Source organism: Pseudomonas sp. NPDC087804 (assembly GCF_044742965.1).
Classification (GTDB): domain Bacteria; phylum Pseudomonadota; class Gammaproteobacteria; order Pseudomonadales; family Pseudomonadaceae; genus Aquipseudomonas; species Aquipseudomonas rustica.
On record NZ_JBIUVN010000006.1, the window covers coordinates 54,489 to 168,118 of the forward strand.

Below are 113,630 nucleotides of genomic sequence, written 5' to 3' on the forward strand. Positions count from 1 at the left end.
AATGACCGTAGAGATTGAAGTCACCACCCTGGACGTTGACAAATTTGTCGCGCCGTAGCGATTCGCCCACTTCTCTGTTCAAAACGATCATTACCCAATTCTCCACTGCGTTGAGCGGTCTAATCTATTAGGTGGAGAATTTGCGTCCATGAGAAAGAATTTCAGGCATTTAAAGCCCTGTTTGAAACGAAGTTTGCAGCGACTTAAAAACTACTTTTACATGACAAAAACATGGTTTTTTTCTGGTTTTCATCAAAAATCCGTCGAAAAAAAACCCCGAACGAATCGGGGTTTTTCTCAAGTTTCTTACATTCGATCGATCATCAGAAGATGTTGATCGGGTAATCCACGAACACACGCAGCTCGTTGCCGCTGACGTTGTACTCGCTGGACTTCTGCGACACGCGCAGGATCGAGCTGCGCAGTTTCACGCTCAGGTCTTTGGCCGGGCCACTTTGCACGACGTACTTGAACTGGTTGAAGATCTCGCGCTCGGTGCCGCCTTCGCTGGTGGACGTAGTGATGTTGTCGCCACGTACGTAAGCAACGTTGTAGCTCAGACCCGGCACGCCGAAAGCGCTGAAGTCGAGGCCGTAGCCCAACTGCCAGCTGCGTTCGTCTTCAGCGTTGAAGTCAGACCAGTAGGAGTTGGCCAGGTAGATGGTGTTGCCACCGTCGCCGACACGACCCTGATCTTTCTGATAGCCGCCGTAGGCGTAGCCCAGGTTGCTGTCGCCAGTGGAACGCTGGTGCGCCACGGTGAACGAGTGCGGGCCGGTGACGAAAGTCGCGGCCAGGCTCCAGATCTTGTTGTCGTCGCCGGTTGCACCGCTTTCGCGGACGTAGGAATTGTCCAGCTTGGTGCGGTAGCCGTTGAAATCGAGGGTCAGCGATTGATCCTTATCGATCGGGAACACGTAGTTGGCGTTCACGTATTGCTTCTTCAGCACGTCTTCGACGTCGGAAGCGTACAGCGCAGCCTTGAACTGTTCGGTGAACTGGTAGCTACCGCCCAATACGTTGATCGACTTCAGACCACCACTGTCACGGCCTTCCGCGCTCTTGCGCGATTCGGCGGTGAAACGACCGGCGTTCAGCTCCAGGCCTTTGATCTCTTTGGAAGTGATCAGAGTACCGGTGTAGCTTTCCGGCAGCAGACGCGAGTTGTCGTAGTTCAGCACCGGCAGGGCCGGCATCTGGTCACCGTACGTCAGGGTGGTGCTGGACAGACGGAATTTGACCGCTGCGCCGCCCTTGGACAGGTCGTCGGCCGGAGCGCCGCTGGCGCCCTTCTTGAAGAAGTCGATACCACCGGCGCCGCTGCGATCTTCGCTGCGTTCCAGGTTCAGTGCGTACAGACCGAAAGCGTCGACGCCGACACCGATGGTGCCTTGGGTGAAGCCGGACGAGAACGTACCGATGGCCGCTTGGCCCCATTCGGATTTGTCGTCGTTGCCGTCTTTGTAGTCACGATTGATGTAAGCGTTGCGCAGCAGCACTTTGAGGCTGCTGTCTTCTTGAAAACCCTTGGACTCGGCCTGGTCGTTAGCCATGGCCTGTGTGGCGCTCAACATCCCCAGAGCGATCAGGCTGATTCGCTTGTTCAACATTTTATTTTCCTTATTACGGGTTGAAACGCGCTGTGTCGAACGGCTGAAACGGCGCTTTTGCACTCTTTTTTCATCCCGAAACAAAAAGACCCGCCCACGACCAAGTCGTGGCGGGCCTTCTTATTATTTTGAGTCATGGCGGTTGGCCACAGGCGTTGGGCCGAATCGTAGCCGCGCCCGGAACAATGTGTCAATTTCAAGAATCGTCTTTAAATAGGCGAAATTCGTCTAAGAAACGTAAATTTTGTGATGGCCGGTTGCAAGGAATCGGTCACAACCAGTGATTTTGACGCAGCGCAGAGGAAGATTCTTCAGCGGTTTATCGCGTCCATGATTGCCCTCACGAGTTGGTTTATTTCGCTGAACGAGCGGGTTGTACGGGCTGAGACACAATCCGAAACAATCCGGCAGCGGAACTTCTCAGGAATAATTAACGAAAGTAAATAGCAAGCATTATCATCCGCGCCCTACATGCTTCAGCCTAAAAATCCTACGGATGTTTTCTTCAATGCCTGCCCCTTTTCGCCTGACGTCCTACAGCTTTGGCCTTTCTGCCCTGCTGTCTGCCGGTTTTTCCTACGCTGCTCCTACAACACTGCCTGAAACATCGATCAGCGCTGCCGAAGCCGAAGACGATGATCCGCGCGTAAAGGTCAGCAACACCGCGACTCGCACTTCGACGCCGGTGCGCTACGTGCCGCAGGCCATCGATTCAATCAAGACCGCCAATGTGGCGAACTACGGCACCAACGACATCGGCGATGCGTTGAGCGGTATTCCCAACGTCAGCAGTGGCGCCGACACGCGTTTCGACAGCCTGCGCATCCGGGGTTTCGATGCGAGCAACGACTTTTATCTGGACGGCATCCGCGACGACAGCCAGTACAAGCGCGACATGCACAACATCGAACGCGTTGAAGTGCTTAAGGGCCCGGCCGCTGTGTTGTATGGCCGTGGCAGCCAGGGCGGCATCGTCAACCGCGTGAGCAAGATGCCGGAATTCGGCCGTCGCTCGACGATTGAAGCCCAAGGCAGCAGCGAAGATTTGCGCAGTCTGTACGCCGACCTCAGCACCGATCCGAGCGAAAACATCAGCCTGCGCCTGAACATGGGCAACATGGATGAAAACAGCTTCCGTGATGGTGTCAGTGGCAATCGCCAGTTGTTCGCGCCGTCGATGAGCTGGCAACTGAGCCCCGATCTGAATTGGTTGGTGCAGTATGAATACAGCCGCTACAACCGCACGCCGGATCGCGGCATTCCGGGGGTTAATGGTCGTCCGGCCGATGTCGGGCGCGACACCACTTATGGCAACGATCACGATTTCATCGACGACAAAACCCAGTCGTTGCGCTCGAAGCTCACTTACGAAATCAACGAAAACTGGCAACTGCGCCAGACCCTCGGCGTGTTCAAACTCGACAGTGATTTCGACAACACCTACCTCACCGGTTATGTCCCGGCGACCAACAAGGTCACGCGTCAGCACTGGCAGCAGGATCTGACCACCCGCAACATCTACAACAACATTGAGCTGGAAGGCGGTTTCGACACCTTTGGTCTGGAGCATCGTCTACTGACCGGGATCGAGATCGGCAGTCAACGCCGCGCCCCGAAGCTGTACAACGCGGCGACCACGGGCCCCGGCAGCTCGCCAGTGCCAGCGCTGGATCTGTACAACCCCAATCGCGATTTGCGCCACACCGGGCGCATGCAGGTATCCAGTAACACTCACACCGAAGTCGAAAGCCGCGCCCTGTACGTGCAGGATCAATTGCGCCTGAACGATCAATGGCAAGTGCTCGCCGGTTTGCGTTACGACACCTTCGACATCGAGTCGACCAACCAGTTGAAAAACATCAGCGAAGACCGCGACAGCCACAGCACCAGCCCGCGCGTGGGCCTGGTCTGGACGCCGCTGCACAATCACTCGTTCTATGCCTCATGGACTAAAACTTTCTCACCAGTGGGCGGCGGTCTGATCGGTATCACCCCGGGTGCAGCGGGCAACTCCAATGACCTGAGCCCGGAGCTGACCAAGCAGAAAGAAATCGGCGTGAAGAGCGACTGGCTTGATGATCGCCTGAGTACCACGCTGGCGATCTACGACCTTGAGCTCTACAACCGCCGCACCGCAGATCCAAACGATCCGACCGTAACCGTGCTGACCGGCGTGCAACGTTCACGCGGGATTGAACTGACCGGCACCGGCAAAATCGCCGGTAACTGGTACGTGCGCGGCGGTGTCGGCGTGCAGGACGCGACGATCGAGAAGGACAACAACGGCCTGGAAGGCAAACGCATCAACAACGTCGCCAAGCACAACGGCAGCCTGTTCCTGACCTGGAAACCGGAGATGGGCTGGTATGGCGAAACCGGGCTGACACTGGTTGGCCAGCGCTATGCCGATAACCTCAATACGACCGTGCTGCCGGGTTATGGACGTTGGGATGCGCTGGTCGGTTATCGGATGAAAGATTGGGATTTGCGCGGGGCGCTGAACAATATTACTGATCGCGAGTATTACTCGTCGGCGACCAGTGCTGCGCAGATTCAGCCGGGGGCGCCGCGTAGTGTTGTGATGACGGGGACTTATTCTTTTTGATCTTCAAATTGATGGCATCGAGACCGCGTTATGGACTTTTTCAATGCAGGCAACTCCTGAATAGGCCTCATCCTTCTTGGTGGAAGGCTGAATAGTTCGATTGGAACTCGATTGATGCTCCGAAATAACACGGAAACAGCCCGCGACCATTCGTCGGGACTGTCAGATTTTACAGGTGTTCAAATGATTAAGATGCCCGTAAAAACAGACTGTCTTCTCAATTTTTCTGGAGGGTCGCTGGCATGATAAAAACCTCAGATAACAGCAACGAATACGGTGGGTGGTATTCGCCAGTAGCAGATAGCGTTAATGAAAAGCCCGTAACGCTTAGCGGTTATGTTTTAGATGCTTTCTATCATTATTCATGGGTCGAAGTTCACTTTCACCGTGGTGATCACGAGTACCATAAACACATCCATAGAGTCGAGGGGGAGTATAAGGAAAAAACGCCATTTTCGATTACGCTTAATGATTTCCCGAAGCTAGGCCCGAATACCATTTCTGCGATCTTCCGGTCAGATACTAAACCTTACGATCTGCCTTCTATCCAAGAGTTTTATGTACTCACTCCTCCTCAGGAAGTTTAATTTTCCGGTGTGTCGCAAACATGCAAGCTAGTTCATTAGTCCGCTTCGATATTGAAGTCATGTATTCACATCTGATTAGTACGTACCTCCATATAATTTAACCCCATAAAAAAGCGCCGCCATCCCGGCAGCGCTTTTACCCATCCCTGTTGTTCTTCTTATCCTTCCAGCACATCCCACAACGCTTCCAGTTCGTCCTCGCTGAACAGGTCAGCGGGGTAGCGCTCGATCATCATCCGGCGCGGATCAGGAACCCTGATCTGACGCGTTCCATTGGATTTCAACCAGTGCGCAACGCGGTGGAGCGATTCGCCGTTAACGGCCATGGGATGCAAAGTCCGCTCGCTGATTACGTTCACTTCGGCGTTCATTTCAGCGCTCTCTCCCCGTTCGTGAGCGGCTACGTTATCCAAGGTTTATGACAGAACGATTGAAGTTCTTCCCCCTCCCTAGTGCCCCCAGACGAATACAAGAGCTATGCCAATGTTTCGCATTTGTCGACAAGTGGATACAAAAAAGCCCGCCGTCCTTTCGGGCTGCGGGCCTCTGTTCATACTTAGCGAGCTAATCATTTCCCGGCTGATTTGGTAATCAACTCAAGCTGTTACGACTCAACTCACTCTTTGTGCGGCGCGGGTTGCTGTTGGGTAAGGCAGTGGATGTTGCCGCCGCCCAGTAACAGTTCGCGGCCCGGCACCATCACCACTTCGTGCTGCGGGAACAGGTTCTGCAGGATTTCCAGAGCAGGCGCGTCCATCGGATCGTCGAAGCTCGGCGCGATGATGCCGCCGTTGACGATCAGGAAGTTCACGTAAGAACCGGCCAGACGCACCGACGGATTACGCTCCTGCGTGCCGTCGACCGGATCGACACCAGCGCACTCTCCTTCGGTCGCATACAGCGGCCCCGGGATCGGCATTTTGTGCACCGTGAACGGGCGACCCTTGGCGTCAGTGCTGCTTTGCAGGACTTTCATCGCTGCCTGGCAGCGCGGGTAGTTCGGATCCTGTGGATCATCAGTCCACGCCAGCAGCACTTCACCCGGACGCACGTAGCAGCAGAAGTTATCCACATGGCCGTCGGTTTCGTCGTTGAACAAACCGTCCGGCAGCCAGATGATTTTATCCACAGACAGATTGGCGCTGAGCACTGCTTCGATCTCTTCGCGGCCCAGGTGCGGGTTGCGATTGCGGTTCAGCAGGCATTCTTCGGTGGTGATCAGCGTGCCTTCGCCGTCGACGTGAATCGAACCGCCTTCGAGCACAAAACCTTCAGTGCGATAGCGTGGGCTGCGTTCGATCTCGAGGATCTTGCCGCCGACCTGCGAGTCGCGATTCCACGGCGAATACAGACCGCCATCGAAACCGCCCCAAGCGTTGAAGTCCCAGTTCACACCGCGCACTTCACCGCTGTTATTGATGACGAAGGTCGGGCCGCTGTCGCGTACCCAGGCGTCATCGCTGGACATCTCGACCACGCGGATATTCGGCACGTCCAGGCGGGCGCGGGCGTTTTCGTATTGGCCGGCGGAAACGGCAACAGTCACCGGCTCGAAACGCGCGATGGCTTTGGCCACTGCTGCGTGTGCGGCTTGCGCCGGTTTGCCACCCAGACGCCAGTTGTCCGGGCGCTCGGGCCAGATCATCCAGGTCTGCGTTTGCGGCGCCCACTCGGCCGGCATGTGAAAGCCGTCGGCGCGCGGGGTACTTTTCAATGTGGTCATCGGGATCAGGACTCCAGGGAACCGTCGAGGGTTTTCAACGCGCCGTACAGGTTCGGACGGCGGTCACGGAATGAACCCCACGCGCTGCGAATATGTTCGAGCTCGTCGAGGTTGAAAGTGTGCACAAGAATACCTTCTTCGGTTTTATTCAGCTCCTGCACTTTTTCGCCGAACTGGTTGGCGATGAACGAAGAACCGTAGAACGTAATGTCGTAGCCGTCCTGTTCTTCGTTGCCGATGCGGTTGCTGGCGATCAGCGGCATCAAGTTAGCGCCGGCATGGCCCTGTTGCACGCGCTGCCAGTGATCGCGCGATGAGATGGTCTTGTCGTGCGGTTCGCTGCCGATCGCGGTTGGGTAGAACAGAATTTCCGCCCCTTGCAACGCCATGCTGCGCGCGGCTTCCGGGAACCACTGATCCCAGCAGATGCCCACGCCGATTTTTGCGTAACGGGTGTTCCACACTTTGAAACCGGTGTCGCCCGGGTTGAAGTAATACTTTTCGTGGTAGCCCGGGCCGTCCGGAATGTGGCTTTTACGATAAATCCCGAGGTTGCTGCCGTCGGCGTCGATGATCGCGATGCTATTGAAACGCGCGCGGCCGGCCAGCTCGTAGAAGCTGATCGGCAGCACCACTTGCAGCTCTTTGGCGATTTTCTGAAAATGTTTGATTGCGACGTTTTCTTCCACCGTCGTCGCCAGTTGCAGGTAGTCCGGGTTCGGCTTCTGGCAGAAGTACGGCGCCTCGAACAGCTCCTGAATCAAGATGATCTGCGCGCCTTTGGCGGCGGCTTCGCGTACCAGCCTTTCAGCGATTTCGAGGTTGGCTTCCAGATCCCACGAACAGGCCATCTGAGTAGCGGCAACGGTAACGATACGGCTCATGAATCATCTCCGGGCAAGTGCTTTGACGGTCGACCATTCGACCGAAAAGAAAACGCGCGCACCGGACAGCGAGACGCCATGCCGGAGCAAAGGAGACTTTATAGCCGATAAATATCGGCTTTAGAAGCTACTAAAATGCATTTCGTCTAATTCAACGCAATAAAGACCGATACAAATCGAATTAAACCCGAAACCCTGTAGGAGCTGCCGAAGGCTGCGATCTTTTGATTTTGCTCTTAAAAATCAAGATCAAAAGATCGCAGCCTTCGGCAGCTCCTACACGGGATCAGAGGCCTTCGGCGAGGACTTGGTCGAGCATGTCGACAAAGAAATCCACACTCTGGCGCGACGTCACCATCGGTGGTTTGATCTTGAGAATATTCAGATCATCCCCGGTCGGCTGCATGAAAATCCCCAACTCACGCAGACGATTACACAGCAGCGCGGTCTCTTCGGTCGCCGCTTCCAGCGTCTCGCGGTTACGAATCAGCTCAAGCCCCAGATAGAACCCGGAACCGTGCACCGCGCCCACCAGCGGATGTTTATCGATCAACGCTTGGAGCCGCGCCTTGAAGTGGCCACCGACCACCTGCGCGTTCTCCCAGAGTTTTTCTTCTTCCATGACATCGAGCACCGCCATGCCGATCTGGCAACTGACCGGACTGCCGCCCGCCGACGAGAAGAAATAACCTTCGGCCTCCAGCGCCTCGGCAATTTCCCGGCGAGTAATCACCGCACCGAGTGGCTGGCCGTTGCCCATGCCTTTGGCCATGGTGATGATGTCCGGCACCACGCCCTGCTCTTCAACGCCCCAGAAAAATTTCCCCATACGCCCATAACCGACCTGCACTTCGTCGGCGATGCACACCCCGCCCTGCGCGCGCACCAAGGCATAAACCTGTTTCAGATAACCCGGTGGCAGCGAGATGCCGCCAGCATTGCCGTACACCGGTTCGCAGATAAACCCGGCCAATTGGCGCTTCTGCTCGGCGAGTTTTTCCAGGTGATGCTCAACGCTGTGCACGTAATCCGGTGCCGAATCGATGCCACGGAACTCACCGCGATACATATTGGGCGCAGGCACCGGGTGCACCCAGTCCGGGCGGCTTTCCAGGGCTTTCGGGTTATCGGCAATCGACGTCGACACCGCATCGGCGCCGACTGTCCAGCCGTGATAAGCCTCCAGCACGCTGATCATGTCGCGACCGCCGCTGTAAGCCCACGCCAGACGGATCGCCAAGTCATTCGCTTCGCTGCCACTGTTGACCAAAAATACCCGATCCATGCCTTCCGGTGCCAGCTTCAGCAAGCGCTCGGAAAACTCGGCGACTGCCGCATAGTTGAAACGCGAGTTGGTATTGAGCAGCGACCACTGACGCGCCGCGACGGCGGCCATGCGCGGATGACCGTGGCCGAGCACCGCGACGTTGTTGAGCATGTCCAGATAGGAGCGGCCCTGCATGTCGATCAGGTGATTGCGCCAGCCGCGTTCGATGCGCGGCGGGTCGACGTAATAGTGTTTTTGCGTGCGGGCGAAACTGGCGTCACGGCGTTCAAGCAGGGTTTTGCCATCCAGCTCCGGCTCGGCATCGCAGGCCAGCCCCAGCAGCGCGGCTGGCAACGGACACAATGCCTGCCAGGCCGCCGCGTGGGTTGGCGTGCAGAACAGCGGCGCTTCCAACTGCGCGCCACGGCAAAGCTGAACCAATAACGGGCCGCTGACCGACCCCAGCACCTGACCTTTGACCAGCGCCGCGCCGCTGTGCACCGAAGGTGTCACGCTCCACAGACGAACACTAAGTTGCGGGCCATCGAGGCGCAACGCGCCGTCCGCCGCTTGATGCAGCACACCGGCAAACGGTGCTTCGACGGCAGTGCCGTTGGGCACGCGCAATTCGACGTGCAGCGGGAACGTGTCCGGTTCATCGGCGCTGTCAGGGCGCGTGCGCGACAAACGGTACTGACCATAACGGCTCGCCGCCAGACCATGCGCCGCAGCGGCTTCGGTCAGCAGGCGCTGATCGATACCTTCCTGCTCCCAGTTGCCCGCCTCGAAATGCGCGCTCAAGACGCCAAGATCGATCAAGGCAAATTCGCGCCCGACCAGACTCGGCAGCAACGGGGCAAAACCTTCGCTATTGATGGCCGGCAGGGAATGACCGACCGCCGTCAGAATCGCCGCCTCCATCAGCGCCAGCGGCACCGATGTCGCCACGCGGAAAATTTCCCACTCGTGGGTGAGGTTGTCGCGGCTGTAGGTGTTGGCCGGATCGATACTGACCTGCTGCTCGCCACTTAATACCAGCACCGCCGCCCGCGCCACGATCAATGGCCACAGTGCCTGCAACTCTTCGTGTTGCAACGGATTGACCGCGTGATAGGCCTGCACTGCCGGCAGAATCACAAACGGATCGCCGCCGGCGTGATGCAGCAATGCAGCGCAGGTCACCGACAAATCGGTAATACGCCATGTGCGCACCAGATCGCCAAAATCGATGACGCCCTGCAACTGCCAATGACGCTGCGCATCACGTTGCCACACCGCGTTGTCGTCGGTGATGTCCATGTGAATCGCCTGCACCGGCAACTCCTCGAGCAACGGCTGCAAGCGGCGCTCTGCTTGCTCGGCAGCGTCGGCGATCAATTCGCGCTGACGCTGATCCTTGATCACCGGCAGCAAATGGCTGATCAACGCGCTGGCGTGGCGCGCATCCCACTGCAACGTGCGCTCAAGGCCCGGATGATCAAAGCCTGCGAGCGCCAGATCCATCTCACCGCAAAGCCGACCAAACCCGGCCACGACTTCTTTGCCCAAATGGTCGAGATCGGTCAGCGGCTGGCCTTCGATGTAATCGAGCAAGCGCACGTGCACCGATTCGCCAGCGGATTCCAAGGTCAACAAATCCTGACCATTGTTGGCGACGATAACGCTGGGCACCCTGACTGCGGAATGTTCAGCGAGGTACTTGAGGCCGGCGTGCTGGGCTTGCAGCTCCACCAGCGAATAGTCGCCACGGCAGATTTTCAGCACAAAACGGCCGCGCTCACTGTCGACCCGATAATTAAGATCCTGCTGACTGCCCAAGGCCTTTAACCGCCCACTGATCCCGTAATGTTCCGCGAGCCATTGCAGGGCTTGCACCTCAGAAACCTGAGGGCTGGGCAAACTGGCGCGGTGAAACAACGTGGCAAGTGGCATGCAAACAACCCCTGAAATTTTATTAGGCGCCTATATCGCCATTGCTGCTGGCGAGACGCAACCCCTTATACCGACTACCGATCGGATCAAGTGCCCAACACTGTACAGAGAACACTCTCGTTAACTTTTCCTACAGCATTTTCAGATTGTGTTTGGACTCTTCACTGTTCAACCTGAACCCCTTGAACGTCGTCAGCACGGAAGCAACCAGCCAAATGTCCCAGCGCCGCCTCGCCCTCTCCAACAAAAAAGTCCGCAATATCCCTCGCCACCTGCGTGCGTTAGCCGCTTGGGCCGCTGACTTTGACGGTTACTTTCCAGCCGTCCTCAGCGAAGAGGAAAAATACTGCAACTGGAAAATACCGATTCACATGTCGATGGTTGAGGGGAAACAGGCAACGGCGGATCTCAAAAGGCAATGTGCGCAGGCCCTGATCAATGCAGCCCAGCACCTGCGAATGTCCAGACCGGAACATAAGGTGGATTGCAGGGTGGTGGCCGTCATTTGCCTGCCAGACATGTTTTCCAGCGAAATATGTATCTATACAGATCTGAACTACCACCGCAGCCATATCCCACCTGCAGACAGTGAATATGTCGAGACCGCAAGAAGCCTGGCCGAAGAATGGGCGCTCGTTTTACCGCCGGGCATGGGAGAGAGAGGCCTGCGTTACACCGTTGAAGACTGCAATGGGGAGACCTATGAAGAAGAGCGCTGGTACTTTGGAGAGGTCGATTGAATCGCTCATGACGGTCAACACTCGCGCTAACCGGCACTTTGCGCAAGAATGTCGACCATTCACACCCATCACTGGAAAATTCACATGAATGTCATCACCACCGATCTGCCCGGTGTTCTGATCATCGAACCCAAAGTTTTCGGTGACGAGCGCGGCTTCTTTTACGAGAGTTTCAACGCCAAGGCGTTCCAGGATGCGACCGGTCTGGACACTCAATTCGTGCAGGACAACCACTCGCGTTCGCAAAAAGGTGTACTGCGTGGTCTGCATTACCAACTGCAAAACACCCAAGGCAAATTGGTTCGCGTCACCGTCGGTGAAGTGCTGGACGTAGCCGTGGATATTCGTCGCAGTTCGCCGCATTTCGGCAAGTCTGTGGCGGTGCGTCTTTCTGCTGAAAATCATCGCCAACTGTGGGTACCGGAAGGTTTCGCCCATGGTTTCGTGGTGCTGAGCGAGTTCGCCGAATTCCTGTACAAAACCACCAACTACTATGACCCAACGTCCGAGCGCAGCATTCGCTGGGATGATCCTGCTCTGGGCATCGACTGGCAGTTGGACGAAGCGCCGAAGCTGTCCGCCAAGGATCAGGCTGCCGCGTTGCTCAAGGACGCTGACGTCTTCGCCTGAGCCTAGGCATAATGCGCCTGTTCCCCACAGGCGCATTCGGCATGAAACCAACCCTTCCCCGCAGACCCCGCTGGCGCAGCCTCGCGTTGCTGGCGCTGTGTCTGGCGCCGCTGTTGTGGCCGCTGGAACATCTTGCCGAGCGGTATTACCGTAGCGAACTGGCCGGCCAGAACCGCCAGACCCTCGACCTCTACGTCGCCAACCTGCTGGGCACCCTGCACCGCTACGAAGTGTTGCCGCAGATCCTCGGTGATCTGCCCGCGCTGCGCTCTGTCCTTGGCGCGCCAGATGACGGTGTCACCCAAGGCAACGCCAATCGCCTGCTGAAAAATATCGCCGCGCAAACCGGCGCCGAAGTCATGTACCTGATGGACACCAGCGGCCAGACGCTAGCGGCCTCCAACTGGGATAAGCACGACAGTTTTGTCGGCCGTAATTTCTCCTTCCGGCCGTATTTCAGTGAAGCGATGGCCGGGCGTCTGGGGCGCTTTTTCGGGCTCGGTACCACGTCAGCCAAACGCGGTTACTTCTTCGCCGCCGCCGTGCGCAACGGCGAGAAAATCATCGGCGTATTGGTGATCAAGGTCGATCTCGATCACACCGAAAGTCTTTGGGGCAAAACTCCGGAACAACTGCTGGTGACCGACCACAACGGCGTGGTCATTCTCACCTCGCGGCCGGAATGGCGTTTCCGCTCGACCCGCGAGTTGAGTGAAGCTGAACGCTCTGCGATCACAGCGATCCAGCCTTATCCAACCCGCGAGCCTCGACCGCTGAATCTCAGCCCCACTGCCTGGCTGATCCAGACCCACGACATCGCCGAAACCGGCTGGAGTGTCAGCATCCTTGCCCCGCGCACGCTGATCGATCGCCCGGTGCGCACGGTCGTGGCCATCGGTGGCGCCACGTTGCTGGTGGTGATGTTGTTGCTCGGTTTGATGATGCAGCGCCGCCGTCATTATCTGGAACGCATCGCTTTCGAAGCCAAGGCGCGCCGCGAACTCGAAGGTCGTGTTGCCGAACGTACCAGCGACCTCGAAGGCCTCAACCGGCGCCTGAAACAGGAAGTGCTGGAGCGCGAACAGGCGCAGCAGGAACTGGTGCGTGCGCAGGATGACCTGGTACAGGCCGGCAAACTGTCGGCGCTGGGGACGATGTCGGCAAGCATCAGTCACGAACTCAATCAGCCGCTGGCGGCGATCCGCAGTTACGCGGAAAACGCCGAAGTGCTGCTCGATCATCAGCGCACCGACGACGCGCGCGGCAACCTCAAACTGATCAGCGAACTGACCGGGCGCATGGCTTCGATCATCGCCCACCTGCGCGCCTTCGCCCGCCGCGATCGTCATGCTCCGGAAAGCGTTGCCCTGCAACCGGCGCTGGACGATGCCTTGGCACTGCTGGCCAAACGTCGGCGCAGCATGGAAGTCGAGCTGATCCGCGATTTGCCCGCCGCCACGTTGTGGGTCGAAGCCGGGGAAACCCGGTTGCGCCAGGTGCTCGGCAATCTATTGGCCAACGCCCTCGATGCGCTCACCGAAAAAGGCCCGCCGCGCAAATTGTGGCTGAGTGCCGAATCCACCGCCGAGGGCGTCAATCTGTACATTCGTGACAACGGCCCGGGCTTTTGCATGGAAGCCCTCGGCCGTGCCAGCGAGCCGTTTTACACCACCAAGACCCGCACGCAGGGGCTTGGTCTGGGTTTGGCCATTTGCGAAACCCTGATGCGCGCCTTCGGCGGTGAACTGTCGTTCGCCAACCACAAGCAAGGCGGCGCCTTGATCACCCTGCGGCTGCGCGCCGGTGCGCCCGGGGTCAGCCTGCAACCGTCCGAGGATCGAAGTGCATGACCATCGACAATCGCATTCAGGTGGTGTTGATCGACGACGATCCGCACCTGCGTCAGGCCCTCGGCCAGACTCTGGATCTGGCCGGCCTGAAAATCCTGCCGCTGTCCGAAGCCAAAGGCCTCGCCGCACAACTTGAGCGTGACTGGCCCGGTGTGGTGGTCAGCGACATTCGCATGCCGGGCATGGACGGTCTGGAATTGCTCAGCGAACTGCACGCTCAGGATCCGGAGTTGCCAGTGCTGTTGATCACCGGCCATGGCGATGTGCCGCTGGCGGTGCAAGCGATGCGCGCCGGCGCTTACGACTTTCTCGAAAAACCTTTCGCCAGCGATGCACTACTCGACAGCGTGCGCCGCGCGTTAGCCCTGCGCCGATTGGTGCTGGACAACCGCAGCCTGCGTCTGGCCCTCAGCGATCGCAATGAGTTGAGCGCGCGACTGGTCGGCCAATCGGCGCCGATGCTGCGCCTGCGTGAGCAGATTGGCGCACTGGCGGCGACCAAGGCTGACGTGCTGATCCTCGGTGAAACTGGCGCTGGCAAAGAGGTCGTCGCCCGCGCGCTGCATGATCTGTCGAGCCGACGCAACGGGCCGTTTGTGGCGATCAACGCCGGCGCATTGGCCGAGTCCGTGGTCGAAAGCGAACTGTTCGGCCACGAACCGGGCGCCTTCACTGGCGCGCAGAAACGCCGGATCGGCAAGTTCGAATTCGCCAATGGTGGCACGCTGTTTCTCGATGAAATCGAAAGCATGAGCATGGACGTGCAGGTGAAATTGCTGCGCATGCTCCAGGAACGTGTGGTCGAGCGACTCGGTGGCAATCAGTTGATCCCGCTGGACATCCGCGTCATCGCCGCGACCAAGGAAGACCTGCGTCAGGCGGCTGATCAGGGGCGTTTCCGCGCCGACTTGTACTACCGCCTCAACGTCGCGCCGCTGCGCATTCCGCCGCTGCGCGAACGTGGCGAAGATGCGCTGATGCTGTTCCAGCATTACGCCGACGAAGCCAGTGCCCGCCACGGTTTGCCGCCGCATGAATTGCAACCGGCACAACGTGCTTTGCTGCTGCGCCACACCTGGCCGGGCAACGTGCGTGAACTGCAAAACGCCGCAGAACGCTTTGCCCTCGGTCTGGAACTGGCGCTGGATAACAGTGCTGTTGAAGGTGTCGACGGTGTGACTGTTGCAGTTGTCGAAGGCGGGCTAAGCGAACAAGTGGAACACTTCGAGAAATCGCTGATTGCCGCCGAACTGGCGCGCTCGCACAGCTCGGTGCGCAGCCTCGCCGAAGCACTGGGCGTTCCGCGCAAGACCTTGCACGACAAATTGCGCAAGCACGGTCTGAATTTTGGTGACAGCAGCCACGGGGACGAAAACGAATGAGCACAGACAGTCACTATCTGGAGTCGGTGCTTCATCACGACATTCCGCTGACCCGCGACATGGGCCTGCGGGTGCTCGACTGGCGCGAGCAGCAATTGAGTCTGTATTTGCCGCTCGATCCCAACGTCAACCACAAGAGCACCATGTTCGGCGGCAGTCTATATTGCGGCGCGGTGCTGGCGGGTTGGGGCTGGTTGCATTTACGTTTGAAAGAAGAAGGGATCACCGACGGGCACATCGTGATTCAGGAAGGGCAGATCAATTATCCGCTGCCGGTGACGGGCGATGCCACGGCGATTTGCCCGGCGCCTGATGAGCGGGTGTGGAAGAAGTTTTTGGCGATGTATCAGCGGCATGGGCGGGCGCGGTTGGTGTTGCAGACGCGGATCGTCAATGTCGGGAGTGATATCGATGCGGTGACGTTTAGCGGGCAGTACGTGTTGCACCGCTGACGATCAAAAGCCCCTCACCCTAACCCTCTCCCGGGGGGAGAGGGGACTGACCGGGTTGTTCTCTCGATTTGCATCGACCTGAGATATCGAGTCGAACTCAAGTTTTGAAGCGCATGAAGATCGGCTCCCTCTCCTGGGGGAGAGGGCTGGGGTGAGGGGGATTCTGGATCAGCCCACTTACCCGCGCGCCAACTCCAACAACCTCGCCCGCCAGGCCGCCTTCGCCGGCAGCGCCAAAAAGAACTCGTTCAACAGCGATTCCCGCGCCGGATAACAAAACGCCTCACCGCGTAAATCCAGTACCTCGCCCCCCGCCCCTTCCAGCACACCCTGCGCCGCCGCCGTGTCCCACTGCGAAGTCGGCGCCAGTCGCGGATAGCAATCGGCAGCCCCTTCCGCCAGCAGGCAAAACTTCAGCGAGCTGCCGATGTTCGCCAACTGCAGTTCACCGAGGCTGGCGCTCAAGCCCGCCAGCAAACGCTCCTGCTCAGGGCTGGAATGCCGACGGCTGGCGACAACCGTAAACGCCTCACCCGGCCCAGGCACATCCCGCACCTGAATCGAAACCGGTGCGCCGCCCTTGTCGCAACGCCACGCGCCAAGCCCGGCACCACCGACGTAAAAGCGACCGTTGGTCGGCATCGACACCACGCCAAACACCACCCGACCGTTTTCGATCAACGCAATGTTGACGGTAAATTCTTCACTGCCGCTGATGAATTCTTTGGTGCCATCCAGCGGATCCACCAACCACCAGCGCGTCCATCCGGCACGTACGTTTTGAGGAATGTTCGCGTCTTCTTCAGACAGCACCGGAATACTCGGATCCAGCGCGGTCAGCCCGGCCAGAATCAAATGGTGCGCCGCCAGATCCGCCGCCGTCACCGGTGAATCATCGGCCTTAGCGGTGACTTCAACGCCTGCGCGCCAGAACGGCAAAATCGCTTCGCCGGCCTGCAATGCCAGTTCAACCACTGGCGCCATCAACGGATGGGGGAAATTCATCGACAGGTCACTCACGACTGAAAGAACCCACGCTGCGTCAGCAAGTCACGGGTCAGATACAGCGCCGCCAATGCGCGGCCTTCGGAGAATTGCGGATTTTGCGCCAGCGCCGACAGATCACGCAGATTGACCTTGTCGACCCGCATCGGCTCGGGCTCGTCGCCCTCCAGCCGCTCTTCGTAGAGATCGGTGGCCAGCACCACCTGAATCTTCTGGCTCATGTAACCGGGCGACAGCGACAGCTCGGTCAGATGCTCCAGTTGCCGCGCGCCAAAACCGGCTTCTTCCTTGAGCTCACGTTCAGCCGCCGCCAGCACGTCTTCGCCCGGCTCGATCAAACCTTTGGGCAGCGATAATTCGTACTCATCGGTACCGCCGCAGTATTCCTCGATCAGCACCGCGTGCTCGGCATCGAGCATTGCCACGATCATTACCGCGCCATAGCCGGCGCCCTTGCCGACCAGCCGCTCGTAGGTGCGCTCCACGCCATTGGAAAAACGCAGCTTGAGTTCTTCGACGCAAAACAGACGACTGGTGGCGACGATCTCGCGGGCGAGTACGGTAGGTTTCTGGCGCATGCAAAGCTCCTTGGCGTGAACGCGCTACTATAACGCGGCTTTCCCGATTGTTTACGTCGGATATCTTTCTACCGTTTCGAGACGTTGCCATGCCTTCTTTACCCTGGTCCGACATCGATACCGTCCTGCTGGACATGGACGGCACGCTGCTGGATCTGCACTTCGACAACCATTTCTGGCTGGAACACCTGCCCCAGCGCTACGCCGAACTGCACGGGGTCAGCCGCGCGATGGCCGAGATGGAATTGCAGCCGCTGTTCGAACGCCATGCAGGTCAGTTGCAGTGGTATTGCCTGGATTTCTGGAGCAGCGAACTGAAGCTGTCAGTGCGTGAGTTGAAACAGGAAACCGCTCACCTGATCGCTTTGCGTCCTGATGCGGATACTTTTCTGGAAGCAATAAAACGCGCCGGGAAACGGGTGATCATGATCACCAACGCGCACCGTGACTCACTGTCGCTGAAACTGGAACGGATTGAACTGGCACCGTACTTCGAGCGGCTGATCAGCTCGCATGATTACGGTTTCCCCAAGGAAAACCCGCAGTTCTGGGACGCGTTGCAGGCAGATATCGGTTTTGATCCGGCACGCAGTCTGTTTATCGACGACACCTTGCCGATTCTGCGCAGTGCGCGGGATTATGGTGTGGCGCACTTGCTGGCAGTCAAACAACCCGACAGCCGCAAAGGCCCGAAAGACACGGCCGAATTCGCGGCAGTCGAAGACTACCGCGACCTCATCTCAGGCCTGTGACCCCACTGTAGGAGCTGCCGCAGGCTGCGATCTTTTGACTTTGATTTGTAAAAAACAAGATCAAAAGATCGCAGCCTGCGGCAGCTCCTACAGGGTTTGCGGATTACTCAGGAATACGCAGTGTCTGACCCGGATAGATTTTGTTCACATCCTTGAGCATCGGTTTGTTGGCATCGAAAATCTTTTGATACTTGTTGGCATCACCGTACACGCGCAGTGAAATCGCGCTGAGGGTGTCACCCGACTTGACCACAACAAACTGCGCAGCCGTCGCAACCGGGCCGCTCACGGTGATCTGATCATCAACACTGCCAACACCGGCAATGTTGCCAACGGCCAGCAGGATTTTCTCTTTCTCTTCCTGACTTGCCACTTCTCCGGTCACGGTGACTTTGTCGCCATCTACCGTTGCCTGCACATTCGGATTGCCCAGCCCGACCTTATTGATGTGATCCTTCAATTGCTCACTGGCATTGGCGTTACCGGGGGTCAGCAGATCCAGCAGCTTCTCTCCCGCTTCTTTCACAAAGCTCAAAAGACTCATAGCGCACACTCCTTGATTTGGGTTCCAGATGCCCAAGCCTAGACCACGTCAGGCAAACCCGGTTCCGAGCCGACCAATGACTCTGTAACCGTATGCGTACGGAAAAGGCACCTTGATCGACGCCATCTATCAATACATCGACAGTAGCGATTAGACGCGACAACTTGACGCGCCTAGTCTTAACGTTGATCAAACCGTCGGTGATGCCATGAACGCCAAGCGCCCAACTTGCGCGGCGCCTGCACTCGAAACGCCCGCGCCTGCCGCCAGCCAGACCTACAGCTACAGCGATCTTCCCCGCGAAGAGTCGGCGAGCACTGCGCTCGCTGAGGAAGTCGCGTTGGCGATCGCCTACAACGGCATCAGCCAAGCCGTGATGCTGGTGACGCCAACTGACCTGGAAGACTTCATCGTCGGCTTCAGCCTCGGCAGCGGCATCATCGAAGACGCGACCGACATCTATGACCTGCAACTGACCGGCGCCGGCTCGGCGCAATACGCGCAAGTGACCATCGCTAATCGCGCCTTCTGGAACCTCAAGCAGCAACGTCGGCAAATGGCTGGCACCAGCGGTTGCGGATTGTGTGGCGTCGAAGCGGTGGAACAGGCGTTGCCTGATCTGAAAGTGCTGCCCGGCGCGCCGTTGCCACCGATTGAATGGCTTGATGGTTTGCGTCAGCGCATCAGTGCGTTTCAGCCTTTGGGTCAGTACTGCGGCGCGGTACACGCGGCAGTGTTCATGAACGCCAGCGGCGAACTGCTGCTCGGTCGCGAAGACATTGGCCGGCACAACGCGCTCGACAAACTGATCGGCGGACTGATCCGCCAGAAGATATCCACCGAAGGCGGACTGGCAATTGTCACTAGCCGTTGCAGCCTCGAATTGATCCAGAAAGTGTTGCGCGCCGGCATCCAGACCCTGGTCAGCCTGTCCGCGCCCACGGGCCTCGCCGTGCAATGGGCCCGTCGACACAACCTCAATCTCATCCACCTGCCGCAGAAAAGTGCGCCGCGGGTGTATAGCCCCGCGATGGAGAATCAAGCGTGAGCCAACATCATCAAGCCGACCAGAAACCCGTCCCGCGCTACAAGCCTTACAAAGGCGCAGCCGGCGGCTGGGGTGCCCTGATCAGTGTGGCTCAGGCCTGGTTGACCAGCGACAACGCCCTGAAAAACCTGCGCATGATGCTCAAGACCAACCAGAACGGCGGCTTCGACTGCCCGGGTTGCGCGTGGGGCGATTCGCCGGAAAGCGGCATGGTCAAGTTCTGCGAGAACGGCGCGAAAGCGGTGAACTGGGAAGCGACCAAGCGCCGCGTCGATGCCAAGTTCTTCGCCAAGCACAGCGTCACTTCGTTGCTGGAACAGAGCGATTACTGGCTGGAGTATCAGGGCCGTCTGACCGAACCGATGGTCTACGACGCCGAAACTGATCGCTACAAACCGATCAGTTGGGACAACGCCTACGCGCTGATTGCCAAACACCTGCAAAGTCTGCCGAGCCCGGATCTGGCCGAGTTCTACACCTCGGGTCGTGCCAGCAATGAAGCGGCTTATCTGTATCAGCTATTCGTGCGCGCCTTCGGCACCAACAACTTCCCTGACTGCTCGAACATGTGCCACGAAGCCAGCGGCGTGGCGTTGGCGCAGAGTGTCGGCGTCGGCAAAGGCACCGTGACCTTCGATGATTTCGAACACGCCGATGCGATTTTCGTTTGGGGCCAGAACCCCGGCACCAATCATCCACGCATGCTCGAACCGTTGCGTGAAGCGGTGAAACGCGGCGCGCAAGTGGTGTGCATCAATCCGTTGAAAGAGCGCGGACTGGAGCGTTTCCAGCACCCGCAACATCCAATCGAAATGCTCACCAACGGCGACAAGCCGACCAACACCGCCTACTTCCGTCCGGCACTCGGCGGCGACATGGCGCTGTTGCGCGGCATGGCCAAATTCCTCCTGCAATGGGAACGCGATGCGCAGAAGGCTGGCGCGCCAGCGGTGTTCGATCACGACTTCCTCAATGCTCATAGCGCCAATGTGCTGGAGTATCTCGGTGTCGTTGATGACACGCCGTGGGAGCAGATCGTCGAGCAATCCGGCCTGACCCTCGTGGACATCGAGCAAGCCGCGCGCATGTACGCCAAAGGCAAAAACGTAATCATGTGTTGGGCGATGGGCATCACCCAGCACCGCCATTCGGTGCCGACCATTCAGGAAATCGCCAACCTGATGCTGCTGCGCGGCAACATCGGCAAACCGGGCGCCGGCCTGTGCCCGGTGCGCGGCCACAGTAACGTGCAGGGCGACCGCACGATGGGCATCAACGAGCGTCCGCCGGTGGCGTTCCTCGATTCTCTGGAGCGGCGCTTCCAGTTCAAGGTGCCGCGTCATAACGGCCACAACGTGGTCGAGGCGATTCATGCGATGGCCGAAGGTCGCGCCAAAGTATTCATCGGTCTGGGCGGCAACTTCGCTCAAGCCACGCCGGACAGCCCACGCACTTTCGAAGCGCTGAGCAATTGCGACCTGACCGTACAGATAAGCACCAAGCTCAACCGCAGCCACTTGGCTCACGGTAAAGACGCGCTGATCCTGCCGTGCCTCGGTCGTACCGACATCGACATCCAGACTGAAGGCCCGCAAGCGGTCACCGTGGAAGACTCGTTCAGCATGGTTCACGCCTCCAACGGCCAGTTGCAGCCGCTGTCGAACCAGATGCGCTCGGAGCCGTCGATCATCGCCGGCATCGCCGCCGCTACGCTGGGCAGCAAACCGGTGGACTGGAACTGGCTGGTGGCCGATTACGCGCGCATTCGCGACCTGATCGCCGACACCATTCCGGGCTTCAAGGAATTCAACGAGAAGGTAAAAAACCCGGGCGGTTTCTACCTTGGCAACAGCGCCGGTGCGCGCAAGTGGAACACTCCGTCGGGCCGCGCCAATTTCCGCGCGAACATGCTGCCGAAGGATCTGGTGCACGAACGCACTCGTGCGACTGGACAACTGCCGGATCTGATCCTGCAATCGATGCGTTCTCACGATCAATACAACACGACGATTTATGGGCTCGATGACCGTTATCGCGGGGTGAAGGGCCAACGCGATGTGTTGTTTGCCAATGAAGCGGACATCATTCGCCTGGGCTTCCGTCCGGGGCAGAAGGCTGACATCGTGTCGCTTTGGGACGACGGTCGTGAGCGTCGGGTGAAAGGCTTTACCTTGCTGGCGTTTGATATTCCGGCGGGGCAGGCGGCGGCATATTATCCAGAGGTGAATCCACTGGTGCCGCTGGAGAGCACCGGGGATGGCAGCCATACGCCGACGTCGAAGTTCATCGCGATCCGGTTGGAAGCGGCGAGTGAGACGGGGTTGATCATGGCCAAGTCGGCTTAACACAAGGCTGCGATCTTTTCGTTTTTTGCCTTTCGAACGCCCACAAAAAAGGCCGCTTTTTCACAAAAGCGGCCTGTCCGAAGTAATTAAAGACCGGCAAAAAACAGATAAGTTCCGTATACAAAACAGTAACTTGCGAAATTGTATACAAGTCGTGCTATTCGTCGGATTTCGATTGTCACGCTTGTTACACAGCCTCAGGATCGGCGCCGTCATCCCTTTGAGGCTCCTCTATGAAGTTCTCCCAGATTCTCTTGTTGTCCCTTGGCCTGGTCAGTGGTTTTGCGTCGGCAGGCGGCACCACCGAAGCAGGTGTTGGCGGCGCATTGGGCGGGGTTCTTGGCTCGGTCGTCGGTCAGTCTTTAGGCGGCAATACAGGTTCCACCATTGGCGCAGCCTTGGGCGGCGCGGGTGGTAGCGCAGTCGGCGCCGACAAACGCAGCCGTGGCGAAGCAGCCATTGGCGGTGCGTTGGGCGCTGCTGGCGGTAACGTGGTCGGTCGCAGCCTCGGCGGCAGCACTGGCAGCCTGATCGGTTCGGCCGCAGGTGGCGGTGCCGGTGGCGCGCTGGGCAACTACATGGGCAACAAGAGCGATGACGATGATCGTCACTATGATCGCGGTCGTGATAACCGTCGCTACTACCGCGACGACCACCGTGGTCGCGGCCATGCCTATGGTCACCGCAAGCATCACAAGTATTATCGCCACCGCTGATTGCTGATTGGCGGCAAGTAGATCAAAAGATCGCAGCCTGCGGCAGCTCCTACACAGATCAATGTAGGAGCTGCCGCAGGCTGCGATCTTTTTGCTTTATCCCACCACCAGACGTTCCAGCGCCTGACGCAATTCGCCCGGAATCGGCACCGGCTGATTGCTCGCCCGATCCACGAACACATGCACGAATCGCCCGGCCGCACAGGCCTCGCTTTCGCCGACCTTGAACACCGCCAGTTCGTACTGCACCGAACTGTTGCCCAACTTGCCAACCCGCAATCCGATCTCGATCAGATCCGGGAACGCGATCGAGGCGAAGTAATCGCATGCCGAACTGACCACGAAACCCACCACTTCCCCGTCATGGATATCCAGACCACCGACCTGGATCAGGTAAGTGTTCACGGCGGTGTCGAAGAAGCTGTAGTAGGTGACGTTGTTGACGTGACCATAGGCGTCGTTGTCGTGCCAGCGTGTGGTGATGGGCTGGAAGTGCGGGTAGTCGGTGCGTTGAGGCATCGGGTTGGACATTGATCAGCAATCCCTGGAAATAGTGTGGCGAGTCTAATTGAAAATCGTGGCGCCCATTCGCGAGCAGGCTCGCTCCCACAGGAAACCGAGATCCAATGTGGGAGCGAGCCTGCTCGCGAAGACGTCAGTACAGCCGCCAGATCTTAACGATCTGAAAAAACTTTCCCCTGCGCCACCAACTCACCAATCAACCGCGCCGGTTTCCATTGATCGCCCTGCCGCGTCTCCAGCGCCAACAGCCGCTGATGAATATCCGCCAGCCCCTGCTGATCCGCCCAGGCCATCGGCCCGCCCTTATCCGCCGGGAAGCCGTAGCCATTCAAATACACCAGATCAATGTCATGGGCAGACTCGGCAATACCTTCCTGGAGAATCTTCGCCCCTTCGTTGACCAATGCCAGCAGGGAGCGCTCGAGAATCTCCTCCGGGCCGATCTCACGGCGCTGAAAGCCCAAGCCTTCGCTGACCTGCAACACCAGCGCATCGACCTCAGGATCATGCTCAGCCTGACGACTGCCCGGCTCGTAATGGTAATAACCGTTGCCGGACTTCTGCCCGAATCGACCCATTTCGCACAAGCGATTATCCACCTGCACCTCTGGCGCATCCTGGCCCTTGCCGGCCAACTCGCGCGCGCGCCATTCCAGATCGATGCCGACCACGTCGTACATGCGAAACGGCCCCATGGCGAAACCGAAACCTTCCAACGCGGCATCGACCTGCTGTGGATAAGCGCCTTCAAGCAACATCTTGCGCGCCTCGAGCACATACGGATGCAGCATGCGGTTGCCGATAAAACCATGGCAGTTGCCCGACACCACGCTGACTTTGCCCATGCGCTTGCCCAAAGCCAGTGCGGCGTCCAGAGCTGCTGGTGAGGTCTGCGCGCCGCGAACGATTTCCAGCAGTTTCATGATGTGCGCCGGGCTGAAGAAATGCAGGCCCAGCACTTGTTCCGGACGTTTTGTCGCCGCCGCAATCGCATCAATATCCAGTGCCGATGTATTGCTCGCCAATAGCGCTTCAGGCTTCAGCAAGCCATCCAGCTCACGGAAGATCTTCTGCTTCAGTTCAAGATTCTCGTACACCGCTTCGATCACCAGATCGACATTGCGAATCGCCGCGTAATCCGCCGCCGCACTGACCCGGGCGATACGCGCATCAGCCTCGGCCTGATCAATGCGCCCCTGCCGTACATTGTGTGCATAGGTGTCGGCAACGGTGGCAAGTGCCTGCTCAAGCATCTGTGGGTTGTTATCTACCCACTGCACTGTCACGCCGGCATTGGCCAGGCACATGACGATGCCACGGCCCATGGTGCCCGCGCCGATCACGGCGGCCTGCTGAATATCGAAGGATGTCTGGCTCATATTGTTCTCTTGTTGGCGATCCAAAGACTGGTCTCACCATAGTCAGCCGACGACGTTTTTTGAAGTTTATTACCGTGATGATCGACATTCAGCGGATGGATAGAGCCCTTGTCTTGATCATGTAGGAGCTGCCGAAGGCTGCGATCTTTTGATCTGCTTTGGCTTCGGCTTATGATCTGGCTTTTGATTTTCGCCCTCATCGGCAGGCCGAGCGTAGGTGTTCATCCGGGGCAGGCGCGCAGCGCCGTGCGGCGCAGCCGCACACATCGAGAGGAGGTGCAGCGAAGCAAACCGTAGGCGATGCCCCCCGGATGAACACCGTAGCGAGGGAACACTGAGCCTAAGCGAAGTGCCGTACGCCGGGGGCAAAGCCTTTTGCTTACTTTTCGGCGTCTGGAAAAGTGAGTCGCTGTAAGAGCGAAACCGCCAGAAGCCCCAACCGCAGCAACGGATATGCCCCCAAAACCCACGGCCCAAACAAAAGATCAAAAGATCAAAAGATCGCAGCCTTCGGCAGCTCCTACAAGGGTTAGAGGTGATCTTGCGCCCAGCTGCGCACCTCGGCGTAGGGGTATTCCTCCAGCGCCGCATACCCGGGAATCGCCCGCGCCTTGAGCTTGGTAAACAGCGGCACGCTGATCCCGCACAAAAACCGTGTCAGCCGCTCCGCCGTCGGAACGCTGCCCGTGTGTTGTTCATGCCTGTGGATAAAATCACCACACAGCGCCGCGAAGTTTTTATCCACAAGAGGCGGCAATTCCGGCGGCGCCGGCAAGCGTGCAACCTGCCCATGACACACCGAACAATGCCCACAACGCTCGGGCGCATCGTGGTCACCGAAGTACTCGGCCAGTCGATAACCCAAACACCGCTCAGTGGCGAACACCTCAAGCATCGCGTGAATCCTCGCCACTTCGGTTTGTTCATGCCGAGTGAAGTAGTCGTGCAACTCGCCACTCAACACGTCACTGTCAAAGTCGCTGTGCAGCAGGCTGTAGACCTCAGTCATCTGCTTGCTTTCAAGCTCGACCCAGCCCTTCTCCTGAAAATAATCCAGCGCCGTCACCACGCGATTACGCTCGGCTGAATACTGTTCGTACATCGCGTCGAAACTCACCGTCGCCCATGTGCGTGCGCGATTGGAGGTCTGAATAATCGCCGCGACAAAATCCCTGCGCTCACCCTCGAAACGCGAGAGCAATGCGTCCGGTTCCACCAGGTATTTGAAGCGGTACTCGGCGTAATAGGCGTAGCGCGGCGCGATCAAGCCACGCAGCTCCAGTTGCACCAATAATGTCTTCAGCGGCAACGAACGAATGTTGCTTTGATCCGCCAACGGCCCGAGCAAAAACTCCCACTGCCCGTCCGGCACCGAAGCCTTCAGTTCGTCGAGCACATAACGAATGCCATCGCGCTCCGGCGTATCGCCGTAGACGAAGTTTTCCAGCACGTTGAGGCTGTCGCGGTTGGCCAGCACCAGACAGTCCGAGGGCTGCCCGTCTCGCCCGGCGCGGCCGATTTCCTGACTGTAGTTTTCGATGGATTTAGGCAGGTCGAAGTGCACCACATTGCGGATGTCACTCTTATCGATGCCCATGCCGAACGCGATGGTCGCGACGATGCAATTGGACTGCCCGGCCATGAAACGTTTCTGGATGCCTTCACGCTTATCGTGGGGCAAACCGGCGTGATACGCCTCGGCCTGAATGCCGTTGCGTTCAAGGTGTTCGGCGATGTGTTCAGCGGTTTTCTGCAAGGTCACGTAGACGATGCTGGGCTGCCCCGGCCGCTCACTCATCCACTCCACCAGACGCCGACGTTTGTCCTGACCACGCACCGGTTCCACCAACAGATTGAGGTTGGGCCGGTAGAAACCGGTGGTCACCACATCCTCTGGAGCGATGGCGAATTTGCTCTGCATGTCGACGATGACTTTCGGCGTCGCAGTAGCCGTCAGCAGTAAGGTTTGCGGGATGTTGAACTGCCGTTGATAGTCCGGCAGCTTTAGGTAGTCGGGACGGAAATTGTGGCCCCACTCGGAAATACAGTGTGCCTCGTCCACCACCAGCAAGGAGATCGGTACCTGCTGCAAAAAATTGCGGAAACGCTCGTTTTTCAAACGCTCCACCGAGATCATCAGGATCTTCAATTCACCCGTTCGAGCACGCGCCATCACGTCATTGGCGTCTTCGCGGCTCTGCGCAGAATCAATGCTGCCCGCTGAAATGCCGTGGCGTTGCAGGAACGCCAATTGATCCTGCATCAGCGCCAGCAATGGCGAGACCACCAGCGTCAGGTGCGGCAGCAACAACGCCGATATTTGATAGCAAAGGGACTTGCCGGAGCCGGTGGGAAAAATCGCCGCCGCCGAGCGCCCGGCCAGCACCGCGCTGATCGCGGCCTCTTGTCCGGGACGAAACTGTGGATAACCAAAAACCTGTTCCAGGGTGTTGTGCATTCGCTGTCACTCCTTTGACCGCTGCCATGCCAACAGCCTAGCGGGCAATCGCAGCGAGTCGAGAAAAGGTCGGGGCCAAATCGATTCGGAATGATACAGCGGTCACGTAAATTCTGTGGGAGCAGCCTGCACGCCCGCCGTTTTCCCTTTAAGCGCGTGTCGGACGTTTGCAAACGCCCTACAGATTCTGTCGCGCACCGGACCGCCATGTACGGCGAATTACCTGACAAGCAGGTAGGAATTTTCCGCGTAGAGGTTTTGCCTCGAATATGCCGAAAAATCACGTAGGGAAAATCCGTAAAACCCGGAAAACCCCCTACAAACACTGTCCATTGCGGCCGTCTTGTCCCGCTGCGCAGCGCCCTTCTATAGTGGCCGGCGCGGCTGAAAGCACTCTGTCGGCCGACCCGAGCGTCTTCGAACAGGACAAGCCTCACCATGATCGACCGTTACCAGCCACTCAAAACCTGCTACAGCGAAAAACCCGTGATGTTGATCGACACCGCCGCCAGTCACAGCGATCTGCTCGATGCCGCCGATCAACGCTTGCGCGCCGCCAGTGATCTGCTGGAAACACTTTACTGTATGTGTTTCAAACAGGCCGACGCGAAAGATATTCCGCACATAGTCAATGCGCTTTATTTATTGGTGCAAGATGGCTGCGACCTGCTGCAAGTTGCCAAGCTGCAACTTAAATAACCCGACCTCAATAAAAAACCACAAACCCGGATACAACCCAGCGCTTTATTAATGAGCGGGACGCACACTAACTTGTTGGTTCTTATCACCAACAAGGTCAACATCATGACAGTCGTCACTATATTTTTTTGCGGCACAGGTTCTAACAAGTTCGATACCCAACATGAAAACTTCTGGGACGGCGAACTGGTTTCCACTCTCGCCTCTCACCATACAGGCCGCGAGTTCGCTGAATGGATCGTCGTCGACGGCCCCGGCAGCGGCAACCTGCAGGCCGATGATCTATTCACCGAGAACAAAGACTACGGCCTAAGCGGCACACTGTTCGGCAAGGGCTGGGAAGAAAACGTTCAGCACGCCATGAACATCATAAAAGGCCAATGTGAATGGCAACGTGAACAACTGACCGAAGTCGAATACAACCGACTTAAAGCCGCCGGCATTCCCATTGAAGATGTAAAAGTGGAAGGCTCTTGGTTCTGGCGTAAATATAACTACGGCGACCGCAGCGTCACCCAGCAGAAGTTACAGGAACAAATCATCAAGACTTTCCGTAAAGATGGCGTTATTCCGACCACGGTTAACTTGGTAGGCTGGAGTCGTGGCGGTATTAGTTGCCACATGCTGGCCAACGCGATGCTCAAGGACAGCGCACTGCAAAACATTCCGGTGAACATCTTTGCGATTGACCCGGTGCCGGGCATCGCCAACTTTCAGGAGCAACGCGTCAAACTCGGCAGCAACGTCAAAGAGTACGTCGGCGTCTACGCCCGCGATGAGCGCTCCAAAGGTTTTAGCTGCGTGATCCCGCAAACCGCCACCGGCACCAAAACCTCCATTTATCCAATGGCCGGTCGCCATGCCACCCTCGCGGGCAACGCCACTTCCACTGGCGGCGTGCCGACCAATGCCAGCGACCTGAAAGTGCTGACCGAACCCGGCCGCATCGTTCGCCACCTGGCTGAGATCTGCCTGAAGCGCTGGGGCTCAACACTCGACAAAACCCTCAACCTGACCCAGACCGACCTGGAAAACCTCACCAATGGCATCGCCCGCGACGAGGCCAGATATCAATTAATGCACAACTATTCCTACACCTACTTCACCGAACTGGATCAGGGCGAACGTTATGTTTCCCTCGGCAGCAAAGGCGTGCCGTTCTCGACTGTGAAAGGCCCGATTTACCAACCGGCTACTGGGTTGGCGACGAGTTTGCTGGATATTTCTGCGTATGTGCATTTGCGTTGAAAAACGTTGAAGGATCGTTAGGAACGTCCGATGCAATCTTCGTCCAGTTCCTACAAGGACAGACCGCTTCGTCGACTATCGGGATTTGAGGGCGCGAATCTATAGTTGTGACTGTCGCTGCCAATCAGCGACTCGGGCTTGGTCACCCGAATGGATCGTGCGCACGCATGCGCTGTATGCTGCCGGCACTCAATTGCCTGCAGTTTATGGTGACTGTGTTTGGGACACCTTCGGGTGTGCCGGGTATGTGCACGATCCTCACCGGTTGACCAACCCGAACACAGTCGCCTCCTGTCGCTTGGTCACGATGTGGTGGCTTCTCCCGGAAGCAATTGAGGATCAATAAAATGAAAACATGGAATCAATTCACCACCGACCGCTACCGAACACTCGAATCCAATCTCACTGACACCAACCCACTGATCATCGACACAGAAGCCAACCCCCAAGACATCCTCGAATGCGCCGTCCAGCGCTTACGCGCATCAAGCGACCTGCTACGCACCCTCTACTGCCTCAACTTCAAACAAGCCGACGTCGAAGACATCCCCCACATCACCCACGCCCTCTATCTGCTGACGCAGGATGGTTGTGATCTGCTGCAAGTTGCCCAGCAGCAAATGCTCAACTGGAAAGCTCCGGCTTAAAAATCCCCCACACCAGAGAGCATGAATGCTCGAAAACCAACGTCCAAAGCAGGAGTTGAATTTTGCAAACTACTATTGATTGCGTACGATGGGAGCCACTGTTCAATCAAGGGCTCATCTTCATGACCACTGAAACTATCGATCACAGCACCCTCGCTCGCTTGATTGAAAACGGGTCAGTCAGCAGCACAAATATCGTCGCTCAACCGGGTGGCTGGTCGATTCAAATTTTGCAGGGAAGAAAAGAATGCTCGCTGGCAGCACAGCGTAGTGGTCAGGTACGACTGTTCAAGCGGCTTGAAACGCTGGTGAGCTACTTGCGGGGAATGGGCATCAGCCACTTCAATGTAGATGCCTCCAGTTACGACCCGCAGCAACTGAAAACCTACGCTCGGCCTGACCGTGCCGAAGCAATGAAACAGGCCCACGAGGCGGCCGCTTATGAGGAATGGTTCAAGCGTCAGGTGCAACTCAGCATTGATGATCCAAGGCCGAGCATCAGCGATGAAGACAGCCGCCGAATATTTGCAGCCAAACGCGATGCTCTCCGTCAACGAGCGCGCTGATGAAGTTGGTCTGGCGCCCCGAGGCGCATGACGACCGAGACCGAATCATGGAACGCATTAGTCAGGACAACCCTGTTGCAGCGGCCGATCTCGACGAAATATTCGAATCAAAAGGGGAAGTCGCTCGACAGCGCCCGACCTTGTACAGAAAGGGCAGGGTTGAAGGCACACGAGAAATCGTTGCAGCTTCTAATTACATCATCGTCTACATGATTAAAGATGAATGCGTGCAAGTGCTGCGAATAATGCATGCCCGGCAGCAGTGGCCCTGACCAATCAAAAAGAGCCGATAAGACCCCAACTGCCAGATCAACCAAACACCTGCAATTATTCTGCTCCAGCGATTCCTCAAGCAACAAATCCGCGAGAGAACTAAAACGCGAGATCCAAAAAGTTAAAAAAATTCCGACGTCAAAGACGAGTGTTCTTGATGCGGCACTCGTTAGCGAGGATCGTCTAGAAGCCTTCCCGCTGAATACTCATTCACTGTCTGCACTGCTGATGAAAAATCGACAAAGAACGCCATGATGAAAAGCCGGCCAAAAAAAAGCCGCCCCGAAGGGCGGCTTTTTCATTCACATCAAACCAATCTTACAACTTCGGCCCGGCAGCCTTGATCGCGTCGCTCACTTCGAACTTCTTGAAGTTCTCGATGAACAGACCGGCCAGTGCTTTGGCAGCCTCGTCGTACGCAGCCTTGTCAACCCAGGTGTTGCGTGGGTTGAGCAGGTTGGTTTCAACGCCCGGTACGGCCAGTGGCACGTCGAGGTTGATGGTGTCGAGGTGTTCGGTGTCAGCACCGATCAGCGCGCCGCTCTGGATCGCTGCGATCACCGCGCGGGTGGTCGGGATGTTGAAGCGTTTGCCGACGCCGTAGCCGCCGCCGGTCCAGCCGGTGTTGACCAGGTAGACCTTGGAACCGAAACCGCGGATGCGCTTGATCAGCAGCTCTGCGTATTCGCCAGCCGGACGCGGGAAGAACGGCGCGCCGAAGCAGGTGGAGAAGGTCGACTTGATGCCGCTGCCGGAACCCATTTCAGTCGAGCCCACCAGTGCGGTGTAGCCGGACAGGAAGTGGTAGGCCGCTTGTTCTTCGTTGAGGATCGACACTGGCGGCAGCACGCCGGTCAGGTCGCAGGTCAGGAAAATCACCGCGTTTGGCTCGCCACCGAGGTTCTGCTCGGAACGCTTGGCAACGTGCTCCAGCGGGTAAGCGGCGCGGCTGTTCTGGGTCAGGCTGACATCGGCGTAGTCGGCGTGCTTGGCGTCGTCGATAACGACGTTTTCCAGTACAGCACCGTGCTTGATGGCTTTCCAGATAACCGGCTCGTTCTTCTCGGAGAGGTCGATGCACTTGGCATAGCAACCGCCTTCGATGTTGAACACCACGCCTTCGCCCCAGCCGTGTTCGTCGTCACCGATCAGGTAACGGCTTTCGTCGGCCGACAGGGTGGTTTTACCGGTGCCCGACAGACCGAAGAACAGGGTCACGTCGCCTTCTTCACCGATGTTGGCAGCGCAGTGCATCGGCAGCACGTCAGCGGCCGGCAGCAGGAAGTTCTGCACGGAGAACATGGCTTTCTTCATCTCACCGGCGTAACGCATACCGGCGATCAGCACTTTTTTCTGTGCGAAGTTGAGGATCACGCAACCGTCGGAGTTGGTGCCGTCACGCTCAGGCACGCACTCGAAGTTGGCCACGTTAAGCACTTGCCACTCTTCACGACCGGCCGGGTTGTACTGGGCCGGGTTGATGAACAGGCAACGACCGAACAGATTCTGCCAGGCAGTCTGGGTGGTCATTTTCACGGCCAGGTAGTGATCTTCAGCTGCGCCTACATGCACGTGGGAAACGAAGTGCTCTTGCGCGTTGTTGAACGCCTCGACACGAGCCCACAGCGCGTCGAACTTGTCGGCCGGGAACTTGCGGTTGATCGGGCCCCAGGCGATAGCAGCCTGGGTGGAAGGCTCTTCAACGATGAAACGGTCAACAGGCGAACGACCGGTGCGGTGACCGGTACGAACAACCAGAGCGCCGGTATCGGCAAGCTCGCCCTCACCGCGATTCAAGGCTTCTTTTACCAGATCATCGACACTCAGATCGGTGTACACGGCGTTATTGGCTTGCGTCATGAGATTCCCCGTCGGCCAGTGGCCGAGTGTGCTCCAAACGTTTTGTAGTAGAAAGTCGTGCACTACTACCGCGACAAAAAGTGGGCCGGATTATGCCAGAAACGCCCAAAAAGAGTAGGGCCCTCCCGTCGTAACGGCGTAATTGCGCGTTTGAGCAGTGAATTTACCTGCGCTGAACCGTTTTAGTGCCGGGTGTCGGATGGCGTGTCGACACCTGCGCCAGCGAACAATTGAGCGATATCGGCTGCATCGAACAGGTAGCGCTCGTTGCAAAACTGGCAATCGATCTCGACGGTGCCACCCTGTTCGGCGACCAACGCTTGCGCATCTTCCAGACCCAGACTGACCAGCGCATTGCCCGAACGATCCCGCGAGCAGCTGCAACGGAAGCGCAGATTCTGCACATCGAACAGACGCACCTGCTCTTCGTGGTAGAGGCGATGCAGCACGGTTTCGTTGTCCAGGCTGAGCAATTCATCGGCGGTCAGGGTGGTGGCCAGCGCGGTGATGTGCTGCCAACTGGCGGCGCGATCTTCTTCGTCTTTCAGACGATCGGCCGGCAATTGCTGCAGGAGCAAACCACGGGCGCGACGACCGTCGGCGAACAGCTTGAAGCGCGTACCGACCTGTTGCGACATGACGAAATAGTTGGTGAAGCAATCGGACAGGGTTTCGCCGTCGAGGTCGACAATGCCCTGGTAGCGCTGGCCGACAGTCGGGTCGACGGTCAGGGCCAGAACACCGTTCGGCATCAGGTCGGCGAGGGTGGCGTCCGGGGCGATCTGATCGGCGTGATAACGCGCCAGACCACGGATGTCGCGGTCGCTGGAGCACTCGATCATCAGCATCGGGATCGGGCCTTCGGAACGCGCCTGCAGAATCAGCAGTCCATCGAACTTGAGGGTGCCCACCAGCAACGAGGCGGCGGCCATCAGCTCGCCCAGCAATTGCGCAACCGGCTCCGGGTACGGGTGCTTGGCGAGGACTTCGGCGTAGCTGCGCTCAAGCGCGACCAGTTCGCCACGGGTGTCGCTGTCATCAAAGATGAAGCGTTGGGTGAAATCGGTATCCGGTAGGTCGGTCATAGGTCTGGGTATCTGAAAGTGGTGACAAAATGGTTACAAGACGTGAAAATTTGCGCTTCTTGGCACCCCTTTTGGTGCCGACTGCTCTGCCATGGGAGGCATTTTATGAACAATCCGGGTTTGTTCCAATCAAGGTGGAACCTCGGCCGGCTGGTTCTGTGCAACGTGGTGCCATTAGCACTACTGGCTTTCTGGTTATGGCCTACGGGCAACGCGCTGTGTGTGATTTTCGACGAGTGGCTGTTTCGCTCACTCAATACACCGCTGGCCAGCAACCCCATATGGCTCCACATCTGGGCAATTGCAAGTATGCGTCCGTTCGACATCGTCGTTGGCCTGATCCTGCTGACGCTGCTGATCAAGGGCGATTGGGTGTTCAAGGCGATTGACGTGCGCCGGGCTTTTTTCGGTTTTCTGTCGATTCTGTTGTTGATGGTGGTGATTCGCGCACTGTTTTCCAAGTTCGCCGACTCTATGGATTGGCAGCACAGCAGTCCGTCGATGGTGCTTGAGGGCGCCGTGCACATCAGCGACTACTTCCCGGATCTGGAAAAAACCTGGGAAATTAAAGATCGCTCCAGCCAGAGCTTTCCCGGTGATCATGCTTCGGTGTTGTTGATCTGGGCGCTGTTCATGGGCGTGTTCAGCCGCACGGTCGGGCAGTTTTTGACGGTGTGGGGTTTGGCGGTGTTGTTCATGTTGCCGCGACTGGTGGCTGGTGCGCATTGGGGCCAGGACGATTACATCGGTGGGGTTTTATTGGCGGTGTGGGCGTTGGGCTGGGGTTATTACACGCCGTTCGCGTATCACGCGGCGAATATCTGGTTGAAGGTGACGGCGCCGGTTTTTGCGCTGCTGGGCAAGTTGCCGGTGGTGTCGCGGATGAGTGTGGTGCGTAGCGCCTGATCCGCGTTGGCTCCGGCGAGGGTTGGGCCCTCGATTCGCGAGCAGGCTCGCTCCCACAGCGACCGCATAGAGTTCATACGACTCGGTCAAATGTGGGAGCGAGCCTGCTCGCGAAAAGGCCAGCACCGACTGCTCTCACTCGTCGTGGCTGCTGCCACGAAACTTGAACAAATCCCGCCGCTGTTTCTTGCTCGGTTTGCCATCGGTGCTCATGCCCAACGCGCCCGCCTTGCGCATCGCCGCGGCCGCCTCACGTTTGGCAACACTCTCAGCAGTCTCCGCGTACAACGTCTGCGCCTCGGGCGCACCGCGTCGCACGATCGACAGCGCCTCGACCTTCACCGTACGCACTTCGAACCCCATACGAATCTCGAACTCATCGCCAATGCGTGGCTCTTTGCCAGGCTTGCAGCGCTCACCCCGACAATGCACCTTGCCACTCTCGATGGCGGCTTTGGCCAACGCGCGAGTCTTGTAGAAACGTGCGGCCCACAGCCACTTGTCGAGACGAATCTTGTCGTCCTCTTCCTGTTTTTGCGCCATATGAATTCCTCGGTCAGCCAGTAGTCGGAACTGTACTACCGTTTCTGTCGGGCGCAACAACTCGGCCCTCCAGATAGACTGTGATCCAGGCCGGTTCATCGGCACGGAGAGATCGAGTGACAAAATTTCCATCTTCATTAACTTCGCCCAAGGCCGGTTGCCAAGGCTGCCAGCAAAGCGAGCCGCTGGGCTTCGAGTTTGCCTTCGCCTATCAACCGATCGTCGATCTGCGCGATCAGTCGATCTTCGCCAACGAAGCGCTGGTACGCGGTGTGGCCGGTGAAGGCGCGTTCACCGTGTTGGATCAAGTTACAGAAGACAACCGCTACCGTTTCGACCAGCTCTGCCGCACCCGCGCCATCGAAGGCGCGGCCACTCTAAATATGCAGACACACTTGTCGATCAACTTCATGCCCAACGCGGTCTATCGTCCAGAGTTATGCATTCGCAGCACTCTGGAGGCGGCAAAAAAACACAATTTCCCGATCGACCGATTGATTTTCGAAACCCTGGAAAGCGAGCACGTAGATAACTATCGCCATTTGACCAATATTCTGCGTGAATACCGCGAATTCGGCTTCAAGACCGCCATCGATGATTTCGGTGCCGGTTATTCGGGGCTCAATCTGCTGGCTGATTTCCAACCGGATCTGATCAAACTCGACATGGCGCTGATCCGCGATGTCGATCGCGACCGTGTTCGTCAGGCGATCGTTCGGGGGATTGTCACAATCTGTGCGGAGTTGGACGTTACAGTCATTGCCGAAGGCATTGAGAGCGCCGGTGAACGGGATTTCCTGGCGGACTGTGGAATATTTCTGATGCAAGGCTATTGGTTCGCCAGACCTGCATTCAAAGCGTTGGCCCAGGTAGCACCTGAGGCCTGGACGCGTTAATCGTTGGTTTTTATCTATTGAAGACATTTGACCATTTGACCGTTGTCGGTCTGCGCGAGTGGGTGGCGCTCCCGGATTTGGGAGTCGCGGGCCTGCGGGCGAAAATCGACACCGGGGCCAGCACCTCCAGTCTGCACGCCACCGATATCGAACCGTTCGAACGCGACGGCGAGAAATGGGTGCGTTTCACCGCGCACCTGGGCACGGTGGTGCAGTTACGTCACCGCCGCTGCGAAGCGCCGCTGGTGACGCGCAAAACCATTAAGAGCTCCAACGGCCATGCGCAGGTGCGCTACGTGATCAGCACCACCCTGGCCTTGGGTGATCGGGTCTGGCCGGTCGAGTTCACCCTCGCCTGCCGCAAGTCCATGCGTTATCGCCTGTTACTCGGTTCCAAAGCCCTGATCGACGGCCAGTTGGTGGTCAATCCGGGTATCAAATATGTACAAGACAAGCCGGTGTTCCCGGTATCTACCTCCTCCACAGGTGTTGCATGAAGATCGCTGTGCTGTCGCGGAACCCGCGTCTGTATTCCACCCGCCGTCTGGTCGAAGCCGGAACCGAGCGCGGGCATGAAATGGTAGTGATCGACACGTTGCGCGCCTACATGAACATCGCCAGCCACAAGCCGCAGATCCACTATCGCGGCAAACCGCTGGAAGGTTTCGACGCGGTGATTCCGCGGATCGGTGCGTCGGTGACGTTCTATGGCTGCGCCGTGTTGCGTCAGTTTGAAATGATGGGGGTATTCCCGCTCAACGAATCGGTGGCGATTGCCCGTTCCCGGGACAAATTGCGTTCGCTGCAATTGCTCTCGCGTCGCGGCATCGGTCTGCCAGTGACCGGGTTTGCTCACTCGCCGGATGACATTCCCGATCTGATCGACATGGTCAACGGCGCGCCGCTGGTGATCAAAGTGCTGGAAGGCACCCAGGGCATCGGTGTGGTGCTGTGCGAAACCGCGACTGCCGCGGAATCGGTGATCGAAGCGTTCATGGGCCTGAAGCAGAACATCATGGTGCAGGAGTACATCAAGGAAGCGGGCGGCGCGGATATTCGTTGCTTCGTGGTCGGCGACAAGGTGATCGCGGCGATGAAGCGTCAGGCGAAACCGGGTGAGTTCCGTTCCAATCTGCACCGTGGCGGCAGCGCGAGCCTGATCAAGATCACGCCGGAAGAACGCATGACCGCGTTGCGAGCGGCGAAGGTCATGGGCCTGGCGGTGGCGGGTGTGGATATTCTGCGTTCCAATCACGGGCCGCTGGTGATGGAAGTGAACTCGTCGCCGGGGCTGGAAGGGATTGAGACCACCACCGGGAAGAATGTGGCGGGGATCATTATTGAGCATCTGGAAAAGAATGGTGGGCCGAATATGACGCGCACCAAAGGCAAGGGCTAGAGCGAAGAGCAAGAGCCCCTCACCCTAACCCTCTCCCGAAGGGAGAGGGGACTGATTGGGGGATATTGGAAAACTCCGCCGACATGATTGATCTTTACCGAATCCATAATCGACTCGGAATTTCAGGTCGATGTATGACGCCAGACACCTCGGTCAGCTCCCTCTCCCTCCGGGAGAGGGCTGGGGTGAGGGTTTTATGGTTTAAACAGCATCCCGCGGCAACATCAACCCCAACGGCAACCTGACTCGCGCTTCCAATCCACCCCCGGACCGGTTACGCAGTTCGACATTGCCGCCATGCATCGAAGCAATCCGCTTCACAATCGCCAGACCCAAGCCAGTACCCTTCCCGCCCCGAGCACGATCGCCGCGAGTAAACGGATTAAAGATCGCCTCGAGCTCCGAAGGATCAATCCCCGCCCCACGGTCCATCACGCTCAGCACCACATACGGCGCGCTGACGTCACCGCTCACATAAGCCGCAACTTCTACGCTGCTGCCGGCATGATTCAGGGCGTTGCCGATCAGGTTGTTCAGCAATCGCTTCATCGAAACCCGGCGCAACGGAAACGGCTGGATCGGCTCAAGACGCAAACGGACTTTCTCTTCATTCTGGTTGTAAGGCGCTGCCACCTCACGCACCAGATCGCTGAGATCGACCTCTTCCACCGATTCATCACGACCATCACGAATGAACGCGAGGAACTGGTCGAGAATCGCGTCCATGTCCTCGATGTCACGCACCATGTCGTCAGTCAGGTCGTTGCGATCGCCCATCAATTCCAGCGACAGCCGCAGACGCGTCAATGGTGTGCGCAAATCGTGGGAAACCCCCGCCAGCATGAGCTCGCGCTCCCGTCCGGCCTGCTCGACGTCTTCAGCCATCTGGTTAAAGGCGCGATACACCTCGGTCATTTCGCTCGGCGTATCACTGATCGGCAGACGCACGCTGCGGCCCTGACCGAGTTGCCGCGCAGCGAAGACCAAGCGTTTCAACGGCTGATTGAGCTGACTGACGAAAATCCATGCCGACGCCGTCGACAGCAGACCAATGGCGAGGAACCAGCCGAGCACGTTCCAGATTTTCTGGCCGCGTAACGGATGCGGGTACAACGGTACTTTCAGCCAGCCATCACCGAGGCTCGGCGCGCGAACCCACAGCGCCGGCGGCGAATGCATGCGCAAACGCACTTCGGTGTCGGCACCCAGCTCCGCCTGCATCTGCCGCTGATAGATTTCGCTATACGGCCAGTGCTGTTCGCCTTCCGGCACACCGGCACCGACCACGCGGATCAGGGTCGCGGCATCGGCAATCTTCGCGCGGTTTTCTTCGTCGGCGGCCCAATAGGCGCGCAGCGTCAGGGCGACGCCGTGACTGTACTGACGATCCACCAGCACGTCCTCGTTCATCAACAGATAAACCAGGGTCAGCGCCTTGGAAAACAGCACGACGATAAGCACCAGCCAGAGGGTGCGGGAGAAAAAACTTTGGGGGAACCAGACGGGGGTTTTCATGAATAACCGCTACACACTTGCAGGAGCGAGCAATGCTCGCATATTGCGGATTGCGAGTCTGCGGGCCGGGTCATTCAACCCGGGCCCGACAGACCCGCTCCTACAAATCGCCGATCACTTGGTGGCGGCGCCATCCGGTACGAACACGTAGCCTACGCCCCAGACAGTCTGGATGTAGCGCGGCTTGGATGGATCGGGTTCGATCATCCGGCGCAGACGCGAGATCTGCACGTCGATGGAACGCTCGAGGGCATCCCACTCGCGGCCACGGGCCAGGTTCATCAGCTTGTCACGGGTCAGTGGCTGACGCGCGTTCATCACCAGAGCCTTGAGTACCGCAAACTCACCGGTGGTGAGCATGTGCACTTCGTCGCCGCGCTTCAGTTCGCGGGTGGCCAGCGACAACACGTAATCACCGAAGGTGACGTTTTCGTCTTCGCTGCCCGGCGCGCCTGGCACCGGTGCGGCCTGACGGCGCAGAACGGCTTTGACCCGGGCCATCAGCTCGTCCGGGTTGAACGGCTTGGCCAGATAATCGTCGGCGCCCAGTTCCAGGCCCTTGATGCGGCTGATCTCATCGCCCTTGGCGGTGAGCATGATGATCGGGATCTGATTGTTCGCGGCGCGCAGGCGGCGGCAAGCGGTCAGGCCGTCTTCACCCGGCAGCATCAGGTCGAGTACGACCAGATTGAACACTTCACGCGACAACAGACGATCCATCTGTTCGGTGTTCGGAACGGTACGGGCGCGGTAGCCCTTGCTGACGAAGAAACGTTCCAGCAGGCTGCTCAGCCCCGGATCGTCATCAACGATAAGAATTTTTTCGCCTTCAGCAGTTTGTGCAGTGCTGCTCATTAGATGCTCCTTTTAGCTCGGCGCGCATTATGGCGTAGCTGCCGTTATACGCACCGTGTGCATTGTTAGCAGATTTTTCCTTCACTGCCAGAAAACCGGGGTTTATGCCTACAGACTGCAACACCCCCGAATGGCAGAACGCTGGTTATAATGCGCGGCGTTTTGTGCCAGGCAACGTCTGAATCGTTACCGCAGGTGATCGCCGGTTTTTTTCATGGCAACCGCAGTAATTGTTCGATTTCACGGGTCAATGGGGTGCCTTTTGACCCAGGCAGCGGCCATCTTCATGCCGCTCAACCAGACTCCGGGCCTTTATTTTCGCGCCTGCGAGCCTGCTTTCACAATATGTCAGGTGGTTTTATGGACAGCATCAACAGCCGCATCGCCGAGGAACTCGGCGTACGCCCACAACAGGTCGAAGCGGCCGTCGCGCTACTCGATGAAGGCTCAACCGTTCCCTTCATCGCCCGTTACCGGAAAGAAGTCACCGGCAGCCTCGATGACACCCAGTTGCGTCATCTGGAAGAGCGCCTGCGCTACCTGCGAGAACTCGACGAACGGCGCATCAGCATCCTCGCCAGCATCGAAGAGCAAGGCAAACTCACGCCGCAACTTGAGCGCGACATCAAGCTTGCCGACACCAAAACCCGCCTCGAAGACTTGTACTTGCCGTACAAGCAGAAGCGCCGCACCAAGGGCCAGATCGCCCTGGAAGCCGGCCTCGGCGACCTCGCGGATGGCCTGTTCAACGACCCGAACCTGGCCCCGGAAACCGAAGCGGCACGTTTCGTCGACGCCGAAAAAGGCGTGGCCGATGTCAAGGCTGCCCTCGAAGGCGCCAAATACATCCTCATGGAACGCTTCGCCGAAGACGCCAGCCTGCTGGAAAAACTGCGTAACTACCTGAAACAGGAAGCCACCCTCAGTGCCCGCGTTATCGCTGGCAAAGAAGAGGAAGGCGCCAAGTTCCGCGACTACTTCGAACACGACGAACCACTGAAAAGCATGCCGTCGCACCGTGCGCTGGCGATTTTCCGTGGCCGCAACGAAGGCATTCTCAGCTCCGCGCTGAAAGTCGGCGACGAGCTGCCGGGCACCATGCACCCGTGCGAAGGCATGATCGGCCAGCAATTCAACATCCAGAACCAGAACCGTCCGGCCGACAAATGGCTCGGCGAGGTGGTGCGCTGGACGTGGAAGGTCAAGCTCTACACGCACCTGGAAACAGACCTGCTCGGCGAACTGCGTGACGGCGCTGAAACCGAAGCGATCAACGTCTTCGCCCACAACCTGCACGATCTGCTGCTGGCCGCCCCGGCCGGCCCGCGCGCTACTCTGGGCCTCGACCCGGGCCTGCGTACCGGTTGCAAGGTGGCCGTGGTCGATTCCACCGGCAAGATGCTTGATCACGCCACGGTTTACCCGCACGTGCCGCACAACAAGTGGGATCAGACCATCGCCATTCTGGCCGCCCTGTGCGCCAAGCACTCGGTTGACTTGATCGCCATCGGCAACGGCACCGCCAGCCGCGAAACCGACAAACTGGCGATCGAACTGATCAAAAAATACCCAGCGATGAAGATGACCAAAGTCATGGTCTCCGAAGCCGGCGCATCGGTGTACTCGGCATCGGAACTGGCGGCCAAGGAATTCCCGGATCTCGACGTATCGATCCGTGGCGCCGTGTCCATCGCCCGTCGTCTGCAGGATCCACTGGCAGAACTGGTGAAAATCGATCCGAAATCCATCGGTGTCGGCCAGTACCAGCACGACGTTTCGCAGCTGAAACTGGCGCGTGGTCTGGATGCAGTGGTTGAAGACTGTGTGAACGCCGTCGGCGTGGACGTGAACACCGCTTCGGTAGCGCTGCTGGCGCGTATCTCCGGCCTCAACTCGACGCTGGCGCAGAACATCGTCGCTCACCGCGATGAGCACGGCGCGTTCAAAACCCGTGCAGCCCTGAAGAAAGTCGCGCGTCTGGGCGAAAAAACCTTCGAACAGGCGGCCGGTTTCTTGCGCGTGATGAACGGCGACAACCCGCTGGATTCCTCGGCCGTTCACCCGGAAGCCTATCCGCTGGTGCAGCGTATTGCCGCTGAAACCGACCGCGACATCCGCTCGCTGATCGGCGACGCAAGCTTCCTCAAGCGTCTGGATCCGAAGAAGTACACCGACGAGACCTTCGGTCTGCCCACCGTCACCGACATTCTGCAAGAGCTGGAAAAACCGGGCCGCGACCCGCGTCCGGAGTTCAAGACAGCCGAGTTCCAGGAAGGCGTTGAAGACCTGAAAGACCTGCAACTGGGGATGATCCTTGAAGGCGTGGTCACCAACGTGACTGCGTTCGGTGCCTTCGTCGACATCGGTGTACATCAGGACGGTCTGGTGCACATCTCGGCGCTGTCGGAGAAATTCATCAAGGATCCACGCGAAGCGGTGAAGGCCGGTGACGTGGTGAAAGTGAAGGTCATGGAAGTCGATATCCCGCGCAAACGTGTCGGCCTGTCGATGCGCATGGGCGACACCCCGGGCGAGAAGATCGACGGTGCCCGTGGCTCGCGTCCGGGCTCGGCGCAGCGCCAGCCTTCGAACAATGCGCCACGCAAGGAAACCGCCACCGCCGCGCCGGTGAACAATGCGATGGCCTCGCTGTTCGCTAACGCCAAGCAGTTGAAGAAACGCTGATGGAGATTCCGGCCGGGCTCGTCGAGAGCGCGTTTTTCAAGCTGTTGGGCTGCCGCCTGCACAGCCTGGAAACCGGGGTGGCGCAAGTCGCCCTGGTGCTGGAACCCGAACTGCGCAATCGCGGCGGCAAATTGCACGGTGGCGCGCTGTTCAGTCTGGTCGACATCGCCATGGGGCTGGCCTGTTCCAGCACCCACGGTTTCGATCAGCAGAGCGCGACCATCGAGTGCAAGATCAACTATATCCGCGCCGTTTCCGACGGCGAGGTCATGTGCACGGCGCGGGTTATCCACCCGGGCCGGCGCACGTTGGTGGTTGAAGCCGACGTGATGCAGGGCGACAAACTGGTCGCAAAAGCACAAGGCACGTTCGCTGTCCTGTAGCTACCGGTCATCATTTTGAGTTAATTTCGGCGCAATGAATCCTGTAGGAGCTGCCGCAGGCTGCGATCTTTTGATTTTGTTTTTCAATAGCAAGATCAAAAGATCGCAGCCTTCGGCAGCTCCTACAGGTATGTGTGCGGCTGACCGGCTAGAAAAACCAGGCGATAACGCCAGTTTCAACTTCACCCTTGTAGACCGTCCTGCCCACCCCCATATTGGGGCGACTGACGCGTGAAGGAATCCAAATTGAGCGAACTTCTCAACCGCCGCCTGGCTCTGCTCGGCGAGCGCGCTAACCTCTCTCTGCTCGAGCAGTGCCTGCACGGTATCGAACGTGAATGCCTGCGCGTGACCAGCGAAGGTCGCCTGGCGCAAACGCCGCACCCCGAAGCCTTGGGTTCCGCGCTGACCAACGAACAAATCACCACCGACTACTCCGAGTCGCTGCTGGAATTCATCACGCCCGCCCTGCCTGACCCGGCTGATACGCTGGCGAGCCTGGACAAGATTCACCGTTTTGCCTACAGCAAACTCGGCAACGAGTACCTGTGGAGTCCATCGATGCCGTGCCCGTTGCCGGCCGAGGAAGACATCCCGATCGCCTATTACGGCACCTCCAACATCGGTCAGCTCAAGTACGTTTACCGCAAGGGACTGGCCCTGCGCTACGGCAAGACCATGCAGTGCATTGCCGGGATTCACTACAACTTTTCCCTGCCGGAAAAGCTCTGGCCACTGCTGCGTGAAACCGAAGGGTTTGTCGGCACCGACCGCGATTTCCAGTCGTTTTCCTACATCGCGCTGATCCGTAACTTCCGTCGCTACAGCTGGCTGCTGATGTACCTGTTCGGTGCTTCGCCTGCGCTGGACGCCGGATTCCTGCGTGGTCGTTCGCATCAACTCGAACAACTCGATCCGGACACCCTGTATCTGCCGTACGCGACCAGCCTGCGCATGAGCGACCTCGGTTACCAGAGCAACGCCCAGGCCGGTCTGACGCCGTGCTACAACGATCTGGCGAGTTACACCGACAGCCTGCGCAAAGCCGTGGCCACGCCGTACGCGCCGTATGTTGAAGTCGGCACGCACAAGGATGGTGAGTGGGTTCAGCTGAACACCAACATCCTGCAGATCGAAAACGAGTACTACTCCAACATCCGCCCGAAACGCGTGACCTACACCGGCGAGCGGCCGATTCAGGCGCTGGTGGCCCGTGGCATTCAGTACGTTGAAGTGCGGTGCCTGGACATCAACCCGTTCCTGCCGATGGGCATCGACCTCACCGAGTCGCGCTTCCTCGACGCGTTCCTGCTGTTCTGCGCGCTGAACGACAGCCCGCTGCTGACCAACACTTCGTGCGGCAATGCCACGTCGAACTTCCTTAGCGTGGTCAAAGAAGGTCGTCGTCCGGGTCTGGAGTTGCAGCGTGACGGTGAGTTGGTCGAGATGAAGACCTGGGCTGCCGAACTGCTGGAACAAATCGCCCCGCTGGCGGCGTTGCTGGATCAGAGCCATGGCGGCGATGCGCACAGCAAGGCGCTGGATACGCAACTGGCCAAGGTCAGCGATCCGTCCCTGACGCCATCCGCGCAGGTTTTGGCGGCGATGGCTGAGCATAAGGAAAGCTTTGCGCAGTTCTCGTTGCGTCAGAGTCAGGCGCACGCGGAGTTTTTCCGTAGCGAGCCTTTGGCGGGGGATGAGCAGGCGAAGTTTGAGGAGTTGGCGCGTTCGTCGCTGGCTGCGCAGGCTGAGCTTGAGCAGAACGAGGTGGGCGATTTTGATGTGTTTGTCGGGTCGTATCAGGCGAGTATTTTGGCGATCAGCAACTGAAGAGCCCCTCACCCTAGCCCTCTCCCAGAGGGAGAGGGGACTGATTTAGGTGCTCATGAAAGTTACGCCGACCTGAAATACCGAGCCGAACTCAGGCCTTGAAAAGCACAGAGATCGGCCCCCTTTCCCCTCGCCCCCTTGGGGGAGAGGGCTGGGGTGAGGGGGCAAAGATCTAACGTCGAACGCTAGATCCGAGATATCCACAATTTTGATCGTTCCCACGCTCCGCGTGGTAACGCCTCAAGGGACGCTCCGCGTCCAGGTGACGCAGAGCGTCACCGGCTGCATTCCCACGCAGAGCGTGGGGACGATCTGCTCCCTCGCTCTTAGATTTTTCCGCTCATAAGCTCATTCGAAAAAGTTATTTATTTACTGATTCTTAGATCATTTAGTCTCCTTTCACGCCGACGCTCGCTCGCCTGATATGGAGCTCTTCAATGAAACTGAATTTCCCGCTTCGCCTGCTCGCCGTAGCCTCTCTGGCTGCCGCGAGTTTTCTGGCTCAGGCCGCCGACCTCACCGTCGCCTACCAAACTACCGTTGACCCGGCGAAAGTCGCTCAGGCCGACGGCGCTTACGAAAAGGCCACCAAAGCCGATATTGCCTGGCGCAAGTTCGACAACGGCGCCGACATCATCGCCGCCATCGCTTCCGGCGACGTGCAGATCGGCTACCTCGGTTCGAGCCCGCTGACCGCTGCGATCACCCGCAAAGTCCCGGTCGAAACCTTCCTCATCGCCACTCAGATCGGCGCTGCCGAAGCACTGGTTGCCCGCGACGGTTCCGGCATCAAGACCCCGCAGGATCTGGTCGGCAAGAAAATCGCTGTGCCGTTTGTATCGACCGGTCACTACAGCCTGCTCGCCGCGTTGAAGCACTGGAACATCGATCCATCAAAAGTCACCATCCTCAACCTCGCGCCCCCAGCCATCGTTGCTGCGTGGAAACGTGGTGACATCGACGCCACCTACGTTTGGGATCCGGCGCTGGGCGTAGCCAAGGAAAACGGCAAAGTGCTGATCACTTCCGGCGAACTGGCCAAGTTCGGCGCGCCGACTTTCGATGCGTGGATCGTGCGCAAAGACTTCGCCGAGAAGCACCCGGAAATTGTCACCGCGTTCGCCAAGGTTACCCTCGACGCCTACGCCGATTACCGCAAAGACCCGAAAGTCTGGCTCGCCGATCAATCCAACGTCGACAAACTGGTGAAACTCTCCGGCGCCAAGGCCAGCGATATTCCGCTGCTGCTGCAAGGCAACGTCTACCCGCTCGCGGCTGATCAGGTCGTCACCCTCGGCGCGCCGACCACCAAAGCCATCACCGACACCGCTGCGTTCCTCAAGGAGCAAGGCAAGGTCGAAGCCGTTCTGCCGGACTACGCGCCGTACGTCAGCGCCAAATTCATCACCAACTGATCGGGAGTTAACCGCGATGGCCTTGCTACAGCTGGAGCGCATCAGCGCACAGTACCCGGGCAGCCCGACACCGGTGCTGGCGGATATTTCTCTGACTTTGGGGCCTCAGCAATTGCTGGTCGCCCTCGGCCCGTCCGGCAGTGGCAAGACTTCGCTGTTGAACCTGATTGCCGGTTTCGTCGAACCGAGCGCCGGGCGCATCACCCTCGACGGCGTGCCGGTCAAAGGCCCGAGCGCCGAACGTGGCGTGGTGTTCCAGGACGACGCGTTGCTGCCTTGGCAGGACGTGTTGGCCAACGTCGCATTCGGTCTGGAACTGGCCGGTGTCGCCAGGGACAAGCGCGAAAAGATCGCCCGCGAAATGCTCGCGCTGGTCGATCTTTCCGGTTTCGAAAGCCGCCGTATCTGGCAACTCTCCGGTGGCCAGAAACAGCGTGTCGGCCTCGCCCGCGCCCTTGCCGCTGACCCGCGCGTATTGCTGATGGACGAACCCTTCGGCGCGCTCGATGCGTTCACTCGCGAACAAATGCAGGAGCTGTTGCTGCAAGTCTGGCAGCGCACCGCCAAGCCGGTTTTCCTGATTACCCATGACATTGAAGAAGCGGTGTTCCTCGCCACTGACCTGATTCTGCTCGCGCCGAATCCGGGGCAGATCGTTGAGCGTCTGCACCTGGATTTCGGTCAGCGTTACGCCGCCGGCGAGTCCGCCCGCGCGATCAAATCCGATCCGCGTTTTATCGAAACCCGCGAACACGTGCTGAGCAAAGTGTTCTCGCAACGCAGCGCCGGGCAACGGCAGGAGCGCGCATGAGCAGTTACGACGTTTCCTCGGCTGCGGTAAAACCAGTCAGCGCATCGGTGGTGATTCCGGTGCGCCGCAGCCTCAGCACGCGCTGGATCAGCCTGTTGACGCTGTTTGCATTGTTAGCGATCTGGTGGGTGGTGACTGCCACCGGTCTGATCGAACCATTGTTCCTGCCGCCACCGTCCGCCGTGCTGCAAAAAGGCTGGTTGCTGGCGACCACCGGTTACATGGATTCGACGTTGTGGCAGCACCTTGGTGCGAGCCTGAGCCGTATCGGTCTGGGTCTGGGTTTTGCGATTTTGACCGCTGTGCCGGTGGGCATTGCGATCGGCGCCAACCGCATCGCCCGTGGCGTGCTCGATCCACTGATCGAGTTCTACCGCCCGATTCCGCCGTTGGCTTATCTGCCGCTGATTGTGATCTGGTGCGGCATCGGCGAGTTGTCGAAAGTGCTGCTGATTTATCTGGCGATTTTCGCGCCGATTGCCATCGCTACCGCAACTGGTGTGCGCACGGTTGATCCGGCGAAATTGCGCGCGGCGCAGTCGTTGGGTGCGACGCGTTTGCAGCTGATTCGCCATGTGATTTTGCCAAGCGCGTTGCCGGACATTCTCACTGGTGTGCGCATTGGTCTGGGGGTTGGTTGGTCGACGTTGGTTGCTGCCGAATTGATCGCTGCCACCAGTGGCCTGGGTTTCATGGTGCAGTCGGCCGCGCAATTCCTGGTCACCGATGTCGTGGTGCTGGGGATTCTGGTCATCGCCCTGATCGCCTTCGCCATGGAAATGGGCCTGCGCGCCCTGCAGCGCAAACTGGTGCCGTGGCACGGCCAGGCCCACTGACACATCCCGTTTTTGAATCCCCGTGTAGGAGCTGCCGAAGGCTGCGATCTTTTGATCTTGCTTTTAAAAAGATCAAGATCAAAAGATCGCAGCCTGCGGCAGCTCCTACAGAGGGTGATGAACGCAATTGAAGAGAAAGACCATGAGCAGCCTCGACATCACCCCATTAAGCTCGGCCCTCGGCGCACAGATCAGCGGCGTCGACATCAGCCACCCGCTGTCCCTGGAACACCGCGACGCCATCGAGCAGGCGCTGCTCAAATATCAAGTGCTGTTCTTCCGCAACCAACCAATCGAGCCACCGCAACAGGCGCGTTTCGCTGCGTACTTTGGCGACCTGCACATCCACCCGATCTACCCGAACGTGCCGGAACAACCGGAAGTGCTGATCCTCGACACCGCCGTCACCGACGTGCGCGACAACGCGATCTGGCACACCGACGTGACCTTCCTGCCGACGCCAGCGATGGGCGCAGTGCTCAGCGCCAAGTTGCTGCCGGAGTTTGGTGGCGACACGTTGTGGGCCAGTGGGATTGCTGCGTATGAAGCGCTGTCGGCGCCGCTGAAAGGTTTGCTTGAAGGCCTGACCGCGACTCACGACTTCACGCGCTCGTTTCCGCTGGAACGCTACGGCAACACGCCTGAAGCGCTCGCGCAGTGGGAAGAGGCGCGACGCAAGAATCCACCGCTGTCGCACCCGGTGATTCGCACGCATCCGGTCAGTGGGCGGCGTTCGTTGTTCGTCAATGAAGGCTTCACGTCGAAGATCAATGAACTGTCGGAAACCGAGAGCGAGGCGATTCTGAAGTTCCTGTTTGCCCACGCGACGCGGCCGGAATTCACCATTCGCTGGCGTTGGCAGCAGGACGATATCGCGTTCTGGGACAACCGCGTGACCCAGCATTACGCGGTGGATGACTACCGCCCGGCGCGGCGGGTGATGCAGCGGGCGACGGTGTTGGGGGATGTGCCGTTTTTTTAGGATCAAAAGATCGCAGCCTGCGGCAGCTCCTACCTTGATCGTTCCCACGCTCTGCGTGGGAATGCCGCCCGGGACGCTCTGCGTCCCATCTAAAGCCGAACGCGGAGCGTCCGTGGATGCATTCCCACGCGGAGCGTGGGAACGATCAGCTTCGAGAGGCTCACTCCGCCGTCGAAGGCTTCTCCCACAAATTGATCCCGCCCTCTTGGGCAAACCGGTCAATCTCCGCCAGCTCTTCAGCACTGAAGCTCAAATTCTTCAACGCCCCAACGTTCTCGATAATCTGCTCCGGCCGGCTCGCACCGATCAACGCCGAGGTCACCCGAGGATCGCGCAGCGTCCACGCCAGCGCCAATTGCGCCAGACTCTGACCACGACGCTTGGCAATCTCGTTCAACGCCCGCACATGAGCGATGTTGGCCTCGGACAAGTGCGAAGCCTGCAGCGAACCACCACCCGGACGATTGACCCGCGCATCCGCCGGCACGCCGTTGAGGTATTTGTCGGTGAGCAGCCCTTGCGCCAACGGAGTGAACGCAATCACGCCCGTGCCGAGTTCGTCGGTGGTATCGAGCAGATCCTTTTCCACCCAGCGATTGAGCAAGTTGTACGCCGGTTGATGGATCAGCAGCGGCACTTTCCACTCTTTCAACAACGCAGCAATCTCACGGGTTTTCACCCCGGAATACGACGAGATGCCGATGTACAACGCCTTGCCCTGCTGCACCGCAGTGGCGAGGGCGCTGGCGGTTTCTTCCAGCGGGGTGTCCGGGTCGAAGCGGTGCGAATAGAAGATATCTACATAGTCGAGACCGAGGCGTTGCAGGCTCTGGTCGAGGCTGGCCAGCACGTACTTGCGCGAGCCGCCGCCCTGACCGTAAGGGCCGGGCCACATGTCCCAACCGGCCTTGCTGGAGATGATCAGTTCGTCGCGGTACTGCTTGAAGTCTTCACGCAGCAGGCGGCCGAAATTGGTCTCGGCGCTGCCGTACGGCGGGCCATAGTTGTTGGCCAGGTCGAAGTGATTGATGCCCAGATCGAACGCGGTGCGCAGCAAGGCGCGTTGAGTGTCAATCGGCGTGCTGTCACCGAAGTTGTGCCACAGGCCCAGCGACAGCGCTGGCAGCACCAGACCGCTGCGCCCGACGCGGCGGTAAGGGATGGAGTCATAGCGATTTTCGGCAGCGGTGTAAGTCATCGAATCCTCTCTTGTCTGTCTTTTAGTCATCTGAAACCGAACACCTTTGTGGCGAGGGGATTTATCCCCGTTGGGTGGCGAAGCCGCCCCAAAACCTGAAACTTCGATGAATCAGGTGCGCCGAATGCGCTGGTTTTACGACTGCTCCGCAGCCGAACGGGGATCAATCCCCTCACCACAAAAGCTCTACCAATCATGCGAAACGGTTTACAGGTCGGGCCAGGCCAAGGTTCTGGCGTAACGTCCGACCCTCGTATTCCGTTCTGAACAACCCACGCCGTTGCAGTTCCGGCACCACGCCGTTGGCGAAGTCTTCGAGCCCGCCCGGCAGGTGCGGCACCAGCACGTTGAAGCCGTCCGCCGCGCCCTGTTCGAACCATTCCTGCAAACGATCAGCAATCTGCTCAGACGTACCGACCAGGCTGTAATGCCCGCGCCCGCCAGCAATCTTGCGACCGAGTTCGGCAAGGCTCAGGTTCTCCCGCCCCGCCAGCTCAGTGAGCAATTTCTGCCGACTCTGCTGGCCGCTTTCGGTCAGTGGCAATTCGGGTAACGGCCCGTCCAGCGGGTACTTCGATAAATCGAAGTTGCCCAGCATACGCCCAAGTAAAGCCACGCCAACCTCGGGTTCGACTAATTGCTGAAACGTTTCACATTTTTCCTGCGCTTCGGCTTCGGTGCGGCCGACCACGACAAAAACCCCGGGCATGATTTTCAGCGAATCGGCGCTGCGACCGTACTTGGGCAGACGCCCCTTGAGGTCGGAGTAAAACGCTTGAGCGTTGGCCAATGAAGTCTGCGCGGTGAACACCACTTCAGCCGTCTGCGCGGCCAACTCGCGTCCGGTCTCAGAAGATCCCGCCTGCACGATCACCGGTTGCCCCTGCGGCGAGCGTGCAACGTTCAGTGGGCCTTTGACCCGAAAGTGCTCACCCACATGATCCAGCACATGCAACTTCGCAGGGTCGTAATACGCCCCGCTCGCCTTCTCGCGCACAAAGGCATCGTCCTCCCAACTGTCCCACAGCCCGGTGACCACCTGATGAAATTCCCGCGCACGGCTGTAGCGTTCGGCATGGCCGATATGCTCATCACGACCAAAATTCAGCGCTTCGGCAGCATTGTCCGAGGTCACCAGATTCCACCCCGCTCGGCCGCCTGATAAGTGATCAAGCGAGGCGAATTTGCGCGCCACGTGATACGGCTCGTTGTAGCTGGTGGTTGCCGTCGCAATCAGGCCGATGTGCTCGGTCACCGCACTCAGCGCCGAGAGCAATGTCAACGGCTCAAAGTGATCAGAGCGCGCCATGCGACTGGCGATGTCCTGGGTCGGCGCGGCGACGCTGTCAGCGACAAACAACGCATCGAATTTCGCCGCCTCGGCAATCTGCGCCAGCCGCTTGTAATGGGCGAAATCCAGACCTGCATTCGCCGGCACTTCAGGATGCCGCCACGCTGCGACGTGGTGCCCGGTGGCCATGAGAAATGCGCCGAGTTTCAACTGTCTGCTCATCTCAGAAATCCTTGCGCAGTTGCACGCCGAAGTAGCGTTCGTCGTCGCGTGGCACGGCGCGGTAGATGTAGTTGCCACCGCTGGCGAGCACCGGCGAGTAAGACTTGTCAGTGAGGTTTTTGCCGAGCAGCGCAACACGCCAGCCATTGCTGTAATCGGCGAGTGCGACGCTGGCGTTCCAGATGCCGTAGGCGCCCTGTTTGGTGTCGACGTTCTGACTGATGTCGTACTGCACTTCGCTCTGCCAGCTGTAGTCGGTGCCGAGTTCGATATCCAGGCCGTTATCCAGCGGAATCGTGTAATCGGCGCGCACGTAGCTTTTCCAGTCCGGGCTGAATGGCAGCGGTTTGCCGTTGACGTTGCAGGACGCCGCCGCGCCCGCCGGGCAGGCGAATTCGTCGATGCGTGCGCGGGTGTAAGCGAGTGCGCCGGACAGTTTCAGTTGCTGGGTCGCTTGCAGGGCGTAATCGAGCTCGACGCCTTCGGTGCCGACGCTGCCGGCGTTGATCAGACGCGTCACCACTTGCCCGGCGACGGTGTCGAAGAAGTTCGCCTGATAGTTGTCGTACTCGCTGTGGAACACCGCGAGGTTGGTGGTCAGGCGGTTGTTCCAAGACGTGGCTTTGATGCCCGCCTCCCAAGTGTTGGAGGTTTCCGGTTTCAGCGCTTCGGTATCGCGCGGCTGCATGTTGAAGAACACGTTGTAGGCCGGGCCTTTGTAGCCGCGCGAGTAGGTCAGGTACGTGGTGACGGCGTCGCTCAAGTCGTACTGCACTCCGAGGCGACCAGACCAGCCATCTTCATCGACGGAACCTGAGCTGCTGGTCGCCGGTTGGATACCGCTGACGGTGGTGGCCGACGTCGACACGCGGCGGTGATCGTATTCGAGATCATCGTGGGTGTAGCGCAGGCCGGCGATGCCGCGAAAGTCCGAAGTGAAGTTCAGCGTGCTCTCGCCGAACACCGCGTAACTGTCGCTAGTGGTGCTGTAATTGGCGACGCCACGGTCGGTGCGCGTGGTGGTCGTCAGGGTGCGCTGATAGGTCTCTTCGTCCTTGCCGTGCATGTAGAACAGACCGCCGACGTATTCGAGGAATTCGCCTTTCGGTGAGGCCAGGCGCAGCTCTTGCGAGTATTGATCGAAGGCCAGATCACCCTTGTCCGCCGTGCCGGGAAACGCTGCGGTCACCGTGCCGAGACGGTCGCCGTCCTGATATTGGGTGTTGTCCCAGCCACGCCACGCGGTGATCGACGTCAGCGTGTAATCGCCCAGTTGCCAGTCGAGCTGGCCGGACAAACCTTTGTTGATGTCCTCGACGTGAGTGCGGGTGTCGGTATTGATGTCGCGGTTGTGGCTGGAGGCGTACGCCGGGCTCAGCGCATTGGCGAAGGCCGGGGTCAGTGACTTGCTGACCACGCCATTGGGGCCGTCGTCGTGGGACTGCATGTAGTCGGCGATCAGGGTGAAGGTGACGTCGTCATTCGGGGTGAATTCGAGTTTGCCGCGCACGCCGCGATGGTTGTAGCCGTTGACCTCCTGACCATTATGTTGGTTGTCGACGTTGCCATCGTAGGTGCCGAACAGCGTGCTGATCGAGCCCTTCAACGTCTCAGGAATCAGGCTGCCGCCGAGGCCGAAACGGGTGCGGCTTTCGTTGCCGCTGTAGTACGACTGATCGATGTAGCCGTGGGTCTCGGCGGTGGGTGCCTTGCTGGTGATGTTGAGCACGCCAGCCGAGGCGTTCTTGCCGAACAGCGTGCCTTGCGGCCCGCGCAAAACTTCGACGCGCTCGAGATCGAGCAGATCCATGGTTGCCTGTCCCGGACGCGCATACACCACGCCATCAATCACCGTCGCCACGGTCGGCTCGACGCCCGGCGAGGTGGAAATCGTGCCGACGCCGCGCACGAACAACGAGGTGTCTTTGTTCGATGCGCCGGTACGGAAATTCAGCGACGGTACTTGCTGAACGATGCTCGCCACGCCGTTGCGGTTATCGCGTTCGAGCTGCTCGCCGTCGATCACCGAGACCGCGACCGGCACCTTTTGCAGCGACTCTTCGCGGCGGGTCGCGGTGACGGTGACCGACTTCAGCGTCGGCTCCTGATCGCTGCTGTCAGCAGCGAATGCATTGGGCAACGGCAGCGCCGCCAGCCCCGTCAGTAACCAGCCAGCGGCGCGAATCGACTGCGCCAGTTTGTGTGTCGCCCCAGGAATGTTGTGCATGTTCTGCCCGCTCGAAATTGGCCCTGATCCGCTGCCGTTCTGCGACGACAGCGCCTGAATCGGTGTCTTGGGCATTCGCTCGAGCGAGTAGCAGACAACGCGCTTTGTTAGCGCTAACATCGCCAATATTGGCCATCCGCACATAGACCGTCCAATACTGAAAAATTAGTTTTATATGCGATTTGGTTTTTAACAAGGATCGAACCATGAGCGAAGAAAAGCCGCGCAAACGCCGTGGCGCCGGACGCGTGACCCTGAATGCCGTGGCGCGCGAGGCCGGGGTGTCCGCGATCACCGTGTCGCGCTACTTCAATCAGCCCGAACAGGTGTCGCCTGAACGCCGCGAGCGGATCGCGGCAGTGGTGGCTGATTTGGGTTATGTACCGAATCTGGTAGCCGGCGGGCTGGCCTCGGCGCGGGGGAAAATCGTCGGCATGGTCATTCCGAACATTTCCGGGCCGATCTTCGCCAACACCATTCAGGGTTTCAGCGATACGCTCAGCCGTCACGGTTATCAGCTGTTGCTGGCGTCGAGTTACTTCAGCACCGAGCAGGAAGAAAACGCCGTGCGCGCGTTTCTCGGCTGGTCGCCGGCAGCACTGGTGCTGACCAGTCACTTTCACAGCGCGGGTACGGAAAAAATGATCGCCGAGGCGGATATTCCGGTGATCGAGACGTGGGATTACCAGCCGGATCGCGAGCCGATGCAGATCGGTTTTTCGCATTTCGACGTAGGCGTGACGGCGGCGAATTATCTGCTGGGAAAAGGTTATCGACGCATTGCGTTCGTGCAGAACAGCGCTGCGGGTGACTTCAGCGCCCTGGAACGCCGCGACGGTTACGCGGCGACCTTGCGAGAGGTCGGCGTGGAGCCGTGGGTCTTTGCCCCCGACGCTGATCGCACGCCCTTCGAAGCCGGCAAACAGGCGATGGACGCCCTGATGAACGCCTCACCGCGCCCCGACGCGATCATCTTCGCCAACGACAACCTCGCCGCCGGCGGCCTCCTCGCCGGGCAACGCGCGGGCATTAAAATCCCTCAAGACTGCGCCGTTCTCGGCTTCGGTGATTACCCGTTCGCCGAGATGCTGCTGCCGAGCCTGAGCACGATCAAACCGCCGGCGCTGGAGATCGGTGTGCTGGCGGCGACACGCGTGCTGGAAAGTCTTGGTGTGTTGCCGAGCGATGAAGTGCAACGGCTGAATCTGCTGCAGTGCCAAGTCATCGAACGGGAAAGCACCTGAAACGGACATCTCAGTAGGAGCTGCCGCAGGCTGCGATCTTTTGATCTTTAAAAACAAGTCAAAAGATCGCAGCCTGCGGCAGCTCCTACAGGGTCATCTTTACATCGAGAGTTCGCGCAAGGCGGCTGCCGCGAGGAAACCGGAGCGGGAGCGATAGCGCTGGTCACGCCGCACAGTCTGGTCAATACGCTCAAGCAGCTGTTCAGGCAGCGTGGCATTAAACCGCACTGACTTGCCGAAATACGGGGTGATATCAAAATCGACCACACCCCAGATCCCTCCCGCGTAATCCGGGTTATCGAGATGAGCATCAATCTCCCGCACTTGAGGCAACGGCGCGCCGTCGGCGACCAAGCCTTCATAATGAAGCGCCAACGCTTCCTGAGTATTCTCAAACGCCTCGGCGACCGTAGTGCCCGCAGAGAAGCAGCCCGGTACATCCGGGATGATCACGCCGTAGTCTGAGTCGGCATCCTTGTGCAGAACGACCGGGAATTTCATGTGAGTGAGTCCTTCCTCTGACAGGTCAATAAACGCCTTCGTTTCCCATAGCACACCTCATTTCAAGCCCGTCTGTTTGAGGATGCTGTTGACCGTCCCTATGGGCAGTTCCGAGTCAGCGTGCTTGATCGTCACCCGTCCCTGCTTAAACGCATGCTTGTATTGGTGGTGACTGCCTTTCACCGCCACCAGATACCAACCATCGTCCTCGATCATCCTGATCATTTCCCGACTGCGCATTTCCTTTGCCCTGTTCGACCGCTGGAGCTGTTTACTCTAGGGGACGCTAGCGCCTGTAATACACACAATACACACCAAGATAAATATTAGCTCACGGAACGGACGCTCGGTTAAGGGCCAGTTCAACGGCAGGCGCGAGCCAGCGAACACCACACCTCGTGAGCCGTGCACATCTGGATGAGTCGCGAAATGTGTCCCGATGGAGAGGACCGGTGTTTTAGTGGTGTGGGCCGGATTGGCTATGCTCTAAAGGACACCGAGGTGACCCTATCGCGAGCAGGCTCACTCCTACAGGAGCTGCGTTGTACATAAAATTCATGTCCAACCACGCTCCACTGTAGGAGTGAGCCTGCTCGCGATAGCGGTCTTTCAGGCAATACACATCCACCAGGCAGAACCCGCCATGCACACCGCCATCATCATTTTCTTCGGCCTGGTTCTGCTCGCCCTGATGCTCTACATCGGCGAGCGCATCGGCTTCAGCCGGCAGACCATGGCTTACAGCTTCGCCGCTCTGTGGCTGGCGTTGACGGTGATTAACGGCGCGGTGGGTGTGGTGCATGCGAAGCAACCGCTGGGTTCCGAAATAGCGATTGGCAGTGCGGTATTTGGCGTGCCGATGGCGGCGATGGTGTTGTTCATGGTGCTGAGCGCCGAGTCGTAAAACGTCCCGGCGCCCAGCTGCCAATCAACGCACCAGATGCAAAAACTGCATATGCCGTTCGTACTGATCGAGGATGTCGTTGATGATCTGTTCTTTGGTGTAGCCGACCAGATCGTAGTCCTGACTGCCCTCGCTCAAATGCACTTCGGCGCGGTAGTAGCGGCGATTGTTGAGCTGCTTCGAGCCCATCCCGCCACGCGCGAAGGACGGCGTGAAGTAGCCGCGCATCTGCACCTGATAGATGAATGGATGCGCATCGCCATGGCCGATTTCGAGGCTGACGCTGTCATTTGCCGGATCCGGCTGGGTGACCACGTTCAAGCCTTTTTCGACAAACACCGCCGTCACTTCTTCAATCGCCGGGCGCACCGTGGTGTCCATGAAGCGGTACACCTCGTCGCGTGACGGGAAGTGCACAGCCTGACTCAGACGCTGTCGCCAGCCGCCCGTGCCACGCCGCGATCCCGAAACCGGCGCCAGCGAATGCAACTGCGCGATCTGCTTCTGTGACTCGAGATAGAACGCCTTGTGCAGGCCCCACATCATCAACAAAAGAATCAGCGAGAACGGCAACGACGTCAGCACCACCGCTGACTTCAGCGCATCGATGCTGCCGGAGAACAGCAGCGCACTGGTGATCAGTGCAGTCATCGCGCCCCAGAACACTCGCAGCCATTTCGGCCCGTCTTCGTCCGGGCTACCGCCCTTGGCCGACAAAGTCGAGAGCACCACGGTGCCGGAATCGGCAGAGGTGACGAAGAACACGAAGCTGATAAACACCGTCACGGCGATGACGGTTTTGCTCCATGGATAGGTTTCCAGCAGCAGGTAAATACTCATCGACGGGTTGTCGAGGGCCGACATGCCCAGCGCACTCATGCCGTGGTTGAGCACCTGATCGATGGCGCTGTTGCCGAAGATCGACATCCACGCGAGGGTGAAACCGAGCGGAATCAACAGCACGCCGAAAACGAATTCGCGGATGGTGCGGCCACGGGAAATCCGTGCGATGAACAGACCCACGAACGGCGACCATGCGATCCACCAGGCCCAGTAAAACACTGTCCAACCGCCGAGCCAGTCGCTCGGTTTGTCGTAGGCGTAGAGGTCGAAACTCTTCATCGGCAAGGCGCCGAGGTAGTCGCCGATATTCTGGATCAAGGTGTTGAGCAGATGCTGGGTAGGCCCGGCGAACAACACGAACAGCAGCAGTGCACACGCCAGCAGCATGTTGATGTCGGACATCACCCGCACGCCTTTATCGACGCCGGAGACCGCAACAATGATCGCCGCGCCCATCATCAGCGTGATCAGGCCGACCTGAATCCACTGGGTGTGAGCGATGCCGAACAGGTAGTCGAGACCGGAGTTGAGGTGCAGCACACCGAAACCCATGTCGGCACCGAGGCCGAACACCGTGGCGATGATGCCGAAGCCATCGACCGCGTAACCGATCGGGCCGTTGATGCGTTTGCCGATCAGCGGATACAGCGCCGAGCGCAGCGCCAGCGGCAGGTTGTGGCGGTAAGCGAAGTAGGCCAGCGCCATGCCGACGAAGGCGAACACGCCCCAGCCATGCAGGCCCCAGTGCAAAAACAGAATCTGCATGGCTTGGCGCGCCGCATCCGCCGTGCCCGCCTCGCCTTGCGGCGGCTGGAGCATGTGGGTCAGCGGCTCAGAGACGCAGAAGAAAAACAGCGTGATGCTGATCCCGGCGGCGAACAGCATACCGGCCCAGGACAGGTAACTGAATTCGGGCTCGTCGTGGTCGGCACCGAGTTTTATCTTGCCGTAGCCGGATAAGGCGGTGACCACCACGAAGACCAGATACAGCGTCATCGCGAGCATGTAGTACCAGCCGACCGTGTTGGCCGCCCAGTTTTGCGCTTCCAGTAACCAGGCGCCTGCCTGCTCCGGCATGGCAATGACAACGAGACCAAACAGCAGAATGACCGTCGCGGCGAAATAGAACACCGGCGGATTCATGCGTACCAGACCGCTGGCGGGGGTAGACGATGCACTCATGAAACGTGCACCTCGAGGGGTTTAGACGTGGCTGAAATGATCGGACTCAGCAAAGGCAAGCCTCCTGTTGTGAGCGGGCAGCGAACCACCGGTTTAACTTGAATGAACGTTCAAGTTAAACATGGATGGGGGGGTAAGGACTAATCGTACGGCTAGGCGGTAGTTTTCCTACGCTAGCTCAAGGATGGGTATGACGCGGGTTTGAGGGGATTCGTTCAACGACAACAGGACTCATGCACAAACCTGTAGGAGCTGCCGAAGGCTGCGATCTTTTGATGTGATTTTTGTAGATCAAAAGATCGCAGCCTGCGGCAGCTCCTACATGGGATTTGCTGCTTGGCCTACTTCTGCGTGCCGTCATCGTGCTGCAAGTTGGCCTGGGTCAGATTGCACCCCGCCGGCACACTGCGCGTCAGCCACACATTGCCGCCAATGGTCGAACCCTTACCGATGGTGATGCGTCCGAGAATCGTCGCCCCGGCGTAAATCACCACATCATCTTCCACGATCGGATGACGCAGATGACCCTTCTGCAACTGGCCGTCTTCGTCCGCCGGGAAGCGTTTGGCGCCCAACGTCACCGCCTGATAAATCCGCACACGCTCGCCAATGATCGCGGTCTCGCCGATCACCACGCCCGTCCCGTGATCGATAAAGAAACTGCGGCCGATCTGCGCGCCCGGGTGGATATCAATACCGGTCGCCGAATGGGCGATTTCCGCGCTGATCCGCGCCAGCAACGGTAGCCCGGCGCGATACAAATGGTGCGCCAGACGATGGTGAATCACCGCCAGAATCCCCGGATAGCACAGCAGCACTTCATCAACGCTACGCGCCGCCGGATCACCGTGATAAGCGGCCAGCACATCGGTATCAAGCAGTGTGCGCAAGCCCGGCAAGGCCAGGGCAAAGTCCTGAATAATCTCAATCGCACGGGCTTCGACTTCGGTGTCAGCCGAAGCGCTGTGGCGGGCGACATAACGTAGCTCCAGGCGCGTCTGCGCCAACAAGGCATTCAGTGCGACATCAAGGGTGTGACCGACGTAGAAATCTTCACTCTCTTCGCGCAGATCCACCGGCCCCAGACGCATCGGGAACAACGCGCCGCACAGCGCTTCGAGAATTTCCGCCATCGCCGCCCGCGACGGCAACTCGCGACCACCCTGCTCGCCGGACGCCCGGCCGTTCTGTGCCCGCCACTGATCCCGCGCGCTGCGCAGTTGACTGACGATGGTCTGCAATTGCCAATGGCTGGAACGCTCGCTCACGGTAAAGACTCCTCACGGGCGGCCGGACTGTCTGGCCGCGTCAACGGCGACTACTTTACGGCATGCTCGCGAGGGCGAATTAAGAACCGATAGTGCTGGGCTCAGTTCATTTGGCTATAAGCGATTCGCGGTTGCCCCTGCAAAAACCCGTGCCTATAGTCCTTTCATCTTTCTCCGCCAGTACGGACTCATGATCAAGAATCAGCTGGAACGCTTTAACCGCCTCGACCTGCTCGGCCATCCGACGCCGCTGGAAAAACTCGAACGCCTGTCCGCATGGCTCGGTCGCGAGGTGTACATCAAGCGCGATGACCTGACGCCGCTGGCCATGGGCGGCAACAAACTGCGCAAACTCGAATACCTCGCTGCTGATGCCTTGGCGCAAGGCGCCGACACGCTGATCACCGCCGGCGCGCTGCAATCGAACCACGTTCGCCAAACGGCTGCGCTGGCCGCCAAACTCGGTCTCGGTTGTGTGGCGTTGCTGGAAAATCCGCTGGGCACCGATGACAGCAACTACACCGGCAACGGCAATCGCTTGCTGCTGGATCTGTTCGACACCAAGGTCGAACTGGTCGACAACCTCGACAACGCGGATGAACAACTTGCCGCCCTCGCCGCGCGTTTGCGCAGCAACGGCAAGAAGCCGTATCTGGTGCCGATTGGCGGTTCGAACGCACTCGGTGCGCTGGGTTATGTGCGCGCCGGTCTGGAACTGGCCGAGCAAATCAAAGACACCGGCCTGAATTTCGCCGCTGTGGTCTTGGCCTCGGGCAGCGCCGGCACGCACAGTGGTCTGGCCTTGGCGTTGAGTGAAGTGTTGCCGCAATTGCCGGTGATTGGCGTGACGGTTTCGCGCAGTGAAGAAGATCAGCGGCCGAAGGTGCAAGGGCTGGCTGAGCGTACGGCGGCGCTGCTCGGCGTCGAACTGCCGGCGGATTTCAAGGTCGAGTTGTGGGACGAATATTTCGGCCCGCGCTATGGCGAGCCGAATGCAGGGACGTTGGCGGCGGTGAAGTTGCTGGCGAGTCAGGAGGCGGTGTTGCTGGATCCGGTTTATACCGGCAAGGCGATGGCGGGGTTGCTGGATGGGATTGGTCGTCAGCGCTTTGATGAAGGCCCGATCATCTTTTTGCACACCGGTGGCGCGCCGGCGTTGTTTGCCTATAGGGATTTTCTGTAAGAGCAAGATCAAAAGATCGCAGCCTGCGGCAGCTCCTACAGGTGATCCCGTGTAGGAGCTGCCGCAGGCTGCGATCTTTTCTAAAGAGAAGCCATATTCAAATAAGATCTAACAAATTAGATATTAAGTATTTTCAAGTCTAACGCAGACATCTTATAGTCTCGCCGCAGGCGAATTTCGCGCAAGACGCATAAGCTGCTTTAGGGCACGATAACGCAGGCGCACGAATCACGAATTCGCCAACTTTCCTTTAGCGTCTTCCATAAGAAAACACAGGGGCTCGTCATGAATTTTTCCGCACTACGTCGCAATCTGCTGGTGGGTTCACTGGGTCTGGCGCTGAGCGCCGGTCTGATCAGCCAGGCCGTGGCCGGTGAGCAGCTGCAACAGATCAAGGACAAAGGCGTTATCAACGTCGGCCTGGAAGGCACGTACCCTCCGTTCAGCTTCGTCGATGCCGACGGCAAACTGTCCGGTTTCGAAGTCGAGCTCTCGGAAGCGATCGCGCAAAAACTCGGCGTCAAAGCGAAGATCCAGCCGACCAAATGGGATGGCATCCTCGCCGCGCTGGAATCCAAGCGTCTGGACGTTGTGGTCAACCAGGTGACCATCTCCGACGAGCGCAAAAAGAAGTATGACTTCTCCGAGCCGTACACCGTTTCCGGTATTCAGGCGCTGGTGCTGAAGAGCAAAGAGTCCGCACTGAACATCAAGACCGCCGCTGACCTGTCCGGCAAAAAAGTCGGTGTGGGCCTGGGTACCAACTACGAACAATGGGTTCGCGCCAACGTGCCGGGCGCTGACGTGCGCACTTACGATGATGATCCGACCAAGTTCGCCGACCTGAACAACGGTCGCACCGACGCCATCCTGATCGACCGTCTGGCCGCGCTGGAATACGCCAAGAAAGCCCCGAAAACCGTCGCCGCCGGTGAAGCCTTCTCCCGTCAGGAAGCCGGTGTTGCCCTGCGTAAAGGTGAGCCGGAACTGCTGGCGGCCGTGAACAAGGCCATCGACGAACTTCGTGCTGACGGCACGTTGAAGAAGCTGTCCGAGAAGTACTTCAACGCAGACGTCACTAAATAATGGAAGTTGGACTTCAATTCGAAGCGCACTTCCCGCAGTTGAGCCAGCAACTCGCCGAGACATCGGCGCTGTTGCTGGACTCCGCGCCCTTTCTGCTCAAGGGCGCGTACTACACGGTCGTCCTCAGCCTCGGCGGGATGTTCTTCGGCTTGCTGCTGGGCTTCGGCCTGGCGTTGATGCGCCTGTCGCGCTTCAAATCGGTGAGCTGGCTGGCGCGCGTGTATGTGTCGTTCTTTCGCGGGACGCCGCTGTTGGTGCAGTTGTTCGTGATCTATTACGGCTTCCCGCAACTGGGAATCGAACTGGATCCGTTACCCGCAGCGCTGATCGGTTTCTCGCTGAACATGGCCGCGTACGCCTGTGAAATTCTGCGCGCCGCGATCGGTTCGATCGAGCGTGGTCAGTGGGAAGCTGCTGCGAGCATCGGCATGACCCGCGCGCAAACGCTGCGCCGGGCCATCCTGCCGCAAGCGATGCGCACGGCGTTGCCGCCGCTGGGCAACAGCTTTATATCGCTGGTCAAGGACACGGCACTGGCCGCCACCATTCAGGTGCCGGAGCTGTTCCGTCAGGCGCAACTGATTACCGCCCGGACTTTCGAAGTCTTCACCATGTATCTTGCCGCCGCGCTGATCTACTGGATTCTGGCCACGGTGCTTTCGCACTTCCAGAACAAGTTGGAAGAGCGGGTCAATCGGCACGACCAGGAGTCCTGACGATGATTGTCGTGGAAAAACTGACCAAGCAATTCAAGGGTCAGGTCGTGCTCAACGGCATCGACCTCGAGGTCAAGGAAGGCGAAGTCGTCGCGATCATCGGCCCCAGCGGTTCGGGGAAAACGACGTTCCTGCGCTGCCTGAATTTCCTTGAACAGCCCACCAGCGGCCGGATCAAGGTCGGCGATATCGAAATCGATACCAGCCGCCCGTTGAACCAGCAGCAGGGTCTGGTGCGCAATTTGCGCCAGCACGTGGGTTTCGTCTTTCAGAACTTCAATCTGTTCCCGCACCGCACCGCACTGGAAAACGTCATCGAAGGCCCGGTTGTGGTCAAGAAGATACCACGCGACGCCGCCATTGCCCTGGGCAAAAAGCTGATGGCCAAGGTCGGTCTGGCGGGCAAAGAGGACGCTTATCCGCGTCGTCTGTCTGGCGGTCAGCAACAGCGTGTGGCGATTGCCCGGGCGCTGGCGATGGAGCCAGAAGTGATCCTGTTCGACGAGCCGACTTCAGCCCTCGATCCGGAACTGGTGGGTGAAGTGCTGGCGACCATTCGTGGTCTCGCCGAAGAGAAACGCACCATGGTTATCGTGACTCACGAAATGGGTTTTGCCCGCGACGTGGCCAACCGTGTGGTGTTTTTCGACAAAGGCGTGATCGTCGAACAAGGCGAAGCCAAAGCGTTGTTTGCCAACCCGAAAGAAGAGCGCACCAAACAGTTTCTCAGCAAGTTTCTGAATCACGCCTGAATCTGTTCAATGCGTTAAACGATAACTTCCACGGATGGAAGTTAGGCTTATCCCGTCGAATAAACTTCCTGCAATAACAAACACCCTGAATGCAGTGCACTTATATGTTCTGCAACAGACACATATCAATAGAAAACCCTGATCAAACCATGATTGGGTTCAAACAGTGTAGCCCTCGAAACCGGCAAAACGCCCGAATAATCGTGGTCTCATTCGCCAATCCTCCTAGGCAGAATGCCTCGCAAGCGTAGGAAGGTTCTGATTAATTCGTAATTCACGGATTAGCTTAACGCCTCTATTGACTCCACTTCCCGCACGTTCTTATCTAGTCGCCAACCGACGCTTATTAGTTCAATCAACCAGCATTCTGACGCAACAGAAGTTCGCTGTTGTATTGCCTGGCAATTCACGCCTTTTGTTTTTCAGAAACGGACTTCGCTGCAAGGCTTCAAGGAGGGAAACCGATGACTCGCACTTCGAACACCCCCGAACTGGCGGCGCCGATCCTCGCGTCCGCGCAAAAAACCGGCATCAACCTGTCTGCGGCTGCACACCTGCTGATCGAGGTGGCGCCCTACCCCGGCATGGACGCCGGCGATCTGATCGAACTGTTCTGGAATCGCTGCTACGTCGCCTCCCATGTACTCACCCGCGACGAGGTGGGCGAGGCCGTCAGTCTGCGTGTGCCGGAGAGTTTTATCGTCGACGGTACGGCGAGCATTCATTACCGGCTCATGCAGGTTGGCCAAGGCCCGGCGCTGTCGGCGGCGACGCGGGTGCAGGTCAAACTCGATTGCCCGGGCGGCCAGCCCCCAGCGCTGTCTGGGGACGAAAACCAGCAATTGGCACCCGTCACCCTGCCCGACACTATTCGCCGTCAGGGCGTGAACCCAAACCAGATCAAACGCGGTGTGCCGCTGACCATCGAGCCTTACGTGAACATGGCCGAGGACGACGAAATCACCTTGCGCTGGGGCGATGTGCGCATGGATCTGCCGGCAGTCACGGCGGCCGATGTCGGGCGGGCGATTCAGGTGTGGGTGCCGCCGGCGGTGATTGTCGAAGCGGGCGAGGATTTGCGCCTGGACGTGACGTACTGCGTGATTGATCGGGTGGGCAACAACTCGCGCTGGGCACCGCCACGGACATTGAAGATTGGATGCGCGAATCCTTATCTGAAAGTGCCGCTGAGGCCGGAGCTCAAGGCCGCCGAATCCCGCAAGCCTTAGCCCACATCTCCAAGAGAGAGGGGATTCTGTGGTGAGGGGATTCATCCCCGATGGGCTGCGCAGCAGCCCCTGCTTTTTAATTTTAGAAGCAGGGCCGCTGCGCGCCCCATCGGGGATAAATCCCCTCACCACAAAAGCACTCACCACAATGACAGCGTCAATATCAAAATCAAGTAACCAACCCGACCATCACCCCTTCTATGCATATTCCTAAAAGTTAGTTTATTTAATATTTATACACGCTTAGGGTATATGAACCGGACCACCGGACATTCTTTCGTTCGCCGCACTTTTGCGGCGTTTTTCATAAGATGTGAGGTAGGTAGTATGGTCCGGAACACAATCACCCCAGTGCAGATCGCCAGGGCATTGCGTGCAGCCAAGGAGCGGCACTGATGTCCAGTCTGGCAGACGCAAACGTCCAGTCGGATCTGGACATCGCCCCGTTGTTGTTGCCCGCGCAGGTTTTGCGCAACGACGCACAAGCCATCAAGGCCGCCCATGAGCTGGCGCAAGTTGCCCGCCTGCAGGCCGCCAAACGCGACCGTCAGCGCAAGCTGCCGTGGTCGGAAATCGAGCAGTTCACCCGCAGCGGTTTAGGCAGCATCGCCATCCCGCGCGAATACGGTGGCCCGCAGGTTTCATTCGTCACCTTGGCCGAGGTGTTCGCGATCATTTCCGCCGCCGACCCGGCGTTGGGACAGATTCCACAAAACCAGTTCGGCATCATCAATCTGGTGCTCGGCAGCGCCACCGAAGCGCAGAAAAAACAGCTGTTCCAGAGCGTTCTGGAAGGCTGGCGGATCGGCAATGCCGGCCCGGAACGCGGCACCAAAAACACCCTGGAATTGAAAGCGCGGATCACCGCCGACGGCGACGATTACGTGATCAATGGCCAAAAATTCTATTCCACCGGCGCGCTGTTTGCGCACTGGGTTGCGGTCAAAGCGCTCAACGATGACGGCAAGCAAGTGCTGGCCTTCGTCCGTCGCGGCACCCCGGGTTTGCGCATCGTCGATGACTGGTCGGGTTTCGGTCAGCGCACCACCGCCAGCGGCACGATTTTGCTGAACAATGTTCGCGTCGAATCGAGCCTGGTCGTCGACAACTGGAAGATCAACGAAATCCCCAACACCCAAGGCGCGGTGTCGCAGCTGATTCAAGCGGCGATCGACGCCGGTATCGCCCGTGGCGCCATCGACGACGCTATCGATTTCGTCAAAACCCGCGCGCGACCATGGATCGATGCCAAGGTCGAGCGGGCCAGTGATGACCTCTATGTGATCGCCGACATCGGCAAACTGAAAATCGAACTGCACGCCGCCGAAGCGCTGTTGCGTAAGGCCGGCAAAGTGCTCGACCAGGTGCACGCCGCGCCGCTCACCGCCGAATCCGCCGCGCGCGCCTCGATTGCCGTGGCTGAAGCGAAAGTGCTGACCACAGAAATCTCTCTAATCGCCAGCGAAAAACTTTTCGAGCTGGCCGGCAGCCGCGCGACCCTCGCCGAATTCAACCTCGACCGTCACTGGCGCAACGCCCGCGTGCACACGCTGCACGACCCGGTGCGCTGGAAATATCACGCGGTCGGCGCCTATCGCCTCAACGGCACTCTACCGGCTCGCCATTCCTGGATCTGACGACCGCACACTTTCTCAAGTGCAATGGAGAAACCTATGACTTTTTCCCATCACGTCGCGGTCATCACCAGCGATGAACAAGCCCTGATCGTCGCCAGCGACCTGGCCGAAGACTTCAAACGCGACAGCGCCGTGCGCGACCGCGAACGACGCTTGCCACTGCCGGAGCTCGATGTATTTTCACGCTCCGGTCTGTGGGGCATCAGCGTGCCGAAGGAATACGGCGGCGCTGGCGTGTCCAACGTCACCCTGGCCAAAGTCATCGCCCTGATCGCTCAGGCTGACGGCTCGCTCGGGCAGATTCCACAGAACCATTTTTATGCACTGGAAGTGCTGCGGGTAAACGGCAGCCACGCGCAAAAACAACGGCTGTACGCCGAAGTACTCGCCGGCCAGCGCTTCGGTAATGCATTGGCGGAACTGGGCACCAAAACCGCCCACGATCGCGTCACCAGCCTCAAACGCGACGGCGACGGTTATCGCATCAACGGCCGCAAGTTCTATGCGACCGGCGCGATTTACGCGCAGCGCATCCCGACCTCGGTCGTCGATGAAAACGGTGTGCAGCAACTGGCGTTCGTCCCGCGTGACAGCCAAGGGCTGAGCGTGATCGACGACTGGAGCGGCTTCGGCCAGCGCACCACCGGCAGCGGTTCGGTGGTGTTTGAAGACGTCTATGTCGCAGCTGAAGACGTGTTGCCATTCCAAAGCGCGTTCGAACGTCCGACCACGGTTGGCCCGTTGGCACAGATCCTTCACGCCGCCATCGACACCGGCATCGCCCGCGCCGCGTACGAAGACGCGCTGCACTTTGTGCGCAGCAAAACCCGGCCATGGATCGATTCCGGCAACGACAAAGCCACCGAAGATCCGCTGACCCTGAAAAGCTTCGGCCACTTGAGTATTCGTCTGCACGCCACCGAAGCCTTGCTCGAACGCGCCGGCGAATTTCTCGACGCCGCACAAGCCGAGAGCAATGCCGAAACCGTCGCTGCGGCATCGATTGCTGTCGCCGAAGCCCGCGCGATCAGCACTGAAATTTCCCTAGCCGCCGGCAGCACATTGTTCGAACTGGCCGGCAGCCAAGCCACACTGATCGAGCACGGTCTCGACCGCCACTGGCGCAACGCCCGCGTGCACACCCTGCACGACCCGGTGCGCTGGAAATATCACGCCGTCGGCAACTATTACCTCAACGATGAAAACCCTCCGCTGCGAGGGACAATCTGATGAGCGCGGCGAAAAAGAAGATTCTGCTCAACGCGTTCAACATGAACTGCATCGGCCACATCAACCACGGCTTGTGGACGCACCCGCGCGACACCTCAACGCGCTACAACACCATTGAGTACTGGACGGAACTGGCGCAATTGCTGGAGCGCGGCCTGTTCGATGGTTTGTTCATCGCTGACATCGTTGGTGTGTACGACGTCTATCAGAACTCGGTCGATGTGCCGCTGAAAGAGTCGATTCAGTTGCCGGTCAACGACCCGCTGCTGCTGGTGTCGGCGATGGCTGCCGTGACCAAAAATCTGGGTTTCGGCCTCACCGCGAACCTCACCTACGAGCCGCCGTATCTGTTCGCCCGCCGCATGTCGACGCTCGATCATCTGAGTCGTGGCCGTGTCGGCTGGAACATCGTCACCGGCTACCTCGACAGCGCTGCCAAAGCCATGGGCCTCAGCGAACAAGTCGAGCATGACCGTCGTTATGATCAGGCCGACGAGTATCTGGAAGTGCTCTACAAGCTCTGGGAAGGCAGCTGGGAAAACGGCGCGGTGCTCAACGATCGCGAGCAGCGGATCTACGCGCAGCCGGAGAAAGTGCACAAGGTCGAGCACAAGGGCGAGTTCTATCAGGTCGAGGGTTATCACCTCTGCGAGCCGTCGCCGCAGCGCACGCCGGTGTTGTTTCAGGCCGGTAGCTCCGATCGCGGTTTGCTCTTTGCCGGGCGTCACGCCGAGTGCGTGTTCATCAGCGGTCAGAACAAACCGTCGACCAAGGTTCAGGTCGACAAGGTGCGCGCCAGTGCCGTTGAAGCCGGGCGCAATCCTGAGGACATCAAGGTGTTCATGGGCCTCAACGTGATCGTCGGCGCAACCGAAGAAGCGGCGTGGGCCAAGCATGCCGAGTACCTGAGTTACGCGAGTGCCGAGGCCGGCGTGGCGCATTTTTCCGCGTCGACCGGTATCGACTTTTCTCAGTACGAAATCGACGAACCGATCCAGTACGTGAAGAGCAACGCCATTCAATCGGCCACGAAAAACCTGCAGAACAACGACTGGACGCGACGCAAATTGCTCGACCAGCACGCGCTCGGTGGCCGCTACATCACCGTGGTCGGTTCGCCTGAGCAAGTCGCGGATGAGCTGGAATCGTGGATCGCCGAAACCGGCCTGGATGGTTTCAACCTGACGCGGATTGTCACGCCGGAAAGCTATGTCGATTTTATTGAGCTGGTGATTCCCGAGTTGCAGCGGCGAGGGTCGTACAAGACCGCGTACGACAGCGGCAGCTTGCGCGAAAAGCTGTTTCACGGTGAGGCGCAGCTACCTGAGCAACACACCGGTTCTTCGTACCGCCGCTAAAAGCATCGCGAGCAGGCTCACTCCTACAGGGGAACGCATTCCAAATGTAGGAGTGAGCCTGCTCGCGATGAGGCCGCAACAGACACCCCAAATTTATGCACTGACTGGAAAAACCATCATGACCAAAAAACTCCTGTCCCACCCAGTCAAAGCACTGGCCCTGGCCCTCGGCCTGTTCAGCTCGACACTCTTCGCCGCCGACGCCCCACTCAAAGTCGGCACCACCGCCGCCTTCGCCATCCCGCTGGAAGCCGCCGTCGAAGAAGCCTCCAAACAAGGCCTCAAAGTCGAGCTGGTGGAGTTCACCGACTGGATCGCACCCAACGTCAGCCTCGCCGCCGGCGACATCGACGTGAACTACTTCCAGCACATCCCGTTCCTCGAAAACGCCAAGGCCGCCGCCGGTTTTGACCTGGTGCCGTTCGCCCCGGGGATCATCAACAACGTCGGCCTCTACTCGAAAAAATACAAAAGCTTCGATGAGCTGCCAGAAGGCGCCAGCGTTGCCATCGCCAACGATCCGATCAACAGCGGTCGCGGTTTGCAGCTGCTGGCCAAGGCCGGTTTGATCACCCTGAAACCCGGCGTCGGCTACAAGGCCACCGAAGACGACATCGTCGCCAACCCGAAGAAAATCAAAATCCTGCAAGTCGAAGCGGTGCAACTGGTGCGCGCTTATGACGATGCAGATCTGGTGCAGGGCTACCCGGCCTACATTCGTTTAGCGAAGACTTTCGATGCCGGTTCGGCGTTGCTGTTCGACGGCCTCGACCACAAGGAATACGTGATCCAGTTCGTCATCCAGCCGAAGAGCAAAACCGATCCGCGCCTGATCAAATTCGTCGACATCTACCAGCATTCGCCAGCCGTTCGAGCGGCGCTGGATAAGGCCCACGGCAAGCTGTATCAAGCCGGTTGGGAAAGCTGAGCATGACGGCCGCGATCCAACGGCGACTGGAAATTCCAGAGCCACACAATGCTGAAAAAACCGAACTGCATCCGGAATTGAATCGCGCTCATGTGCGCTTCATCGGGCTGGGCAAAACCTACAACGGTCGACAAGGCCCGGTCGCCGCGTTGCAAGGCATTGATCTGGCGATTCAGCGCGGTGAAGTGTTCGGCATCATCGGTCGCAGCGGGGCCGGCAAGTCGTCGCTGATTCGTACGATAAATCGTCTTGAGCAACCAACGTCGGGGCGTGTGTTGATCGATCAGGTCGACATCGGCGAGTTCGATGAAGACCGCCTCGTAGCGCTGCGCCGACGCATCGGCATGATCTTCCAGCACTTCAATCTGATGTCGGCCAAGACCGTTTGGCAGAACGTCGAACTGCCGCTGAAAGTCGCTGGCGTACCGAAAGAGCAGCGCGAGAAAAAGGTACGCGAATTGCTCGAACTGGTCGGCCTGCGAGAAAAACACAAGGCCTATCCGGCGCAGCTTTCCGGTGGCCAGAAACAGCGCGTCGGCATCGCCCGCGCGCTGGTGCATGACCCGGATATTCTGCTCTGCGACGAGGCCACCTCGGCGCTCGATCCAGAGACCACCCAGTCGATCCTCGGCCTGCTGCGCGAAATCAACAAACGCCTGGGCCTGACCATCGTGCTGATCACTCACGAGATGGCAGTCATCCGCGAAATCTGCGACCGCGTCGTCGTGCTTGAGCATGGCCGCGTCGTCGAACAAGGCCCAGTGTGGGAAGTGTTCGGCAATCCGCAACACGAGGTCAGCCAGACCTTGCTCGCGCCGCTGCAACACGCGCTGCCGGAAGAATTGCAGAGCCGTTTGCACCCGCAAGCGCCCTCCTCCGACGCGGCTGTGGTGCTGCGTTTGCAGTTCACCGGCAGCGCCAGCGACGAGCCGGATCTGGCGGCACTTTTTACAGCCCTCGGTGGCCGGGTGAAGCTGCTGCAGGGCGGCGTCGAACGGATTCAGGGGCATGCACTGGGGCAACTGTTATTGGCCGTCAGCGGCTCAGCATTCAGCGCCGAACAATTGCGCGAACGCGCCGCGCTGTGGGCGCAACGAGTGGAGGTGTTGGGTTATGTGGTTTGATCGCTTGTTGCAGGGGTTTATCGACACGTTCCTGATGGTCGGCGTGTCGTCGCTGATCGCGCTGCTGGTGGGAATTCCCATGGCGGTGATTCTGGTCACCAGCGACAAGAGCGGTATCTACGAAGCACCGCTGTTGAACCGTGCCTTGGGCGCCTTCGTGAACCTGTTCCGCTCGATCCCGTTTCTGATTCTGATGGTCGCGCTGATTCCGTTTACCCGGTTGATTGTCGGCACTACGTACGGAGTCTGGGCGGCGGTTGTGCCGCTGACGATTGCGGCGACGCCGTTCTTTGCGCGGATTGCTGAAGTCAGCTTGCGTGAGGTTGATCATGGTTTGATCGAAGCCGCGCAGGCGATGGGGTGCCGGCGTTGGCACATTGTCTGGCATGTGCTGTTGCCGGAAGCGCTGCCGGGAATTGTCGGCGGGTTCACGATTACGCTGGTGACGATGATCAACTCGTCGGCGATGGCCGGGGCGATTGGTGCGGGCGGGTTGGGGGATATCGCTTATCGCTACGGGTATCAGCGGTTTGATAGCCAGATCATGCTGACGGTGATTGTGTTGCTGGTGGCGTTGGTGGCGGTGATTCAGTTGGGTGGGGATCGGTTGGCTCGGGGGTTGAATAAGCGCTGAAAGCAATTTGATTGCGCTTAAAAGCGAGGAGGTTGCTGCCCCCTCGCCGGTCAAGTGTAAACATCCAATCAATTCCCGTGTATAGCCGTAAACATTCGACCGTTAGACTGACGTGCACGATACAGCGAATTCAAACTTTTGGCAGAGTGCGCAACACTATCAGCATTATTAATTGACGTTTCAGCTCTCAAGTCGGGATCACTATTAAATAGTGATACCGCGTCACTCAAACTCACTCCCGCTCCAGCTATACCCATGTAGCTTTCAACCGTACGAGTAAATTCAGACCCAAAGCCAGGAAAAGTATCCATATAACCAACTGTCAAACCACCACTCAAAATCAGCTCGGAAATATCCTGATGAGTAACATTATCTGGCGCTGCAGACGAGCCCAAGAGAAATGGATATAGCGTACCTAAGTAAAAATTATCTATTGTCCCCGCCCCCACAACGTTTATACCGTCAACGTGGGTTAAATGAGATAACTCGTGCGCCAAGACTGCTGGCATTAATCTATTGCTAACAAAGTCCACATCAACAACTACACGGCCATAATTATCAGCAGGTGCCACCATAGCAGTAAATGGAGCATCGATGGATATTGCACCGATAAATTTCCCATCCCCAGCAGCCCCCTGATAATGTCTGGCCAAAATTTCTCCATTGGCAAAATAACTTAATAACCTTGTTGTAATATTCCTGTAAGAAGAACCAAAGTAACTTTGCAAAACATTTTTACCACCCCGCAAATTGCTATAAAGTGCCTGTTGCGCACCTTCATATATACTCCCCGCTTCTCGCATTTGAGCACGCATTATATCGGCTTGCGGTTGAGGAAACTCTGAAAGACCGCGAGCCAGTATTACTTTTCCAGAGGATATAAGTCTCGCCTCAAACTCATCATTTCTCCCTTCATAATACCGCCCATCCTTATCTCTATTTCCAACAGGATAATTTCCGACAAAGCAGTAAAGGTTCAGACCATTGACCGACCCCGCTGGATCTGGATTTATCCATCGACAAAGCCACGGCGCGTAATATCGATAGCCATAATGATAAAGTCCCGAAAGATCACGTTCTTTACCCGAATAACGGACAGATTTGTACTTCGTTGCCAAATCACTCTTGCCAGCCCAGCATGCCGTACCGCCGAACGCGTAATAGTGTTCCTGGCTTAATACCCCCGCGCGCTCATCCAGCTCCATCGAGCTGGAACCAAGATGATCACCGAGGCTGTAACCCCATTGATCGCTTCCAGCACCAGCGGGCCAATGCAGTAATCGCGCGTGGTTCCGCCCAGCGTCGACACTGACTACATGCCGCTCTACACCGTCGACTTCGCAATGAATCTCAAGACCCGGCAGATAACGCACTTCTGTTGTCAGGGTTTGCCCGGATGCCCGACTGATTTGCGTCTTACGCAACCGATGCCCCGACCGATCGTAGATATAACACTCACAGTCATCCGCCTCAGCCCCACGCTGCACCAACGTCACCCGACTCAATTCATTGCGCACATTCCACGCCATGGCCTGCCCACGCTGCAATTCCAGCTGATTACCCGCCGCATCAAACCCCAGCGTTATCTGCGCCTCTCCCGGCAGGGATCCATCGTCAAGCTGCGCCAGACTCCGATTGCTGCGCGCAGAAGTGAACATCGAAAACCCAGGCGCGCCACTGTGATGCCGCGTGATCAGGTTGCCTGCCGCGTCGTAAGCAAACGTCTGGGTGTAGTTGCGCCGTTGCGCGGGATCCAGCGGCACTGGCAGCAAATCGGGTAGCGCCGGGCCATGGCTCGGTTTGCTGACCTCCCAGCCTTTGGCTTCAACCAATTGGTACAGGCTGTCGTAGCGATAACGGCTGACGGGGTCGATGCGCTGGCCGTTGAAGTGACTCACGGTTTGGCACTTGTCTTCGAGTTCGACAATATTGCCCACCGGATCGTAGGCGTAATTCAAATCTTGCAAAGGCTGTTGCCCTACGACACCCGCGAAAAGCCTCAGCAGCCGACCATCCTCAGGGCTGTAATCCACACTTGATACAACGCCGTTGCCTGCCGTTTCACTTTCGATCTGATCTTGTGCGTTGTAACGAATTTCGCTGACAAGACACTGTGGATGTTGGCCTTCACCGGATTGCAAAAGCCATGTCGCAGAGGATTTTCCCGCCACGTTGTAATGGAAAATTTGTGTATTACGCGCTGCATCGATCTGACGCTGCACCTCGCCCGTTGGATTGAGCGCGTAGCGAGTGACATAGGCTTTTTCTTCGAGAAGTTCGTCTCGGGCGTCCAGTAGAAGCGGCCAGTCCGGCGCATCCAGCTCAATGAGAAACCGTCGAGACTCCTCCAGCACTGCACCCGACCAACCATAATCGCCGAGGAACTGGCCACCGCCCGGGTCGTCATGCCGGATCAGTTGCCCACACTGATTGTGCTGGGCAAAACTCTCCGTGGCATCGGCATAAGTCCAGCGCTCAACCACTTGAAGTTGCTCACCAAAGGCCTGCTCCGTCAGTGCAACCGGACGCTGCAAATCATCAAACTCACGACGACATTGGCAACCCCGTGCATCCCAGAAGGAACGCTGCGAACCTGCGTCATTGCACAGATTCAACTGCCAACCGGCATCCACGCTGTCCGTGAGCAACACCTGACCGCTCAAGGCGTAAACGGTGCTCAGATTCGGTTTCGGCGCGGCTCCCCACAACCGGGGATCCCACGCCGCTACTTCGCGCCCCGCCTCATCGAACATCTGCCGAGTGATGCGCGGTTCGACGTCGGGTTTGTCCGGGTGCTGGCAGTAGGCAACGCTGCGAATCGCCAATGCTCGCGGGTCGACGACGGACAGGGTGGGATGAGATGAGTGCTGAGTCGCCTTCATGGCTGTGAACGTCCTCCAGGCTTAGGGGTAGCCTGAAGGTTTTTTCATCGGTCCGATACTGTAAGAAGTAACAGGTCGGTAGAAGATCGCAGCCTGCGGCAGCTCCTACAGGATCGAGGCCGACCGTTGCATGAACGTCTGTAGGAGCTGCCGCAGGCTGCGATCTTTTCGCTTATAGTCGACACATCTCTCCCTGAACGTGCAGCCGACCATGAAGCAAACCCCCTCCGATCTCGAACAGATCACCGCCACCACCCTCGGCCATTACAACTCGGTGGCCGAAGACTTCCGTGAAGGCACACGTGATCACGATGTCAGCCAGAATATCGATGCGCTGCTGCGGCATATTCAGGGTTCAGCGCCGTTGACGATTCTGGATTTCGGCTGCGGGCCGGGACGGGATTTGCAGACGTTTACGCGTATGGGTCACGTTGCGGTGGGGCTGGATGGCTCTGAGGAATTTGCGCGGATGGCGCGTGAGGACAGCGGCTGTGAGGTGTTGCAGCAGGATTTTCTGAAGCTGGATCTCCCGGCTGAACGCTTTGACGGGATTTTTGCCAATGCGGTGCTGTTTCATGTGCCGTTGCAGGAGTTGCCGCGGGTGCTCAAGCAATTGCATGGCGCTTTAAAACCCGGTGGGGTGTTGTTCAGTTCCAATCCGCGCGGGGATAACCGTGAGGGCTGGAACGGGCCGCGTTATGGCTCGTATCACGATCTGGCGGCGTGGCAGGGGTTGTTGACGGCGGCGGGGTTTGTCGAGCTGGAGCATTACTTCCGGCCGGCGGGGCTGCCGCGTGAGCAGCAGCCTTGGTTGGCCAGCGTTTGGCGGCGTGTTGGTTGAAGATCAAAAGATCGCAGCCTACGGCAGCTCCTACATTGGAATGCGTTTCAATGTAGGAGCTGCCGCAGGCTGCGATCTTTTGCTTTTGCCTTAGGCAGTTTCTTTTTTCGGTTCGCGAATCTTGTACCAGGCCACGTACAGCGCCGGCAGGAACAGCAGCGTCAGCAGCGTCGCCACCACAATCCCGCCGATCATCGCGTACGCCATCGGCCCCCAGAATACTTCGCGGGCGATCGGGATCATGCCCATGCTCGCCGCCGCAGCGGTCAGCAGGATAGGCCGGCGTCGATGCTCGGTCGCTTCCACCACCGCATCCCACGGCTCATAGCCTTTGCGTTCGAATTCATCGATCTGCGTGACCAGGATTACCGAGTTGCGGATGATGATGCCGATCAGCGCGAGAATCCCCAGAATCGCCACGAAGCCCATCGGCGTGCCGGTCGGCACCAGCGCCAGCACCACGCCGATCAGCCCCAGCGGCGCGACACTCGCCACCAGGAACATTTTCTGCACGCTGTGCAACTGGATCATCAGGAACGTCGCCATCAAGAACAGCATCAATGGCAACACCTTGGCGATCGGCCCTTGGGCCTTGCCGCTTTCCTCGACCGTACCGCCGGTGGCGACTTTGTAGCCGACCGGCAGTTTTTCCGCGAAGGCATCAATCGATGGCTTGAGGATTTTCACCAGGTCGGTCGGCTGAATCTCGTCGCGCACCGAAGCCTTGATGGTGATGGTCGGCAAACGATCGCGACGCCACACCAGCGGTTGCTCCAGCTCATAACGAACCGTGGCGAATGCGAGCAGCGGGATCGAGGTGCCGCTCGGCGTGACGATCTGCAGGTTCTGCAGGGTTTCCGGGGTACCGCGTTCGGAATCCACCGCACGACCGACCACGTTGATCAGGTAGATATCGTCATCGACCTGGGTCAACGGCGAGCCACTGACGATGCTGTTCATCAGGTTGGCGACGTCTTCGGACGACAACCCGAGCTGCCGCGCCTTGTCCTGTGCGATGTCGATGCGCAGGACTTTGCCCGGCTCGTTCCAGTCGTAAATGATCTCGCCGATGTGCGAGTTTTTATCCAGTTCGGTGGCGAGGTCGATGGCGTGCTTGCGCACCTGATCGATGTCCTTGCCGCTGACCCGGTACTGAATCGGACGCCCTACCGGCGGGCCCATTTCCAGTGCCTGCACGTAGCTGCCGATGCCGACGAACTCTTTGCGCAGACGTTCACGCAGCCGTGCGCTCAGAGCCTCGCGAGACTCGAAGCCTTTGCTGACGATCACCAATTGCGCGTAGTACGGGTTTTGCAATTGCTGGTCGAGTGGCAGGTAGAAACGGATCGCGCCCTGACCGATGTAGGTGCTCCAGCGCACGATGTCCGGGTCGCCCTTGAGGGTTTCTTCGAGTTTGTCGACTGCCTTGCGGGTTTCGTCGATCGAGGCGTTTTGCGGCAGGTTCAGGTCGACGAGAATTTCCGGACGATCCGAGGCCGGGAAGAACTGGTTCTGCACGAAACGCATGCAGAAAATCGACAGTGCAAACAGCAGCACGGTGATACCGATCGCCCACCAACGGTTGCGCATGCTCCACAGCAAACCGCCGTTGAATGCGCGGCCAATGCGCCCTGGTTCAGCGGCGTGGGGTTTCACGTTGGCGCTGAGGATGTGCACGCCGATCACTGGCGCGAAGAACACCGCGACGATCCACGAGACGATCATCGCCACCGCGATCACCGCAAACAGCGTGTAGGTGTACTCACCAGCGGAGCTGGCGTTGAGGCCGATCGGCACGAAACCGGCGACGGTCACCAGCGTACCGGTGAGCATCGGGAACGCGGTCGAGGTGTAGGCGTAGGTCGCGGCCTGCTCCTTGGTCTCGCCCATTTCCAGGCGCGTGACCATCATCTCCACCGTGATCATCGCGTCGTCCACCAACAGGCCGAGGGCGATGATCAACGCACCGAGGGAAATCCGCTGCATGGTGATGCCGCTGTATTCCATGAAGACGAAGACCATCGCCAGCACCAGCGGAATCGAGCACGCCACCACCAGACCGGCGCGCACGCCGAGACTGATAAAGCTCACCACCAAGACGATGATCACCGCTTCGAACAGCGCGCTGGTGAAGCCGCCAACAGCTTCTTCCACCACCACGGCCTGATCGGAAACGGTGTGGATGCCAACGCCTACCGGCAGGTCTGCGGTGACTTGATCGATGCGCTCATGCAACGCCTTACCGAACGCCTGAACGTTGCCGCCCTTCTGCATGGCGATCGCCAGACCGATTGCCGGTTTGCCGTCGAAACGGAATTCCGGGGTGGCCGGGTCGACATAACCACGACTGATCTCGGCGATGTCGGCCAGACGATAGAAGCGATCGTTGAGCTTGAGGTTGACCTCGGCCAGGTCTTTCTCCGAGGCGAATTGCCCCGACGTGCGCACGGAAATCCGCTCCGGCCCGGCCTCGATCACACCTGCCGGGGTCACGGCGTTCTGCGATTGCAGGCTCTCTACGACCTGGCGCTGATCGATGCCCAGCGCAGCCAGTTTGCGCGTGGAGAAGTTCAGGTAAATCACTTCATCCTGCTGGCCGACCATTTCGATCTTGCCCAGCCCCGGCACGTTGCGAATCTCCGCCCGCGCCTGCTCCACGTAGTCGCGCAACTGGCGCATGGTCAGGCCGTCGGCGGTAAACGCGTAGACCGAACCGAACACATCACCGAACTCGTCGTTAAACCCCGGGCCTTGAATGCCTTGGGGAAACTGCCCGCGAATATCGTTGATCTTCTTGCGCACCTGGTACCAGATTTCCGGGATGTCCTTGGCACTGGTGGTGTCGCGCAGGTACACGTACACCGTCGATTCGCCGGGGCGCGTGTAGCTTTTCACGTAGTCGAGGGAGTCCAGCTCTTCGAGTTTTTTCTCGATACGGTCGGTGACCTGCTTGAGCGTTTCCTCTTGGGTCGCGCCCGGCCATTTGGTCTGGATCACCATGGTTTTGATGGTGAACGACGGGTCTTCTTCGCGGCCCAGATTGAAGTAGGAAAACACCCCCATCAGCAACGCGACGAACATCAGGTACCAGACGAAGGACTGGTGTTTCAGGGCCCATTCGGAGAGGTTGAAAGAGCCTTTCATTGACTGTCCTCGTCAAGTTTCACTGATTGTCCGGGTTTGAGACTGTTGACGCCGGCGCTGACCACTTGCTCGCCGTTCTTCACGCCACCGGCCAGCACCACGGTGCTGTCGGTGCGGCTGACGACGGTGACATCGCGGGGGCTGACGGTTTTGTTTTGGGTGTCGATCACCCAGATCCGTGTTTTGCCATCGACTTCCTGCAACGTGGTTGCCGGCAGTTCGATGCGCGGTTTGATCGCTGAGCTGAGGGTCACGCTGATCGCGGTGCCGAGACGGAAACCTTCCGGCGTATCAGTCAGGGTCAGACGAGCGCGGCGGGTGCGCGTGGCGCTCTGTGCCTGCGGTTCGATTTCGCGGATGACCGCTGTGGTTTTGATGCTGGGATCGAGTTGCGCAGCGACCAAAAACACCACGTCCTTGGGGATCTGATCGACCAAAGTGTCCGGCAGATCGATCACCGCTTCCTTGATGTCCGGTTGCGCCAGCGTCACCACTTGTTGACCTGCCGTCACCACTTGCCCGGCCTCGGCGTTCCACGCGGTGACCACGGCTTTGTGGTCGGAACGCAGTTCGGTGTAGCCGAGTTGATCCTTGCTCTGATTGACCGCCGCCCGCGCCTGATCGAGTGAGGCCTGAGTGGTTTTCAGGTTAGTGGTGGCCTCGTCGAGTTGCGCCTGCGCGCCGACGCCGCGATCAAACAGCGCTTGCTGACGTCGCGCATTGGCTTGTGCGTTGATCAGTTGCGCTTCGATTTTTGCCAGATCGCCCTGCGCCGAACGCAGCTGATTCTGCTGATCGGACGGGTCGAGGGTGGCGAGCAGTGTGCCCTTCTCCACTTCGGTGCCGACATCGACGTTACGGCTGGCTATGCGCCCGCCGACACGGAAACCGGTGTTGCTCTCGTAACGCGCCTGAATGCTGCCGGCGAAGCGACCGAGGGTTTCTTCGTTCAAGGCCTCGACCTTGACCGACAACACCGGGCGCACCGGCTCCGGAGGTGGCTCCTTCTTGGAGCATGCCGCGAGCAACAGCCCGACGGCCAACAGCCCGAAACGCTTCATGGCTGCGCTCCCATTTCCAGATCCTTGTAGGTGTTCTCGGCAATCTCTACTTTCATGCCCGGGTGCAATAACTGGCCGCCGGCGATGATGACTTTTTCGCCGCCATTGAGACCTTCGCTGATGATCACTTTGCCGGTCAGGTAACGGCCGACCGTGACCGTGTGCAATTGCGCTTCGCCCTTGTCGTCGACCAGCCACACAGCGGGGTCGCTGACATTTTTGGTCAGCGCCGACCACGGCAAAGCCACCGCCGATTTACCGGTGCCCTTGGCGGTCGCGCTCACTACCGAGCCGAGCTGCATGCCTGGCGGCAGTTTGTCGAGAGTGACTTTGACTTGCACGGTGCCGGACTGCGCGGACACCGACGGGGTGATTTCGCGCACGGTGCCGGTGGTTTTGATTTCAGGATTGTCGAGCAGGCTGACGGTGATTTTGTTATCCGTCGGTCGCTCGGCCAGCAGCGACTCGTAGACGTTGAACACCGCATCGCGATCGCCGTCGCGGGCCAGACTGAAAATCGGCGCCGTGGCTTGCACGACCTGGCCAACTTCGGCCTGACGCTCAGTGATGACGCCCGGCGCATCAGCAATCAGCGAGGTGTAGCTGAGCTGATCCTTGGCATTGGCCAGTTGCGCCTGAGCCGCGCTCAAGGCGCTTTGGCTACTGCGCAACGCGGCTTGCGCGGTATCGAATTCGCTTTGGCTGGTGTAGCCCTTGGGCAGCAGTTTTTGCTGACGCACAAACGCCGCCGCGCTCTGCTTGACCCGCGCCTGTTCGGCGACGACCTGAGCCTGAGCGGAATCGACGTTGGTCTGCAAATCCTTGGGATCGAGTTTGGCCAGCACTTGCTTGGCCGTGACACGGTCGCCGACGTCGACCGAACGCTGGATGATTTTGCCGCCGACGCGGAACGACAATTCTGTCTGCACGCGCGCCTGCACATCACCGGTCAGTGTCACCGAGGCCGCGTAATCCGCGGGTTTCACCTCTTGAACAAAGACTCTCGGCAGGTACTCCTGGGGAGCCTTCTTTTCGCCGCAAGCGGTCAGCAAGGCAATGGCGCTCAAGGCCATTACCACTTTAATTCCGGGACCCGCCATGCAGACTCCTTGGCATTTTTAGACGATCAGGACGATACGACTTCAGAGCTTAGAACAGGGTTCAACCATTGCTCATGCGAATAACAGATTAAACACCGAAGGAGCTGCCGAAGGCTGCGATCTTTTGCTTTTTTGCGGAAAAGATCAAAAGATTGCAGCCTTCGGCAGCTCCTACAGGGGGTATTCTGCGGCGGATTCGGAGGATCTCATTCATGCTCAACACCCTGGCGGTGGCCAATTACCGCTCGATCAATAAATTGGTGATCCCGCTGGGTCGTCTGAACCTGATCACCGGCCCCAATGGCAGTGGCAAGTCCAACCTCTATCGGGCCTTGCGCCTGCTGGCGGAAACCGCGCAGGGCGGTGTGGTCAATGCACTGGCGCGTGAAGGCGGACTGGATTCGACGTTCTGGGCCGGGCCGGAAACCATCAGCCGGCGCATGCGCAACGGCGAGGTGCCGATCCAGTCGACGGTGCGCCAAGGCGTGAAGCGTTTGCGCCTGGGCTTTGCCGGGGAAGATTTCAGTTATTCGATCAGCCTCGGCCTGCCCGATTCCAACGGCCATTTCATGCTGCCCGAGCACTCGCGGCCAATCCCTTCGCGCTTCAGCCTCGACCCGCAGATCAAGCGCGAATGCATCTGGGCCGGCCCGCATTACCGCCCTGCCAGCCTGTTGGTCGATCGCGACGGCCCGATGATCCGCGCGCGCAACGAGCGCCAATGGGATGTGCTGGCGCAGCACACGCCGAACTTCGACAGCCTGTTCGATCAGGTTGGCAGCCTGCGCAGCTCGCCGGAAGTGTTCCAGATGCGCGAGTTCATTCGCCGCTGGCGTTTTTATGATCACTTTCGCAGCGACGCCAACGCACCGGTGCGCCAACCGCAATTGGGCACGCGCACGCCGGTGCTGCACCACGACGGCCGCGATCTGGCGGCGGCGTTGCAGACCATTATTGAAATCGGTGACGGCGACGCGATGCGTGCGGCGATTACTGATGCCTTTCCGGGGGCGCGCTTGCATATCGACGCTCAGGCGGGTGGACGCTTTGCCATCGAGTTCTATCAGGAAGGTTTGCTGCGGCCACTGTCGGCGGCGGAGTTGTCGGACGGGACGTTGCGTTATTTGTTGTTGGTCGCGGCGTTGCTGACACCGAGGCCGCCGTCGCTGATGGTGCTGAACGAGCCGGAAACCAGCCTGCACCCGGATCTGCTACCGGCGTTGGCACGGTTGATCATTCGTGCGTCGGAGCAATGTCAGGTGTGGGTGGTGTCGCATGCGCGGCGGTTGATTTCGGCGTTGCAGGAGGATCCGGAGTGCAATTGCATTGTGCTGGAGAAGACGCTGGGGGAAACCGGGATTGTCGGGCAGAAAGTGCTGGAGACGCCGGCGTGGTATTGGCCGGACTGAGTGCTTCGGTCAAAAGCCCCTCACCCTAGCCCTCTCCCGGGGGGAGAGGGGACTGATTGGGGGATGCTCCAGAGTGACGCCGACCTGAAAATGCTGCTGTGAATCCATAATCGACTCGGTTTTTCAGGTCGATGTATGACGCAGGACACCTCGGTCGGCTCCCTCTCCCTCGGGAGAGGGCTGGGGTGAGGGGCAAGCCTCACCACCGACCCATCAGACAATCACCCCTGCCACTTGCCCCCTTCAACAATCACGCTTTCAGGCTTGGTGTCATCGCTCAGTTCTTTACGCACGTATTGGTCGTACAGTTTGAGCAGATATTTCTCTTCACCCAACTTCGTCAGCTCGGTATTCACCCAGTCACGCAGTTCGATATTGCCCTTCTTCACCGCCGGTGCAATCGGCGCTTCGGCACCGAGTTTATCCTCCAGCACGCGATAGCCCGGGTTCTGCTTGGCCCAGCTGAACAGCACCAGATTGTCCTGCGCATAAGCATCGCCGCGACCATTGGCCAGGGCTTGCAGCGACTCGGAGTTTTTCTCGAACTTCAGCAGTTTCCAGTCCGGGTGATTCTTGGTCAGCCAGATATCGGCAGTGGTGCCGGTGGTGACGATGGTGGTGCGGGTCGCCAGGTCATCCAGGTTTTTCACCGAGCTGCTCTGCGGCACCAGCGCTTGCACCGCGACCTTGAGGTTCGGGTTGGTGAATTCCACCGCTTCCTTGCGCTCAGGCGTCACGGTCATGTTGGCGAGGATCAGGTCGACCTTGTCGCTTTGCAGAAACGGAATACGGCTCGCCGGTTCGACGACAACGAATTCGACCTTGTTTTCATCGCCGAGCAGATCCTTGGCGAAACGACGGCCGATGTCGGTATCGAAACCTACGTAGCGCCCCGCTTCATCGACAAAACCGAACGGCGGCTTGTCGGTAAACACGCCGACGATCAGTTTGTCGCGGGCCTTGATCTTGTCCAGATAACCGGCCGGCGCGGTGCTTTCGCTGGCGACTTTCGGCTTTGGCGGTTCTTCGGTTTTGCTGCAACCGGCAAGCAAGGCGAGGCTCAGTAGGGGCAGTAAAAAAGCGGCAGTTTTCATAACAGTTCCAGTTCCTTTGTCGGATTCGTTTTTGGCAGTGTTGCAACGAAGGAGAACTTCTCCAGAAACTGCTGCGCGCGTGCGGTTTGCGGGTTCGTAAAGAAAATCTCGGGTGGGGTCTGTTCAAGGATGCGCCCGGCATCCATGAACACGATGCGGTCAGCCACCGCGCGGGCGAAGGCCATTTCGTGGGTGACGATCAGCAGGGTCATGCCCTCACGGGCCAGGCCCTGAATGACCTGCAAAACTTCCTTGACCATCTCCGGATCAAGGGCGGCGGTGACTTCATCGAAGAGCATCACGCGCGGGTTCATGCACAGCGAACGGACGATGGCGATGCGTTGCTGCTGCCCGCCGGAGAGCTGACGCGGGAAGGCATCGCGCTTGTCCAGCAGACCCACGCGTTCGAGCAACGCTTCGGCTTGCTGCTGCGCTTCGCGACGCTGACGCTTTTGCACCTTGAGCGGGCCGAGCAGCAAATTATCGAGCACGCTCATGTGCGGAAACAGGTGATAACTCTGAAACACCATGCCGATCTGCTGGCGGATATCGCGCCAGTCGGTGGCCTTGTCGAGCAGCTCGCGGTCGAGAAATTTCAGGCTGCCGCTGTGGGCGACTTCGAGGCCATTGAGGCAACGCAGCAAAGTGCTTTTGCCGCAACCGCTGGGGCCGAGGATGACGATCACTTCACCGCTCTGCACCTGCAGGTCGATGCCGTTGAGCACCTGCTGTTCGCCATAGAATTTGTTGAAGCCGTGAAACTCGATCAATGCGCTCATGCTTGCGTCCAGCGCCGCTCCAGCACGCGCGAGGCGGCCGAGAGCGGGTAGCAGATGAAAAAGAAAAACAGGAACAGCGCGCCATAGATCAGCACCGATTCGTAGGTGCGCTCGATGATCTGCTGGCCGACCTTGATCACATCCACCACACCGATCAGCACCGCCAGCGAACTGGTCTTGATGATCCGCGTGTAGACGTTGATGGTCGGCGGCGTCATGCGCTTCAGCGCTTGTGGCAGCAGCACGTAGCCGTAGAGTTGCGCGGCATTCAGACCGATCGACAGCCCCGCTTCACGCTGCCCGCGCGGTAACGAATGCAGCGCACCGCGCGCCACTTCGCCGACCTCGCTGGCGCCCCACAACGACAGCACCAGCACCGCGCACCAGAAACTCGGAATGCTCAGGCCGAAGAAAATCGGCAAGCCGAAGAACAACAGGTACAACCAGACCAGCACCGGGATCGCCCGGAACAGCTCCAGATACACCCGCAGGATCGCGTTGAGCCACGTCACGTTGAGCGTGCGCAACACGCCGTAGAGCACGCCGCCGATGGTGCTGATGGCGATGCTCAGAAACGAGATCGACAAGGTTTGCCCGGCGCCTTTGGCCAGTTGCGGCAACGATACCCAGAGTAATTCAAGACCCGAACTGGCCATGCTGGAGCCTCCTTTCCAGACGGCTGAGCAACAGCGACAGCGGCAAGAACAACAGCACGCAGATCAGCGTCAGCACGGCGAGCATTTCGTAGGTTTTGTAATAGAGCGCGATGTAGCTCTTGGTGGTGTAGAGAATTTCCGGCACTGCTACCGCCGAGACCACGGTGGTTTCCTTGAGCAGGAAAATGAAATTGGCGAACAGCGACGGCAGGCTGAGAATCCCCGCTTGCGGCAGGATCACATAGCGCAGCAACTGCCCGTGCGACAGGCCGATGGAGCGCCCGGATTCCAGTTGCGCCTGCGGCACCGCGTCGACGCCGGCGCGCAGCACTTCAGTCAGATAGGCGCCGCCGAGGAAAGTCATGGTGATGATCGCGGCGGTGAAACCGGACACCTGAATCCCAACTGCCGGCAAAGCGAAGTAGACGAAAAACAACTGGATCAGCAGCGGCGTGTTGCGCGCCAGTTCTACGTACAGGCCGACCAGTTTTTGCAGGTACGGCGTGCGGAACACCAGAATCGTCGCGTTGAGCAGCGCCACCACCAGCGAGGTGCCAATGGCGATGAAACCGACCTGCAGCGTCACACCCACGGCTTTGAGAAACGCCGGCAGCGTGCTGAGAATAAAAGCGTAATCGAAGGTCATGAAGCGTCCTGGACATCGCTCGGTAAGCGACGGTCGTGCAGTCCATGGACAGCGGGTGGCTGTCCGGCAGGCACTGACTTTATAGGTATAAAAACAAGAATTTAAATACCGTTAAAGCATATTGATATCACTCAAAAAACTATCCTGTCGGTTTGCCGGGAAGGAATAAGAAGGCTATTTTTCCTTGCGCTGTAGGACGGATCTTTTTTTGATTCAGGCCCTCCAAGGACGCACAGCTTTTGGTCAGACTCCTCCGGCCGAAACCAATTACAAGGAAGAGAACATGGACGTAAAAGCGCCGCAGCGGCTGGATCCGCAGGAGATTTTGAAATTGTTGGTGGCGTTGAGGCGGGCGTTGAAGGCTGGGGTGGCCTGAGCAATAAAGATCAAAAGATCGCAGCCTTCGGCAGCTCCTACAGGTGTTCATTTCCCTGTAGGAGCTGCCGAAGGCTGCGATCTTTTGCTTCTGGCTGCTGATTTTGCACACACAAAAACGCCGATGCCCATCACTGGCCATCGGCGTTTTCACACCTTGAAGGGGGTGGTTCAAACGTCAGATCAGAACGCCGGCAGTACCGCGCCGTTGTACTTCTTCTCGATGAACGCTTTGACTTCCGGGCTGGTCAAGGCTTTGGCCAGTTTCTGGATCGCGTCGCTGTTCTTGTTGTCCTCACGGGCCACCAGGAAGTTCACGTACGGCGAGTCAGCGCCCTCAATCACCAGCGCATCTTTCTGCGGGTTCAACTTGGCTTCCAGCGCGTAGTTGGTGTTGATCATGTCCAGATCAACTTCCTTCAGAACGCGTGGCAGCAGGGCCGATTCCAGTTCCTTGAACTTGAAGTTGTGCGGGTTCTTGGCGATGTCTTTCGGCGTTGCCAGAGCGTTTTTCGGATCTTTCAGCTCAATCAGGCCAGCCTTCTGCAGCAGGATCAGCGCGCGGCCGCTGTTGCTGCCTTCGTTCGGGATAGCAATGGTCGCGCCGTCTGGCAGTTCAGCCAGGGTTTTGTACTTGCTCGAGTAACCACCGAACGGTTCAACGTGCACGCCTTGCACAGTCACCAGGTACTTGGATTTGTCGTCCTTGTATTTACCCTGGTTGAAGCTGTTCAGGTACGGCAGGGTCTGGAAGTAGTTGGCGTCCAGACGCTTCTCGCCCACTTGCACGTTCGGCTGAACGTAGTCGGTGAAGACTTTGATTTCCAGATCCACGCCTTCTTTGGCGAGGGTCGGTTTGATCAGCTCAAGAATTTCAGCATGCGGCACTGGCGTTGCGGCAACCACCAGTTTCTCGCCAGCGTTGGCCAGGGAAGCCGTCAGAGCAGCCGCCAATGCGGTAAACAACAGAACCTTTTTCATGCAGTGTCCTTATCGAAAATCGGTCGTCATCGACGACGGCATCTAATACGAGTGCCAGTGAAGTGATATCGCTGGCGTGGGTCGGACAATACCGGGATTTTATATTCCCGGACAATAACGTTTATTCACGTTGATATTCCATTTTGTTCATACAGAACAAAATGACTACAAGCCTTGGCTCAAGCCAATCAATAAATCTTTCAAGGCCTTACGCTCGGCAACGCTGCCGCCTACATTGATCTGCGCCACCAGTTTCTCGATCTGAAGCTGCGGGCCAGACACCTCGGGCAGATTCAGATGCTCTGGCAGAATTTCGTCGCCCGTGCTGACCAGCAACGCAAAATGAATGACGTTTTCCAGTTCGCGGGTGTTGCCCGGCCAGCTGTGTTGCTCGAGAACATGTTGCGCGGCTTCGCTGATCAGCGGCACCGGCAGGTCGAGGCGCTGGCTGTAGATACCGAGGAAATACTCGGCCAGCGACAAGATATCGCCGATCCGCGCGCGCAACGCCGGCAACTCGAGATGCCCTTCGCTGAGATAGTGATAGAGCCGCTCGTGGAATTTTCCGGCGTCCACTGCTTGCGCCAGATCGATGCTGGTGGCCGCGACCAGGCGCACGTCCACCGGGCTCGGCTGATGCGCACCGACGCGAGTGACCTCGTGGTTTTCCAGAGCCGCGAGCAATTTGATCTGAATCGGCAGCGGCAGATCGCCGATTTCATCCAGGTACAACGTCCCGCCATTGGCCGAACCGAACCACCCCGCGCGGCTGCTGGCCGAACCGCTGAACGTGCCGGCGGCATAGCCGAACAACTCGGCATCGGCGTAGGTCGGGCTGATCGCGCCGCAATTGACCGAGACGAATAAACCGCTGCGATCACTGGCGCGATGGATATGGCGGGCGAGCAATTCTTTACCGGTGCCGGTCTCGCCACGGATCAATACCGAGATTGAGCGCGGGGCCAATTGCTCCAGCTCTTCGCGCAACTGGCGTGAGCGCGGATCGACGAACACCAGCGCTTTGGCGCGGATGCTCAGGGGGCTTTTTTCTGCATCGGGAAAGGTCAGCAACGGCTGACCGAAAGTGTCGAAACTCATGGCAGACTCCCGCCCAAAACCGCCGGGAGACGGGGGCGATCAAAGAAAAAACAAATCAGGCGCGACGGCGAGCGTGGTGTTCCATACGGTTTTGCAGGCGATAGAGATAAGCAAAACCCTGCTCCCAACGCTGATGCCCGGACTTGACGTTAATGTGCCCGGCACCGGCGAGAATCCCCGCCTCGGCGCCCCAGTTGCGCGCCAGTTCCATGGCACGCGGCGCACTCACGGCCGCATCGTTGTCGGAGCTGACCACCTGGCTTGGAAACGGCAGCAGATCTGTCGGAATCGGTGCGAAATTGCGCAGCGCGGGTGCGCAGGCCGGACGTTCGACATCCGCCGGCGCGACCAGCAAGGCGCCGCGCACCTGACGCAGGTATTGCACGGGCGCAGTGGCCGCCCAATGGGCAACGGTGACGCAGCCGAGGCTGTGGGCGATGAGGATGACGGGCGTGCTGTCAGCGGCAATTGCCTCGGCCAGCGCAGCGACCCAATCTTCACGACGCGGCGTCAGCCAATCGGCCTGCTCGACCCGCGCGCTGTTCGGCAGGCTGTTCTGCCAGTGGCTTTGCCAATGATCTTCCGGCGATCCTTGCCAGCCCGGCACAATCAGATAGCGAATTGATTCGTTGCGCATGGGGAGCTCTCCTGCGTGTCTGTTCCTGAAGGAGTATAGGGAGGGGATTTATATTCGTTAAGGAATAAGAAGCTATTTATTAAGACCTGAATTGAATATGAGATTTGTGCTTGGCTTGAAATCTTTTCCCCCTCACCCCAGCCCTCTCCCCCAAGGGGGCGAGGGGAAAGGGAGCCGATCTTCATGCCGTTCATATCCTGAGTTCGACTCGATATCCCACGTCGGTATACGTCTACCAAACACCTCGATCAGTCCCCTCTCCCTCTGGGCGGTCCGACGTTTCGGGAGGGCTAGGGTGAGGGGCTTTTCCAACGCAATAAATAAAAAAAGGGCCGCACCCTGCCAAGGAGACGGCCCCGGAAAAACGTAAATCCTGTTACCGCGCCGTGATCACCGACAACTTGGTAATCCCCGCCCGCTCAATCGAAGCCATCGCTCGCGCCACTTCGCCGTAATTCACTCCGTCATCCGCCTGCAATTGCACGCGCACTTCCGGATCCTTGGCCTTGGCCGACTTGAGGTTGAACTCCAGCAAGTCCGGCTGAATCTCATCCTTGTTGATAAACAATTTGCCGGCGCCATCAATGCTCACCACCAGCGGATCCTTCTGCTCGACCGGCGCCACCGCTTCAGTCTTCGGCAGGTTGATCGGGATCGCGTTGGTCAGCAGCGGCGCGGTGACGATAAACACCACCAGCAGCACCAGCATCACGTCCACCAGCGGGGTCACGTTGATCTCGCTGAGCACCTCATCACTGTCTTGCGTGGAGAAGGCCATATCAGGACGCCTCCTTCACTTTTGCCGCGTTGCCCTGCGCTGCAACCTTGTGCGCAGTCGGGTGGATCAATACGCGGAACGAGCTCTTTTGCGCCAGGCTGTAGAAGTCGTGAGCGAAGTCATCAAGATCCGCCGCCGTCAGTTTCAGACGACGCAAAAAGTAGTTGTAAACCAGCACCGCCGGTACCGCGACGGCAATCCCCACACCTGTGGCGACCAGTGCCGCACCGATCGGGCCGGCGACTGTTTCCAGGCTCGCCGAACCGGCCGCGCTGATGCCTTTCAACGCTTCCATGATTCCCCACACCGTGCCGAACAAACCAATGAACGGCGACGTACTGCCAATACTGGCGACCACTGCCAGACCGGTTTCCAGCGAACGGCGTTCGCGGACGATCTGCTGACGCAAGGCGCGCTCCAGTCGATCCTGATGGTTGATCGCCTGGCTCAAATCCGTGGCCTGTGGCGCCTCACCCACTTGAATCGCTGCGTAACCAGCCTGCGCTACTCGCGCTGCAGCACCGGGTTGGGTCTCGCTCAATTCAGCAGCGGAATCCAGACTCGACGCCGCCCAGAAGCGTTTGTGAAAACGGCGATCCTGCGCCTTCAGACGACCGAACTGCACAGCCTTGAGCAATGCCAGGCCCCAGGTAGCGACGGAAAAAACCACCAGCAGCCAGATCACCGCGCTTTCGATGGATTCCAGTGGAGATGCCAGTAACGTCATGATGTATTCCCTCGTGTAAACATTTCGCGCGAATTTGGTTTCGGTTTAATGAATCTTGAAATCGATGGGCACGCTGACCCAGCCGTCCTGGGCGACATCACCCTGCTTGGCCGGGACGAAACTCCAACGTTTCACGGCGCTTAAGGCCGCATCGTCGAGCTGTTGCCGACCACTGCTTTTTGCTATCTGGATCTCGCCCGGTTTACCGCTGGCCAACACATGCACGCGCAGCAACACGGTGCCCTCCCAACCGCGACGCTGAGCCAGCGACGGGTATTCCGGCGCCGGGTTTTTCAAGTACGCGGCGTTGGCCGAGGCCGGGGTTACCGGAGCCGGCGCCGGTGGTGCAGGTGGCGCTGGCGCAGCGACTGGAGCGACCGGTTTAGGCGGCGCCGGTGGTTGCTCGACCGCTTTCGGCGCCGGTTTCGGTGGCTGTTTAACCACCGGTTTCGGCTTTGGAATTGGCTTCGGCGGCGGTGGTTTTACGGCAAGCTCGTCCTCAACCGGCGGCGGTGGCTCGACCACAGGCGCTGGAGGTGGCGGCTCGACAACCGGTGGCGCTGGCGGTGCCGGGCGCGAAAACTCGATGGTCATTGGTGGAATTTCTGGCGGCACGATTGGCAGCGTCGGCGTCGGCTGCTGGTTGATCCAGTAGATCACCGCGCCATGCGCCAACAGCGCCAACACACCCAGCAGGATTGCCTCGCGCCGACTCAAGATGCCTTTGGGGGCACGCTGCAAACTTTGCTGCCCCAACGGCACACGGTGCGGCCGGCCGAGATCGACCAGTTCGCCACTCGGCGTCTGACGCCACAGCAATTCCTCTGCGCTGGCGGCGGTCTGGACATTGCCCATTGATTCACTCCCTGCGGTCTTTTTTGCGTTCTCTTTACCAAGCAGTCGATTCGCCGTTTGTTGAAGCCCCCACCGCGATCGATGGGTGAATCATTGGCTTAGACGCTTATCTCCGAAAGTAAACTTTAACGTTATCCATAGGCTTTTATGGAATATACGAGCTGATCACTTTCACCAAAGCCACGGCCCATAAGGGCTGTAGCCATGTGGTGAAAACAGCATGCTTTTCAGGCATTGAAAGTATTCGCGCAACGCATCAACAAAGACCCGATGCGCGGCTCGACTAGCGACTGGCGTTGGTCTGCTGCACGCCCACCACCGGTGCAATCACAGCGGTTTCGGAGCGCGGCGTACCCTGCGGCACCCAGTCATAACTCACAGGTAACGCGCGATACACCCAATTGCTGACGGCATCGCTGCCCGGCGCCTTGCCCAGGTACGGACTGACGTATTCCCAGACGTTTTCACCGCTGGCCGTGACCTGGAAAAACCGTCCGTTCATGCCTTCGTCGATCAACGTATTGCCGTTGGGCAAACGCCGCGCACTGCTGATGAACGAGCTGTAAAACGCCCACCCCGGTTGCTTCGAATTGGCGGCGCTGTACTGCCAGACGATTTCGTTTTTCACCGGATCAATTTCCAACACTCGCGAGCCGGAAATCAGCCCGAGGGTGACGTTCGGATAACCCGCCGAACCCTGGTTATCGAACACCAGCACATTGCCCGCGCCCGGAAGCCCGGCCGGAATGATGTGAGCGTCATGCTGACCGACAAATTGATCGACCGGACGTGGCAGCGTCCGCGCGGTTTTCGGGCTGGCCAAGGGCAGATTCGGCCCCAGACGCCAGACCACTTTGCCGCTGCTTTTTTCGATGATCGCGATGAAGTTGGCGTTGCGCGAATCGAACAAAAGATTGTCCGGATTGAAACGCTTGTCACCGGCATCGAACCACTTGTTCGGGCCGACCACGCTGAGGTTATTGATGTGCAGGTAGTCCGCATCCTCGCTGCCGCGCACCAGTTTCAATTGCTCTGGGGTGAAGCCGAATTCGTTGAGGTGCTCCGACGCCAGCCACTGCCATTTCACCGCACCGTCGGGGCTGACTTCATAGATCGCATCGTCGATCACCTCGGGGACTTTGAAGCCTTTGATCGGGTGCACTTTGTTCGCCAGCACCACGGTGTTGCCGTTGCTCAACCGGCGTTGATCGTGATGCTGCTGCGCCGCACCACCGGGCGCCTTGTCGCCCCACTGCCAGACGACTTTGCCATTCCAGTCCAATTCGCCGACGCTCTGATTGCCCAGGCCATTGCCGGCTGAACCGAGTTTGCCGGGATCCTTGTCACTCAGTTGCAGCAGGACATGCCCGCGCTCGCCGCCGACCAGTTTCGGGTCGATGATCGCTGAAGGGAAACCTGCCTGCGGCCAGTTCTTGACCTCGTTGCCGTTCATGTCGATCAGGTGCGTCTGCTTGTCGGCGCCGCTGAAAATCACGTACTGATTGAACGCTTTGTTCGGGTCGTAACGGGTGACGCCAGTCGGGTAAACGCTCGGTGCGGCGAAGGCGCCAGCGCTAAACACCGCGCCGGACAACAACAGCGGAAAAGCCGTTTTGATGCGCAACATGATGCAGCTCCTTGAATGACTTATCAGAAGTCGTAGCGACCGGTGACGCCGAGGGTTCGCGGTGTGCCGAGCAGGCCTTCATAGCCGCCGTTGCCGCCCGTCCACAGGGTCGTGTAGTAGGTTTTGTCGAAGGCGTTTTTCAGCCACAGCGAGATGTCCCACTGCCCTTGGTTGAAGTCGCCGCGCAGGCCGGTGGAAAGGTTGACCACCGCGTAACTCGGGATCTGCCCATAGTCGGAATCCTCGACCGTGCCGACGGCTTTCGAGCGGAAGGCATAGCTGCCGGTGACGTACGGTTCGAAGCCGTTATCGAGATTCCATTTGTATTCGCCGTTGGCGTTGCCGATCCATTTCGAAGCGCCGACCACTTGGTGACCGCTGAGGTCGCAAGACGCCGGGGCACCCGGCGCCTGACTGATTTCCGGCGGGCACGGCGCGTCTTTGTAGGAGAGGTAGCTAACGTCGTTGAAGGAGCCGTTGAAGTTAAGGGTCAAGCCACGCAGCGGGATCACCGTGCTTTCAAACTCGACGCCGCGCGAGCGCACGGAACCAGCGTTGGTCAGGTATTGCACGCGGTTGACGTCGTCGTAAGCGTTGGTCTGATAGGCGTTGACCTGCGTCCAGAAGACGTTGGCGTTGAGCTGCAAACGACGATCCCACAGCGTACTTTTGAAACCGAGTTCGGCGTTGTTTGCGCGTTCGGTGCCGACCAACAGCGAGTCGGCGCCGGCGGCGGGTGCAGAGCCGACTGAGAGGTTAACGCCGCCGGATTTTTCGCCGTGAGACACCGTCGCGTAACCGAGCACATCGTCAGTGATGCGATAGCTGAGGTTGAGCAAACCGGACGGGCTGGAACTGTACTGATTCAAGTCGCCGGAATCGTAGGCGCCGGCACGACCGCGCCGCGCCGTTGCCGCTGCACCCGTCACCGCCGCGCCACCGACCGGCGCATCGCGAGTGACCCAGGCGTTCTTCTCTTCATAGGTGCCGCGCACGCCGGCGGTGAAATCCAGGCGCTCGGTCAGATGCCAGGTGCCTTGGGCAAACAGCGCAAAACTGTCGGTCTTGATATGGCCGTTGCCGACGCTGCCAATGTTGGCCAGCGCACCGGCCGGCGTACCGTTCCAGATGTCCGCTTGCGGGCCGTAATAGGCGAAGGATTTGTTGTCCAGATCGTTGCCGAAGTAGTAGGCGCCGACGACGTAATCGAAGAACTCGCCCTTGGGCGACGCCAGGCGAAATTCCTGTGAGTACTGTTTGTCTTCTACCGAAACACCAGCGTTGTAAGTTGACGCGACGTTGAGACCATCGTCATTTTTCGGGGTGAAATTCCAGAAGCGATACGAGCTGATCGAGGTCAGGGTGAAATCGCTCGGCAGTGCCCAATTGGCTTCAACCGAGGTGCCGCCCTGATGCACGGTGACGTGTTGATCGCTGTCCAGATTGACCTTGCGGTGCGAGCCGTTGACCAACGTTGCCCCGGCCGCCGCTGCCCGCGCCGAGTAAAGATTGACGCCGTTGATGGTCGGCCCGGTGTCGTACAGCACGCGGGTGCCGGCACTGGAATCCTCTTCGTTGTAGTCGCCGATCCAGCGCAGATTGAAGTCTTCGTTGGGCTTGAACAGCAACTGGGCGCGGAAGCCATCGCGCGAGCCGCCGTTCAAATCATGGCCGTTGTATTCGTTCTTGATGTCGCCGTCACTGCGCGTGCGATAGGCGGAAAAACGTCCGGCCAGCTCATCGTTGAGCGGCCCGGAAATCGTGCCTTTGGTTTGGAAATAACCGTCTTCGCCGACCGAGGTTTCGATGCTGCGCTCAGGCGTGAAGGTCGGCGCGCGGGTGCTGATGTTGATCACCCCGGCGGTGGTGTTTTTACCGAACAGCGTACCCTGCGGCCCACGCAAAACTTCGAGCTGTTCGATGTCCATCAAATCGAACACCGCCATGCCTGGACGGCCGAGATACACGTTGTCGATGTACAGCCCGACGCTGCCTTCCAGACCATCGCTCGCCGGGTTGTTGCCCAGGCCTCGGATCGACACGCTGGACTGCCGCGCATGCATGTAGGCGACGTTGACGCTCGGTACCAGTTGCTGCAAATCCTGAATCCGGTAAACCCGTTGCGTCTCCAGATTCTGGCCGCTGACCACGCTCATCGGCGTCGGTACATCCTGCGAACTTTCTTCGCGGCGGCGAGTGGTCACGGTCACGGTTTCCAGCTGCGAACTGTTGGCCGCCGGTTTGCCTGCGGGTACCGGCGTCGGGGTTTCCGTTTCGGCGGCGTAGCTGTGAGTCCAACTGGCGCTCCCTGCCAGCAACAAGGCCAGAGGCAGGCGTTTGAGCCGTCGTGGTGTTAAGGGTGACGCTAGGTTCAACGGACTCATGGCGCGGCTCCTGGTCAAAAAACACACAGACATCTTCAGCGCTGCATATTCTTTTAAGTTATTTATTTATGGATTTACAAATATTTACTGCATAAGAGATTGCCTTTATAAGGAGTCGACCTAATGCATATCCAATGCATTTCCCGGATATTTTTTATGTGAAAAATGCATATCGACTTGCGACAACTTCGTCACTTCATCGCCTTGGCTGAACAACGCAGCTTCGTCGCCGGCGCGCAGGCGGTGAACCTGTCGCAGTCGGCATTCAGCCGTAGCATTCAGGCGCTGGAGCACAGCGTCGGCTGCCAGTTGGTCGATCGCGGGCGCAAGGAATTACCACCGACCAAACAGGGCCAGGTGCTGCTCGAACACGCGCGGCGGCTGGTCAGTGGTGCGCAGCAAATGGCCAACGAGATCAGCCAGTTCAATGGGCTGGAGGCGGGGGAACTGCGCTTTGGTTGCGGGCCGGCGCCGGCAGCAGGTTTGATCCCGCGCGCAATTGGCAGCTTCATCGGTCGCTACCCGAAAGCGCGGGTGCAGTTTCAGGTCGATGATTGGCAGAGTTTGAGCAAACGCTTATTGAGCGAAGAGTTTGAATTCTTCGTTGCGGACACTCGGCATTTCGAGGCGGATCCGGATTATCAGACGCATCGATTGCGCCCGCGCAAATGGCATTTCTGCTGCCGCGCCGGGCATCCGTTGGCGGCATTTGATCGAGTCACCGCCGAGCAATTGATGAGTTATCCGCTGGCGGTGAGCATCCGCCCGCCGAACCTGCGCAAGGTGATTGTCGACCTCAGCGGCCGCCCGGATTTCACCCCGCATGTGGAGTGCGAAAACAGCTCGAGTCTGCTCAGTGTGGTGCTGCGTTCGGAGGCGATCGGGATTGTCGGCGCGTATTCGGACGCCCTGCATCAGGCCAAGGGTGAGCTGGTGTGTTTGCGGGTTGAGGGTTTGGCGGATGATCTGGAGGAGCTGTATACGCGCTATGGGATTGTCAGCCGCGCGGGGTATCGGTTGTCGCCGTTGGCGGAGGCGATGATTGAGCAGATCAAGGTGATTGATGCGGTGGATGAGGAGGTGTGTTCGCTGGAAAGACTTGCCGTCTGATCGACCGCTATCGCGAGCAGGCTCACTCCTACATTTGAAATGCATTCCCCTGTAGGAGTGAGCCTGCTCGCGATAGCGCCAGTACTGGCACCGATGCACTCCCTGCATAAACCCCATTCCCCAAATGCACTTGCCGAACACCCCCACCGAAAGCGAAAACCCTCGCCTGTCCCACTGACCGGTGAACCCCATGCCCACCCCGCCAAAACCCGTGCGCAACGTGCTGTACATCATGTGCGATCAACTGCGCCGCGATTACCTGTCCTGCTACGGCCACCCACATTTGCACACGCCGAACATCGATCGTCTCGCCGCCGCCGGCGTACGTTTCAGCCGCGCCTACACCCAAGGCACGATCTGCGGCCCATCGCGGATGTCGGCCTACACCGGGCGTTACGTCAGCAGCCATCAAGTCGCCTGGAACGCCGTGCCGCTGCCGCTGGAAGAACTGACGATCGGCGATTACCTGCGCCCGCACGGCATCCGCACTGCACTGGTTGGCAAGACTCACGCAACGGCGAACGTGGATGCCTTGCAACGTCTGGCGATCAACCCCGAGAGCGAGCAAGCCGAAATTCTCAACGAAGTCGGTTTCGAACCGTACATGCGCCACGACGGCATCTATCCCGACGATCCGCTGTTCGATGACAAACGCGAATCTGCGCCCTACACCCATTACCTGCGTGAACAGGGCTTCGACGGCAAAAATCCCTGGCACGACTGGGCCAACGCCGCCGAAGGCGACAACGGCGAAATCCTCAGCGGCTGGCAAATGCGTCATTCGAAATTGCCAGCACGAATTCCCGAGCAGCACTCAGAGACTGTCTACACTACAAATCGAGCCATCGACTTCATCACCGAGCAAGGCGAGAAATCGTGGTGTTTACACCTTTCCTATATCAAACCGCACTGGCCCTACATCGTACCAGCGCCGTACCACGCCTTGTACAGTACGAAATCGATTCTCGAACCGATCCGCGCGACGCCCTCCGAAGCCAGCAAACACCCCGTATACACTGCCTTTCGCCAGCATGAGGAAAGCCTCAACTTCTCCCGCGATTCAGTACGATTGACTGTAATCCCCACGTACATGGGCCTGGTCAAGCAAGTCGATGATCAACTTGGGCGTCTGTTCGATTTTCTGCAGAGCAATGGCCGTTGGGATGACACGTTGATCGTGTTCACCAGCGATCACGGCGACTTTCTGGGCGATCACTGGCTCGGCGAGAAGGAGTTTTTGCTGGAGCAGGCGGTGGGCGTACCACTGATCGTGCGCGACCCTCGGGCGGCGGCGGATTCCACGCGCGGCACGGTGGATGATCGGCTGGCGGAAACCATTGATGCGTTGCCGACGTTTCTTCAAGCGCTGGGATTGCCGGCGGCGGAGCATCGACTTGAGGGTCGTTCGTTGATCCCGCTTCTGCACGGAGAGAATCCGGACTGGCGCCGCTATGCGATCAGCGAATACGACTACGCGTTTCAGGCGCCTGCGCGGGAGCGACTGGGCCAGCCGATCGATCGTTGCCGCATGACCATGGTGCGCAGCGAACGCTGGAAATACCTGGCGTACGACGGCTTTCGGCCGCAGTTGTTTGATTTGCTGAATGATCCGCAGGAGCTGCGTGATTTGGGCGAGGATCCGGAATTCGCGGCGGTGCGCGAGGAGCATGCAGGGTATTTGTTTGAGTGGGTGCGGGGGTTGAAGCGGCGCACGACGATCAGTCATCAGGAGATTGATGGGCGTGGACAGCGGTTTCGGTATGGTGAGCCGGAATCCGAGAAAGTCGTTCAGATCGGGGTTTGGTGATTCCGGTAGGAGCTGCGGCACGCTGCGATCTTTTGATCCTGATCTTCAAATCAAAAGATCGCAGCCTCGTTTCACTCGACAGCTCCTACAGGTATCGAGCTCGATCAGACGCCGACGATGTCCGCGCCTTTGATAGTCTGGCTACGCTGCCCGTTCGCCCCCACCGGCACCTCACCCTTCAACGTCACCCGACGCACCACCCGATCCTGAGTCCCGTAATCATCAATCGCATAATGCTGCGTCGAACGGTTATCCCAGATCGCCACATCACCCGCCTTCCAGCGCCAGCGCACAGTGTTTTCCTGACGGATCACATGGCTCTGCAAAAGCCCAAACAAATGCGCCGAATCGGCCTGCGAGTAACCTTTGATGCGTTTAACGAAATGCCCCAACAACAAGCTCTTCTCGCCGCTGATCGGGTGCACGCGCACCACCGGGTGCTCAGTCTCGTAAACAGTCGATGTGAAAACCTTGCGATAGCGCTCCAGCTTCTCTGCCGACACGTCCGGTTTCGCACTGGCGTAGTCGTACTCGTTGCTGTGCACGGCGACCAGTTTATCGGCCAGTTCACGCAGTTCGGTCGGCAAGCCGTTGTATGCCGTCGCGGTGTTGGCCCACAGGGTGTCGCCACCGAATGCCGGGGCCACCACCGAGCGCAGGATCGAGGCTTTCGGGTAAGCATCGACGAAGGTCACGTCGGTGTGCCAGGAGTTGGCGCGCTGACCTTCCGCGCCGTCCAGTTCGAGCAGATAACGCGTGCCTTCACGGGACGGCACGGTCGGGTGCGCCACCGGTTCGCCGAGCAAATGAGCAAAGGCTTCCTGACGCTGATCGTCGAGCTGAGTCTGTTCGCGGAAGAACACGACTTTGTACTGTACCAGTGCCTGTTGAATGGCTTCGACGGTGGCGGCGTCCAGTTCACCGGACAAGTGCACGCCACGAATCTCGGCGCCAATACGACCGGCCACCGGGTGAATTTCCAGCGCGTGGACAGCGGGTTTTACTGCGAGTGCGGCATTGCTCATGGGTAGACCCTCATCGACTGCTTACGGTTGGGCGGCAGCGAAACATTGCTCTATCTATATTCCATTTACATCTAATAGATATTCACATGCTTCGTTGACGGAATAAGAGCTTGCATTTAAAACCTCTAGCAACCCTCGTCGCAAATGCCTTCGAGCTATTTTTAGGATGCCGGAAAAGCATATGGATCTTCGCCAGTTGCGCTACTTCATCGCCCTCAACGAACACCGCAGTTTTGTCCGTGCGGCGGACGCGATGGGCATCACTCAACCGGCGTTCAGCCGCAGTATTCAAGGGCTTGAGCAGGAGTTCGGCTGCGTGCTGGTGGATCGCGGCAACAAGGATTTGCGCCCCACCCCCGAAGGCCAAGTGGTGCTGCAACACGCCCTGAGCCTGGTACAAGGCGCGGCGATGCTGAGTGCTGAAGTGACGCAGATGACCAAGCTCGATGCCGGCGAAGTGCACTTCGGTTGCGGCCCGGCGCCGGCGGTGAAACTGGTGCCGAATGCAGTGGCGCAATTCATCAATGCGCACCCGAAAGTGCGCACCTGTTTTCAGGTGGATAACTGGGAAAAACTCAGCCGTGCGTTGAGCCGTGAAGAGATCGAATTTTTCATCGCCGACATTCGTCATTTCGAGGCGGATCCGAACTTTCAGACGCAAGCACTGACGCCCAAGCGCGGAGTGTTTTTCTGCCGTCCGGGGCATCCGTTGTTGGCCAAGGAAAGCCTGTCGACCAACGACATGTTCGACTACCCGCTGGCGACCACGCGGATCCCGCCGGGCATTCGTAAACTGCTGGCGAACCTTAGTGGCAGGATCGATTTTTCGCCGACCATCGAGACCGAGCATTTTCCGGCGCTGGTGAAAGTGGTGCTGCAATCGAATGCGATTGGCGTCGGTACGGAAGAGGCGTTTGTCGAGGACATTGCCAAGGGTTCGCTGGTGCTGCTGCACTGGCGCAATTTGCCGCAGAACCTGGAGAGCATGAATGCGCGTTGCGGGATTGTCAGCCGTACCGGGTTTCGGCTGTCGCCGGCGGCGCGGGCGATGATCGAGACACTGGTGGCGGTGGATCGAGAGGAACATCGCGTCGCTGTTTAAAGAGGATCGTTCCCACGCTCTGCGTGGGAATGTAGCCCGCGGACGCAGAGCGTCCATTGATGCATTCCCACGCAGAGCGTGGGAACGATCGGTACCCCTGTAGGAGCTGCCGCAGGCTGCGATCTTTTGCTTTTAGAGCTTGGCCGCTGCCAACCCAGGCGCCACCCATTCATTGACCTTGAACGGCTTGCGAATCAGCCTTTGCTGCGCCGCCAGATCCACCTTGTCCTGCAAGCTACCCAGGAACGCCGGATCCAGCGTCGACGGGAATACTTCGCTCAGTTTCTGATCTTTCAGATCTTCAGTGAGGATCACCGGCGGATAACTCGCCAGCCCCGACACCAACTGCACGTACGCATCCTTGTTGCTGTCCTGCGTCAGCCATTCCACGGCCTGCTGCTGCGCCTTTAACAACTTCGCCACCGCTTCCGGATGCCCATCAACAAACTTGCCGCTGCCCACCAACACCGACTGCACACTGCCGGCCCCGCCCAGATCCTTGGTGTTCAACGGCAACTCGGCCAAGCCCTTGATTTGCAATGCCGCCAACCCGGAACTGCCCCACGACGCATCAATCTGCTTCGCCGCCAGTGCAGCGGTCGCGCCGGTGAAGTCGAGGTTGATGACCTTCAGATCCTTCTCGCTCAAGCCCTGACTGGCCAGCGCCGCGTCAAACGACAACTGCGTCGCGGTGCCCTTGAAGATCGCCACACGCTTGCCCTTCAGATCCTGCAAGGTCTTGATCCCGGAACCCGGCACCACGCCGAGATACTGCTTCACCCCACGTGCACCGGCATTTAGCAGCCGCGTATCGAGGCCGTTGGACTTGCCAATGATCGCCGCCAGATCCCCGAGATACGCCAGATCAACCTGACCGTTGGCAAACGCCTCATTGATCACTGGCCCCGCACCCTTGAAGAAATTCCACTGAATCTTGATGCCCTGATCGGCAAAGGCCTTTTCGAAGATCTGCTGATCACGCAGCACGTCGACCACACCGCCTCCACTGTGTTGAGTGCCGGCGCTCAGGTCAGGCACGGCGATGCGGATTTCCTTCAGCTCATCGGCCTGCGCCGTCAGCGTAAGAAAACCCGCCAGCGCCGGGGCGGCAAACAGGCTGATGACACGTTTGAAAGGAAGGTTCATGGGTGCGGCTCCTTGATCAATACAGGTGTTAAGGAGCCGAAAGTAGGCCGAAGCACCACCTACGCTTAAATACTATAAAAGCACATTTTTATAGCTTTTAACGCTAAGCGAACAACGCCGGGGCTTGCAGCGGCGTATGCATTAACAGCATCGAAAATATTCTTCGAATGCATTGGATGCGTGTGGGCTGGAAGCCTTAAATGGCGCTGCTTATCTCTTTAAATACGTTTTTAACTACTGCTTATAACTTTTAGTTTTTAGCTAATACCGCTAAAGATCGCAGCCTTCGGCAGCTCCTACATGGGATTGCGTTGCCCCTGTAGGAGCTGCCGAAGGCTGCGATCTTTTGATCTTGACTCGATCTCGATCCAACCCGACAACGGAGGTCACCCATGGCCCGTCAATCTCTGCTCAGTTTGCCGCTGCCAGCGCCACCGCTGAAAAGCCGACGCTCCTGGCCCAGCATCAACCAACGCCTGTTGCCATGGCTGCTGCCCATCAGTCTGTTCGCTCTATGGTGGCTGGCCGCGCGCAACCAATGGATGAGCGAGCAGATCCTGCCGGCGCCATCGTTGGTGTGGAGCAGCGCCGTCGAGCTGTCGCAAGGTGAGCTGTGGAGCCATTTGTGGATCAGCCTGCAACGCTTGTTCTGGGGTTTGCTCGCAGGGATTTCCGCCGGTGCAGTGCTGGGTGCTGCGCTGGGTTTCAGCCGCCGTCTGGAGCGTCTGATTTTCCCGACCTTCGCCGGCCTGGCGCAGGTGCCAACGCTGGCGTGGATTCCGCTGTTCATGGTGTTTTTCGGCATCGGCGAAGTGTTGAAACTGGTGGTGCTGATCAAAGCTATCGTCGTCCCGGTGACCTTGCACACGCTGGTCGGCGTGCGTGACGCTCAGCCGAAACTGCGCGAAGCCGCTGCCGTGTTGCGACTGCCACCGCGCCTGCTGATCCGTCGACTGGTGCTGCCCGCCGCCCTGCCCGCGTTCATGGCCGGTGTGCGTTTGGCGCTGGCCGCTGGCTGGACATCGCTGCTCGCAGTCGAGTTGCTCGCCTCCAGCGAAGGCATCGGTTATCTCATGGTCTGGGCGCGCCAGCTGTTCATGCTTGACATCGTTTTCGTGTGCATCGTGGTGATCGGTTTGATCGGCGTGGCGATGGATCGCGGCATCGGTCTGCTGGATAAAAAACTGGTGCACTGGCCGCACCCGGCCACTGCGGAAATTCGTCGCGGCCCGCGCTATGAAGGCTGGCAGCGTTTGCAACCGTGGCTGCTGCCGCTGGGCTTGCTCGCGCTTTGGCAACTGGCGAACGATCAACAGTGGGTCGATCCGAATATTCTGGTGAGCCCGCTGGCCGTGCTGATTACGGCGTGGGACGGTCTGCTCGATGGCACGTTGATCAACGGCATGGCCCTGAGCCTGGGTCGCACCCTCGGCGGTTTGTTGCTGGGCGGCGGACTCGGTTTGGCCCTCGGCTTGCTGCTGGGTTTGTCACGCACCAGCGAACGTGTGCTCGGCCCGACCCTCGCCGCGCTGCGTCAGATCGCGATTTTCGCCTGGGTGCCGTTGCTCACCGCATGGTTCGGTTTGGGTGAACTGGCGAAGTGGGTGTTCGTCGCCCTCGCCGCATTTTTTCCGCTGTTTATCGCCACGCAACGCAGCGTCGCCAACCTTTCGCCGCAACTCAACGAAGCCGCACAAGTGCTGCGCCTGAGCCTTGGTCAACGCCTGCGCAGACTGGTGCTCCCCGGCGCCGCGCCGGGGATTTTCGCCGGTCTGCGCCTGAGCCTGATCTACGCCTGGCTCGGCACCATCGGCGCTGAATATTTCATGCCGTCCAACGGCGGCATCGGCAGCCAGATGATCGGCGCGCAACAACTGCTGCGCATGGATCTGATCATGGCGTGCATGCTCTTCGTCGGCCTCACCGGCGCCCTGCTCAACCTTATTGGCCAACGCCTGGAAATTCGCGCGACCCGCTGGAGACACGCATGAACGCACCCATTGTCAGCTTCACCCACGTAGGCAAATCCTTCGACGTCGACGGTTTCGAACTGGAGGCGATTCGCGAATTCAACCTGGACATCGCCGAGGGCGAATTCGTCGCCATCGTCGGTTCCAGCGGCTGCGGCAAATCCACCTTGCTGCGTTTGTTGGTGGGTCTTGATACGCAATTTCGCGGGCAGATCACCGTCGATGGCAAAGCCGTCAGCGGCATCGGCGGCGAGCGCGGCATTGTCTTCCAGGAACACCGGTTATTCCCGTGGCTGACCGTCGCCGACAACATCGGCCTCGGCCTGGTCAACGAGCCGCTGAGTGCTGCACAAAAGCAAAAACGCATCGACGATTTCATCGATCTGGTCGGCCTGCGCGACTTCACCCGCGCCTATCCGCACCAGCTCTCCGGCGGCATGGCACAACGCGTGGCGATTGCTCGCGGCCTCGTCGCCAGCCCGCGCATTCTGCTGCTCGACGAACCCTTTGGCGCCCTCGACGCGCTGACCCGCCAGCAGATGCAGGACGAGCTGTTAGCGATCCGCAATCGCGCGAAGATCACCACGATCCTCGTCACCCATGACGTTGAGGAAGCGATCTTCCTCGCCGACCGCGTGGTGGTGATGGAGCCGCGTCCTGGGCGGATCAAGCAAGTGGTCGACATCGCCCTGCCCCATCCGCGCCAGCGCAGCAGTTTCGACTTCCATCAGTTGCGTGAAGAGCTGCTGCACGAACTGACCAGTGATGACCATTACCAACCGAGCGTGCCGGTGCAGATCCGCGATCTGCCGCTGACGTTCATTGCCTGCTGAACAGGAGTTTCGCAATGCCGCAACGTCCCAATTTTCTGGTGATTCTGGCCGACGATCTCGGCTTCTCCGACATCGGCGCGTTCGGCGGCGAAATCGCCACGCCGCACCTCGATGCCTTGGCCAATAATGGCCTGCGCCTCACCGATTTTCATACCGCACCGACCTGCTCGCCGACCCGCTCGATGCTGCTCACCGGCACCGACCACCACATCGCTGGCATCGGCACCATGGCCGAGACGCTGACCCCGGATCTGATCGGCAAACCGGGTTACGAGGGTTACCTCAACGACCGCGTCGTCGCCTTGCCCGAGCTGCTGCGCGAGGCCGGTTATCAAACGTTGATGAGCGGCAAATGGCACCTCGGTTTGAAAGCTGAACTGGCGCCGCATGCGCGCGGTTTCGAGCGTTCGTTTTCGCTGCTGCCGGGCGCGGCCAACCACTATGGTTTCGAGCCGACTTACGATGAGCAAACGCCGGGCCTGCTGAAATCGACCCCGGCGCTGTACATCGAAGATGACCAGTTTCTCGACGAATTACCGAAGGATTTCTACTCCTCCGATGCCTTCGGCGACAAGTTGCTGCAATACCTCAAGGAGCGTGATCAAACCCGGCCGTTCTTCGCTTACCTGCCATTCTCCGCACCGCACTGGCCGTTGCAGGCGCCCGCTGACATCGTCGATAAATACCGTGGCCGCTATGACGCCGGCCCGGAAGTGTTGCGCCTTGAACGGCTGGAAAAACTCAAAGCCCTCGGCCTGATTGAGCCAGACGTCGAGCCGCATCCGCTGATTCAGTTGACCAAACAGTGGGACGCGTTAAGCGACGAGCAAAAGCAGATTTCCGCGCGGGCGATGGAGGTCTACGCGGCGATGGTCGAGCGCATGGACTGGAACATTGGCCGGGTCGTTGACTACCTGCGCCAGCAGGGGCAACTCGACAACACGTTCATCCTGTTCATGTCCGACAACGGTGCCGAAGGCGCACTGCTCGAAGCGTTCCCGAAATTCGGCCCGGAACTGGTGACGTACCTCAGCCAGCACTACGACAACAGCCTCGACAACATTGGTCGGGCCAACTCTTACGTCTGGTACGGGCCGAACTGGGCGCAGGTGGCGACCGCGCCGTCACGGCTGTTCAAAGCGTTTACCACCGAAGGCGGGATTCGCGTGCCGGCGCTGCTGCACTATCCGCAGCTGGCGATCAAAGGGCAGATCAGCCATGGCTTCGGCACGGTGATGGACATCACGCCGACGATTCTCGATCTGGCCGGTGTGCGTCATCCGGGCAAGCTGTGGCACGGTAAACCGGTGGCGCCATTGCGTGGCAAATCGTGGCTGGGGTTCTTGTCGGGCGAGACTGCGCAGGTGCACGACGAGCACACGGTGACGGGTTGGGAATTATTTGGGCGAAGGGCGATTCGGCAGGGATCGTGGAAAGCGGTGTGGATCCCCGGGCCAGTGGGGCCGGCGACCTGGCAGCTTTATGATTTGAGCAGCGATCCGGGGGAGATTCATGATCTGGCGTTGAGTCAGCCGGAGAAGCTCAGCGCGTTGATCGGGCATTGGCAGCAGTATGTCGAAGAGACCGGGGTGATTTTGAGTGAGTCGCCTTTCCAGCCAGATTGATGTTGGCTGATCTGACGCCTTCGCGAGCAAGCCCGCTCCCACAGGGGATTTGTGTCGATCACAGATCCAATGTGGGAGCGGGCTTGCTCGCGAAGAGGCCTTTAAAAACAACCCATCAAGCCTGGGCTGTACGCACCTCTTTACTCACCACCTCATCCTGGCGAACAAACCGGTTCGCCCGCCCAAACGTCCCAAAATCATTAAACCTCACCCCCATCTCGCGCATCACCTTATGCGCCACCGGCACGGTCATCTGACGAATATAAAACGGCTCCTTCACCACAAAATGATGAATCCCGTGGCTGCTGCCAAAGTTGAAGCAGAACGCCTGCAACGGCCACAGCCACCAAGGGTTGAGCACCTGACACTGCTGCAGCACATTGCCCAGTTCAACATCGCCGTAGTAATGCATGTTCGAGCTGATGAAGTGCAGGCAAAACGTACGCAAAACATTCGGGCCGATGATCACCACAGCGGCAATATCGATCACCTGCATCACCGACAACGTCGTCGCTGACCATTCAATCGGCGCGCCCAGCAGGTACGCGATGCCATTGGCCGCATGGAAACCGAGAAACACATACCACGCACCCCAATGCACCAGCGCCAGCGGCGCGTAGACCTTCAACGTGCGCTTGATAATGCTGAACTTGTGCGCCCAGGTCTTGGCCCGCAGCATGCGGATAAATGCCGACATCACGTTGTCGCCAACCATCAGCAAACGTGCAAAACCCCACGGCTCGCCGTTGGTGATCGCGCGTTCTTCCATATCGGTTTCAGTGCCGGAAACCTTGTGGTGATTGAGGTGCAGATGCCGACGAATCCACGGATTGATCGTGCTCGGCCGCGCCAGCCACACCAGGCCCATCATCAAATTGTGCGGCACGCGTTGCTTGCGGAAATACATGCTGTGGATCAGGTCGTGTTCCAGCTCATGGGTCAGCGAAGCGAAAAACGCATTGAGCAAAAGGCACGCCCACCACGCCATATGGCCGGTGATGTACAGCGTCGCCGAGCCGATCATCCCGATCAGGGCAAAGGCCAGAATCCCCGCGCCCAGCGCATCCTGATGCTTGAGAATCGGGTAGCGCTCACGCAATTCGACGCCTTTGGCCAGCACCACTTCGCGAATATGTGCTGATCGCTGGGCCGCATTGTGTCGCTGGGGACTTGCAGAAGTACCGTCCATGCTTCCATCCTCGGGTTTATGATGTTCGCATCGTGCCTCGCCAGTGCTTCAATTGCGGTAGCCGAGAACGCCAACCTGTTGACCGGAAGCGCCAATCAGCATGAAGGAACCGACCTCCCTCGCCAGTTGGACCCGTGCCTTGCGCAAACAACTTGATGCGCTTGGGCTGGACAGCATTGCCCTGTGCCAACAGGCCGGGCTTGATCCAAATTTGATGGACGACCCCAACGCGCGCTATCCACTGTCCGGCACCACGCGCCTGTGGGAAATCGCCGTGCAGGTCAGCGGCGACCCGGCGATTGGTTTGCGCGTGTCGCGGTTCGTCAGCCCGACCACGTTCCATGCGCTCGGTTATGCGCTGGTCGCAAGCGGCAGTTTGCGTGAAGTGTTTGAACGCATCGTGCGCTATCACCCAGTGGTCAGCGATGCGCTGGAACTGGAACTGAGCCGCAGCGAAGACCGCTATCAATTCCGTCTGAAAATTCCGTCAGGCAATCCGGCGCCAGCCTTCGAAGCCATCGACGCGTTCACCGCGATCTACGTGCGCACTTGCCGCAATCGCCTCGGCCGCGATTACGCGCCACTCGCCGTTTATCTGCGCCGTCCGGAACCAACCGACGCGCACCAATGGCACAAAGTCTTCCGCGCCCCGGTGCACTTCGGCTGCGCCGAAGATCGTCTGGAGTTCGCCCTCGTCGACTTCGACAGCCACCTCGACGACGCCAACCCGGAACTCGCTGAACACAATGAGGCAGTGCTCAAACGCACCATGGCTCAGCTCCAGCCGCTGACCTGGGAGCGCAAGGTGCGCGATGCCATCGAAGAACAATTGCCGGAAGGTGAGCCGAGCGCTGAGCGAATTGCTCAAGCGTTGCATTTGAGTTTGCGCAGCTTGCAACGGCATCTGGCGGATGAGGGTTGTCGCTTCGACACACTGCTCAACGAGAGCCGCGAGAACCTGGCGCTGCTGCACCTGCGCGATCCGCAGTGTTCGTTGAGTGAGGTGAGTTATTTGCTCGGGTTCGCCGATACCAGCAGCTTCAGCCGCGCGTTCAAGCGCTGGACGGGGATGACGCCGGGGCAGTTTCGGGATGGGTTGCGCTGATCGTCAGCCTTTAGCCAGACTGCGTTCCATACCGGATGACCATTGTTCGATCATCGCAGCACCCATCGCGGCGAACGCCGGATGACTGGCGCCGTACTCCGCCATTTCGCCCATTGCCACCTGCATACCGTTAGTGACTTGCTGCAGTAATTCATTGCAACGCGCCTCCGTCAGATTGCAGGCCGTACGACCGAACCGCATCAGCATTTTGTGCTTGGGCCAAGCCTTCGAGCCACCCAAGAGCAACGCCATACTGTCGTTCTTTATGTAGACCGATGTGGTGATGATGTCGTATGCGGGCGCGAGTCTGATTGTCGATTCCTCGCCGCAGCTTTCGTAAAGCACGCCGAAGTTTTTGAGATGAGCGTCGCCGTTTTTCACGCCTGCGGACAAAGCCACAATCTTGAAAAATGCTTCCAGCGCCAGATTGAGCAATGCAGGCGAAACAAACGCTTTGATCTGCCGGGCCGCGCCTTCGTAAGAGCCGTCGTATTTGGCTTTCGACGGCCAACCGTTGAGTACGCAGAAGTCCTCAAAACCCAGGTAGCCCGTAGCGCTCAAATCAAAGCGCTCGATAACCAGAAACCTGCCATGTTCGCTGAGCTCGAAGTTCGGCACGTCTAGCCCGCAGTGTTGCGCGGCACGCATGCAGAAGTATTCGTTGGTCGCCAAGTGCGGAAATTCATCAGCCCGAAAAGCTTTGACCAAATGGGTCGATCCCCGATGCGTCAGACGATCAATCGCAGCCGCACTGTCACGTACCAGCACTTTAGGCTGCACCCCGGACACTCCGGAATACTGGCCATAGGTTTGCAACAGATCCTCGAACAGGCCTTGCGCACCATCGTGCACCAGCAGATCGGCCAGCGACGTTTCAGGCGGGCGATCCGTCATCGATGGGCTGGCAATGGATAACCGACCGAGCTGATAGGGGCCGACAATGGCCAGCAATGCAAAGTCATCGAAGCCGCGAACTGCTTTGCTGAAACGCCGAACCAGCTCATCACGAAGGGCGCCTTCGGGCAGATTCATCTCGAAAACCGGATGAATGCCATGCTCCCAACGATAACTCTCCAGGCGGGACGGCATTGTCAGTGACACGGCATTTTCAGCAGTGGCTGTTTCGCGGTAATTGAAGACGCTGTCGAATCTATCTTGCCCGCGCGCCAACGTTCCCACCGCTTGCCCGCCGACACAGACGTTTAATCTATCCGACAACTCAGTCATGGAAATTAACCTGTTGCAGCGTATCGAGTGTCGGTCGACGAGACTGACGCGGAACCGCAGTCAGCTCATAGCCAAAACCGTTGAGGATCGCTTCGACTTTGCGTAGGCCGATTTCCGAAATAGTGTTGTTTTCGATCCCCGAAATCGTCGCGCGGCTCATTCCGTATTGCTGAGCCAGTGCCTGCTGGGTCATTTTGTTCGCCTTGCGCAGGGCTTTGATCAACTCGCCAAGCTGTTCCATGGGGCTTCCTGCATCAAATATGGTGCAAATTTAGATATATGTTTAATTTGCATCGCATTTGATGCACTTACTGAACAAGATTAGCCTAGTTCCCAGTGATCACGAAAGAATCACTTGCTCACCACAAACCCCAGCTCAAAAACAGTGCCGTCAGCATCACTACTCACCCGCACCTGTCCCCCATGCAACTGCATGATCGACTGCACGATCGCCAACCCCAAGCCACCCGAATCCCCCGGTTCTGCCCGTGAAGGATCGACGCGGTAGAAACGGTCGAACAGTTTGCTCAGATGTTCCTGCGCAATCGCCGGGCCATGGTTGTGCACTTGCAACCAGCACTCACCCGACTCGTCGCGGCGACGCAGACTGATCACCGATCCTTGATCGGCATGACGCACGGCATTGGCCAGCAGATTGCCGAGTGCCCGTTGCAACAGTTGCTGATCGGCAAGCAGTTCACCGTGCAGTTGATTGTCCAGCCGCACGTCACGGTCATCCGCCAAGGCTTCAAAGTAATCACACAGCTCACCGCCAACGCTGTGCAAATCCAGGATTTGCAGATTCAGCGCGCGTTCGGCCTGTTCTGCCCGGGCGAGGAACATCAGGTTTTCCGCCATGCGCTTGAGCCGTTCGAACTCTTCCATGTTCGAGGCCAGCACTTCCTGATATTCCTCGGTGCTGCGCGGATGATTCAGTGCCTGGCCGTTACTGGCGAGCAAGGTGTGCAACGGCGTGCGGATTTCGTGGGCGAGGTCGGCGGAGAACTGCGACAGGCGCTGCACGCTGTCGTCCAGCCGCGCGAGCATGCCGTTGAGCGCCTGCACCGGTTCAAGCAATTCTGCCGGCGTGCCATTGGCAGGCAGGCGTTGATCAAGGCTCCGCAGATCGATGCCGCGCACCGCTTCGCTCAACTGCCGCAACGGTTGCAGGCCCCGGCGCAGTAAGAGCAAGCCCAAGGCAAAAGCGAGCAACGCACCGAGGCCAACCGACAGGTACAAGCGCATGCGATAACTGCCGAGCATCTGCTCACGCTCGCTCAGCACTTTGCCGGCAATGACCGTCAGCGGCTCGCCGTTCGGCCCCTGCGCTTCGCCGGACAACAGCGCCAGTTCAGCACCGTCCGGCGCTTGCCACGTGAGTACATCGGGACGCTGCGGCGTTTGCTCGCGGGGGATGGCGTTCAGTGCGGGCAACTCGCGTTGCCGTGGATTGATCGCGATCACGCTCGATCCGTCGGCGCGGCGCACCAGCAACAGGCTGTCGAGATTGCCGAGCATGTTCTGATACAGCCGAGGCCGCGCCTGCAAAGCGCCGAGGCTGTCGCTGTCGGCGAGCAAGGCGCGCACTTGCTCCAGTCGACCGAGCAACGCGAGGTCGTCGCGGTAGGCGATTTCCGAGGCCAGCGAGCGGTAGAGAAACACGCCAATCGCGCTCAGCACCAAGGCGCAAACAATGGCGAACGCCAGCGCCAGTCGCCAGGCGATCGACTTAGAGCGCATCGTCCGGCGCTTCCAGTTGATAACCGACACCGCGCACGGTGTGGATAAGTTTCGGCATGTACGGATCATCGACTTTCGAGCGCAAACGCCGCACGGCGACTTCGACCATGTTGGTGTCGCTGTCAAAATTCAGGTTCCACACCTGCGAGGCGATCAGCGTGCGCGACAGCACTTCGCCCTGGCGACTGGCGAGCAGTTGCAGCAGGGCGAACTCCTTGTTGGTCAGGGCGATGCGCTGGCCATTGCGGCTGACGCGGCGGCGCAGCACATCGATTTCCAGATCGGCGATGCTGTACGACTCGGCTTCGCGCATCGGCCCGCGGCGCAGCAAGGTGCGTACGCGCGCGAGCAGTTCGGCGAAGGCAAAGGGTTTCAGCAAGTAATCGTCGGCGCCCAGCTCGAGGCCGCGCACACGGTCTTCGATGGCGTCCTTGGCGGTGAGGAACAGCACCGGCGTGGCGCCGCGCTGGCGGATCAGCTGCAGCAATTGCCAGCCATTGAGGCCGGGCAGCATCACGTCGAGGATGATCAGGTCATATTCCTGCTGCTCGATAAAGTAGCGCCCATCGAGGCCATTGAGCGCCACGTCCACGGCAAAACCCGACTCGCCCAAGCCTTTGGCGAGGAAATTTGCGGTTTTGGCTTCATCTTCTACGACCAGCAAACGCATGGCACACCTCGATTGATAGGCACACAGGCTAGGCGCCTTCGGCGACGTTGCCCATTACAAACTTGTAATCCAACTGACGAGGTTCTGACGAAGACCGGCGATTAAGGTGACGACCTTCGCTTCTGGAGCTTGTCCATGACCCTGAAATTCTTGCTCGCCAGCCTGACCCTCGGCCTCAGCGCCGGGGTTTACGCTAGCCCGGAACTGCCGCGTCACGCTGACCTCGACCTGAAAACCGCACGTCTGCTCGCCGACACCGCCATGGCCAACTGCACCGGCACGGTGTCGGTGCTCGATCGCGGCGGCAACTTGCTGGTGACCTTGCGCGGCGACGGCGTCGGCCCGCATAACACCATTGCCAGCCAACGCAAGGCGTACACCGCGCTGTCGACCAAAACCGCCACTCGACTGTTCGCCGAGCGCGCTCGCAGCAATCCGGAAACCGCCAACCTCAACACCCTCGACGAGTTGTTGTTGCTCGGCGGCGGGATTCCATTGTTCGCTGCTGATGAATTGGTTGGCGCGATGGGCGTGGCCGGTTCCGGCGGCGGTGAGCAAGACGAAAACTGTGCGATCGAGGCTGCCGAGAAAACCGGCCTGGCCACCACCCGTTCCCAATAAGGAGATGCATCGATGAATACTTTGCGCATGACTTTCGCCGCGCTCGGCCTGAGCGCTTTCTCAAGCCTGGCGCTGGCCGCTGGCAACCCCTTGAGCGTGCACGTGCTCAATCTGGAAAACGGCCTGCCGTCGCCGGGCATCAACGTGACCCTGGAGAAACATGTCGGTCAGGACTGGCAGCCGCTGGCTCAGGGCACCACCAATGAACAAGGGCGGATTGCCGAACTGTTCCCGGCCAAGCAGCCTTTTGAGGCGGGTGAATACCGCGTGGTGTTCAAAACTGGCGAGTACTTCAAGAAGGTCAAGCACGACACGTTCTTCCCGGAGATCCCGGTGATTTTTGAAGTGAAGCAGACCGATCAGCACTACCACATCCCGCTGCTGCTGAGCCCGTACGGCTTCTCGACCTATCGCGGCTCGTAAAATAAACACAGATCCTCGGAACAGGCCTCTGTGGCGAGGGGATTTATCCCCGATGGACTGCGCAGCAGTCCCATTTTCAGGGCCGCTGCGCGCCCCAGCGGGGATAAATCCCCTCGCCACAAGTATAGGTTTCCACTGTGGATAATGTGGCGCCGTTAGATCGTGGCCAGGGCGCGCAATAGCGTGGCATCGAGGATTTCGATCTCACCATACCCGAGCCCGATAATTCCTTGCCCCTGCAAGTCCTTGAGGATCTGGTTAGTGGTCTGCCGCGACAGCGACAGCATCGACGCCAACTGCTCTTGCGGCAGTTGCAGCACCCGGCGTGGCGCGTCGAGTTCGCCGTAGCCTTCGGCGATCATCAGCAAGCGATGAGCCAGACGCGCCGGCGCTGGCAGCAGGCTCAGCTGTTCGAGGTTGATAAAAGCCAGCCGCAGTTTGTGGCTCATCAACAGCGCCAGATGTCGCCAGTACACCGGGTTCTCATCCAGCAACTTCAGCAACGTCACCTGCGGAATATTCAGCAGCAGGCACGGCCCCACAGCATAAGCATCATGCGTACGCGGCTGCCCGTCGAACAGGCAGATTTCGCCAAACCAGTGCGGCGCCTCCACCAGACTCAACAGCGCCTCTTTGCCCTGCTCACTCACCGCACCAATGCGCACCGCGCCCTCAAGCACCGCGTACAAACCGCAAGGCGCATCACCACGCTGAAACAAGCGCTGCCCTGCCGTCAGCCGCCGCTCCCGGGCCGCCGCCAGCAAGCTATCCTGAAAGGACACCGGCAGATGACTGAACCACTGGCCGCTCATCAGCCGTGAACGAATTTGCATAAACACTCCTGGATTGTCGCCTGCCTGACAGAGCGAACCCTGATCCCGAGGGATGATGCGATCAACCCTACCGGAGGAACAACAATGAAAAGCCTCGTCGACCATCTCAGTCAATACGCCGCCTACCACCGTGATCCGCGCAACATCGCCAGCCACTTTATCGGCATTCCGCTGATTGTGGTGGCGGTGGCGGTTTTGTTGTCGCGGCCGGAATGGTCGCTTGGCGGCTTGTGGATATCTCCAGCCGTTATCGTGGCGCTGGCCTCGGCGTGGTTTTACCTGAGACTGGAAGTGAAGCTCGGCGTATTGATGACCGCGCTGATGGGCCTGTCGGTCTGGGCCGGGCACGTCTTGGCGCAGCAGAGCACCATGGTCTGGCTGAGCAGCGGGCTGGCGATGTTTGTGGTGGGCTGGGTGATCCAGTTTGTCGGGCATCACTATGAAGGGCGCAAACCGGCGTTTGTCGATGATGTGTCGGGGCTGATTGTCGGGCCGTTGTTTGTGGTGGCCGAGTTGGCGTTCATGCTCGGGATGCGGCATGAGTTGAAAGAGCAGATCGAGGTGCGGGCGGGGGTTGTGCGGGTCAATCCGAATCGTGCGGCTGTCTAGACCGCATTCGCGAGCAGGCTCGCTCCCACAGTGGATGGGTGTTGAACACAAAATTTGTGAACAACCAAAATCCCTGTGGGAGCGAGCTTGCTCGCGAAGCTTTTGATCTTAAAGGCTGGCGACTTTCTGCCAGACCTTCGGCTTGAAGAACAGGGTTTCACCCTTGGCCAAGCCGATCAGGCTGTCGTGGTCTTTCACCACTTCGGCCTCGATCAAATCCGTCTGCCCCTCAACCTTCAACGTCACCCGCGTGGTCGCGCCCAATGGCCGAATATCGCGCACCTCTGCCGCATGGTGATCTTCCAGCTCATGCCTCGACAA

General features: G+C 58.9%; 102 protein-coding genes (2 of these 102 cut by a window edge). 53 read left to right on the plus strand and 49 right to left on the minus strand.

The window, feature by feature from the left end; all coding sequences use genetic code 11:
* A protein-coding gene (locus ACIOMO_RS12215; RefSeq protein ID WP_053116557.1) for a 2OG-Fe dioxygenase family protein crosses the window boundary here: on the minus strand, positions 1-91 show its 5' portion. It extends 656 nt beyond the left edge of the window; 91 of the gene's 747 nt are visible here — the first part of the coding sequence; the start codon lies at positions 89-91; the stop codon falls past the left edge of the window.
* A gap of 232 nt (positions 92-323) precedes the next feature.
* Complete coding sequence (locus tag ACIOMO_RS12220) at positions 324-1,610, minus strand: OprD family porin (RefSeq protein ID WP_053116556.1); 1,287 nt, start codon at positions 1,608-1,610, stop codon at positions 324-326.
* Between the two features lie 508 nt (positions 1,611-2,118).
* Here ACIOMO_RS12220 and ACIOMO_RS12225 point away from each other — a divergent pair.
* Positions 2,119-4,215, plus strand: a complete 2,097-nt coding sequence (locus ACIOMO_RS12225; protein WP_401240892.1) for a TonB-dependent receptor — start codon at positions 2,119-2,121, stop codon at positions 4,213-4,215.
* Positions 4,216-4,457: 242 nt separating this feature from the next.
* Positions 4,458-4,802, plus strand: a complete 345-nt coding sequence (locus ACIOMO_RS12230; protein WP_401240894.1) for a hypothetical protein — start codon at positions 4,458-4,460, stop codon at positions 4,800-4,802.
* Between the two features lie 158 nt (positions 4,803-4,960).
* On the opposite strand, the gene ACIOMO_RS12235 is transcribed toward ACIOMO_RS12230, so the two are convergent.
* The 4 genes from ACIOMO_RS12235 to ACIOMO_RS12250 form a co-directional block, all read right to left on the minus strand.
* Positions 4,961-5,173: a hypothetical protein gene (locus tag ACIOMO_RS12235; protein ID WP_053116553.1), complete on the minus strand. Its 213-nt coding sequence runs from the start codon at positions 5,171-5,173 to the stop codon at positions 4,961-4,963.
* Positions 5,174-5,418: 245 nt separating this feature from the next.
* Positions 5,419-6,525 (minus strand): agmatine deiminase, encoded by a 1,107-nt coding sequence (gene aguA, locus ACIOMO_RS12240; protein ID WP_401240897.1) that lies wholly within the window; start codon positions 6,523-6,525, stop codon positions 5,419-5,421.
* A 5-nt stretch (positions 6,526-6,530) separates the two neighbouring features.
* Positions 6,531-7,409: an N-carbamoylputrescine amidase gene (aguB, locus tag ACIOMO_RS12245; protein WP_034151905.1), complete on the minus strand. Its 879-nt coding sequence runs from the start codon at positions 7,407-7,409 to the stop codon at positions 6,531-6,533.
* A gap of 286 nt (positions 7,410-7,695) precedes the next feature.
* Entirely contained in the window at positions 7,696-10,608 is a 2,913-nt protein-coding gene (locus ACIOMO_RS12250) for an aminotransferase (protein ID WP_401240901.1), read from the minus strand.
* 215 nt (positions 10,609-10,823) lie between these two features.
* Between ACIOMO_RS12250 and ACIOMO_RS12255 the strand changes: the two genes are divergently transcribed.
* The 5 genes from ACIOMO_RS12255 to ACIOMO_RS12275 all read left to right on the plus strand — a co-directional run bounded on the left by ACIOMO_RS12255 (position 10,824) and on the right by ACIOMO_RS12275 (position 15,662).
* Positions 10,824-11,348 carry a DUF3916 domain-containing protein gene (locus tag ACIOMO_RS12255; RefSeq protein ID WP_212549970.1) on the plus strand — a complete coding sequence of 175 codons (525 nt, stop codon included), beginning with the start codon at positions 10,824-10,826 and terminating at the stop codon, positions 11,346-11,348.
* Positions 11,349-11,432: 84 nt separating this feature from the next.
* Positions 11,433-11,978 (plus strand): dTDP-4-dehydrorhamnose 3,5-epimerase, encoded by a 546-nt coding sequence (rfbC, locus tag ACIOMO_RS12260; RefSeq protein WP_212549971.1) that lies wholly within the window; start codon positions 11,433-11,435, stop codon positions 11,976-11,978.
* Positions 11,979-12,019: 41 nt separating this feature from the next.
* A complete protein-coding gene (locus ACIOMO_RS12265; RefSeq protein ID WP_159812021.1) occupies positions 12,020-13,828 on the plus strand; it encodes an ATP-binding protein in 1,809 nt (602 codons plus the stop codon).
* Complete coding sequence (locus ACIOMO_RS12270) at positions 13,825-15,210, plus strand: sigma-54 dependent transcriptional regulator (protein WP_212544770.1); 1,386 nt, start codon at positions 13,825-13,827, stop codon at positions 15,208-15,210. The genes ACIOMO_RS12265 and ACIOMO_RS12270 overlap by 4 nt, the downstream gene beginning before the upstream one ends.
* Positions 15,207-15,662 (plus strand): YiiD C-terminal domain-containing protein, encoded by a 456-nt coding sequence (locus ACIOMO_RS12275; protein WP_401240905.1) that lies wholly within the window; start codon positions 15,207-15,209, stop codon positions 15,660-15,662. Before ACIOMO_RS12270 ends, ACIOMO_RS12275 begins: the two co-directional genes overlap by 4 nt.
* A gap of 177 nt (positions 15,663-15,839) precedes the next feature.
* Here the strand turns inward: ACIOMO_RS12275 and cysQ are convergent, their stop codons facing one another.
* Together cysQ and nudE are read right to left on the minus strand one after the other, a co-directional pair.
* Positions 15,840-16,667, minus strand: coding sequence for a 3'(2'),5'-bisphosphate nucleotidase CysQ (gene cysQ / locus ACIOMO_RS12280; RefSeq protein WP_401240907.1), 828 nt, complete (start codon positions 16,665-16,667; stop codon positions 15,840-15,842).
* 11 nt (positions 16,668-16,678) lie between these two features.
* A complete protein-coding gene (nudE, locus tag ACIOMO_RS12285) occupies positions 16,679-17,245 on the minus strand; it encodes an ADP compounds hydrolase NudE (protein WP_053116546.1) in 567 nt (188 codons plus the stop codon).
* 89 nt (positions 17,246-17,334) lie between these two features.
* Between nudE and yrfG the strand changes: the two genes are divergently transcribed.
* Positions 17,335-17,997 (plus strand): GMP/IMP nucleotidase, encoded by a 663-nt coding sequence (gene yrfG / locus ACIOMO_RS12290; protein ID WP_401240910.1) that lies wholly within the window; start codon positions 17,335-17,337, stop codon positions 17,995-17,997.
* A 103-nt stretch (positions 17,998-18,100) separates the two neighbouring features.
* Here the strand turns inward: yrfG and lysM are convergent, their stop codons facing one another.
* Complete coding sequence (gene lysM / locus ACIOMO_RS12295) at positions 18,101-18,541, minus strand: peptidoglycan-binding protein LysM (protein ID WP_401240913.1); 441 nt, start codon at positions 18,539-18,541, stop codon at positions 18,101-18,103.
* 208 nt (positions 18,542-18,749) lie between these two features.
* Here lysM and fdhD point away from each other — a divergent pair, with 208 nt between their 5' ends.
* From fdhD to ACIOMO_RS12310, 3 genes are all read left to right on the plus strand, one after another.
* Positions 18,750-19,589, plus strand: coding sequence for a formate dehydrogenase accessory sulfurtransferase FdhD (gene fdhD / locus ACIOMO_RS12300; protein WP_212544766.1), 840 nt, complete (start codon positions 18,750-18,752; stop codon positions 19,587-19,589).
* Positions 19,586-21,934 (plus strand): FdhF/YdeP family oxidoreductase, encoded by a 2,349-nt coding sequence (locus tag ACIOMO_RS12305; RefSeq protein ID WP_401240916.1) that lies wholly within the window; start codon positions 19,586-19,588, stop codon positions 21,932-21,934. Before fdhD ends, ACIOMO_RS12305 begins: the two co-directional genes overlap by 4 nt.
* Before the next feature lie 233 nt (positions 21,935-22,167).
* Positions 22,168-22,650 carry a glycine zipper domain-containing protein gene (locus ACIOMO_RS12310; protein WP_053116541.1) on the plus strand — a complete coding sequence of 161 codons (483 nt, stop codon included), beginning with the start codon at positions 22,168-22,170 and terminating at the stop codon, positions 22,648-22,650.
* Between the two features lie 96 nt (positions 22,651-22,746).
* On the opposite strand, the gene ACIOMO_RS12315 is transcribed toward ACIOMO_RS12310, so the two are convergent.
* The 3 genes from ACIOMO_RS12315 to ACIOMO_RS12325 all read right to left on the minus strand — a co-directional run bounded on the left by ACIOMO_RS12315 (position 22,747) and on the right by ACIOMO_RS12325 (position 27,009).
* Positions 22,747-23,181, minus strand: coding sequence for a thioesterase family protein (locus ACIOMO_RS12315; protein WP_159812014.1), 435 nt, complete (start codon positions 23,179-23,181; stop codon positions 22,747-22,749).
* Between the two features lie 143 nt (positions 23,182-23,324).
* Positions 23,325-24,551, minus strand: coding sequence for a 3-hydroxyacyl-CoA dehydrogenase NAD-binding domain-containing protein (locus tag ACIOMO_RS12320; protein ID WP_401240919.1), 1,227 nt, complete (start codon positions 24,549-24,551; stop codon positions 23,325-23,327).
* A gap of 529 nt (positions 24,552-25,080) precedes the next feature.
* Positions 25,081-27,009: an ATP-dependent DNA helicase RecQ gene (locus ACIOMO_RS12325; protein WP_401240922.1), complete on the minus strand. Its 1,929-nt coding sequence runs from the start codon at positions 27,007-27,009 to the stop codon at positions 25,081-25,083.
* A gap of 438 nt (positions 27,010-27,447) precedes the next feature.
* On the opposite strand from ACIOMO_RS12325, the gene ACIOMO_RS12330 reads away from it, so the two are divergent.
* The 5 genes from ACIOMO_RS12330 to ACIOMO_RS12350 all read left to right on the plus strand — a co-directional run bounded on the left by ACIOMO_RS12330 (position 27,448) and on the right by ACIOMO_RS12350 (position 30,441).
* Positions 27,448-27,708: a hypothetical protein gene (locus ACIOMO_RS12330; protein ID WP_053116537.1), complete on the plus strand. Its 261-nt coding sequence runs from the start codon at positions 27,448-27,450 to the stop codon at positions 27,706-27,708.
* A 105-nt stretch (positions 27,709-27,813) separates the two neighbouring features.
* Positions 27,814-28,956: a hypothetical protein gene (locus ACIOMO_RS12335; RefSeq protein ID WP_401240925.1), complete on the plus strand. Its 1,143-nt coding sequence runs from the start codon at positions 27,814-27,816 to the stop codon at positions 28,954-28,956.
* 347 nt (positions 28,957-29,303) lie between these two features.
* Entirely contained in the window at positions 29,304-29,603 is a 300-nt protein-coding gene (locus ACIOMO_RS12340) for a hypothetical protein (protein WP_053116536.1), read from the plus strand.
* A 122-nt stretch (positions 29,604-29,725) separates the two neighbouring features.
* Positions 29,726-30,169, plus strand: coding sequence for a hypothetical protein (locus tag ACIOMO_RS12345; protein WP_159812010.1), 444 nt, complete (start codon positions 29,726-29,728; stop codon positions 30,167-30,169).
* Complete coding sequence (locus tag ACIOMO_RS12350; protein ID WP_401240928.1) at positions 30,169-30,441, plus strand: type II toxin-antitoxin system RelE/ParE family toxin; 273 nt, start codon at positions 30,169-30,171, stop codon at positions 30,439-30,441. The genes ACIOMO_RS12345 and ACIOMO_RS12350 overlap by 1 nt, the downstream gene beginning before the upstream one ends.
* Before the next feature lie 319 nt (positions 30,442-30,760).
* Here ACIOMO_RS12350 and ACIOMO_RS12355 read toward each other — a convergent pair whose 3' ends face one another.
* Together ACIOMO_RS12355 and hslO are read right to left on the minus strand one after the other, a co-directional pair.
* A complete protein-coding gene (locus tag ACIOMO_RS12355) occupies positions 30,761-32,302 on the minus strand; it encodes a phosphoenolpyruvate carboxykinase (RefSeq protein WP_401240930.1) in 1,542 nt (513 codons plus the stop codon).
* 182 nt (positions 32,303-32,484) lie between these two features.
* Positions 32,485-33,387: an Hsp33 family molecular chaperone HslO gene (gene hslO / locus ACIOMO_RS12360; RefSeq protein WP_008080485.1), complete on the minus strand. Its 903-nt coding sequence runs from the start codon at positions 33,385-33,387 to the stop codon at positions 32,485-32,487.
* A gap of 105 nt (positions 33,388-33,492) precedes the next feature.
* Here hslO and ACIOMO_RS12365 point away from each other — a divergent pair, with 105 nt between their 5' ends.
* Positions 33,493-34,293 (plus strand): phosphatase PAP2 family protein, encoded by an 801-nt coding sequence (locus tag ACIOMO_RS12365; protein ID WP_159812006.1) that lies wholly within the window; start codon positions 33,493-33,495, stop codon positions 34,291-34,293.
* 135 nt (positions 34,294-34,428) lie between these two features.
* On the opposite strand, the gene ACIOMO_RS12370 is transcribed toward ACIOMO_RS12365, so the two are convergent.
* On the minus strand, positions 34,429-34,836 hold the full coding sequence (locus tag ACIOMO_RS12370) for an RNA-binding S4 domain-containing protein (RefSeq protein ID WP_159812005.1): 408 nt from the start codon (positions 34,834-34,836) through the stop codon (positions 34,429-34,431).
* Between the two features lie 116 nt (positions 34,837-34,952).
* Between ACIOMO_RS12370 and ACIOMO_RS12375 the strand changes: the two genes are divergently transcribed.
* From ACIOMO_RS12375 to rimK, 3 genes are all read left to right on the plus strand, one after another.
* Positions 34,953-35,732: an EAL domain-containing protein gene (locus ACIOMO_RS12375; RefSeq protein ID WP_212544758.1), complete on the plus strand. Its 780-nt coding sequence runs from the start codon at positions 34,953-34,955 to the stop codon at positions 35,730-35,732.
* 77 nt (positions 35,733-35,809) lie between these two features.
* Positions 35,810-36,229 (plus strand): ATP-dependent zinc protease, encoded by a 420-nt coding sequence (locus tag ACIOMO_RS12380; protein WP_231982547.1) that lies wholly within the window; start codon positions 35,810-35,812, stop codon positions 36,227-36,229.
* Entirely contained in the window at positions 36,226-37,131 is a 906-nt protein-coding gene (gene rimK, locus ACIOMO_RS12385) for a 30S ribosomal protein S6--L-glutamate ligase (protein WP_007949201.1), read from the plus strand. The genes ACIOMO_RS12380 and rimK overlap by 4 nt, the downstream gene beginning before the upstream one ends.
* A gap of 201 nt (positions 37,132-37,332) precedes the next feature.
* On the opposite strand, the gene ACIOMO_RS12390 is transcribed toward rimK, so the two are convergent.
* Both ACIOMO_RS12390 and ompR read right to left on the minus strand, forming a co-directional pair.
* Positions 37,333-38,646: an ATP-binding protein gene (locus ACIOMO_RS12390; protein ID WP_053116529.1), complete on the minus strand. Its 1,314-nt coding sequence runs from the start codon at positions 38,644-38,646 to the stop codon at positions 37,333-37,335.
* A gap of 114 nt (positions 38,647-38,760) precedes the next feature.
* Positions 38,761-39,501 (minus strand): two-component system response regulator OmpR, encoded by a 741-nt coding sequence (ompR, locus tag ACIOMO_RS12395; protein WP_008080479.1) that lies wholly within the window; start codon positions 39,499-39,501, stop codon positions 38,761-38,763.
* 360 nt (positions 39,502-39,861) lie between these two features.
* Between ompR and ACIOMO_RS12400 the strand changes: the two genes are divergently transcribed.
* The 7 genes from ACIOMO_RS12400 (at position 39,862) to tauD (ending at position 48,443) form a co-directional block, all read left to right on the plus strand.
* Positions 39,862-42,186, plus strand: coding sequence for a Tex family protein (locus tag ACIOMO_RS12400; RefSeq protein WP_401240935.1), 2,325 nt, complete (start codon positions 39,862-39,864; stop codon positions 42,184-42,186).
* Positions 42,186-42,569, plus strand: a complete 384-nt coding sequence (locus ACIOMO_RS12405) for a PaaI family thioesterase (RefSeq protein ID WP_053116527.1) — start codon at positions 42,186-42,188, stop codon at positions 42,567-42,569. Before ACIOMO_RS12400 ends, ACIOMO_RS12405 begins: the two co-directional genes overlap by 1 nt.
* Positions 42,570-42,815: 246 nt before the next feature.
* Positions 42,816-44,399, plus strand: a complete 1,584-nt coding sequence (gshA, locus tag ACIOMO_RS12410) for a glutamate--cysteine ligase (RefSeq protein WP_401240938.1) — start codon at positions 42,816-42,818, stop codon at positions 44,397-44,399.
* A 437-nt stretch (positions 44,400-44,836) separates the two neighbouring features.
* The gene (tauA, locus tag ACIOMO_RS12415; protein ID WP_401240940.1) at positions 44,837-45,814 is read left to right on the plus strand and encodes a taurine ABC transporter substrate-binding protein; all 978 of its coding nucleotides are present in this window, start codon (positions 44,837-44,839) and stop codon (positions 45,812-45,814) included.
* Between the two features lie 16 nt (positions 45,815-45,830).
* Positions 45,831-46,625 carry a taurine ABC transporter ATP-binding subunit gene (tauB, locus tag ACIOMO_RS12420; RefSeq protein WP_134176200.1) on the plus strand — a complete coding sequence of 265 codons (795 nt, stop codon included), beginning with the start codon at positions 45,831-45,833 and terminating at the stop codon, positions 46,623-46,625.
* Positions 46,622-47,461: a taurine ABC transporter permease TauC gene (tauC, locus tag ACIOMO_RS12425; protein WP_401240943.1), complete on the plus strand. Its 840-nt coding sequence runs from the start codon at positions 46,622-46,624 to the stop codon at positions 47,459-47,461. Before tauB ends, tauC begins: the two co-directional genes overlap by 4 nt.
* Positions 47,462-47,603: 142 nt before the next feature.
* Positions 47,604-48,443 carry a taurine dioxygenase gene (gene tauD / locus ACIOMO_RS12430; protein ID WP_401240946.1) on the plus strand — a complete coding sequence of 280 codons (840 nt, stop codon included), beginning with the start codon at positions 47,604-47,606 and terminating at the stop codon, positions 48,441-48,443.
* 160 nt (positions 48,444-48,603) lie between these two features.
* Here the strand turns inward: tauD and mgrA are convergent, their stop codons facing one another.
* The 3 genes from mgrA to ACIOMO_RS12445 form a co-directional block, all read right to left on the minus strand.
* Positions 48,604-49,641, minus strand: a complete 1,038-nt coding sequence (gene mgrA / locus ACIOMO_RS12435) for an L-glyceraldehyde 3-phosphate reductase (RefSeq protein WP_053116521.1) — start codon at positions 49,639-49,641, stop codon at positions 48,604-48,606.
* A 193-nt stretch (positions 49,642-49,834) separates the two neighbouring features.
* Positions 49,835-51,154 carry an LLM class flavin-dependent oxidoreductase gene (locus ACIOMO_RS12440; protein WP_401240949.1) on the minus strand — a complete coding sequence of 440 codons (1,320 nt, stop codon included), beginning with the start codon at positions 51,152-51,154 and terminating at the stop codon, positions 49,835-49,837.
* A gap of 1 nt (position 51,155) precedes the next feature.
* A complete protein-coding gene (locus tag ACIOMO_RS12445) occupies positions 51,156-53,381 on the minus strand; it encodes a TonB-dependent receptor (RefSeq protein WP_401241048.1) in 2,226 nt (741 codons plus the stop codon).
* Positions 53,382-53,587: 206 nt separating this feature from the next.
* Between ACIOMO_RS12445 and ACIOMO_RS12450 the strand changes: the two genes are divergently transcribed.
* Complete coding sequence (locus tag ACIOMO_RS12450) at positions 53,588-54,625, plus strand: LacI family DNA-binding transcriptional regulator (RefSeq protein WP_401240952.1); 1,038 nt, start codon at positions 53,588-53,590, stop codon at positions 54,623-54,625.
* 99 nt (positions 54,626-54,724) lie between these two features.
* On the opposite strand, the gene ACIOMO_RS12455 is transcribed toward ACIOMO_RS12450, so the two are convergent.
* A complete protein-coding gene (locus tag ACIOMO_RS12455) occupies positions 54,725-55,126 on the minus strand; it encodes a type II toxin-antitoxin system HicB family antitoxin (RefSeq protein ID WP_401240955.1) in 402 nt (133 codons plus the stop codon).
* Between the two features lie 57 nt (positions 55,127-55,183).
* Positions 55,184-55,366, minus strand: a complete 183-nt coding sequence (locus tag ACIOMO_RS12460) for a type II toxin-antitoxin system HicA family toxin (protein ID WP_159811995.1) — start codon at positions 55,364-55,366, stop codon at positions 55,184-55,186.
* A 403-nt stretch (positions 55,367-55,769) separates the two neighbouring features.
* Between ACIOMO_RS12460 and ACIOMO_RS12465 the strand changes: the two genes are divergently transcribed.
* Positions 55,770-56,030 (plus strand): hypothetical protein, encoded by a 261-nt coding sequence (locus ACIOMO_RS12465; protein ID WP_053116800.1) that lies wholly within the window; start codon positions 55,770-55,772, stop codon positions 56,028-56,030.
* A gap of 24 nt (positions 56,031-56,054) precedes the next feature.
* Here ACIOMO_RS12465 and betT read toward each other — a convergent pair whose 3' ends face one another.
* Positions 56,055-58,016 carry a choline transporter BetT gene (gene betT / locus ACIOMO_RS12470; protein ID WP_171057266.1) on the minus strand — a complete coding sequence of 654 codons (1,962 nt, stop codon included), beginning with the start codon at positions 58,014-58,016 and terminating at the stop codon, positions 56,055-56,057.
* A gap of 380 nt (positions 58,017-58,396) precedes the next feature.
* On the minus strand, positions 58,397-59,323 hold the full coding sequence (gene epsC / locus ACIOMO_RS12475; protein ID WP_401240958.1) for a serine O-acetyltransferase EpsC: 927 nt from the start codon (positions 59,321-59,323) through the stop codon (positions 58,397-58,399).
* A 190-nt stretch (positions 59,324-59,513) separates the two neighbouring features.
* Between epsC and ACIOMO_RS12480 the strand changes: the two genes are divergently transcribed.
* The 11 genes from ACIOMO_RS12480 (at position 59,514) to ACIOMO_RS12530 (ending at position 71,200) form a co-directional block, all read left to right on the plus strand.
* Positions 59,514-60,506 carry a D-cysteine desulfhydrase gene (locus ACIOMO_RS12480; protein WP_401240960.1) on the plus strand — a complete coding sequence of 331 codons (993 nt, stop codon included), beginning with the start codon at positions 59,514-59,516 and terminating at the stop codon, positions 60,504-60,506.
* A 285-nt stretch (positions 60,507-60,791) separates the two neighbouring features.
* The gene (tcyJ, locus tag ACIOMO_RS12485; RefSeq protein WP_053116513.1) at positions 60,792-61,592 is read left to right on the plus strand and encodes a cystine ABC transporter substrate-binding protein; all 801 of its coding nucleotides are present in this window, start codon (positions 60,792-60,794) and stop codon (positions 61,590-61,592) included.
* Positions 61,592-62,308 (plus strand): cystine ABC transporter permease, encoded by a 717-nt coding sequence (gene tcyL / locus ACIOMO_RS12490; RefSeq protein ID WP_249342477.1) that lies wholly within the window; start codon positions 61,592-61,594, stop codon positions 62,306-62,308. The genes tcyJ and tcyL overlap by 1 nt, the downstream gene beginning before the upstream one ends.
* A gap of 2 nt (positions 62,309-62,310) precedes the next feature.
* The gene (tcyN, locus tag ACIOMO_RS12495) at positions 62,311-63,060 is read left to right on the plus strand and encodes an L-cystine ABC transporter ATP-binding protein TcyN (RefSeq protein WP_401240964.1); all 750 of its coding nucleotides are present in this window, start codon (positions 62,311-62,313) and stop codon (positions 63,058-63,060) included.
* A gap of 464 nt (positions 63,061-63,524) precedes the next feature.
* Complete coding sequence (locus ACIOMO_RS12500) at positions 63,525-64,289, plus strand: hypothetical protein (RefSeq protein WP_159811991.1); 765 nt, start codon at positions 63,525-63,527, stop codon at positions 64,287-64,289.
* A gap of 395 nt (positions 64,290-64,684) precedes the next feature.
* Positions 64,685-65,926 (plus strand): SfnB family sulfur acquisition oxidoreductase, encoded by a 1,242-nt coding sequence (locus ACIOMO_RS12505; RefSeq protein ID WP_212549995.1) that lies wholly within the window; start codon positions 64,685-64,687, stop codon positions 65,924-65,926.
* Between the two features lie 36 nt (positions 65,927-65,962).
* The gene (locus ACIOMO_RS12510) at positions 65,963-67,156 is read left to right on the plus strand and encodes an SfnB family sulfur acquisition oxidoreductase (RefSeq protein ID WP_159811989.1); all 1,194 of its coding nucleotides are present in this window, start codon (positions 65,963-65,965) and stop codon (positions 67,154-67,156) included.
* Positions 67,156-68,514, plus strand: a complete 1,359-nt coding sequence (locus ACIOMO_RS12515) for an LLM class flavin-dependent oxidoreductase (protein ID WP_401240968.1) — start codon at positions 67,156-67,158, stop codon at positions 68,512-68,514. The genes ACIOMO_RS12510 and ACIOMO_RS12515 overlap by 1 nt, the downstream gene beginning before the upstream one ends.
* Before the next feature lie 118 nt (positions 68,515-68,632).
* The gene (locus ACIOMO_RS12520) at positions 68,633-69,442 is read left to right on the plus strand and encodes a MetQ/NlpA family ABC transporter substrate-binding protein (RefSeq protein ID WP_159811987.1); all 810 of its coding nucleotides are present in this window, start codon (positions 68,633-68,635) and stop codon (positions 69,440-69,442) included.
* Positions 69,443-69,444: 2 nt separating this feature from the next.
* Complete coding sequence (locus tag ACIOMO_RS12525) at positions 69,445-70,566, plus strand: methionine ABC transporter ATP-binding protein (RefSeq protein WP_401240971.1); 1,122 nt, start codon at positions 69,445-69,447, stop codon at positions 70,564-70,566.
* On the plus strand, positions 70,556-71,200 hold the full coding sequence (locus ACIOMO_RS12530; RefSeq protein ID WP_122611154.1) for a methionine ABC transporter permease: 645 nt from the start codon (positions 70,556-70,558) through the stop codon (positions 71,198-71,200). Before ACIOMO_RS12525 ends, ACIOMO_RS12530 begins: the two co-directional genes overlap by 11 nt.
* A 68-nt stretch (positions 71,201-71,268) precedes the next feature.
* Here ACIOMO_RS12530 and ACIOMO_RS12535 read toward each other — a convergent pair whose 3' ends face one another.
* Positions 71,269-74,082, minus strand: coding sequence for an RHS repeat-associated core domain-containing protein (locus ACIOMO_RS12535; protein ID WP_401240974.1), 2,814 nt, complete (start codon positions 74,080-74,082; stop codon positions 71,269-71,271).
* 211 nt (positions 74,083-74,293) lie between these two features.
* Between ACIOMO_RS12535 and ACIOMO_RS12540 the strand changes: the two genes are divergently transcribed.
* Positions 74,294-74,923, plus strand: a complete 630-nt coding sequence (locus ACIOMO_RS12540; protein ID WP_400646120.1) for a class I SAM-dependent methyltransferase — start codon at positions 74,294-74,296, stop codon at positions 74,921-74,923.
* A gap of 90 nt (positions 74,924-75,013) precedes the next feature.
* On the opposite strand, the gene ACIOMO_RS12545 is transcribed toward ACIOMO_RS12540, so the two are convergent.
* The 3 genes from ACIOMO_RS12545 to ACIOMO_RS12555 are packed head-to-tail and all read right to left on the minus strand — an operon-like array spanning position 75,014 to position 80,228.
* Positions 75,014-78,067 carry an efflux RND transporter permease subunit gene (locus ACIOMO_RS12545; RefSeq protein WP_053116502.1) on the minus strand — a complete coding sequence of 1,018 codons (3,054 nt, stop codon included), beginning with the start codon at positions 78,065-78,067 and terminating at the stop codon, positions 75,014-75,016.
* Positions 78,064-79,128 (minus strand): efflux RND transporter periplasmic adaptor subunit, encoded by a 1,065-nt coding sequence (locus ACIOMO_RS12550; RefSeq protein ID WP_159811981.1) that lies wholly within the window; start codon positions 79,126-79,128, stop codon positions 78,064-78,066. The genes ACIOMO_RS12545 and ACIOMO_RS12550 overlap by 4 nt, the downstream gene beginning before the upstream one ends.
* Positions 79,125-80,228, minus strand: a complete 1,104-nt coding sequence (locus tag ACIOMO_RS12555) for an efflux RND transporter periplasmic adaptor subunit (RefSeq protein ID WP_053116500.1) — start codon at positions 80,226-80,228, stop codon at positions 79,125-79,127. The genes ACIOMO_RS12550 and ACIOMO_RS12555 overlap by 4 nt, the downstream gene beginning before the upstream one ends.
* Positions 80,229-80,440: 212 nt before the next feature.
* Here ACIOMO_RS12555 and ACIOMO_RS12560 point away from each other — a divergent pair, with 212 nt between their 5' ends.
* Complete coding sequence (locus ACIOMO_RS12560) at positions 80,441-81,637, plus strand: AAA family ATPase (RefSeq protein WP_401240979.1); 1,197 nt, start codon at positions 80,441-80,443, stop codon at positions 81,635-81,637.
* A gap of 221 nt (positions 81,638-81,858) precedes the next feature.
* On the opposite strand, the gene ACIOMO_RS12565 is transcribed toward ACIOMO_RS12560, so the two are convergent.
* The 4 genes from ACIOMO_RS12565 to ACIOMO_RS12580 are packed head-to-tail and all read right to left on the minus strand — an operon-like array spanning position 81,859 to position 84,812.
* Positions 81,859-82,731 (minus strand): transporter substrate-binding domain-containing protein, encoded by an 873-nt coding sequence (locus ACIOMO_RS12565; protein ID WP_401240982.1) that lies wholly within the window; start codon positions 82,729-82,731, stop codon positions 81,859-81,861.
* Positions 82,728-83,510 (minus strand): amino acid ABC transporter ATP-binding protein, encoded by a 783-nt coding sequence (locus tag ACIOMO_RS12570; RefSeq protein WP_212550004.1) that lies wholly within the window; start codon positions 83,508-83,510, stop codon positions 82,728-82,730. The genes ACIOMO_RS12565 and ACIOMO_RS12570 overlap by 4 nt, the downstream gene beginning before the upstream one ends.
* The gene (locus tag ACIOMO_RS12575; RefSeq protein ID WP_008083583.1) at positions 83,507-84,166 is read right to left on the minus strand and encodes an amino acid ABC transporter permease; all 660 of its coding nucleotides are present in this window, start codon (positions 84,164-84,166) and stop codon (positions 83,507-83,509) included. Before ACIOMO_RS12575 ends, ACIOMO_RS12570 begins: the two co-directional genes overlap by 4 nt.
* A complete protein-coding gene (locus tag ACIOMO_RS12580; protein ID WP_053116495.1) occupies positions 84,147-84,812 on the minus strand; it encodes an amino acid ABC transporter permease in 666 nt (221 codons plus the stop codon). Before ACIOMO_RS12580 ends, ACIOMO_RS12575 begins: the two co-directional genes overlap by 20 nt.
* A 208-nt stretch (positions 84,813-85,020) precedes the next feature.
* On the opposite strand from ACIOMO_RS12580, the gene ACIOMO_RS12585 reads away from it, so the two are divergent.
* Complete coding sequence (locus tag ACIOMO_RS12585; protein ID WP_159811976.1) at positions 85,021-85,188, plus strand: hypothetical protein; 168 nt, start codon at positions 85,021-85,023, stop codon at positions 85,186-85,188.
* A 182-nt stretch (positions 85,189-85,370) separates the two neighbouring features.
* Here ACIOMO_RS12585 and ACIOMO_RS12590 read toward each other — a convergent pair whose 3' ends face one another.
* The 8 genes from ACIOMO_RS12590 to ACIOMO_RS12625 form a co-directional block, all read right to left on the minus strand.
* Positions 85,371-86,168, minus strand: coding sequence for a MetQ/NlpA family ABC transporter substrate-binding protein (locus ACIOMO_RS12590; protein ID WP_007918708.1), 798 nt, complete (start codon positions 86,166-86,168; stop codon positions 85,371-85,373).
* A 165-nt stretch (positions 86,169-86,333) separates the two neighbouring features.
* Complete coding sequence (locus ACIOMO_RS12595) at positions 86,334-87,266, minus strand: sigma 54-interacting transcriptional regulator (protein ID WP_282355896.1); 933 nt, start codon at positions 87,264-87,266, stop codon at positions 86,334-86,336.
* A 55-nt stretch (positions 87,267-87,321) separates the two neighbouring features.
* Positions 87,322-87,903, minus strand: coding sequence for an alpha/beta hydrolase (locus tag ACIOMO_RS12600; protein ID WP_053116493.1), 582 nt, complete (start codon positions 87,901-87,903; stop codon positions 87,322-87,324).
* Between the two features lie 376 nt (positions 87,904-88,279).
* Positions 88,280-88,681 (minus strand): biopolymer transporter ExbD, encoded by a 402-nt coding sequence (locus ACIOMO_RS12605; RefSeq protein ID WP_003220570.1) that lies wholly within the window; start codon positions 88,679-88,681, stop codon positions 88,280-88,282.
* 1 nt (position 88,682) lies between these two features.
* A complete protein-coding gene (locus ACIOMO_RS12610; protein ID WP_053116492.1) occupies positions 88,683-89,408 on the minus strand; it encodes a MotA/TolQ/ExbB proton channel family protein in 726 nt (241 codons plus the stop codon).
* Between the two features lie 45 nt (positions 89,409-89,453).
* Positions 89,454-90,263: an energy transducer TonB gene (locus ACIOMO_RS12615; RefSeq protein WP_400751308.1), complete on the minus strand. Its 810-nt coding sequence runs from the start codon at positions 90,261-90,263 to the stop codon at positions 89,454-89,456.
* Between the two features lie 283 nt (positions 90,264-90,546).
* A complete protein-coding gene (locus tag ACIOMO_RS12620; RefSeq protein WP_401240988.1) occupies positions 90,547-91,890 on the minus strand; it encodes an aryl-sulfate sulfotransferase in 1,344 nt (447 codons plus the stop codon).
* A 23-nt stretch (positions 91,891-91,913) separates the two neighbouring features.
* Positions 91,914-94,274: a TonB-dependent receptor gene (locus ACIOMO_RS12625; RefSeq protein WP_212546317.1), complete on the minus strand. Its 2,361-nt coding sequence runs from the start codon at positions 94,272-94,274 to the stop codon at positions 91,914-91,916.
* A 165-nt stretch (positions 94,275-94,439) separates the two neighbouring features.
* Between ACIOMO_RS12625 and ACIOMO_RS12630 the strand changes: the two genes are divergently transcribed.
* Together ACIOMO_RS12630 and ACIOMO_RS12635 are read left to right on the plus strand one after the other, a co-directional pair.
* Complete coding sequence (locus ACIOMO_RS12630; protein WP_401240991.1) at positions 94,440-95,384, plus strand: LysR family transcriptional regulator; 945 nt, start codon at positions 94,440-94,442, stop codon at positions 95,382-95,384.
* Positions 95,385-95,574: 190 nt separating this feature from the next.
* Positions 95,575-97,191: an alkaline phosphatase family protein gene (locus ACIOMO_RS12635; protein ID WP_401240994.1), complete on the plus strand. Its 1,617-nt coding sequence runs from the start codon at positions 95,575-95,577 to the stop codon at positions 97,189-97,191.
* 104 nt (positions 97,192-97,295) lie between these two features.
* Here the strand turns inward: ACIOMO_RS12635 and ACIOMO_RS12640 are convergent, their stop codons facing one another.
* On the minus strand, positions 97,296-98,216 hold the full coding sequence (locus ACIOMO_RS12640; RefSeq protein ID WP_053116486.1) for a TauD/TfdA family dioxygenase: 921 nt from the start codon (positions 98,214-98,216) through the stop codon (positions 97,296-97,298).
* A 181-nt stretch (positions 98,217-98,397) separates the two neighbouring features.
* Here ACIOMO_RS12640 and ACIOMO_RS12645 point away from each other — a divergent pair, with 181 nt between their 5' ends.
* Entirely contained in the window at positions 98,398-99,318 is a 921-nt protein-coding gene (locus tag ACIOMO_RS12645; RefSeq protein ID WP_401240997.1) for a LysR family transcriptional regulator, read from the plus strand.
* A gap of 132 nt (positions 99,319-99,450) precedes the next feature.
* Here ACIOMO_RS12645 and ACIOMO_RS12650 read toward each other — a convergent pair whose 3' ends face one another.
* Positions 99,451-100,464 carry an ABC transporter substrate-binding protein gene (locus ACIOMO_RS12650; RefSeq protein WP_053116484.1) on the minus strand — a complete coding sequence of 338 codons (1,014 nt, stop codon included), beginning with the start codon at positions 100,462-100,464 and terminating at the stop codon, positions 99,451-99,453.
* Between the two features lie 392 nt (positions 100,465-100,856).
* On the opposite strand from ACIOMO_RS12650, the gene ACIOMO_RS12655 reads away from it, so the two are divergent.
* Genes ACIOMO_RS12655 through ACIOMO_RS12665 form a run of 3 tightly spaced genes read left to right on the plus strand, consistent with a single transcriptional unit; the run spans position 100,857 to position 104,892 of the window.
* Complete coding sequence (locus ACIOMO_RS12655) at positions 100,857-102,455, plus strand: ABC transporter permease (protein ID WP_212546321.1); 1,599 nt, start codon at positions 100,857-100,859, stop codon at positions 102,453-102,455.
* Positions 102,452-103,267, plus strand: a complete 816-nt coding sequence (locus ACIOMO_RS12660) for an ABC transporter ATP-binding protein (protein WP_053116482.1) — start codon at positions 102,452-102,454, stop codon at positions 103,265-103,267. Before ACIOMO_RS12655 ends, ACIOMO_RS12660 begins: the two co-directional genes overlap by 4 nt.
* A 14-nt stretch (positions 103,268-103,281) precedes the next feature.
* Complete coding sequence (locus ACIOMO_RS12665) at positions 103,282-104,892, plus strand: arylsulfatase (protein ID WP_053116481.1); 1,611 nt, start codon at positions 103,282-103,284, stop codon at positions 104,890-104,892.
* A 115-nt stretch (positions 104,893-105,007) separates the two neighbouring features.
* On the opposite strand, the gene ACIOMO_RS12670 is transcribed toward ACIOMO_RS12665, so the two are convergent.
* Complete coding sequence (locus tag ACIOMO_RS12670; RefSeq protein ID WP_401241002.1) at positions 105,008-106,081, minus strand: fatty acid desaturase; 1,074 nt, start codon at positions 106,079-106,081, stop codon at positions 105,008-105,010.
* A gap of 100 nt (positions 106,082-106,181) precedes the next feature.
* On the opposite strand from ACIOMO_RS12670, the gene ACIOMO_RS12675 reads away from it, so the two are divergent.
* Positions 106,182-107,186, plus strand: coding sequence for an AraC family transcriptional regulator (locus tag ACIOMO_RS12675; protein ID WP_401241005.1), 1,005 nt, complete (start codon positions 106,182-106,184; stop codon positions 107,184-107,186).
* Positions 107,187-107,189: 3 nt separating this feature from the next.
* Here the strand turns inward: ACIOMO_RS12675 and ACIOMO_RS12680 are convergent, their stop codons facing one another.
* The 4 genes from ACIOMO_RS12680 to ACIOMO_RS12695 form a co-directional block, all read right to left on the minus strand.
* Positions 107,190-108,413 (minus strand): type II toxin-antitoxin system HipA family toxin, encoded by a 1,224-nt coding sequence (locus ACIOMO_RS12680; RefSeq protein ID WP_401241007.1) that lies wholly within the window; start codon positions 108,411-108,413, stop codon positions 107,190-107,192.
* Positions 108,406-108,654 (minus strand): helix-turn-helix domain-containing protein, encoded by a 249-nt coding sequence (locus tag ACIOMO_RS12685; RefSeq protein WP_401241009.1) that lies wholly within the window; start codon positions 108,652-108,654, stop codon positions 108,406-108,408. Before ACIOMO_RS12685 ends, ACIOMO_RS12680 begins: the two co-directional genes overlap by 8 nt.
* Positions 108,655-108,764: 110 nt before the next feature.
* A complete protein-coding gene (locus ACIOMO_RS12690) occupies positions 108,765-110,153 on the minus strand; it encodes a heavy metal sensor histidine kinase (RefSeq protein WP_401241011.1) in 1,389 nt (462 codons plus the stop codon).
* Positions 110,143-110,823: a heavy metal response regulator transcription factor gene (locus tag ACIOMO_RS12695; protein ID WP_053116476.1), complete on the minus strand. Its 681-nt coding sequence runs from the start codon at positions 110,821-110,823 to the stop codon at positions 110,143-110,145. Before ACIOMO_RS12695 ends, ACIOMO_RS12690 begins: the two co-directional genes overlap by 11 nt.
* A 135-nt stretch (positions 110,824-110,958) precedes the next feature.
* Between ACIOMO_RS12695 and ACIOMO_RS12700 the strand changes: the two genes are divergently transcribed.
* Positions 110,959-111,444, plus strand: a complete 486-nt coding sequence (locus ACIOMO_RS12700) for a heme-binding protein (RefSeq protein WP_401241014.1) — start codon at positions 110,959-110,961, stop codon at positions 111,442-111,444.
* Between the two features lie 12 nt (positions 111,445-111,456).
* A complete protein-coding gene (gene uraH, locus ACIOMO_RS12705; protein ID WP_016987599.1) occupies positions 111,457-111,867 on the plus strand; it encodes a hydroxyisourate hydrolase in 411 nt (136 codons plus the stop codon).
* Positions 111,868-112,022: 155 nt separating this feature from the next.
* Here uraH and ACIOMO_RS12710 read toward each other — a convergent pair whose 3' ends face one another.
* Entirely contained in the window at positions 112,023-112,700 is a 678-nt protein-coding gene (locus ACIOMO_RS12710) for a Crp/Fnr family transcriptional regulator (RefSeq protein ID WP_401241019.1), read from the minus strand.
* An 84-nt stretch (positions 112,701-112,784) separates the two neighbouring features.
* Here ACIOMO_RS12710 and ACIOMO_RS12715 point away from each other — a divergent pair, with 84 nt between their 5' ends.
* Positions 112,785-113,309 carry a DUF962 domain-containing protein gene (locus ACIOMO_RS12715; RefSeq protein WP_401241022.1) on the plus strand — a complete coding sequence of 175 codons (525 nt, stop codon included), beginning with the start codon at positions 112,785-112,787 and terminating at the stop codon, positions 113,307-113,309.
* 108 nt (positions 113,310-113,417) lie between these two features.
* On the opposite strand, the gene ACIOMO_RS12720 is transcribed toward ACIOMO_RS12715, so the two are convergent.
* On the minus strand, positions 113,418-113,630 hold the final stretch of the coding sequence (locus tag ACIOMO_RS12720; RefSeq protein WP_122594084.1) for a sulfate ABC transporter ATP-binding protein. It continues 777 nt past the right edge of the window; only the last 213 of its 990 coding nucleotides appear in the window; its start codon lies off the right edge, out of view; it ends in the stop codon at positions 113,418-113,420.

What these genes read in the sequence shown, in the direction of transcription:
- ACIOMO_RS12220 (WP_053116556.1), bottom strand. Translation starts at nt 1,610, where the DNA reads ATGTTGAACAAGCGAATCAGCCTGATCGCTCTGGGGATGTTGAGCGCC.
- ACIOMO_RS12225 (WP_401240892.1), top strand. Translation starts at nt 2,119, where the DNA reads ATGCCTGCCCCTTTTCGCCTGACGTCCTACAGCTTTGGCCTTTCTGCC.
- ACIOMO_RS12230 (WP_401240894.1), top strand. Translation starts at nt 4,458, where the DNA reads ATGATAAAAACCTCAGATAACAGCAACGAATACGGTGGGTGGTATTCG.
- ACIOMO_RS12235 (WP_053116553.1), bottom strand. Translation starts at nt 5,173, where the DNA reads ATGAACGCCGAAGTGAACGTAATCAGCGAGCGGACTTTGCATCCCATG.
- aguA (WP_401240897.1), bottom strand. Translation starts at nt 6,525, where the DNA reads ATGACCACATTGAAAAGTACCCCGCGCGCCGACGGCTTTCACATGCCG.
- aguB (WP_034151905.1), bottom strand. Translation starts at nt 7,409, where the DNA reads ATGAGCCGTATCGTTACCGTTGCCGCTACTCAGATGGCCTGTTCGTGG.
- ACIOMO_RS12250 (WP_401240901.1), bottom strand. Translation starts at nt 10,608, where the DNA reads ATGCCACTTGCCACGTTGTTTCACCGCGCCAGTTTGCCCAGCCCTCAG.
- ACIOMO_RS12255 (WP_212549970.1), top strand. Translation starts at nt 10,824, where the DNA reads ATGTCCCAGCGCCGCCTCGCCCTCTCCAACAAAAAAGTCCGCAATATC.
- rfbC (WP_212549971.1), top strand. Translation starts at nt 11,433, where the DNA reads ATGAATGTCATCACCACCGATCTGCCCGGTGTTCTGATCATCGAACCC.
- ACIOMO_RS12265 (WP_159812021.1), top strand. Translation starts at nt 12,020, where the DNA reads ATGAAACCAACCCTTCCCCGCAGACCCCGCTGGCGCAGCCTCGCGTTG.
- ACIOMO_RS12270 (WP_212544770.1), top strand. Translation starts at nt 13,825, where the DNA reads ATGACCATCGACAATCGCATTCAGGTGGTGTTGATCGACGACGATCCG.
- ACIOMO_RS12275 (WP_401240905.1), top strand. Translation starts at nt 15,207, where the DNA reads ATGAGCACAGACAGTCACTATCTGGAGTCGGTGCTTCATCACGACATT.
- cysQ (WP_401240907.1), bottom strand. Translation starts at nt 16,667, where the DNA reads ATGAATTTCCCCCATCCGTTGATGGCGCCAGTGGTTGAACTGGCATTG.
- nudE (WP_053116546.1), bottom strand. Translation starts at nt 17,245, where the DNA reads ATGCGCCAGAAACCTACCGTACTCGCCCGCGAGATCGTCGCCACCAGT.
- yrfG (WP_401240910.1), top strand. Translation starts at nt 17,335, where the DNA reads ATGCCTTCTTTACCCTGGTCCGACATCGATACCGTCCTGCTGGACATG.
- lysM (WP_401240913.1), bottom strand. Translation starts at nt 18,541, where the DNA reads ATGAGTCTTTTGAGCTTTGTGAAAGAAGCGGGAGAGAAGCTGCTGGAT.
- fdhD (WP_212544766.1), top strand. Translation starts at nt 18,750, where the DNA reads ATGAACGCCAAGCGCCCAACTTGCGCGGCGCCTGCACTCGAAACGCCC.
- ACIOMO_RS12310 (WP_053116541.1), top strand. Translation starts at nt 22,168, where the DNA reads ATGAAGTTCTCCCAGATTCTCTTGTTGTCCCTTGGCCTGGTCAGTGGT.
- ACIOMO_RS12315 (WP_159812014.1), bottom strand. Translation starts at nt 23,181, where the DNA reads ATGTCCAACCCGATGCCTCAACGCACCGACTACCCGCACTTCCAGCCC.
- ACIOMO_RS12320 (WP_401240919.1), bottom strand. Translation starts at nt 24,551, where the DNA reads ATGAGCCAGACATCCTTCGATATTCAGCAGGCCGCCGTGATCGGCGCG.
- ACIOMO_RS12325 (WP_401240922.1), bottom strand. Translation starts at nt 27,009, where the DNA reads ATGCACAACACCCTGGAACAGGTTTTTGGTTATCCACAGTTTCGTCCC.
- ACIOMO_RS12330 (WP_053116537.1), top strand. Translation starts at nt 27,448, where the DNA reads ATGATCGACCGTTACCAGCCACTCAAAACCTGCTACAGCGAAAAACCC.
- ACIOMO_RS12335 (WP_401240925.1), top strand. Translation starts at nt 27,814, where the DNA reads ATGACAGTCGTCACTATATTTTTTTGCGGCACAGGTTCTAACAAGTTC.
- ACIOMO_RS12340 (WP_053116536.1), top strand. Translation starts at nt 29,304, where the DNA reads ATGAAAACATGGAATCAATTCACCACCGACCGCTACCGAACACTCGAA.
- ACIOMO_RS12345 (WP_159812010.1), top strand. Translation starts at nt 29,726, where the DNA reads ATGACCACTGAAACTATCGATCACAGCACCCTCGCTCGCTTGATTGAA.
- ACIOMO_RS12350 (WP_401240928.1), top strand. Translation starts at nt 30,169, where the DNA reads ATGAAGTTGGTCTGGCGCCCCGAGGCGCATGACGACCGAGACCGAATC.
- ACIOMO_RS12355 (WP_401240930.1), bottom strand. Translation starts at nt 32,302, where the DNA reads ATGACGCAAGCCAATAACGCCGTGTACACCGATCTGAGTGTCGATGAT.
- hslO (WP_008080485.1), bottom strand. Translation starts at nt 33,387, where the DNA reads ATGACCGACCTACCGGATACCGATTTCACCCAACGCTTCATCTTTGAT.
- ACIOMO_RS12365 (WP_159812006.1), top strand. Translation starts at nt 33,493, where the DNA reads ATGAACAATCCGGGTTTGTTCCAATCAAGGTGGAACCTCGGCCGGCTG.
- ACIOMO_RS12370 (WP_159812005.1), bottom strand. Translation starts at nt 34,836, where the DNA reads ATGGCGCAAAAACAGGAAGAGGACGACAAGATTCGTCTCGACAAGTGG.
- rimK (WP_007949201.1), top strand. Translation starts at nt 36,226, where the DNA reads ATGAAGATCGCTGTGCTGTCGCGGAACCCGCGTCTGTATTCCACCCGC.
- ACIOMO_RS12390 (WP_053116529.1), bottom strand. Translation starts at nt 38,646, where the DNA reads ATGAAAACCCCCGTCTGGTTCCCCCAAAGTTTTTTCTCCCGCACCCTC.
- ompR (WP_008080479.1), bottom strand. Translation starts at nt 39,501, where the DNA reads ATGAGCAGCACTGCACAAACTGCTGAAGGCGAAAAAATTCTTATCGTT.
- ACIOMO_RS12400 (WP_401240935.1), top strand. Translation starts at nt 39,862, where the DNA reads ATGGACAGCATCAACAGCCGCATCGCCGAGGAACTCGGCGTACGCCCA.
- ACIOMO_RS12405 (WP_053116527.1), top strand. Translation starts at nt 42,186, where the DNA reads ATGGAGATTCCGGCCGGGCTCGTCGAGAGCGCGTTTTTCAAGCTGTTG.
- tauA (WP_401240940.1), top strand. Translation starts at nt 44,837, where the DNA reads ATGAAACTGAATTTCCCGCTTCGCCTGCTCGCCGTAGCCTCTCTGGCT.
- tauB (WP_134176200.1), top strand. Translation starts at nt 45,831, where the DNA reads ATGGCCTTGCTACAGCTGGAGCGCATCAGCGCACAGTACCCGGGCAGC.
- tauC (WP_401240943.1), top strand. Translation starts at nt 46,622, where the DNA reads ATGAGCAGTTACGACGTTTCCTCGGCTGCGGTAAAACCAGTCAGCGCA.
- tauD (WP_401240946.1), top strand. Translation starts at nt 47,604, where the DNA reads ATGAGCAGCCTCGACATCACCCCATTAAGCTCGGCCCTCGGCGCACAG.
- mgrA (WP_053116521.1), bottom strand. Translation starts at nt 49,641, where the DNA reads ATGACTTACACCGCTGCCGAAAATCGCTATGACTCCATCCCTTACCGC.
- ACIOMO_RS12440 (WP_401240949.1), bottom strand. Translation starts at nt 51,154, where the DNA reads ATGAGCAGACAGTTGAAACTCGGCGCATTTCTCATGGCCACCGGGCAC.
- ACIOMO_RS12445 (WP_401241048.1), bottom strand. Translation starts at nt 53,381, where the DNA reads ATGCACAACATTCCTGGGGCGACACACAAACTGGCGCAGTCGATTCGC.
- ACIOMO_RS12450 (WP_401240952.1), top strand. Translation starts at nt 53,588, where the DNA reads ATGAGCGAAGAAAAGCCGCGCAAACGCCGTGGCGCCGGACGCGTGACC.
- ACIOMO_RS12455 (WP_401240955.1), bottom strand. Translation starts at nt 55,126, where the DNA reads ATGAAATTCCCGGTCGTTCTGCACAAGGATGCCGACTCAGACTACGGC.
- ACIOMO_RS12460 (WP_159811995.1), bottom strand. Translation starts at nt 55,366, where the DNA reads ATGCGCAGTCGGGAAATGATCAGGATGATCGAGGACGATGGTTGGTAT.
- ACIOMO_RS12465 (WP_053116800.1), top strand. Translation starts at nt 55,770, where the DNA reads ATGCACACCGCCATCATCATTTTCTTCGGCCTGGTTCTGCTCGCCCTG.
- betT (WP_171057266.1), bottom strand. Translation starts at nt 58,016, where the DNA reads ATGAATCCGCCGGTGTTCTATTTCGCCGCGACGGTCATTCTGCTGTTT.
- ACIOMO_RS12480 (WP_401240960.1), top strand. Translation starts at nt 59,514, where the DNA reads ATGATCAAGAATCAGCTGGAACGCTTTAACCGCCTCGACCTGCTCGGC.
- tcyJ (WP_053116513.1), top strand. Translation starts at nt 60,792, where the DNA reads ATGAATTTTTCCGCACTACGTCGCAATCTGCTGGTGGGTTCACTGGGT.
- tcyL (WP_249342477.1), top strand. Translation starts at nt 61,592, where the DNA reads ATGGAAGTTGGACTTCAATTCGAAGCGCACTTCCCGCAGTTGAGCCAG.
- tcyN (WP_401240964.1), top strand. Translation starts at nt 62,311, where the DNA reads ATGATTGTCGTGGAAAAACTGACCAAGCAATTCAAGGGTCAGGTCGTG.
- ACIOMO_RS12500 (WP_159811991.1), top strand. Translation starts at nt 63,525, where the DNA reads ATGACTCGCACTTCGAACACCCCCGAACTGGCGGCGCCGATCCTCGCG.
- ACIOMO_RS12505 (WP_212549995.1), top strand. Translation starts at nt 64,685, where the DNA reads ATGTCCAGTCTGGCAGACGCAAACGTCCAGTCGGATCTGGACATCGCC.
- ACIOMO_RS12510 (WP_159811989.1), top strand. Translation starts at nt 65,963, where the DNA reads ATGACTTTTTCCCATCACGTCGCGGTCATCACCAGCGATGAACAAGCC.
- ACIOMO_RS12515 (WP_401240968.1), top strand. Translation starts at nt 67,156, where the DNA reads ATGAGCGCGGCGAAAAAGAAGATTCTGCTCAACGCGTTCAACATGAAC.
- ACIOMO_RS12520 (WP_159811987.1), top strand. Translation starts at nt 68,633, where the DNA reads ATGACCAAAAAACTCCTGTCCCACCCAGTCAAAGCACTGGCCCTGGCC.
- ACIOMO_RS12525 (WP_401240971.1), top strand. Translation starts at nt 69,445, where the DNA reads ATGACGGCCGCGATCCAACGGCGACTGGAAATTCCAGAGCCACACAAT.
- ACIOMO_RS12530 (WP_122611154.1), top strand. Translation starts at nt 70,556, where the DNA reads ATGTGGTTTGATCGCTTGTTGCAGGGGTTTATCGACACGTTCCTGATG.
- ACIOMO_RS12535 (WP_401240974.1), bottom strand. Translation starts at nt 74,082, where the DNA reads ATGAAGGCGACTCAGCACTCATCTCATCCCACCCTGTCCGTCGTCGAC.
- ACIOMO_RS12540 (WP_400646120.1), top strand. Translation starts at nt 74,294, where the DNA reads ATGAAGCAAACCCCCTCCGATCTCGAACAGATCACCGCCACCACCCTC.
- ACIOMO_RS12545 (WP_053116502.1), bottom strand. Translation starts at nt 78,067, where the DNA reads ATGAAAGGCTCTTTCAACCTCTCCGAATGGGCCCTGAAACACCAGTCC.
- ACIOMO_RS12550 (WP_159811981.1), bottom strand. Translation starts at nt 79,128, where the DNA reads ATGAAGCGTTTCGGGCTGTTGGCCGTCGGGCTGTTGCTCGCGGCATGC.
- ACIOMO_RS12555 (WP_053116500.1), bottom strand. Translation starts at nt 80,228, where the DNA reads ATGGCGGGTCCCGGAATTAAAGTGGTAATGGCCTTGAGCGCCATTGCC.
- ACIOMO_RS12560 (WP_401240979.1), top strand. Translation starts at nt 80,441, where the DNA reads ATGCTCAACACCCTGGCGGTGGCCAATTACCGCTCGATCAATAAATTG.
- ACIOMO_RS12565 (WP_401240982.1), bottom strand. Translation starts at nt 82,731, where the DNA reads ATGAAAACTGCCGCTTTTTTACTGCCCCTACTGAGCCTCGCCTTGCTT.
- ACIOMO_RS12570 (WP_212550004.1), bottom strand. Translation starts at nt 83,510, where the DNA reads ATGAGCGCATTGATCGAGTTTCACGGCTTCAACAAATTCTATGGCGAA.
- ACIOMO_RS12575 (WP_008083583.1), bottom strand. Translation starts at nt 84,166, where the DNA reads ATGGCCAGTTCGGGTCTTGAATTACTCTGGGTATCGTTGCCGCAACTG.
- ACIOMO_RS12580 (WP_053116495.1), bottom strand. Translation starts at nt 84,812, where the DNA reads ATGACCTTCGATTACGCTTTTATTCTCAGCACGCTGCCGGCGTTTCTC.
- ACIOMO_RS12590 (WP_007918708.1), bottom strand. Translation starts at nt 86,168, where the DNA reads ATGAAAAAGGTTCTGTTGTTTACCGCATTGGCGGCTGCTCTGACGGCT.
- ACIOMO_RS12595 (WP_282355896.1), bottom strand. Translation starts at nt 87,266, where the DNA reads ATGAGTTTCGACACTTTCGGTCAGCCGTTGCTGACCTTTCCCGATGCA.
- ACIOMO_RS12600 (WP_053116493.1), bottom strand. Translation starts at nt 87,903, where the DNA reads ATGCGCAACGAATCAATTCGCTATCTGATTGTGCCGGGCTGGCAAGGA.
- ACIOMO_RS12605 (WP_003220570.1), bottom strand. Translation starts at nt 88,681, where the DNA reads ATGGCCTTCTCCACGCAAGACAGTGATGAGGTGCTCAGCGAGATCAAC.
- ACIOMO_RS12610 (WP_053116492.1), bottom strand. Translation starts at nt 89,408, where the DNA reads ATGACGTTACTGGCATCTCCACTGGAATCCATCGAAAGCGCGGTGATC.
- ACIOMO_RS12615 (WP_400751308.1), bottom strand. Translation starts at nt 90,263, where the DNA reads ATGGGCAATGTCCAGACCGCCGCCAGCGCAGAGGAATTGCTGTGGCGT.
- ACIOMO_RS12620 (WP_401240988.1), bottom strand. Translation starts at nt 91,890, where the DNA reads ATGTTGCGCATCAAAACGGCTTTTCCGCTGTTGTTGTCCGGCGCGGTG.
- ACIOMO_RS12625 (WP_212546317.1), bottom strand. Translation starts at nt 94,274, where the DNA reads ATGAGTCCGTTGAACCTAGCGTCACCCTTAACACCACGACGGCTCAAA.
- ACIOMO_RS12630 (WP_401240991.1), top strand. Translation starts at nt 94,440, where the DNA reads ATGCATATCGACTTGCGACAACTTCGTCACTTCATCGCCTTGGCTGAA.
- ACIOMO_RS12635 (WP_401240994.1), top strand. Translation starts at nt 95,575, where the DNA reads ATGCCCACCCCGCCAAAACCCGTGCGCAACGTGCTGTACATCATGTGC.
- ACIOMO_RS12640 (WP_053116486.1), bottom strand. Translation starts at nt 98,216, where the DNA reads ATGAGCAATGCCGCACTCGCAGTAAAACCCGCTGTCCACGCGCTGGAA.
- ACIOMO_RS12645 (WP_401240997.1), top strand. Translation starts at nt 98,398, where the DNA reads ATGGATCTTCGCCAGTTGCGCTACTTCATCGCCCTCAACGAACACCGC.
- ACIOMO_RS12650 (WP_053116484.1), bottom strand. Translation starts at nt 100,464, where the DNA reads ATGAACCTTCCTTTCAAACGTGTCATCAGCCTGTTTGCCGCCCCGGCG.
- ACIOMO_RS12655 (WP_212546321.1), top strand. Translation starts at nt 100,857, where the DNA reads ATGGCCCGTCAATCTCTGCTCAGTTTGCCGCTGCCAGCGCCACCGCTG.
- ACIOMO_RS12660 (WP_053116482.1), top strand. Translation starts at nt 102,452, where the DNA reads ATGAACGCACCCATTGTCAGCTTCACCCACGTAGGCAAATCCTTCGAC.
- ACIOMO_RS12665 (WP_053116481.1), top strand. Translation starts at nt 103,282, where the DNA reads ATGCCGCAACGTCCCAATTTTCTGGTGATTCTGGCCGACGATCTCGGC.
- ACIOMO_RS12670 (WP_401241002.1), bottom strand. Translation starts at nt 106,081, where the DNA reads ATGGACGGTACTTCTGCAAGTCCCCAGCGACACAATGCGGCCCAGCGA.
- ACIOMO_RS12675 (WP_401241005.1), top strand. Translation starts at nt 106,182, where the DNA reads ATGAAGGAACCGACCTCCCTCGCCAGTTGGACCCGTGCCTTGCGCAAA.
- ACIOMO_RS12680 (WP_401241007.1), bottom strand. Translation starts at nt 108,413, where the DNA reads ATGACTGAGTTGTCGGATAGATTAAACGTCTGTGTCGGCGGGCAAGCG.
- ACIOMO_RS12685 (WP_401241009.1), bottom strand. Translation starts at nt 108,654, where the DNA reads ATGGAACAGCTTGGCGAGTTGATCAAAGCCCTGCGCAAGGCGAACAAA.
- ACIOMO_RS12690 (WP_401241011.1), bottom strand. Translation starts at nt 110,153, where the DNA reads ATGCGCTCTAAGTCGATCGCCTGGCGACTGGCGCTGGCGTTCGCCATT.
- ACIOMO_RS12695 (WP_053116476.1), bottom strand. Translation starts at nt 110,823, where the DNA reads ATGCGTTTGCTGGTCGTAGAAGATGAAGCCAAAACCGCAAATTTCCTC.
- ACIOMO_RS12700 (WP_401241014.1), top strand. Translation starts at nt 110,959, where the DNA reads ATGACCCTGAAATTCTTGCTCGCCAGCCTGACCCTCGGCCTCAGCGCC.
- uraH (WP_016987599.1), top strand. Translation starts at nt 111,457, where the DNA reads ATGAATACTTTGCGCATGACTTTCGCCGCGCTCGGCCTGAGCGCTTTC.
- ACIOMO_RS12710 (WP_401241019.1), bottom strand. Translation starts at nt 112,700, where the DNA reads ATGCAAATTCGTTCACGGCTGATGAGCGGCCAGTGGTTCAGTCATCTG.
- ACIOMO_RS12715 (WP_401241022.1), top strand. Translation starts at nt 112,785, where the DNA reads ATGAAAAGCCTCGTCGACCATCTCAGTCAATACGCCGCCTACCACCGT.